We start from the raw sequence: 100341 nt of genomic DNA on the forward strand, positions 1-100341 counted from the left end.
AAACACCTCAAGGCGCTCCGATGGCGCACACCGTTCCAGGCCGTCTGTGATGCCTGGACCAAGGACCCCGCCATCTTCAAGATCAACCCGCACCACCTCATCCCGGGACTACACACCTAGCCGCCGGTGCCGAGCACGATGAGCGCCACCTTGCGTCCGGTACCGTTCGCCTGCAGCGCAGCGCCGATGCCGGTGACATCCGGGGCGAGCAGCCGCTGCCGCTGCTGCGGGTCGTCCAGCCATTGCCGGGTGAAGTGGCGGAGATCGGCCCCGGTGGGCTGCGTGCCGCATCCGCCGCAGGCCCCGGCGAGAACGGAGAGCGCATGCCAGCGCGACCGCTGCGCCGGCGGCACCGCCTCGAGCAGGCCATCGCCCTGCGGCAGGGTCAGGCCATCGGAAGCGGGATCGGGCAGCAGGGCGCGCGCCGCCTCGCTCAGGGCGGGGCTGGCATGAACCTCGCCCAGGCCCGCCTTGCTGCGCGCCTGGTTGACGAGTCGCGCCGCCTGCGCGGCCGCATCGCCGGCAGAGAGGGAAGCGGGCGCCGCATCGCCGCCCGCCTCGCGCGATGTTCCCGGCCCGGCGAAGGTCTGCACGGCGTAAAGACCCTGGCCGGCCTCCACGACGATGCCGAAGCCGAACCGGCTGAGACCCTCGCGCAGGATGTTCTCGCGATGTTCGGGGCTGTTCATCCAGCCCTCCTGCAGCCGCGCGACCGTCTCCGCCGTGGCGGGGGGCGCGCATTGCCGGCAGCGCGCGATGTTCTCCTCCACAAGCTCCCAGCGCCCGCCGCCGGCCGCCATGTAGCGGTCCCGCACATTCTCGCCCTCGGGCGAGGTGTGGGCATAGTAGTGGCGCCGCAGCATGTCCCGCGCGTGCGACTGCGCCGCCTCGTCGAGGCTGCCGCCCTCCTCGAGGCGGGCGAGGCCCTCGGCGGCGCGCGCCTGGTTCACCAGCTCCAGCGCCCGCTGCCGCAGGGCGCCGAGATCCCCGTCCTCCGCCGCCCGCAGGGGCTGCCGGCCCGCCAGGAGGAGCACGAAGGCAGCCAAAAGCACCCGGCCGGCCTTCCGGGGCGGCCATGCCACGCGGATGGTGCGGCCGTCCTGCCCGCGTCTCGCCATGCGGTCTCTCCCTTGCCGCGCCGGGCGGGTGGCGGTGGCCCGGCGACAGGCGGGGAATGCGCCGGGCGCGGCGCCGGTTGCGAGCGGCCCCTGCGCTCAGTGGCGCAGCAGCGAGAGAATGATCTCCAGCGCGATCAGCGCCAGGATGGCGATTTCCAGCAGCTCCGCGCGGGCGCCGGCGGCCTCGCTGTGCAGGGCGGTGTAGGTCTCGCGGATGATGGCCAGCTTGCGGTCCACGGCAGCGCTGACATTGGGCACGCGGAACAGCTCGATCGCGGCGGCATAGACGCGGGCGAGATAGACGTCCTCCGTCACCTGCAGGGCATTGTCCACCCGCTCGGCCAGTTCCGTCACCTCGGCCACCAGCGTATGCAGCCGCCGGGCCAGGCGCCCGTAGCGGCGCGCGGACAGCAGGCTGGTGCGCCCCCGCGCCGCCTCCACCAGGTCGCGCATGCGGGGCAGCTCCTCATCGAGCATCTCGTCATAGGTGCGCATCTCCAGGAGCTGGGCGTTGGCCATCTCCAGCACGTCGGCGACGTCGGTCTCGCGCTGCGGCTCGTAGATGAAGGCGCGGTCCCAGGTGATCACCACGAGGTCGTCCGGGTGGTAGGAGAAGCGCTGCCGCAAGAGGTCGCGCCGTGCGCCTTCGGCGAGTGGCCGCGTCTCGCCCGAGAGCAGCGGCACCAGGTCCACCCTGGCCTGCAGCGCCTCGGCCGTCACCGGCGTGTCGAAGGCGTCCGCCACGGCGATCAGGTAGTCCTCCTGCAAAGGCACGGCGGTCGGGCGGTCCAGCGCCTCGCCGAGCAGGTCGCGCAACTGCCCGAGCAGCGTGCCCCAGACCGGCGCCTCCGCCGCCGGCCCGACCGCCTGGTCGAGCTGGTTCACCAGGCCGGCGAAGTCGTCCCAGGCGAGGTCCCGCACCGGCAGGCGCAGCGCCAGGGCGGCGATGCCGAAGTCGTAGAGCCGCACGGCGGCGGCGGCGGCCACGGTCTGGCCGCCCACCTCCAGCGGTACCGTGCCCAGTTCCAGGGCGAGTGGCGGCACCCCAAAGGAAATCGCCTTGGCGGGCGTGCCGACCAGCCGGGTGCGCGCGCTGCCGCCCTGCGCGCGCTGCGCCCAGAGCGCCTCGGCGCGCCTCAGGTCGATCTCATAGGCCAGGTCAAACAGCCGCAGGGCCACCACCTGCCCCGAGCGCACCCGCAACACGTCGTCCGTCATCGCCGCATCCCACCCTCCAGGCCCCCTGATGAACAGAAAAAAGATGGGGGTCCGAGGGAATTCCTTCCCCCGGCCTTTTTCCTCCGGCTCCGCCGAAAAACGCCCTTGCCGCGCCGCAGCACCCGAAGGAGGCTCCACGGTGAAGCCGGGCGCATCCTGGCCCAGGGCAAGCGGAGCGCAGGATGACGATTCGAAGCGTCGGCGTGATCGGCCTCGGCAATATGGGCCTGGGCATGGCGGCCAGCCTGGCTCGCGCCGGCTTCACGGTGTCCGGGCATGACATCAGTGCCGCACGCCGCCTGCCCGCCGAGGCCGCCGGCATCCGCTTCATCCCCGACCTTCCGGCCCTTTTGCGCGCGGCCGACGCCCTGGTCTTCTCCCTGCCCTATGCGCGGGACGTGGAGGCGGTGGTGGTCTGCGCGGGCGGGCTGCTGGAGCGGCGGGACCGCAAGGTAGTGGTGGTGGATACCTCCACCTCCGACCCGACCACCAGCCGCCGCCTGGCGCAGCGGCTGGCCGAGGCCGGGCATGCGCTGCTCGACGCGCCGGTCAGCGGCGGCCCCTCCGGCGCGGCGGCGGGCAGCCTGACCATGATGATCGGCGGGGCCGAGGCCGATCTGGAGGCCGCCCGGCCGGTGCTGGAGGCACTGGCGGCGAAGGTGGTGCATGTCGGCCCCTCCGGCGCGGGCAATATCGCCAAGCTGGTGAACAACCTGCTGGTGGCCGCGCATCTCATCACCGCCGGCGAGGCGATGCGGCTCTCCGAGGCCGCCGGCCTGCCCGCCGAGGCCGCGCTCAAGGTGGTGAACGCCGCCACCGGCCGCAGCGCCGTCAGCGAGGTGATGCTGCCGCGCTGGGTGCTGCCCGGCAGCTTCGACAGCGGCTTCAGTGCCGGGCTGATGCGCAAGGATATCCGCCTCGCCGCCGCGCTGGCCGCCGAGCTCGGGCTCGACCTGCCGCTTGCCGCCCAGGTGGAGCGGCTCTGGCGCGAGGCCCATGACCGCATTCCCGATGCCGCCGATTTCACCCGGATGGCCGATCACCGCCAGGAGCCGAAGGATGCCTGATGGCGCCCATTCCTCGCCCGCCGCGCCCCGACTCGCGGAGCTGATCGCGTGCCTGCTGCCCGGCGCGGCCGTGGGGAGCCTGGTCGGCGGCGCGATCCTGCCGGGCACGGGCGCCGCCCTGGAGCTGGTGAACCCCGCCGATGGCCGTCCGCTGCTGTCCTATGCCGATGCCGGCGCGGCGGTGGTGGAGGCCGCCATGGAGGCTGCCCGCCCGGCGCAGCGCGCCTGGTGGGGCATGACCGCCGCGGCGCGGGGCCGCGCCCTGTGGGAGGTCGCCCGCCTCGTGCGCGCCCATGCCGCGGACCTCGCTGAGCTGGAGACGCTCTCCGCCGGAAAGCCGATCCGCGACACGCGCGGCGAGGTCGCCAGGGTGGCGGAGATGTTCGAATACTATGCCGGCTGGGCCGACAAGCTGCATGGCGACGTCATTCCCGTGCCCAGCAGCCACCTGAACTACACCCGCCATGAGCCGCTCGGCACCGTGGTGCAGATCACCCCCTGGAACGCGCCGCTCTTCACCGCCGGCTGGCAGATCGCCCCCGCCCTCTGCGCCGGAAACGCGGTGGTGCTGAAGCCCTCGGAGCTGACGCCGCTGACCTCGCTCGCCCTCGGCGCGCTGTGCGACCGGGCCGAGGGCATGCCGCGCGGGCTGGTCAGCGTGCTGGCCGGCGCCGGCCCGACCACCGGCGCCGCCGCCGTGGCGCATCGCGAGACGCGGCTGGTGGTCTTCGTCGGCTCCGCCACGGCGGGAGCGGAGATCGCCGCCGCCGCGGCGCGCAACATCGTCCCCAGCGTGCTGGAGCTGGGCGGCAAGTCGGCGAACATCGTCTTCGCCGATGCCGAGCTGAGCCGCGCCCTGGTCGGCGCCCAGGCGGCGGTGTTCGGCGGCGCCGGGCAGAGCTGCGTGGCCGGCTCCCGCCTGCTGGTGCAGCGGCGCATCCATGCCGAATTCGTCGAGCGGCTGGCGCGCGCCAGCGGGCGCATCCCCGTCGGCGCGCCGGCCGACCCGGCGACGCAGATCGGTCCGATCAACAACCGCCGCCAGCTCGACCGCATCGCCACCCTGGTGCGCGGCGCCACCGCCGAGGGCGCGCAACTCGTCGCCGGCGGCGGCTGCCCCGAGCCGCTGCGGGACAGCGGGGGCTTCTACTTCGCCCCCACCATCCTCGACGGCGTCACGCCCGGGGCCAGCATCGCGCGGGAGGAGGTGTTCGGCCCGGTGCTCGCCGTGCTGCCCTTCGACAGCGAGGAAGAGGCGGTGGCCCTGGCCAATGCCACCCCCTATGGCCTCGCCGGCGCGGTCTGGACGCAGGATGTCGGCCGCGCCCACCGCGTCGCCGCCGGGGTGCGGGCGGGCACCTTCTGGATCAACAGCTACAAGACCATCAATGTCGCCTCGCCCTTCGGCGGCTTCGGGCGCAGCGGCTTCGGCCGTTCCTCGGGCCGGGAGGCGCTGGCGGCCTATACCCAGACCAAGAGCATCTGGGTGGAGACGGCGGCGGAACCGGGCGTGGCCTTCGGGTATGTCGGGTAAGGGAACCAGGCCGGGGAACGAATTCCCCCGGGGCCCCTTCTTTTTTCGGGTCTGGGCGTGCGGCCTCGGTCGACTCCTCGCCAGGCTGGCAAGAGAAAACGAGGGTCCGGGGGAACTCCTCCCTCCGGGTCCATGCGGCGCTGGCTGATCCTTGCCGACGACCTGGCCGGTGCGGACGACTGCGGGTGGCACCACCGCGCCCGGCTGGCGCCCCGGCGGGAGCGCGGCACCGGCCGGGCCGCCCCGCCCGCTCACCAGTAGGAGAACAGCACCAGCAACATCAGCACCAGGATCACCAGCGGAGCGATATAGGCCCAGCGCCGCCTTGGTGTCCGCACGTCGATATAGCCGGGCTGCGCCTTCTGCTTAGGGTCCACTTGCTTCTGCATCATTCCTCTCGCTTTCGGCGGCATGGCCGCTGCCGGGCATCCTGCGCCCTGCCCAGGCAACCGCCGATCCGCGCCGAAGTTCGGCTTGCAGTGCCTCCGCCGGAGTCGGCACGGCCCGGCGCAAGGCGGCGGGGACATCAGGGAAGGCTCCTCCATGCGCGCACCCGGCAGCCGAACCGCTGCATTCCTCGCCGGCGCCCTCGCCCTGGGCGGGGCGGCCTGCCTCGCGGCCACCCGACGGCACCGCGGCGGCGCGCCGGCCGTGCCACCCTGGCTGAAGCTCGGCTACGGCACGGCCACCCCTGTCATCGCCCTTGTCTACCGGCGCGCCTATGGCCCGGCGAACTTCCTGTGGCTCTCCGACCTGGCGCTCGCCAGCACCACCCTGGCGGTGCTTCGCGAGAACCGGCTGCTCGCCAGCATGCCGGCGGTCGGCGTGCTGCCGCTGGAACTGGCCTGGTCGGCGGACTTCATGGCGGGCGGTCGCCTGCTGGATCTCGCGGGCTACATGTTCGACCGCCGCTTGCCGCGGGGACTGCGCGCCCTTTCGCTGTTCCACCTTGCCCTGCCGCCCACGCTGCTCTGGATGCTGGGCCGTCTCGGCTATGACCGCCGCGCCCTTCCCCTGCAGACGCTGCTGACCTGGGCGGCCCTGCTGCTCAGCTACCGGCTGACGGCGCCGGAGCAGAACATCAACTGGGCATTCGGGCCCGGAACCCGGCCCCAGCGCGCCCTGCCGCCCCGCCTTTACCTCGGCCTGCTCATGCTGGGCCTGCCGTTGCTGGTCTTCCTGCCGATGCACCTGCTCCTGCGCCGCGCCTTCGGCGCACCGGCGACGGGTCCGGCGCCAGAGGCCGAGTGGCATGTCCGATGAGGCGGGGATCGACACCCCGCCGGACTGGGAGAGGGCGCTGCAGCACATCCTGGCGAGCGGGGCGCGCCGCATCATGCTCCTGGGGCCAACCGATGCCGGCAAGAGCAGCTTCTGCCGCCTGCTGCTGGCGCGCGCCGCCCGGGCACAGCGGCCGGTGGCGCTGCTGGACGCCGATCTCGGCCAGAAGCAGCTCGGGCCACCGGCCTGCGTCACCCTGGGCCACCCCGCGGCAGGCGGGCCAGAGCTCGATGGGCTGGCCTTCGTCGGCACGACCGAGCCTCTGCGGGGCTGGCGCCGCCTCATCGCCGGCACGGTGCGGCTGAAAGGGGAGGCGGGCGCGGCGCTGCTGGTGATCAACACCAGCGGCCTGCTCCGCGGCGCCGGGCGGCGGCTGAAGGCGGCCAAGATCGCCGCGCTGGGGCCTGACCTCCTCATCCCCCTTGGCGCGGACGCCGCGACCGAGGCGGTGCTCGCCGACCATGCCGGCCTGCCAGCCCTGCGCCTGGCGCGTGCGCCACTCGCCCGCCGCAAGGGCGAAGGCGAGCGGCGGGCCCTGCGGCGCGCGGCTTTCCAGGCCTATTTCGCGCCGGCACCGGTCTGGTCCCTGCCGCTCGGCGGCCTTCACCTTGAGGGCGAGGATGGCCAGGGCCTGCCGGCGCCGGGCCGGCTCGCCGCACTGGTGGACGAGGCCGGGCGCGACATGGCGCTGGCCCTGGTGCTCGCAGGGGATGGCTCCCTCCAGGTCCAGGGGCCGCAGCCGCGCCGCCCCGTGGCGGGACTGCGCTGGGGGCGCCTCAGCCTCGACGCGGCCTGGCGCGAACACTGGGCTCCCCAGCCAAGCGCCTGAAAAGGGTCGGGGAAAGGAATTCCCCCGGCCAAACCGACAGGTTTGACCCATCTTCTTCTTGCCGGTTTGGGACCGCGCTTTCCGCTCCTGCGGAAAACTCGAAGAAAGAAGAAGGGGGTCTGGGGGAATTCATTCCCCCGGCCTTAACCGTCCACCACCCGCCGCACCGCCTCGCCGGCCAGATCCTCCGGAACGGAGTGGCCGCCAGCGAATTCGCGGTACTCCACCGCATAGCCCTGCTTCCGCAGGCGCGGCACGATCCGCCGGCTGCAGGCATCGATCGGCAGGACGTCATCCGCCACTCCGTGCGAGACGAAAAACGCAGGCCGCCCCAGCGGGGGCGGCGAGGCGACGAAGCCCGGCGAGAAGGCGAGCGCATGGGTGAAGAGGTCGCCGTTCCCCAGCGCCAGCGAGAGGGCATAGGAGGCGCCATCGGAGAAGCCGGCCAGCGCCACCCGGCGGGGATCCACGCGATGCCGCTGGAAGACCTCCCGCAGCGCCGCGTCGAGGAAGGCCACATCGGGTCCGTAACCGCCCAGGATGACATCCCATGTCGCCGCACGGCTTTCCGGCACCAGCAGCAGCACGCCGGGCGCGGCCTGCTCGATCAGCCGCAGCGCGCCGGCCGCGTGGCCGCCCGCCCCGTGCAACATCACCACCAGCGGCAGTTCCGCCGCCGCCGCGCCTTCCGGGACGCGCAGGAACCCGTCCCGCTGGCGGCCGAGGCCGAGGCCATGCAGGCCGGGCGCCAATGGAGGCGCCTCCGGGCTGGGACGGGGCCGGGCCAGCAATCGGCCCCGCGCCGCGCTGGCCGGATCAGCCGCATCCGTGCTCATGCCCCTGCCCCGGAGGCATGGCGCCCCGGCTTTCCTGTGGCGGTACCTGTGGTCAGCCGTGCCATTCCCGCCTCCCAGCCTCGGACGTCTCGGGACATAACAGGCCAGCGGCACGCTGTTTGCGGCGAAACGCAACCGAATCCGCGCGGCGGGCGCTTTCTCCGCAGCCCACCTGCGGAGAGGAACAAGCCCATGGCCGGACAAGGTGATGACAGCCGCCACGATCCCGGCGATGCGGTGCCCGAGGGCGTGGCCCCCGCCTCGCCACCGCCGCCGCCGCGCGCCGAGGACCTGAAGGTGAAGCACAAGCTGGAGGAGCTGGGGCGCAAGCCCGGCGATGCCCCGCCGCAAGGGGAGGAAGGCCGCTGAAGGCCGGGCGGCGGATCTGACGGGGAGACCGGCGGGGCCACCGCAGCCCGCTTGACCGGCGAGGCGCCGCGCCCCCTTTACTGCGCCCTCCACCACGTGAGGGAGGGCCATCATCGCTCCGGAACGCGGCCTGTCCCCGGTCCTGCCGCGCTGGCGGCCGAGCCCGCTGGTATCCGCCTCGGTCCTGCTGCATGCCGGCGGCCTCGGCGCGCTCGGGCTGGTGCCCGCGCTCTGGCCCTGGGTGCTGTGCGGTCTGGCGGCCAACCACCTGGCGCTGACCCTCGCCGGCATGTGCCCGCGCTCGCCGCTGCTCGGGCCCAATCTGAGCCGGCTGCCGCAAGCCTGCGCGTCGGCCGGCCAGGTCGCCCTCACTTTCGACGACGGTCCCGATCCGGAGATCACCCCCCGGGTGCTCGACCTGTTGGAGGCGCATCAGGCCCGCGCCTCCTTCTTTCTCATTGGCCAGCGCACCGCCCGTCATCCGGCGCTGGTGCGGGAGATCCTGCGGCGCGGCCACAGCGTGGAGAACCACACCCACAGCCATCCGCTCCACTTCGCGGCGCTCGGCCCCGGCGGCCAGCGGCGGGAGATCCTGCGGGCGCAGGCGGCGATCCTCGAGGCTGGGGGGGCACCGCGCTTCTTTCGCCCGCCGGTCGGGCTGCACAGCCCCTTCCTGGCCCCGGTGCTGGCGGGCACCGGCCTGCGGCACGCCTCCTGGACCCGGCGCGGCGCCGATGGCGCCATCGGCGCCCCGGCGCGGGTGCTGCGCCGCCTGCGCGGCGCCGGGGCCGGCGACATCCTCCTGCTGCATGACGGCAACAGCCGCCCGGACGCCCAGGGCCGCCCGGTGGTGCTGGCGGTGCTGCCCATCCTGCTGGCGCGGCTGCGCGCCGCCGGTCTCAGCCCTGTACCGTTGCCGGAGGCCGTGGACGGGCCCGCCGGGCCAGCAGCAGCGGCAGCCGCAGCAGGAAACCCAGCATCAGCCGCCCGTGCATGCCGGTGAGCAGCAGGTTGTCCCGCCCATAGCGGAAATGCGAGACGCCGCCCTCCGCTGCCGAGAGGTAGCGCACCGGCACCGGGATGGTCATCGGCGGCAGGCCGGCCCAGCAGAGTCGTACCGCCGCCTCGGCGTCGAAGTCGTAGCGGCGCATCCAGCGGGTGCGGCGCATCACCGCCACCAGCGGCGCCACCGGATAGACGCGGAAGCCGAACAGCGAATCGCCCAGGCCGGCCCAGAGCGTTTCCAGATTGGCCCAGAAGTTGGAGATCCGCCGGCCGCGCACGCGCAGCGCCGGCGCCTCCGGCCCGAACACCGGCAGGCCGAGCACCAGCGCCTCCGGCCGCCGCATCGAGGCCGCCATCAGCGCAGGAATATGCCCGGCCGGGTGCTGCCCGTCGGCATCCATGGCCAGGGCATGGGTGAATCCCTCGGCCTGCGCCGCTTCCAGCCCGTGCAGCAGCGCCGCCCCCTTGCCGGCGTTGCGCGGCAGCCGCAGCACGCGCAGCCCGGGATCGGCCGCCGCCAGCGCGTCGAGCGGCGCATCGCTGCCATCGGTGCTGCCGTCCACCACCACCCAGACCGGGCTCCAGCAGGCGCGGGCGGCGCGCACCGTCTCCACCAGGATCGGGCCGGTGTTGTAGGACGGGATCAGGACCAGGTGGGTTCGCGAGGCGGGGGTCATGCCGCCTTCAGGCCATATCCTGACGCCGGGCGCCAGGGAGGGACTGGCGGAGGCAGCACTCCACCGCGCCGCAGAGTTCCTCCGCGCGTCCATCGGGCAGGAAGCGCGGGCCCAGCCGCACCCGGCAGCGCAACGGCAGCGGCGGCCGGCGCAGCACCGGCCAGCCCTTGCGCAGGTAGGGTGTCTCGCTCTCGATCACCACCGTCTGCACCGGGGCGCCGGCCCGCCGGGCGATCACCGCGAAGGAGCGGCTGAACGGCCCGGGCGCGGGCGTCACCAGGCCTGCATCCTCGCCGGCGCCGGGCGGGCTGCGCGTCGCCTCGGGGAAGATCAGCAGCTGCCGCCCCTCCTGCAGCGCCGCCGCCGCGTCACGGATCATCCGCTGCGTGGCGTCGTTGCGGACATAGCCGGCCAGCCGCACCCCGCCGCCGAGCAGCGGATTGTCCCACAGCGAGGCCTTGGTGATGCAGACCACGCGGGGCAGACGGGAGGTGACGAGCACGGCATCCAGCATCGAGGGGTGATTGGGCGTGATGATCAGTCCGCGCTCCCCGCGCAGCGCGTCCAGCGCCGAGAGGTCGCAGCGCAGCACGCCCGTCAGCCGCATGGCGCCGAGGAACAGCCGGAAGCCCCGCGAGATGCCCCACTGCCCGAGCGGCCGGCCGGCCGAGGCCGGCAGCAGCCGGTGCAGCAGCGCCGCCGGCAGGCTCCAGAGCAGGCACATCACCGCGAAAAGCAGCAGCAGGCCGTAGAACACCACCGCCTCCCATGCACCGCGCAGCGGCGCCCACAGCCCGTGCGCGGGAGAGGAGGGGCGGATGGCGGAGTCGTTCAGCGGGCGGCCTCCCGGTTTTCCCGGACCCTAGCCGAGTGCCCCGGCGCCGGTCTATCGGTTGTCCTGCCCAGTGCCGCCGGCCGGCCCGCGCGGGGGGGCGCTCTGGGAAACCGCCCGCCGGGAGACCGCCCGTGACCGAACCGACGCGCCAGGCCGCCCCGCACCCCACCCTGCCGGCCTACTACCCGGAAGCCACCCAGCGCGCCGGCTTCGTCCGCGGCCTGTTCGACGACACCGCGCCGCACTATGACCGCATCAACCGCGTCTTTTCCCTCGGCACCGGCGCCTGGTACCGCCGCCAGGCCCTGCGGCAGGCTGGCCTGCGCCCCGGCATGCGGGTGCTGGACGTCGCCACCGGGACCGGGCTGGTGGCCCGGGAGGCGGCGCGGATCGCCGGCCCTTCAGGCCTGGTGCTGGGCCTCGACCCCAGCGCCGGCATGCTGGCCGAGGCGCGCCGCGGCCTCGCCCTGCCGTTGCTGCAGGGGCGCGCCGAGTCGCTGCCGCTGGCCGATGGCAGCGTGGATTTCATCAGCATGGGCTATGCGCTGCGGCATGTGGCCGACCTCGCGGCCACCTTCGGCGAGTTCCTGCGGGTGCTGCGGCCGGGCGGGCGGGTGCTGCTGCTGGAGATCGGCCGACCCGACAGCGCCTGGGGCCATGCCGCCGCGCGCGCCTATCTCGGCGGGGTGGTGCCGGCGCTCTGCCGCCTCACCGCGCCGCGCGGCCGCTCCGGCACGCTGATGCGCTACTACTGGGACACGATCGAGGCCTGCGTGCCGGCCGAGACCATCCTGCGCCACCTGCGGCAGGCCGGCTTCGCGGAGGTGGGCTGCGAGACCTCGCTCGGCCTCTTCCGCGCCTATGGCGGCCAGCGGCCTGGTTGAAGCCCTCCGTGCCCGACCGCCCCGCTGCGCCGCCGGCCCTGCTCACCGAGGTGTCGCGCCGCTATGCGACGGCCTCCCGCTACACCCGGCACTATGTCCGCGCGAAGCTGCGGCGCGACCCGGCGACGGCCGCCATCCTCGGCCTCGCCGCCGGGGAAAGCTTCGGCCATGTCGCCGATCTCGGCTGCGGACGCGGCCAGCTCGCCCTGGCGCTGCTGCTCGGCGGGGCGGCGGAGCGCATCACCGGGCTGGACGGCAACGCCGCCCATCTGGCCGAGGCGCGGCAGGCCGCCGCCGGGCTGGTGGCACACTTCGCCGTGGCGGATCTGCTTGCCGCGCCGGTGCCGGATTGCGACACCGTCCTGCTGGTCGATGTGCTCTATCAGCTTCCCGCCCCGGCGCAGCTGGCCCTGCTCGCCCGCGCCGCCGCCGCCGCGCGCCGCCGCATCGTGATCCGCGCCTTCGATCCGGCGCGCGGCTGGCGCAGCCATTTCGGCCTGGCGATGGAGGCGGCGAACCGCGCCCTGCGCGGCGCCCGGCGCACAGCCAGCATCCATCCGCTGCCGCTGGCTGCGCTGGCGGCGCCGCTGGCGGCGGCCGGCTTTCGCGTCGCGGCGCGCCCCTGCTGGACCGGGACGCCGCTGCCGAACGTGTTGATGCTTGCGGAAAGGACAGATGGATGAAGCGGCTGCTCCCGGGATTCCTGCTTGGCCTGGCGCTGCTCGCACCGGGCTTCAGCCGGGCGCAGGATGCGGCCGACGCCCACCTGCAGCCGAAATTCGAGGCCGGCATCGCCGGGGGTGGCGGCTGGCTGCCCGACTACCCGGCGGCCGGGCAGAACCACCCCCAGGGCCTGTTCTTCCCCTATGTGATCTACCGCGGCGAGATCCTGCGCAGCGACGCGCAGGGCGTGCGGGGCCGCTTCTACAACAGCGAGAGCATCGGCCTGGACCTCAGCCTCTCCGGCGCCTTCCCCGCCTCATCCTCCGACAACGACGCGCGCGAGGGCATGCCGGATCTCGACTGGCTCGGCGAGATCGGCCCCGCCCTGCGGCTGACGCTGTGGCAGGACCGCAGGCTGGGCCAGCGGGTGAACCTGGAGCTGCCGGTGCGGGCGGTGTTCTCCACCGACTGGTCCTCGGTCCACTACCGCGGGATCGTGGCGGCGCCGGAACTGTCCTATGAGCGGCTCAACCTGCTCGCCGCCGGCGCGCGGCTGCGCGTCGGGCTGGGGCCGATCTTCGCCACCGGCCGGATGATGGACTACTTCTACCGGGTGGACCCGCAATACGAGCGCCCCGGACGCCCGGCCTACGACGCCGATCCCGGCTATCTCGGCACCCGGCTGCAGTTCTCCTACCGCCTGCCGCTGACGCAGCGCCTCTCCGTGGTGGCGGGCGGGCGGCTCGAATCCTTCCACGGCGCCACCAACGAGGGCAGCCCGCTGTTCCGCGAGAAGTGGAACACATCCGTCGCGCTGGGCTTCGCCTGGTCCTTCTACCAGTCGGAGGCGCGCGTGGCCTCCACCGCCTCGCCTTTCGACTGAGGCCGGCAAAGGCCGGGGGAAGGAATTCCCCCGGTCCCCCATCTTTTTCTGTCCGTTCGGAGCAGCCCCAGCCGCCCGCACGAAAACTTGAAGAAAAAAGATGGGGGGCTTGGGGGGAATTCCTTCCCCCCGGGTTTTTCCGCTTCGCCCGTCACAGGGAAATTCTGCACTGCTCCGGCAATTCCCCTTGTGCAGGATTCGTTTTCGCGCCCTATGCTCTGTGGCTTATGGCCGGTTCAGGCGTGAGGGAGGTTTGCGTGAGTTGCCAGTTGGCCATCGAATCCGAGGTGGCCGCCTTGATTGTCGAAGCCCTTCATCTCGAAACCAGCGCCGAGCAGATCGACCCTGAGGCTCCCCTCTTCGGGGAGGGCCTCGGCCTTGATTCCATCGACGCCCTGGAGATCGCGCTCGCCATCTCCCGCCGCTACGGTTTCCAGCTCCGCTCCGATGACGAGCGGAACGGGCAGATCTTTGCCTCGCTGCGCAACCTCTCCGCACATATCGAAAAACATCGCCAGCGCTGAGCCGATGCCACGGGCCGCCTGGCGCTTCGCTCCCATGCTGCTGGCCGGCGCCGCCATCGGGGCGGCCCGGCTGACGGGCCATGCCGGCCTGGCTCTGCTGCTCGGCCTGCTGACCCTCACCCTGGCGGCCACCCGCCACCTGCCCGGGCGGGCACGGCTGGTCCTGGGCATCGCCGCCGCGGCACTGGCGCTCGCCTGGCCGCTGCTCCGCCCGCTGGCGCCGCAGCGGCTGGCCGGGTTGCTGCCGCCAGCCGGCGACCTGCTGCTCTGCGCCCATTTCGGCGCCACGCTGCGGCCCGGCCGCGAGCCGCTGATCAGCCGCTATACCCGGCACGATTTCGGCCGCCTGCCGCCGGAATGCGCCGGCTATACCCGGGCGCTGACCCTGCTCTGGGCCGCCCTCTTCGCCCTGCTGGCGCCGCTGCATGCCATCCTGCTGCTCGGCCTCCCGCCGCTCGACGCCCCGCACGACAGCGGCGTGGTGCTCGGCGCGACGGCGGCCTTCATGCTTGTCCTGTTCCTCGGTGAGCACGTGATCCGCACCCTGCGCTTCCCGCAATTCGGCCTCGCCACCCCGGCCCGCACCCTGCGCGCCATCCTCTCCGCCCATCTGTCGCGCCATGCGTGAGATCCCAGCCTCGGCGGCCCTCACCTCCCGCCCGGCCGAGGCCGTGCTGTTCCGTCGCGGCGCGGAGCCCGTGACCTGCGGCCGCTTCCTGGCCGATGTGGCGGCGCTGGCCGCGCGCCTGCCGGACCGCCCCTATGTGCTCGGCCTCTGCGCCGACCGCTACAACGCGCTGGTTGGCTTCGCCGCGGCGGTGAGCCGGGGGCAGGTGATGCTGCTCTCCAGCGACCGCTCGGCCCGGCGCCAGCGCGAGATCGCCGCCAGCTACCCCGAGCTCTACACGCTGGCCGATGCCGGGGAGGACCCGAACTGGGAAGCGCCGCCGGATGCGGTGCGCGTCGCCCCTGCGGCGGCGGCCGGCACGGTCGGTCCCAACCCGCTTATCCCGCTCGGCCAGATCGCGGCGGTCGGCTTCACCTCCGGCAGCACCGGCGCGCCGGCGGCGCATCCGAAGCCCTGGGGCGCGCTGGTGGCCGCCGCCAAGGCCGCCGGCGAGCGCTTCGGCCTGAACCACCCGGACGGGCGGGAGACCACCGTGGTCGCCACCGTGCCGCCGCAGCACATGTACGGCTTCGAGACCACCATGGTGCTGCCGCTGCATGTCGCGACGGCCAGCCATGCCGGGCCGCATTTCTACCCCGTCGAGGTGGCCGAGGCGCTGCACGCCGCCCCCGGCCACCGCGTGCTGGTGACGACGCCGCTGCAGATGCGCGCCCTGCTCGGCTCCGGGCAGCCCATGCCGAAGCTGGAAGCGGTGATCTCCGCCACCGCGCCGCTGGAGGCCAGCCTCGCCGAGGCGGTGGAGCGGGCCTGGCAGGTGCCGGTGCTGGAGATCTACGGCGCCACCGAGATGGGCTCGATCGCCAGCCGCCGTACGGTGGAAGGGCCGCTCTGGCGGCTCTACCGCAGCGTCGCGCTGCGCCGCACGGCAGCGGACGCGATGGCCGCCGAGGTCGCCGGCCTGCCCGACCCGGTGCCGCTGGCCGATGCGGTGGAGTTGGAGGGGAAGGACCGCTTCCGCCTGCTCGGCCGCCGGACGGACATCGTCAAGCTCGGCGGCAAGCGCGCCTCGCTGGCCAGCCTCAATGCGCTGCTCCACGCCATCGAGGGCGTGCGGGACGGCGTCTTCGTCGTGCCGGAGGATCTGGACCGCAACCCTGCCGCCCGGCTCGCCGTCTATGCCGTGGCACCGGAGCGCAGCGCGGAGGCGATCCTGGCCGCGCTGCGGCAGCAGGTGGACCCGGTCTTCCTGCCGCGCGCCGTCACGCTGGTTCCCGCCCTGCCGCGCGACGCGGTCGGCAAGCTGCCGCAGCACGCGCTGGCGGCCCTGCGGCGGCAACTGGCGGGCACCGCCTGAGATGGCCCGGCCGTTCCCATGGCGCCTGCGCTTCGCCGTGCCCGCCAGCCATCCCTGCCTGCCCGGGCATTTCCCCGGCCGGCCGGTGGTACCGGGCGTGGTGCTGCTGGACGCGCTTTTCACCGCCCTGGCGGAGGAGGGCCACGGCCTCGTCACGCGGCTGCTGCGCGCCAAGTTCACCGCCCCCGTGGCGCCGGAGGAAGAGGTGGAGGTGGAGTTCCGGAGCGCCGGCCCCGGCCGCGTCACCTTCCAGTGCCATTGCCGCGGCGCACTGGCGCTGAGTGGCGAGGCCGCCCTGGAACCGGCCGTGGCCGCATGACCTGGACCGCCCAGCGGGAGCGCGGCAATGCCGCCGCGCTGAAACTGATGGGTTGGATCATTGCCCGGCTCGGCTGGCGCGCGGCCTGGCTGCTGCTCTACCCGATCACCGCCTACTTCTTCGTCTCCTCACCGCGGCAGCGCGCCGCCTCCCGGCGCTTCCTGCGCCGCGCCCTCGGCCGTGAACCCGGTCTCGCCGACCAGTTCCGGCACTACTTCACCTTCTCCGCCACCCTGCTCGACCGTGTCTTCCTGCTCGATGGGCGGCGCGAGGGCTACGATATCCGCGTGGTCGGGCTGGACCTGCTGAAGGACCGCATCGCCCAGGGCCAGGGCTGCATCCTGCTCGGCGCGCATCTCGGCAGCTTCGACGCCATGCGGGCGGTGGCCGACACCGGCTGCCCGGTCGAGGTGGTGGCGCTGATGCACGCCCAGCACGCCGCCACCAGCATGCGCTTCTTCGCGCAGCAGGCGGCGGGAACCCGCACCAGCATCATCCCGCTCGGCCGGCCGGACGCCATGCTGCGCGCCAAGGAATGCCTGGAGCGCGGCGGGCTGGTCGGCATCCTGGCCGACCGCACGCCGGGTCAGGACAAGGTGGCGCGGGTTCCCTTTCTCGGCCGCCCCGCCGCCTTTCCGGAGGGTCCGCACATCCTGGCCGCCGTGCTCGGCGCGCCGGTGATGCTGGCCTATGGCGTCTGGACCGGCCCGCGCCGCTACGAGGTGCATTTCGAGCCCTTCGCCGAGCGCATCACGCTGGACCGTGCCCGGCGCCGCGAGGACCTTGCCGCCGCGGTCGCACACTACGCCACACGGGTCGAGGCGGTGGCTCGGACCTTCCCTTACAACTGGTTCAATTTCTATGACTTCTGGCAGGAGATGGAGGCCTGATGCCCTTGCTCTCCTGCTCCCGCCGCGCCGCGCTGCGGCTGGCCGTCCTGCTCGCCTGGCCAGGCGCCGTCCTGGCCCAGACGGCCGTCACCCTGGAGAGCGTGATGGCGGCGCTCGCCGCCCGCCGCAGCGGCGAGGCCGGCTTCACCGAGAGCAAGGAAATCCCGGAGCTGGACGCCCCGCTGCGCAGCACCGGCACCCTTGCCTGGGCAGCGCCGGACCGGCTGGAGAAGCACACCCTCGCGCCGGTCGAGGAAATCCTGCGCGTGGAGGGTGACCGGCTCTTCCTGGCGCGCCCGGCGCAGAACCTGCAGCGCAGCATGGGCCTGGACGACGTGCCGGAGATCCGCCCGCTGGTGGAATCCATCCGCGCCACCCTGGCCGGCGACCTCGCCACGCTGCAGCGGCATTTCGAGATCGGCTTCCGCCCCGAGGGCACCGGCTGGCGCATGTGGCTGACGCCCCGCTCCCTGCGCGTGCGCGCGGCGCTGCAATCCGTGGAAATCACCGGCCGTGGCGGTGAGCTGACCTCGCTCCTCACCCGGGGCAACGAGGGGACAACCCGGCTGGTCATCACGCCCCCGCCGGCCAGCCGCTGAAATGGCAGGGCAGGCAAGGCTGGGGGAAATGAATTCCCCCCAGACTCCCCTTCTTTTTTCCTCGGGTTCCATCGCCAGCGGCCAGCGCGCGCCTGAACCGGCAAAAAAAAGATGGGGGTTTGGGGGAATTCCTTCCCCCGACCTTTCCCCGGCATGAGCCGGCACCCCGCCGCCCGCCTGCTCGGCGCCCTGCTCGTTCTCGCCTTGCTCGGCGCCGCGTTGCTCCGCGGCGTCACCTTCCGCGCCGAGATGAGCGATCTGCTGCCCCCCGGCAGCACGCCGGGCGCCGAGTTCCTGCTGCGCGAGCTGCGCAGTGGCGCCGCCACCACCCTGTTGCTGGCCGGCATCGAGGGGGCGCCCGAGCCGGAACTGGCCCGCCTCAGTCGCGCGGTGGCGGAAGGGCTGCGCGCCTCCGGCCGCTTCGCCTTCGTCGGCAACGGTGTGCAGGACCTCGGGGAGGCCGAGCGGAACCTGCTCTTCCGCTATCGCTACCTGCTCTCCCCGGCCACCCGCCCGGCCCTGTTCGAGGCGCCGGTGCTGCGCGAGAGAATGGTTGCGCTGCTCGACGGGCTGCGCTCCGCCGCCTCGCCGCTACTGGCGCGCTTCGGCTTCGCCGACCCGGTGGGCGCCTTCTTCGCCCTGCTCGGCGCCTGGATGGGCGAGAGCCATGTGGCGCTGCGCGAGGGCGTCTGGTTCGCCGAGGGCAGCGCCGCGCCCCGCGCCCTGATCATCGCGCGCGGCAAGGCCTCGGGCCTCGACCTTGATGCCCAGGCAGCGGCGGTGGCGGCCTTCCACACCGCCTTCACCGCCGCGAAGCCGGCCGAGGGCGCGCGGCTGCTGGTCAGCGGCCCGGGCGTGTTCAGCACCGCCGCCGCCGCCGCCGTGCGGGCCGACGTGCAGATGATCTCGCTGCTCTCCGGCCTGCTGATCGCCGCCTTCCTGTGGTGGCGCTATCGCTCGCTGCTGATGCTGGCGGCGGTGGCGGTGCCGCTCCTGTCCGGGACGCTGGCGGGCACGCTGGCGGTGGCCCTGGCTTTCGGTGCGGTGAACGGCGCTGCCTTCGGCTTCGGCATGACCATGCTCGGCATCATCGCCGACTATCCCGTGCTGCTGGTGACGCAGCGCCGCCCGCAGGAACGGTTGGACGCAACGGCGCGGCGCCTCTGGCCCACTTTGCGGCTGGCGGCGGCGGCGGCCACGCTCGGGCTCAGTGCGATGCTGGCCTCCGGCTTCCCGCTGCTGGCGCAGCTCGGCCTGTTCGGCGCCACCGGGCTGCTGACAGGAGTGGCCGTCACCCGCTGGGCCCTGCCCTGGCTGCTGCCGGGCCAGGCGATCGGCCCGCGCCCGCTGCCACGGCCGCTGGCCCGCGCCCTGGCCGGTCTGCGCGGCGCCCGCTGGCCCCTGCTGGCGGTGCCGCTCGCCGCGCTGGCGCTGCTGGCGATGGGCGGCCCGCGCTGGAACCGGGACCTCAACCGGCTCAGCCCGGTGCCGCAGGCGCAGCGCGACCTGGATACGGAGCTGCGGCGCCAGCTTGGCGCGCCGGATGTCGGCGTGCTGATCGCCCTGCGTGGCGCCGATGCGGAAACGGTGCTGCGGGCGGCCGAGCGGGTCGGGCAGGCGCTCGGGCCGATGGTGGCGCGCGGCGCGCTGGGCGGCTTTGACAGCCCGGCCCGCTTTCTGCCCAGCACCGCGACCCAGCACGCGCGGCAGGCCATCTTGCCCAGCGCCGGGGCGCTGCGCGCGCGGCTGGCCGAGGCCGCCGCCGGCCTGCCCTTCCGGCCCGGCGCCTTCGACCGCTTCCTCACCGGCGTCACGGAAAGCCATGACCTGCCGCCGCTCACGCCGGCCGGCCTCGCGGAGGCTCCCGCCCTTTCGGCGCGGCTGGCGCTGCTGCTCTCGGAGCGCGGCGGCGTCTGGCAGGGGCTGGTGGTGCCGAGCGGCGTGCGCGATCTGCCGGCGCTGCGCGCAACCGTGGCCGGGCTGAGCGATCCCGACATCCTGCTCATCGAGGTGAAGGCGGAAACCGAGAGCGTGGTCGCCACCACCACCGCCCAGGCCTTGCGCTGGGCCGCGCTCGGCGGCGGGGCGGTCTTCGCGTTGCTGGCCCTCGTGCTCGGCCGCCAGCGGGGCAGCGCCGGGGCCGGCCTGCGGGCCGCGCTCCGGACCGCCGCGCCGATCGCCGGCGCCCTGCTGGTCACATTGGCGTTGCTGGCCCTCGGCGGCCAGCTGCTGACGCCTTTCCACCTCGTCGCGCTGCTGTTGTCGGCGGGGGTGGGGATGGACTATGCCCTCTTCCTCGGCAGCGCCGCGCCGGCCGCCCCCGGCGAAGCGGCGGCCGAGGCCGAGCGCACCCTCGGCTCGGTGCTGAACTGCACGGTGACGACGCTGCTCACCTTTGGGCTGCTGGCTTTCTGCAGCACTCCGGTCCTGCGCGGCATCGGCCTGACCGTGGCCCTCGGCGTCGCCGCCGCCTTCACCCTGGCCCTTGCCCTGGCACCCCGCCTCCGGACGCATCCTTGACCCTGCATCCTTTTTTTCCTCCCGTGACCCTTTCCGCCCTCACCGCCGTCAGCGCCATGGGCGTCGGCCTCGCCGCCACGCGCGCGGCGCTCCAGGCGCGGCGCAGCGGACTCGCCCCCGCGGCGCCCGAGGACGGGCTGCCCGGCACCTGGATCGGCCGCGTGGCCGGGCTGGATACGGTCATGCTGCCCGCGCCACTGGCGCGCTTCACCTGCCGGAACAACCGCCTGGCCGAGCTGGCGCTGCAAAGCGACGGTTTCGCGGAGGCGGTGCAGGCGGCGTGCGAGCGGCATGGGGCGGAGCGGATCGGCGTCGTGCTCGGCACCAGCACCTCGGGCATCGCCGAGACGGAGGCGACCTATCGCCGCCGCGCCGCGGGCGAGACCGCCCTGCCCGCCGATTTCGACTTCGCCGGCACGCATGACCTGTTCTCGCTGGCGCGCTATGTCCGCGCCCGGCTCGGGCTGCGTGGCCCGGCGCTGACCCTCTCCACCGCCTGCACCTCGGGCGCGCGCAGCTTCCTGGAGGGCGCGGCACTGCTGCGCACGGGACAGTGCGACGCCGTGGTGGTGGGCGGCGTGGACACGGTCTGCCGCATGACGCTGCAGGGCTTCAACGCGCTGGCGCTGCTGGCGCAGGGCCCCACCCGCCCCTGTGCCGCCGACCGCGGCGGCATCTCGATCGGCGAGGCCGGCAGCTTCGCCCTGCTGCAACGGGTCAAGGATGCGCCGGACGCGCCGCTGGCGCTGCTCGGCGCCGGCGCAAGCAGCGACGGGCACCACATGTCCTCGCCGCACCCGGAAGGGCTCGGCGCCGTCGCGGCGATGCGGGCGGCGCTGGATTCCGCCGGGCTGGCGCCGGAGCAGATCGACTACGTCAACCTGCACGGCACCGGCACCCGCGCCAATGACGCGATGGAGGACCGGGCGGTGTCACACCTGTTCGGGGCGGCGGTGCCCTGTTCCTCCACCAAGGGCTGGTCCGGCCACACGCTCGGCGCCTCCGGCGCGCTGGAGGCGGCCATCGCCGCCATCTGCGTGGAAGCAGGGCTGGTGCCCGGCTGCCTCGGCGTGGAGACGCCCGATCCCGAGTTCCGCGCCGACATCGCCACCGCCAACCGGCAGGCGCCGGTGCGGCGCGTGCTGAGCAACTCCTTCGGCTTCGGAGGCAGCAATTGCAGCCTGATCATCGGCCACGCATGAGCGGCGCCCCGGAGACCGCGCCGCCGGCGGTGCGCTGCCGGATCGGCGGGCTCGGCCTGCTCGGCCCGGGCCTCTCCGGCTGGGCGGCGAGCGAACCTGTCCTGGCCGGCGCGGCGCCCTGGCAGGAGGCCGCGCCGGTGGTGCCGCCGCCCGCCCTGCTCGCCCCCGCCGAGCGCCGCCGCGCCAGCTTGGTGGTGCGCCTGGCGCTCGCCGCCGCCGGCGAGGCGGCGGCCGCTTCCGGCCTCGCGCCCGGGATGCTGGATACCCTTTTCGCCAGCTCGAACGGGGACGGCGCGGTGGTCGGCGCCATCCTCGACGCGCTGGCCACGCCGGGCGGCGACGTCTCGCCGACGCTGTTCCACAACTCCGTGCACAACGCCGCCGCCGGCTACTGGGGGATCGGCGCCGGCTCGATGCGGCCCTCGGTCAGCCTGGGCTGCCATGACGACACCTTCCCCCTCGGCCTGCTGCAGGCGGCGACCCAGGTGGCCGCCTGGGGCCGCCCGGTGCTGTTCTGCGCCTATGACGCGCCGCTGACCCCGCCGCTGGAGGCCTGCCGCCCCACGGCGGTGCCCTTCGCCGCCGCCATGCTGCTGCTGCCCGAGGCGCAGTCCGGCGCCCGCGCCACCCTGGCGCTGCGCCATCGCCCCGCAGCGCCCGCCACGGAGGCAAGGCCGCGCAGCGCCCTGCGCGCCGCACTGGAGGAGGCCAACCCGGCGGCGCGCGCCCTGCCGCTGCTCGAAGCCCTGGCGGCGCGACAGCCGGCGCATCTCGCCTGGGCGCTGCTGGACGGGATGGGCCTGGAGGCGGAGCTGGCGCCATGCTGAAGCCGCCGCTGGACCACATGGCCATTGCCGCCCGGGTGCCGCATGCCGGCACCATGTGCCTGCTCGATCGCGCCGAGCACTGGGATGACGGCAGCATCCTCTGCCACGCCGTCTCGCACCGCGACCCGGCCAACCCGCTGCGCCGGGCCGGACAGTTGCCGGCGGTCGCGGGCGTGGAATACGCGCTGCAGGCCATGGCGCTGCATGGTGCGCTCACCGGCTCGGGCGATTCGCAGCCGGCAGGCTATCTCGCCAGCCTGCGCGGCGTGGTGCTCGCCGTGGCGCGGCTCGATGACCAGCGGGCCGACCTGCGGGTCTCCGCCACCGCCGTGGCGCGCGAGGCGCGCTCCTTCATCTATGCCTTCGAGGTCGCGGCGGCGGGACGGGTGCTGCTCTCCGGCCAGGCGGCGGTAATCCTGCCGGAGGCGACATGAGGCGCGCCCTCGTCACCGGCGGCGCCAGCCCGATCGGCGCCGCCGTGGCGCGGCGGCTGGCGGCCGATGGGGTGCATGTCATCATCCACGCCCATTCCGGCGCCGCCCGCGCGGCCGAACTGGCGGCGGCCATCGGAGCCTCCGGCGGCAGCGCCGAGGCGGTGGCCTTCGACCTCGCCGATGCTGCCGGCACGGCCGCGGCGGCCGAATCGCTGCTGGCGGGCGGCCCGATCCAGATCCTGGTGCACAATGCCGGCACGCATGATGACGCGCCCATGGCCGGCATGTCGGCCGCGCAGTGGCATTCGGTGATCGACGTCTCGCTGAACGGCTTCTTCCACGTCGCGCAGCCTCTGCTGCTGCCGATGATCGGCACGCGCTGGGGGCGGATCATCGCCATATCCTCCGTCTCGGCCATCATGGGCAACCGGGGACAGGCGAACTACGCCGCCGCCAAGGCGGGGCTGACAGGGGCGGTGCGCAGCCTTTCGCTGGAATGCGCGCCGCGCGGCGTGACGGCGAATGTGGTGGCGCCCGGCATCATCGAGAGCCCCGCCACCGCCGCGGTGATGAGCCGCGAGCAGATCGCGAAGCTGGTGCCCGCGCGCCGCGCCGGGCAGCCGGAGGAGGTGGCGGAACTGGTCGGCTTTCTCGCCTCCGATCGCGCTGGCTACATCACCGGGCAGACCATCTCGATCAATGGCGGCCTGGCCTGAAAAAGCTTGCGGGAAAGGAATCCTCCCATGCGCCCCTTCGCCGGAGCGCGCTCAAAAACTTGAAGAAAAAGATGAGGGCCTGGGGGAATTCCTTCCCCCGGCTTTTTCCTCCCCCTCCGCCCCCCGATGGACGTTGCAGGGCCATTCTGTTTTGCTACCGCCCTTCCGCTTCCATGAGGCTCCGATGCCGTCCGCTCCCGCTTCTTCCCTCCCCTCGCCCTGCGATGTGCTGGTGATTGGCGGCGGCCCGGCCGGTTCCACGGCGGCGGCGCTGCTGGCGGCTCGCGGGCGGCATGTGGTGATGCTGGAGAAGGCCAGGCATCCGCGCTTCCATATCGGCGAATCGCTGCTGCCGCAGAACCTGCGCATCTTCGAGAAGCTGGGCGTGGCGGAGGCCGTGCGCGCCATCGGCGTGTTCAAGCCCGGTGCCTCCTTCGTCTCCGACGAGCACGGCAAAAAGGTCTCCTTCTCCTTCGCCGACGGGCTCAACAAGGCCTACACCCACAGCTACCAGGTGCGCCGCGCCGAGTTCGACGCGCTGCTGTTCCGCAATGCCGCCACGCGCGGCGCCGAGACGCATGAGGATATGCTCGTCACCGAAGTGGCGCTCGGCGGTGCGCAGGGCTCACGCGTCACCGCGCGCGATGCAGCCGGGCACGAACATGTGTGGCAGGCACGCTTCGTCATCGACGCCTCCGGCCGCGACACGCTGCTGGCGAAGCAGCAGGGCGGCAAGCAGCGCGACGCGCATACCAACACCGCCGCCATCTACGGGCACTTCCGCGGCGTCGCACCCTGCGAGGACTGCCCGGAGGGCAACATCACCATCCATCTGCTCGACGACGGCTGGTGCTGGATGATCCCGCTGCCGGAAGGCGTCACCAGCGTCGGCGTGGTCGGCACGCCGGAGTTCTTCAAGCGCCGCAAGGGCAGCTTCGAGGATTTCCTCCGCGAGTCGCTGGCGGCCAGCCCCTCGACCCGCGCGCGGATGCAGGGAGCGGAGCTGGCCTCGCCCGTCACCACGACGGGCAACTACTCCTACCGCGCGCAGCGGATGCGCGGCGAGGGCTGGCTGATGGTGGGGGATGCCTTCGCCTTCCTCGACCCGGTCTTCTCCTCCGGCGTCATGCTGGCGATGGCCAGTGCCGAGCTGGGGGCCGAGGCGGTGGAGGCCTGGCTGGACGACCCCGCCCGTGCGGAGCCGCTGCTGCGGGCCTTCGAGCGCAAGGTTCATCGCGCCATCGGCTCGATGGCCTGGCTGATCTACCGCATCAACCGCCCGGTGCTGCGCGACATGTTCATGCAGCCCTCCAACCGCTTCCGCATGCGCGACGGGCTGGTCAGCCTCCTGGCCGGCGACGTGCACGCCAACACCAACCGGCAATTGCCGGTGCTGGTCTTCAAGACGACCTATGGCATGCTCAGCCTCGCACACCGCATGGGCTTCCGCCTGCGCGGCGGCAAGCTGCGGCGCGCACCGCCGCCGCTGCCCGCCATGGCCGCTGAATGATAGTTCCCATCCGGCTTGAAAGGCCTGCCTATGCGTCGCCGCACCGCCTTCCTGCTCTGCCTTGGACTCGCCGCTTGCAGCACTACCCAGGCCAGCCTGCCCTACACGCCGGCGTCTCCCCCCGCCGCACCAGCGGCGGCGCGCCCCGTGGTCGCCGTCGCGCAGGTGACCGACCGGCGTGAGGATGGCCACGAGGACCCGAACTGGATCGGCACCATCCGCGGCGGCTTTGGCAACCCGATCAAGCGCCTGGAGGCGCCTGTGCCGGTGACGGAAGTGGTGCGGAAGGCCTTTGCCGATGCCCTTCTGGCACGCGGGCTGCTGGTGCCGGACATCGCGACGGCGCGCTACAACCTCACGGTGGAGATCCTGGCGCTGAACGCGGATCAACTCGCCCGGCGGGAAGCGACTGCTGAATTCCGCATCACTCTCCGCCCCGCCGACGGCGGGGCGCCGGTATTGGTGGACCAGGAGCGCGCCAACCGGGTCGGGGGCAGCGTCATCACGCTCTCGGCGGGGGTGTTTGGTTCGGTCGAGGATTTGCGGCAAATCGCCCAGCAGACGATGAGCGAAGCAATCGACCGGTTGCTCGACAAGCCAGGCTTCATTGCTGCGCTGCGATGAGGGACATCGGGGAGAGAGGAATGATTCGTTCACCTGGAAACATCATGCGGAGCCGGACCATGCGCCGCCGTGCCGCCCTCCTTCTCTGCCTTGGCCTCGCCGCCTGCGGCGCCACCCAGGTCAACCTAGCCTATGCCCCGCCCTCGCCTCTCACAGCGCAGCCTGATGCGCGGCCGGTGGTGGCGATCACGCAGGTCACCGACCGGCGCGAGGACGGGCACACGGATCCGCGCTGGATCGGCGCCGTGCGCGACGGTTCAGGCACCTCGGTGAAGGACTTGATGACGCCGGTGCCGGTGACGGAGGAGGTCCTCCAGGCCTTCGCCAGCGCGTTGCGAGCGCGCGGCCTGCTGGCGCCGGACGCCGCCGCGGCGCGCTACGGGCTGGAAGTGGACATCCTCGCGCTGGAGACCCGCCAGACCACCCGGCGCGCGGCCACCGCCGAGTTCCGCGTCACGCTGCGCCCGGTGAACGGCGGCGCGCCGGTGCTGGTGGACCAGGAAGAGGCCGCCTATATCGGCGGCGACCTCATCATGCCGCGGACCGGCGTGTTCAGCTCATCCAGGGCGCTGCGGGAGATCACGCAGACGGCCATGAGCGCGGCGATCGACCGGTTGCTCGACAAGCCGGGCTTCACGGCCCTCCTGCAGTAAAGGCCCCCTGAAGAACCGCCCGATGGGCCGCAGAGGGCTGTGTAATCCGGCTGCAGCTGCAGCGCACCGCCATCCCGTGCCAGAGCTGGGCGAACCAGCCGGTCCCGCACGCCAGCACGCGGCCGCCGGGCGAAAGGGTGTTCGCCGGCGCCGCCTCCCAGGCGCCGGTGCCGAAGGCCGGATAGACCGCCACACGGCCCCGGGTCCTGATGACGACCCGCACCTTTTCGGGCAGCGCCTTGTCCAGGCGGCCGGAATCGGGGCCGCGGTGCCCCATCGGGGATTGCCCGGGAGGCAAGCGGTATAAGGAAGCCGGAAGGGAGCCTTCTCCCAGGGAAACTCACAGTCGCACGGGGGCGTTTGCCGAGAGCTTTTGGCCGCCATCGCCTTCGAGCGTTATTCTTCCATCCGGTGGAGCAGGACTGTTTGGCAGGACGACGGCCTCGACCTGCCTGAGGGACCTCATCTCGGGCTTCAGGCCAACGTTTCTCCAGTGCCAGCCAGACGCCGACTGACAGGACCCGCGGCAGATGCGCAGACGACTGACAGCTCGATTCCTGGGCCTTCTGGCCCTGGCAGGGGAGCTGACCTGGCTTCCTCTCCCCGGATCGGTAGCCCTTCCCCTGGCGGTCGTGACCTTCGCATCCGATGCGGCAGCACAGTCCCGCTCCAGCGGCGGCTACTCCCGGCCGCGCAGCTCCGGCCGCACACCCTCCTTTGGCAGCTCCCGCAGCTATGCCCGGCCCCGCACTCCCTCCTCGGGCGGATATGCTCTTCCTTCCTCCAGCGGCCGCCGTCCGTCCGTCGGCTACGGGGGCAGCTCAGCAGGCGACCGCTCCTATAGCCGGTCCCAGTCCGCGGAAGCGTTGCGGCGGATGCGGGAGAGCCAAGCCACTATCGACCGCCCGACCGAAGGCCGGCTCCCTTCGCCCGGGTATCAGCGCCCTGCCCCACTTCCGCCTGCTGCGGGCGGCTATGGCGGGACCTACGGAACGTCACGCCGTGGAACCCTGGATGGCTGGTACAGGGACAGGGGATGGTCCATGCCCGGCACCGTTCTGCGCGGCCCCCGCTCCTTCGGTGTCTGGGATGCCGCATTCCTGTGGTTCCTGTTCAGCACCTTGAACCAGCCGGGCCACTCGGCCTTCTTTCGCAACCACCAGGATGATCCCGGCTACCGGGAATGGCGCCAGGAAGCCGAGCGGCGGGCGGAGAGCGATGCCGAGATCCGCCGCAGGCTGGATGAGCTGGACCAGCGTATTGCCGCGGCGGGGGACCAGCCACGCGACCCGAACTACCTGCCCCCCGACGTGCCGGTGGAAGTCGCGACGGGCCAAGCCGCCCCTCCGCCGGACGACAGGCGCACGCCGAGCGTCGCACCGGGAGATGAAAGCAGCGGCGGCGGCATCCCCGTTTCCGTGTTTGGTGTCGTGCTGGTGGGTGGTGCGGCCCTCGCCCTTCTCGCCTGGCGCCGATCACGGCCCACCCGCCCCGGCGCATCCACGTATCATGGAGGAGAGCGCATGGGCCCCTCGAGCCCCATCGGAAGCGCCGTGGGGATGCTGCGCCACAAGATGAGCGGCGAGGCTTATGCGCCCTCCCGCTTCCGCGTCGGCATGACGATGACGCTGGACCCCACGCCTTTCATGCTGGCGGGGGGTTCGACCCACGTCCCAACCCCGGCCGGAAGCGGCGAAACGGTCAGCGTGACGGAGGTCGGCCGGATCGGCGATGCCGCCGGCCAGCTCGTGCGCCTCTACCTCCCGGGCGACCGCGCCATGCTGCAGCTTCACCTCGGTGCCGGCAATGAGCCCGACGAATGCCGTTACTTCGCGGTCATCGACGAGATCACCCCCGCTGACGAAGCGGAATGGAGCGCCTGGCTCGACCGGGCGGAGGGCATGATCGGCTGGCCCGAGTTCCAGACCAAGGACGGCAGGATCTATGCCCGCGTCTGGGCGCCCGGGCCCTCGCGGGTCGAACCGCGCGCCTTGGTGGAGGAGGTGCAGGGCACCGGCGGCAGCCGCACCGTCCGGCACCAGGCCATGTTGTATGGCGCCCCCACCAGTCTCCCCCCGCCGGCGCCGCAGACGGAATACATCCTGGTCTCCGTGGTGGAGGATGCCGGCCAGGCCTGGGTCGAGATTCGTGCCGGCCTCGACGTGAACCCCGCCTCCCTCTCGCTGGCCTGACCGCACGGCAGCGCCGGCACCGGGACCCCACAGCCGAAGGACCAAGCGACAGCCATGGACGTGATCCTTGAGACCCTACGGGCCGGCCTGCCGGTACTGGCCGCGCAGTTCATGCTCACCCTCGCGCTGCTGGCCGTGGGCGTGGCGGTATATATGCTCATCACGCCTTTCCACGAGATGCGGCTGATCCGCGCCGGCAACACGGCGGCGGGGATCGTTCTGGCGGGCACGCTGATCGCGCTCGCGCTGCCCCTGGCGGCGACCCTTGCCACCAGCCGTTTTACCCTCGACATCCTGATCTGGGGACTGGTTGCGCTGATCGTGCAGCTTCTGGTCTTCGCCGGCGCCGCGCTCCTGATCCGGGGCCTGCGCGGCATGATCGAGGAAGACAATGTCGCGGCAGCGTGGATGCTGGCCGGAATCCAGATCGCGGTAGCCCTGTTGAACGCCGGCGCCATGGCCGGCTGACCCTCGAACGAACCAGGAGAACGCCATGCTTGCCTTCATCCGCAATATGGTCGGCGTGAAGACCGACCAGGCCGTCAACAGCGCGGTCGAGGCCATTGTCCGGTGGGACCCGAAATCCGCCACCGAGGCGGAGTTGCGGACCATGGAGCAGCACCTCGACGCGCTCGGCCTTCAGGTGGCGGAGGCCCACCAGTCCTTCGAGCGCGAGAAGCGCGAGGCCGATACGATCCAGGCGCTGTCGCAGCAGCGTCTCGCCGCCGCCGAGCAGATCCAGAGCCGCGCTGAGGCCGAGAGCGACCCGGCGAAGAAGGCCGAGCTGGAGCGGTCCCTCGCAACCCTGCTCACCATGCTGGAGGAGATGACGCCGGAGCTGGAGCGCGAGAAGCAGGACGCGGCCGATGCGCAGGACTTCCTGAACACCTTGCAGCAGACCTATGAGCAGGCCGGCGCCAAGCTGAAATCGGCCCGCAACGAACTGTCCCGCGCCCAGCGCGACATGAGTCGCGCCGACATGCAGCGCGAGGCCGCCGAGCGACGGGCGGAAGCGGCCCGGCAGGCCGCGGGCCTGTCCAGCGCCACCAGCGGGCTGAGCGTGGCGCTCAAGGCGATGCAGGATGCGGCGGCGCGCGACCTTGCCCAGGCCGAGGCCGCCAATTCCAAGGCCAAGTTGCTGACCCCGACGCGGCCGGAGAAGGACGACCCGAATATCGCGGCGGCCATGGACGCGGCGGCGGGCCGCTCGCCGGAGCCTACGACGCTCAGGGACCGGCTGGCCATGATCCGGCAGAAGCAGGCAGGCTGAGGGAAAGCCCGCAGGCGCCGCCGCCCCTCCCATTGGCCGTCACGCGCGGGCCGGCTCCCCCTCCGGCCCGGAAGCGCCAATTCTGCCTCCTCCTTCATTGCGGCCGCCGCAGATTGCGCCTCTATTGACCGTATCCTGGGCCTGCTGCGACCGGTGGCGCAAGCCGCCGGTCCGCGGGAGGCGCGGCGTGGTTCGAGTTCTGGCAGGCGGAGTGGCGATATGGGTGCCTTGGTGATCAGCGGCGGCCGGGTGGTGGATCCCGCGAGCGGGATGGATGCCATCGCGGATGTGGTGGTCCAGGATGGCAGGATCGCCGCCGTCGGGACCGGCCTGGGGGAGGCCGAGCAGGTGATCGACGCCACCGGGCTGGTGGTCGCCCCCGGCTTCATCGACCTGCACGCGCATGGCCAGTCCGTCCCCGCCGACCGCATGCAGGCCTTCGACGGCGTGACCACGACGCTCGATCTGGAGGCCGGGGTCATGCCGGTCGCCTCCTGGTACCGGCGCCAGGCGGAGCAGGGCCGCGTCCTGAACTACGGTGCCGCCACCAACTGGGCCTTCGCGCGCATCGGCGCGATGGTCGGCACCAACGAGGAATCCTCGCTGGAGGCCTTCGGCCGCGCCATGCGCGACCGGCGCTGGATGGACAACATCGCCAGCGATGCGGAGGTCGCGGGAATCCTCGACCGCATCGCGCAGGGGCTGAACGAGGGCGGCATCGGCATCGGCATCCTGAACGCCTATGCGCCCGGCGCGGGCGTGCAGGAACTGACGGCGGTGTGCCAGCTGGCAGCGGCGCACAACGTGCCGACCTTCACCCATGTCGCCTATATGGCGCGGATCGACCCGAAGAGCGCCGCCGAGGCCTATATCCGCCTGATCGGCTATGCCGGCGCCACCGGCGCGCATATGCATATCTGCCACTTCAACAGCTCCAGCAAGACCGACATCGCGCGCTGCTACGAGCTGGTGCGCAAGGCGCAGCTGCAGGGCCTGCCGATCACGGTCGAGGCCTATCCCTACGGCACCGGCTCGACCGTGCTGGCGGCCGCCTTCTTCAGCGACCCGGAATTCGAGGCGCGCAACGGGCTCGGCTATGATTCCGTGCAGCGCGTGACGGACGGGCACCGCTTCCGCGACCGCGACGAGCTGCTGGCGGCGCAGGCCGATGATCCCTCGCAGCTGGTGCTGTGGCACGTGCTCGACACCGAGCACAACGAGCGCCACCGCGCGCTGCTCGACATGGCGGTGCTCTATCCCGGCGGCGCCATCGCCTCGGATGCCATGCCCTGGTCGATGCCGGATGGCAGCACCTATACGGGCGATGCCTGGCCGCTGCCGGAGGAAGCGACCTCGCATCCGCGCTCGGCCGGATGCTTCACCCGCTTCATCCGCCACTGGGTGCGCGAGCGGCAGGCGGTGTCGCTGCTGGAAGGCATCCGCAAGTGCTCGCTGATTCCGGCGCAGATCCTGGAGGCCAGCACGCCCGCCATGCTCGGCAAGGGCCGGCTTTCGGTGGGCGCCGATGCCGATGTGGTGGTCTTCGATTTCGAGACGCTCAGCGACAAGGCGGAGTTCACGGCGATGAACCGTCCGGCCGAGGGCGTGCGGCACCTGATCGTCAGCGGTGAGCCGGTGATCGCCGATGGCGTGATGGATGTGGCGGCGCGACCCGGCGAGCCGGTGCGGCGGCCCACCGTGGCCCGCTGATGGCGGGCGGTCCCGTCCCCGTCCTGCTCGTCACCGGATTCCTGGGGGCGGGGAAGACCACGGTGGTCAACCACATCCTGGCCGAGGCCGGCGGGCGACGGATCGCCGCCGTGGTCAATGATTTCGGCGCCATCAACATCGATGCCGAGCTGATCGCGGGTGCCAGCGACGGGGTGGTCAGCCTGGCCAATGGCTGCATCTGCTGCACGCTGGAAGGCGACCTGCTGCGCACGCTGGCCACCCTGCTGCGCCGCGCGCCGCGGCCGGAGGCCATCGTCATCGAGACCAGCGGCGTGGCCGATCCTGCCGACATCGTGCGCAACCTGATGGACCCGGTGATCTGGCGGGAAGCGCCGCTCGAGACGGTGCTGTGCGTGGTGGACGCCGCCGCCTCCCCCGAGGCGATGGAGGATCCGCTGCTGCGCGCCCAGCTCCGCATGGCCGACGTGGTGGCGCTGAGCAAGGCCGACCTGGCCGACGAGGCCGGGCGGCAACGCATCCGCGCGGCCGTGGCGGCCATCCGCCCGGCGGCGGTCCTGGTCGAGGCGCCGCAGGGCCGGGTGCCACTGCCGCTGGTACTCCCGGAAGATCCCGCCCGTCCGCCAGTGCCGCGGGAGCCAGGCCGCCGCCGCCCGCATGCGGATCGGTTCGAGGCGCTGAACTGGACGGCGGATGCGCTCCTTTCCCTGCCCCGGTTGCAGGCGGCCATCGGGCGGCTGGCACCCCGGCTGGCGCGGGCCAAGGGCGTGTTCGAGACGGTGGAGCAGCCCGGCCGTCCGTTTCTGTTCCAGCTGGCCGGCGGCCGCGCAACGCTGGCGCCGATGGGGCAGGGGGTGGGGGCACCCCCCGCCGGGCTCCCACGCGCCCGGATCGTGTTCATCGCGGAGATCGGCCGGCTTTCCCCCGCAGAGATGGCTGCGGCCCTGGATGGATGCGTGGTTGCCTCCTAGAACCTGAGGGCAGCCGCTTCTGGCCAGCGCCTGCCTGGAACCTGGCTTCTGGAGGTGCCGCCTGCCCAAGGGCGGGCGCCGCATGTTGTTAGCTGTCGCTCGGCCTGGTCTGGTGTACCAGGAGACATGCGCCGGCAATGTCCATGTCACTTGACAGCACACTAGACCGAAGACGTTTTCTCGCGTTGCTGGGCCTGGCAGCCGGAGCGCCTCGCACTTCCGAGGCGCTGGAGCTCGTCGACGCAGACCGCCTGATCACCGACAATCGCGAAGACGGAGTGCGAATCCTCAGCGCGAAGGGCGAGTTCATGGGCGCGCGCGGGGCGTATTACGGCCCGCCGGTGCCATTCGGCCAGTTGCCCAAGCACCTGATCAACGCCCTGGTGGCCAGCGAGGACCGTCGATTCTACGAGCACTGGGGCCTGGACCCAAGATCCATGGCGCGCGCTGTCTGGTCCACGCTCACGGGGCGCACCCAGGGCGGCAGCACGCTGACCCAGCAGACGATCAAGGAGATCTATCTCAAGGAACACAGCCCGATCGTGCGGAAGCTGCTGGAGGAACCAGTGCTTGCCCCGATCCTGGAGCTGAACCTGAGCAAGGAAGACATCCTGTTCGTGTATCTCAACAGGGTCTTCTTCGGTGGCAACGCCTACGGCATCGAGGCTGCCGCGCGCGTCTACTTCAACAAGTATGCGCGCCATCTCAGCATTTTGGAGTCGGCCATGATGGTTGGGCTGCTGCCTGCGCCCAACCGATACAATCCCCATCGCAACTTCGAAGTCTCGCGTGATCGGGGCTTCCGGGTCATCGAGCAGATGGTGGAGGCCAACTACCTCTCCCGCAGGACGGCAGACCGCGCCAGGCAGCAGAATGTCACCCTTGCCCCCTCCAGATCCGCCTGGGGAGGCGTCTACCCCCGCGGCACGCAGATCGGCTGGTTCGCTCGCTGGGCCGAGAGCGAAGCCAATGCCAATTCCGCGGCTTCCGCACGGCAGGGCACGCGAACCATAACGACCACCCTGGACCTGAAAATCCAGGCGATCGCCGAGAGGCACCTGCGGCAGGCACTGCACCAGCACGCCCGGGCCAGGCAGATCGAGGAAGGCGCAGTGGTCGTCATGCGGTATGACGGCGCAGTGGTGGCGCTGGTGGGCGGACGCGATTACCGGCAGAAGGAGTGGGATCACGCCACTCAGGCCAAGCGGCAGCCAGGCTCCGTGGCCAAGCTGTTCGTGTACCTGGCAGCCCTTCAGGAAGGCAGCACGCCCGATACCAGGGTCAGCGATGCCCCTCTGACACTGGGCGGCCGCGCGGTCAGAAACTTCGATGACAAGTATCTCGGTGAAATCTCGCTGGCCGCCGCGCTGGAGAAGTCATCCAACACCGCCGCGGTCCGGCTGGCCATGCAGAACGCCGACGAAGTCAGGGAGCTGGTGAGAATTCTGAACGTCGCCGATGACCTGGAAGGCGAGGCCGGTGACCTGGCGTTGGGGACCTATGAGGCCAGATTGGTTGACCTCACGGCCGCCTTTGCCAGTGTCGCCAATCACGGCAGAATGGTCATACCCTATTCGGTACAGAAGGTTCAGGATTCAGCAGGCACGGAAACCCTGATTCGCGTGCGCCCGGAAAGCTCGCAGGTCAGGCAGGTCATGGCACCGCAGCATGCCGAGGCCATGCGGCAAATGCTCTCAGGGGTTGTTCAGCAAGGAACCGGCAGGGCTGCGGACCCCGGATTCTGGGCAGCCGGCAAGACCGGAACGACCAGCGCCAATCGCGACGCCTGGTTCATCGGCTTCACCGAAGAGTATGTGGCCGGCGTGTGGCTTGGTAACAGCGACAACAAGCCGATGCTTGGTGTTTCCGGCGGCGGGTTGCCCGCTCAGATTTGGCGCGCCGTGATGATGGAGGCTGTGAAGAGCTCCTGAATATGCGGCCGATGCGGTTGGCAGCTTTGGCCCGCAGGTGCGCGGAAGCTGTCATCCCGCTTTGGCCGAAGCCCGCTGTCGGGTCCTCGGCCCAAAGGGCCGGCTGCAACGGCATTGATCCTTGCCATCGCGACAGGGCGCGAAACGCAGGTAGCGGACATGATGGCCCTCGGCGCCATCGCGCCGCGGGTGATGGCAGCGGCTGTGCTGAATGCGAGAGAGCCGCCAGAGCCGTGGGTGCGAGCCCGCCGGGCATGGGCGAGTTGAGCGCCCCATCCGCCGAGCGCTGAGCACGGCGGCAGGCCTGGCGCAGGAACTCCATCCAAAGCAGCCGAGGGAACGAGAGAGCAGATACCGATCAGCATCGCCGATAGGCTGAGGCGTCCCTTCTGCCACCCTCCCCGGGAGGGCGGGTCCGCTTTCCCCGTCGCCGCAGCGACGATCCTGCGCGCGAACCGCAGCGGCGGAAGATCAGGCCGCAAAGGAGGTGCAGCGGCGACCGTCCTCCTCAACTTGAGCGCATCCCTGGCTTTTATGCAGCTCGGCTCACGGCCGCAGGTTGGCACGAGAGGCGATGGAGACCCATTTGCACAGCGCGGCGTGCCGCTTCGATGTCGAGATCCGCGGCCTTGGCTCCCGGGATGAAGCTCCCGCACCGGCAAGGCGAGCGCGTTGTGACCCGACCTTCTCCGACCCTATCCGGCATGCCCGCAGGGAAGGATCCGAGCACCGCAGGCCAGGCAGGCAGCACGAGCAATTTCCTCCCGCCTCTTCGCTGACGGCACCGCCATCCCGCACTGTGGCAGAGGCACGCCGCAAGCCGCGCCGCCTGCGCAGGATCTTCGCGCTTGAGGAGCTGGAACCGGCGGCCGAACGCCTGCTGCCGCGGCCCTCGCGGGGAAGCCGGGGGTCACCACGTCACTGATCTGCTCCGCCTGCGGCTGCGGGCCGATCTCGGCATGCTCGGGCTGCGCGGCCTGGAAAAGATGAGCCGGGACGTCCTGCTCCTGGAGAACTTCAAGGTCATCGGTCAGCGCTGGGGAGTGCAGCGCCTCAGCTCATTTGCAGCCACTCGCCTACGTCACCGCATACAGCTTCGCCAAGCATCTCAAGGCGCCGCGGTGGCGCATGCCCTTCCAGGCCGGCTGCGACACTTGGCAAGAACAGAAATCCTTTACAATCCAGGCAGGCAATCAGGTCCTCAGCTTGACCGCATGCTGCAGTCGGGCGGTTTCAATCATGCCGTGACCGATCGCACGGGACGCCGCCTGAGCGAGACGCACCGCAACATTGCGAAGTTGCTCGTCCGGCTCGCTCGGAATGTGCTGGATCGATCCGACGAGTGCTGCCGCTGCCACGAGAGTATCGGTGTGGTCGAAGACCGGGGCAGCGATGGTGTTGATCCCAAGCAGACTCTCCTCGGGCGCGGTGGCCCAGCCTTGCGCCCGGACCCTGCCAATCTCCTGTCGCAGCGCGTCGGGATCGGTGATCGTGCGGCCGGTGAGCGCCGGCAAGGGGGACGCCAGCACACGGTCGGCGAGCGACTTCGGGCCGAAGGCCAGGAAGATTTTGCCCTGCGCCGATGCGTGCAGGGCGAGTTCGCTGCCCTCCCGCACGCCGATCTCGATCGGTTGCCGTCCCGAGAAGGTCGCAATGACGAAGGCGCTCCGCGCGGTTGGCGTGCTGAGGACGACCGCGAGTCCGGTCTGCTCCCGCGCCTCGCGCATTGCCCCTTCGGCGGCTGAGGCCAGATCGCCGGTCGGGGGCGCGAGCCGCCCGATCAGATAGGCCTTGGGGCCCAGGCGATAGCGGTTCGTCGCCGCATCCTGCACGAGGTACCCCCCGTCGCAGAGTGTGCTCAGATGCCTGAAGACCGCTCCTTTGGCTACCCCGACCACTCCGGCGATCTGCGTCACCCCCAAGGGCTCACGTGAGAAGGCAACCGTCTCCAGCACGCGCAGGGCGACCTCAACCGCGCGGACGCCTTTGTAAGATCCGCCCTCGTCCATATCCATCCAGGAAGCTGTTTTCGTTATGAGAACGTAGTTTCGGCTTTTCTGTCAAGAACTGGGGAGAGGCCCGGCCTTTTTCCCTGCTGCAGATCAAAAATTTTCTTCCCTGCGAGGATTCCCCTTTGACCGCCGGCTCTGCCTGACCTAGCGTTTCTGAAACGCTGTTCCCAACATGAGAACAACAGCAAGGAAACGTCCGATGACAGGCAAGCTTTCCCGGCGGAGCTTCAGCACCACGCTTCTCGGAGGGGCCTTGGCGGCAGCGCATATCCGGCGTGCCGAAGCCGCACCCGTGACGCTCAAGCTCGGGCACGCGACCTTCGAGGCCCATCCCTTCCATGACGCCTCCCTCCGCTTCAAGAAGGCGGTGGAGGAGATCTCCGGGGGGCAGGTGAAGGTTCAGATCTTCCCCGCCCGGCAGCTCGGCGACGTCAAGGAGCTGATGGAGGGCGTGCAGTTCGGCACCGTCGACATGACGGTGAACTCCTCCTCCGCCTTGGCGACCACCGTCCCCGCCATCGACGCCTTCCAGCTCCCGGGGGTGACCCGCAGCTACCCGCATTTCGCTCGCCTCGCAGCCTCGCCCGAGGCGAAGGCCATCCTGCAGAAGCTGGAGCCGCACGGGATGGTGGGGCTCGGCCTCTATGACGGCGGCCGGCGGCACTTCCTCACCGTTGACAAGCCGGTCCGCTCGATGGCCGATTTCCACGGCCTCAAGACGCGCGTCGCGCCGTCGCGCCTGTTCCTGGACATGTGGAAGGCGGTGGGCGTCAACCCGACCCCGATGAATTACGGCGAGGTCTACTCCGCCCTGGAGACCGGCACGCTGGATGCCGTCGAAATCAACCTCACCTCGATCGAGGCCGAGAAGTACTACGAGATCGCCCATAACGTGACGCTCACCGGGCACTACTTCTGGCCGGGTCTGCTGCTGATCAACAAGCGGCGCCTCGAGAAGCTCGGGGCAGAGCAGCAGAAGGCCATCCGCGAGGCGGCCGACCGCGTCGTCGAACCGCAGGTGCTGACGGTGAAGGCGCTGGACGACAGGCTGGTGACGTCCTTCAAGGAGCGCGGCATGACGCTTGTCGAGCCCTCGGAGGCATTCGAGCAGAACTTCCGCTCCGCAGTGCAGCCGGTTGTCGAGACCTACAGCAAGAAGGACCCGGCGATCGCCGCCTTTGTGGCCGCCGCGGACCGCCTGCCCTCCGGCGCCTGAGCGGCCTCCATGTCCGAGCTTCTCCTCAGCGGCACAGCCCAGCCAGGCGCCGGCCGCGCGGCGCGCGCGCTTCGCATCTATCTGCAGATCCTGGAGCTTCTGGGCGCGGCGAGCATCGCCATGCTGGCCGTGGTCGCGGCGCTGCAGGTCTTCGCCCGCTACGTGATGGGAGCTTCCCTGTCCTGGTCCGAGGAGCTGATGCGCTACCTCATGGTCTGGACGGTCTTCCTGCTGGCCGGCCTCGCCTATTCGCGCGGGGAGATGCTGGGCATGCGCTTCGCGGTGGAGGCCCTGCCGGCATCGGCGGCGCGCGTGGTGGACGCCGCCGGGCGCCTGCTCATCGTCGCCTTCTGCCTCCTCGTCGCCTGGTACGGCTGGGACTTCGCCGACCGCACCAGCGCCCAGCAGGCGGTGGCCTTCGAGGTCTCGCTGTTCTGGGTGCACGTCTCGGTCGCGGTTGGCGGGCTGCTGATGGCCCTGCACGTGGCCCTGCACGGCGTGCTGCGCCACCTGGCGAGGGAAGGCCACCCCGAGGAGAGCGGGCTGTGATCTGGATGGGCCTCGCCTTTCTCGGCACGCTCCTGATGGGGCTGCCGATCGTCTTTGTCCTCGGCATCACCGGCGTCGCCTACTTCCTGGCGACGGACCAGCCGCATCTGCTGCTGGTGGTGCCGCAGCGCATGTTCGCGGGCATGGACCAGTTCGTGCTGCTCGCGGTGCCGCTCTTCGTGCTGGCCGGCAACATCATGGATGTGGGCGGCCTGACCCGCCGGCTGCTGAACTTCGCCAATTCGATCGTCGGCCGCTTCCGCGGCGGGGTCTCGCTCACCGCCATCTGGGGCAGCTTCCTGTTCGGCGGCGTCAGCGGTTCCGCGGCGGCCGACGCGGCGGCGCTCGGCTCCGTGCTGATCCCCGACATGAAGCGGCAGGGCTACAACGTGGACTACGCCGCCGGCCTGATCGGCGTCAGCTCGGTGATGGCGCCGCTGGTGCCGCCCAGCATCGCCATGATCATCTACGGTGCGCTGAGCGGCACCTCCATCGCCCGCCTGCTCGTCGCCGGCCTGGCGCCCGGCTTCCTGCTCGCCACCTGCCTGACGGCCTATGCCATCTGGATCGCCCGGCGGCGCGGCTACCCGAAATTCGAGAGCGTCGGCCTGCACGGCATCCTCGCCGCGGCCGCCGAAGCGCTTCCGGTTCTACTGCTGCCGGTCATCATCGTCGGCGGCATCCGCGGCGGCGTGTTCACCGCGACCGAGGCGGCGGCGGTCGCCGCGGTCTATGCCCTGCTGGTGGCGGGCCTCTACTATCGCGCGCTCAGCTGGGACTATCTGCGGCGGGCGCTGGTGGCCACCGCGGTCACCACCGCCTCAATCTACCTGCTGGTGGGGATGGCCAACATCGCCGCCTTCATCTTCGCCATGGAGAGCCTGCCGCAGACCGTGGTGGACGGCCTGTTCGGCATTACCGAGAACCGCTTCCTCGTCCTGCTGCTGGTCAACCTGGCGCTGCTCGTGCTCGGCATGTTCCTCGACGCCGTGGGCGTGCTGATCCTGACGGTGCCGGCGCTGATGGGCATCGGCCAGGCGCTGGGGATGGACCCGGTGCATCTCGGCGTCATGGTGGTGTTCAACGTGCTGGTGGGCTTCACGACGCCGCCGGTCGGCATCTGCCTGTTCATCGTCGCCGGCATCGCCAAGCGGCCGATGGAGCGGGTCGCCCTGCAGTCGCTGCCGATGATCGGCATCGCCCTGCTGGTGCTGGCGGCGCTGGCGCTGGTGCCGCAGCTGGCGCTGTTCCTGCCCAACCTGATCGTCGGATGAGGGCGCCATGACCGCACGACTGGAAACCCGCATCGGCGGCCTCACGCTCCGCAACCCGCTGATCGCCGCCTCCGCCGAGCACATGATCGACCCGGAGAACCTCCGCGCGGCGATCCTCGCCGGGGCCGGCGCCGTGGTGGTGAAGTCCACCAACGAGTCCGAGGCGGCGAAGGAGCAATTGCGGCGCGCCGAATACGTCGCGCTCGACCACGACTGGAACCCGGTGCCCTGGCGGCCGGATGCGCCGCGCGACGTGACGCTGGCGACACGCTCGGGCCTCAGCCCGCTGCCCTTCGACCGCTGGCTGGAGCAGGCGGTGGCGCTGGACCGCTTCGCCGCGCGCCACGGCACGCTGCTGGTGGCCAGCCTCATCCTGGCGGACCTGGACACCGCGCTCGGCCTGGTGCGCCAGGTCGAGCAGGCCGGGCTGCGCGCCCTGGAGTTCAACATCGGCACGCCCTACGCCTCGCAGGCGGCGAAGGGCGCGGTCAGCACGGAACTGCTGCCCGAACGCGTGACGCATATCGTGAGCCGGGTGCGCGCCGTCACGAGACTGCCGCTCTGGATCAAGGTGACCGGGCAGAGCGAGCGGGTGCCCGAACTGGCCGGGGCGGCCATCGCGGCGGGCGCGGATTCGGTGGTCATGGCCGGGCGGCTGCTGGGCTTCCTGCCCGACCTCGAGACCTGCGCGCCGCTGCTGGGCACCAGCCTCGGCATCGGCGGCTACTGGAACCTGCCGCTGACCTGCCACTGGCTCGCCCTCAGCCGGGCGCGGCTTGGGCCGCAGGCGTCGCTGATCGGCATCAACGGCGCGCGGGACGGGCTGGACATGGCGCGCATGATGCTGGCCGGCGCCTCCGCCGTGGGGATCGCCTCGCCCGTCATGCTGCGCGGTCCCGGCCTCATCGCGGAGAGCCTGGCGCAGCTGGAGGGCTACCTGGTCTCCAAGGATCTCACCGCGGCGCAACTGGTCGGCAGGGCGGCGGACCGCCGCCGCAGCTTCGCCGACATGCCGCCGCTCGACGACAACTGGCGCGCCTATGTCCCGCCCTTCCCGGCGGCCGGCAAGACGAACTGAGGAGACAGAATCCATGAAGGCCCAGATCACCGGCGGAACGACGGAAACCCTGGAGCGGCTTGCCCGGATCGACCGCCTCATGCAGGGCGCGGTGGACCTGCACATCCACAGCGGCCCCTCCCTGATGCCGCGCAAGATCGACCACGTCCAGGCGGTGCAGCAGGCCGACGCCGCCGGCATGGCGGCGATCCTGCTGAAGGACCACTACTACCCGACGATGCCGATCGCGCACCTGATGAACGCCCATCACGCGCGGAAGGTGAAGGTGCTCAGTGCCATCGTGCTGAACGCCCCGCTGGGCGGACTGAACCCCTCGGCGGTGGATTATGCGCTCAGGCAGGGCGCCAGCATCGTCTGGATGCCGACGGCGCACGCGCTCAACCACATCGAGCACGACCGCAAGGATGCCGAATTCAAGAACAAGTTCCCCACCAACACCAAGAAGACCCGCGAGGTCGAGGGGATGACGCTGGTGGACGAGACCGGCACCGTGCGCGACGCGGTGAAGGAGATCCTCGACATGATCGCGGAGGCGGATGCCACCGTCTCCGCCGGGCACCACCACATCCGCGAGGCCTTTCCCTTCTATGAGGAGGCCCGCAGGCGCGGCGTGCGGCGCCTGTTCCTGAACCACCCCACCTACGTCAACGAAGGCACGATGGCGGACATCCGCAGCCTCGTCTCGATGGGGGTGAAGATGGAGCATTCCATCTGCATGTTCGTCCCCTGCGGCTTCCAGCAGATGGACACCGACCACCTGCGCGCCGTGATCGAGGCGGGCGGGGTGGGGAACACCTTCTTCGGCTCCGATCTCGGCCAGAACGGCAATCCCACCCCGGTCGAGGGCTTCCGCCAGATCATCGCCATGCTGCTCGACCTCGGCTATGGCGAGGACGATGTGCGCGCCATGGTCTCCACCAACGCCAAGAGCCTGATGGGCCTGGAATGAGCGACGCCTTCCGCCGCCGGCTGCGCGCGGGGGAGGTGCGGCCCGGCACCTTCCCCGGAACGCCGGCCGCCTGCCAGGCCGAGTGGCCCGGGTTGAGGGAGCGGGACTTCGCCGCCCCCGGCGCCACCGGCCCGTCCTCCCAGGCCGCGCCTTTGCCGGAGATGGGCATCACCGCCTTCGTCCCCGGCTCCGCCCCCAGCCTGCTGGCGGCAGCGGCGCGCCGGGAGAAAGCCTGGCTCCTTGGTCCCGCTGCGGCGGAGTACGCGCCCGCCCCGGCCGGGGCCGCCCCGTGAACCCCAACCGCGGAGACGCCGACCATGTATGACGCATCCGACGCCCGGGCGGGCCTCGCCCCCGCCCGCGCCGCAGCCCAGCCCGTCGCGCTCGCCGGCGCCGGCTACGCCAAGTTCTACGAGATGCCGCCGCAGGAGACCTCGGAGCTCGCCCGCAGCTGGTACGCCCGGGGCCAGAACTTCGTCGTGGCCTATACCGAGGCCGAAGCCGGCGCCGTCCTGGAGCGGAAGGAGCAGCCGGACGAGTACGTGCTGCTGCTGCCCGACCCAGAGACGCGCGTGGAGGTGACGACAGCAGATGGCACCGAAACCCTCTCCGGTTTCCGGCTGGCCTTCGTGCCGCCGGGCCCCAGCCGCGTTCGCGTGCTGAGCGGCGGGCGGATCGTCCGCCTGGTCACGACGGCCTCCGCCGATCTGGCGGCACGCTGCGCGAACGCCGCCTCCTACGCGACGCCGCATCCCAACGTGGCGCCGCTGCAGCCCTGGCCCGCCCCGCCGGACGGCTACAAGCTGCGGAGCTACTCGCTGGATGTCCCGCCGGAGAAGGGGCGCTTCGGCCGGATCTGGCGCTGCACCACCTTCATGGTGAACTGGCTGGAGGTCTATGAGGGCCCGCGCGATCCGAGCAAGCTCTCGCCGCACCACCATGATGACTTCGAGCAGTGCTCGCTGGCCCTGAAGGGGGAGTTCATCCACCACCTGCGCTGGCCCTGGCTGCCGGACAAGGCGCAGTGGCGGGATGACGATCACGAGCACTGCGGCACGCCTTCCGTCGCCATCATCCCGCCTCCCTCGGTTCACACGACGGAGTCGGTCGGCCCGGGTGACAATCAGCTGGTGGACATCTTCTGCCCGCCCCGCACCGACTTCTCGCTCAAGCAGGGCTGGGTGCTCAACGCTGCCGACTACCCGATGCCCGCCGACATTGCAGGGACCTGAAGCTGAAAGCGTCCGGATGGAGCCGCGGATGGCTTTGGCCGGGGCTGGCGCTCCGGCCGTCGCCCCGGGCTTCATCTGCCGAACAGAGGAGGATGGGGGCGGCTCCTGCGGGCGCCGCCCGAGCATGTATCAAGAAGGCGGTTTGAAAGAGAAAGTGGGCTTGCCCCTCACGTCGCAGGACAAGCCGGCACTGCGGCCCAGGGGTGCCGCGCGACATGTCCTCGGCCGCCGCCTCGCACACAGTCCGCCCGGCAAGCGGACACGCCTGCCGCTGCTCCTGGCGCCGGTCGGAGGGCGGCAATCGCCCTGCCCCGGGGGGCGGGCTGATGGCCGCCATGGTGGGGAAGGCGCCCTCACGCGGCCAGTGGATCCGCCTTCTCCAGGAAACGGCTCCGGTGCAGCGCGGCGGAGCCATAGGCATTCGCCAGCACCATGGCCTTGCGCAGGAAGAGGCCGATATCGTGCTCGTCGGTGTAGCCGATGGCGCCGTGCATCTGCACCGCCTCGCGCGTGACCAGCATCGCCGCCTCGGCGGTGCGCGCCTTGGCGCGCGAGATGGCGGCGCAGGCCGTGCCGGGCGGGGCGCCGGCATCCAGGCTGCGCGCCGCGCCCTCCACGCTCGCGCGGCTCAGCGCGATCTGGATCCGCAGGTCCGCCGCGCGATGCTGCAGGGCCTGGAAGCTGCCCAGCGGCTTGCCGAACTGCTGGCGCGTGCGCAGGTAGTCGAGCATCATGGCGAAGGCGCGCTCCATCAGCCCGAGCAGGCCGGCCGCGGTGGTCAGCGCCGCCTCCTCCAGCGCCATGGCCAGCGCCGCGCCGACATCGCCATGCAGGCGCCGCGCGCCCGACAGGTCGGGCTCCAGGGTGCCGATATTGCCGCCATCCTGGGTGCGCTGCAGGCGCAGGGCCTGCCCCGCGGCGGGAAGGGCGTAGAGCGCCAGCGCACCGCCTTCCGCGACGGGGACCAGCAGGGTCTCCGCCCCGGCGGCCTGCGGCAGGAAGAGCCGCGCCGCGCCGGGCGTGCCGGGCGCTTCCAGGCTGTCCGGCGCCTCCTGCCAGGCGGTCAGCACCAGGCTGCGCCCCTCCAGCAGCGCGGGGAGCAGGCTCTCGTCGCCGGCGGCGGCCAGCAGCCGGGCGGAGAGCGCGCCGGCCACCAGCGGCTCGGGCGCCAGGGCCTGGCCCAGTTCCTCCGCCAGCGCGCAGGCCTCGGCCATGCCAAGCCCGAAGCCGCCATGCGCCTCGGGCACGCGCAGGCCGATCCAGCCCTGCTCGCCCATGGCCCGCCAGACGGCCGGATCATAGCCGGGATCGGCATAGCGCAGCGCCCGCACCCGGGCGAAGTCGCCGTGCCGGGGTGCCAGGCCGGCGGCGCTCTCGCGGATCATGCGGACCGATTCCCGCCGCTCCGCCTCGGCCTGCTCCATCATGCCGTCCATCATTCCTCCTCCCCTTCCCCCGGCACGGACAGGGCGATCAGCCCATCCACCGCCACGATGCCCTGCGCGCCGCAGATCAGCGGGTTGACGTCCAGCTCACGGATGCGCGGATGCCGCACCACCAACTCGCCGATGCGGCAGACGATCTCCGCCAGCCGCTCCAGATCGACCGGCGCCGCGCCACGGAACCCCTGGAGCAGCCGCGCGCCGCGCAGCCCTTCCAGCATCGCGCGCGCCCGCGCCGGGGAGAGCGGCGCCGGGGCCACCGCCACATCCTCCAGCAGTTCCACCAGCACGCCGCCCAGGCCGACCGCCACCACCGGCCCGAACAGCGGATCACGATGCGCGCCCAGCATCACCTCCAGGCCGGCCGGCAGCATCGGCTGCACCAGCACGCCGTCGATCGCCGCGCCCGGTGCCGCACGCGCGGCACTGGCGAGGATGGCCGCATAGGCGGCACGCAGCTCCGCCGCGTCGCGCAGGTTCAGCCGCACCACGCCGGCCTCGGTCTTGTGTGGAAGCGCCGGGCTCTCGGCCTTCAGCACCACCGGGAAGCCGAAGCCTTCCGCGGCGGCGACGGCCTCGTCCGCGTCCTGCGCCAGCAGTTCCGGCACCACCGGCACGCTGCAGGCAGCCAGCACCGCCTTGACGCGGCTCTCGGTCAGCACCGGGCCACCCTCCAGCAAGGCGGCCACCCGTGCATGCTGCGCCTCCGCGAGGCGTGCGGAAGGCCTGTCCGGTGGCCGCGCCCGCCGCGCCGCCCGCGCCTGCCAAGCGGCGATGGCGGCGAAGCAGCGATCCACGCTGGCGAAGAGCGCGGCGCCCGGCACCGCCTCGGCCGTCGCCGCGCCATCGCCCTCCCGCCGCTCCGCCACCCAGGGCACGCAGAGGAAGCGCCCCTCGCGCGCCGCGATCTCCGCCATCACGGGGAGGCGGTTCAGCGAGAAGGGATAGGCATGCGTGTTGGGGTAGAGCAGCAGGCCGAAGGCGGGGTCCCGCGCCAGGGCGCCGGTGCAGGCGGCCAGCGCCTCGGGGTCGTTCAGCACCTGCGCCGTCAGGTCGCAGGGATTGCGGGCGGAGCCATATTCGGGGATGCGGCCGCCGAGCACCGCCTGCGCCGCCTCGCCCGGCTGCGGCAGTGCCACGCCATGCCGCTCCGCCGCATCGGCGGCCAGGATGCAGGCGCCGCCCGAGGTGGAGACCACCGCCACCCCTGCCCCCTTCGGCACGGCGGGCGCGCGCGCCAGGAAGGAGGCCATTTCCATGACGGCGCCGAGATCCTCCACCACCGCCGCCCCCGCGCCGGCCAGCGCGGCGCGCCACACGGCATGGCCGCCGGCGACGGCGCCGGTATGGGACAGGGCCGCCGCCGCGCCGGACTGGCCGGAGGCCATCTTGTGCACCACCACCGGCTTGCCGGCGGCCTCCGCCTGGGCGATGGCCTCCAGCAGGCGGCGCGGCTCGCGCGCGCCTTCCAGCACGCAGGCGATGGCCGCGCAGTCCGGCGCATCGGCCAGGAAGGCGACGAGCTCCGCGATGTCCAGCCCGGCGGCATTGCCCGAGGTCAGCACATGGCTGACGGGCACGCCGCGCTCCACCGCCTGCGCCAGGGCGAAGCCGACGGCGCCCGACTGGCTGGCGATGCCGATGGCGGGCGGCCGCAAGCCGGCGGGCGGCAGGACCGGCGGCCCCGCCGAGAAGGTGACGCCGGCGCCGCTGCCGAAATGCGCGAAGCCCAGGCAGTTGGGACCGAGCAGCGGCAGGCCGGCCCCGGCGGCGCGCGCGGAGAGCGCCGCCTGCGCCGCCATCCGCTCCGGCAGGCCGGTTTCGGCGAAGCCCGCGGCGAAGACCACCAGCCCGCCCGCACCGGCCGCGATCGCCTCCTCCAGCACCGCCGCCACGCCCTCGCGCGGGGTGGCGATGGCGACGCAATCCGGCGCCTCCGGCAGGGCCGCCAGGTTGGGATGGCAGGCGCGGCCGTCGATCTCCCGGTAGCGCGGGTTGACCAGATGGATGCGGCCCTGGAAGGCAGACAGGTTCTCCAGCACGCGCGCGCCGAAGGCCCCCGCGCGCGACGTGGCCCCCACGATGGCGACGCTGCGCGGCTGCAGGAAACGTCGCAACCGTTCCGGAGCGAAGCGGCTCATGCCGCCCCCTCCCCGAGCCATTCGGCGAACACGTCCTCCGTATGCTCGCCGAGTTGCGGCGGCACGCGGCCATAGGCGACGGGCGTCGCCGAGAAGTTCACGGGATTGGCGATGAAGGGCAGTTCCCCGCCGTCCGGATGCGGCATGCGGCGCCACATTCCGCGGTGGTTGAGCTGCGGGTCCGCCGCCGCCGCGCCGAAATCGTTGAGCGGGCCGGAGGAGATGCCGGCCTCGTTCAGCCGCGCCATCCACTCCTCAGCGCCGCGCGCGAGCAAGGCCTTCTGCAGCATCGGCAACAGGTCCGGCCTGTGCGCCATGCGCTGGCGATTTGTGGCGAAGCGCGGATCCTCTGCCAGCCCCTCCAGCCCAAGCACGGCGCAGAACTGCGCGAACTGCCGGTCGTTGCCGATGGCCACCATCAGCGGCCGGTCGGCGGTGTCGAAGGCCTGCCAGGGCGTGTTGATCTGGGAGGCGGTGCCGGCGCGCACCGGCATGCGGCCGGAGACGAGATAGTTCATCGCGATATGGGAATGTGCGGCGAGTTGCGCGTCCAGCAACGCGAGGTCGATGTGCTGGCCACGGCCGGAGACGGTGTCCCGGTGGTGCAGCGCGGCCAGGATGGCGATGGTGGCGTAGAAGCCGGCATTGAGATCGGAGACGCTGTAGCCGACCAGCGCAGGGCCGGCGCCGGGCTCGCCCTCCGGCATGCCGGTGACGCTCATCAGCCCGCTCATCGCCTGGAAGATGGGGTCGTAGCCCGGCAACGCCGCATAGGGGCCACTTTGGCCGAAGCCGGTGATGGAGCAATAGACGAGGCGCGGGTTGACCGCCGCCAAAGCGGGATAATCCAGCCCGAAGCGGCGCAGGCCGCCGACCTTGAAGTTCTCAATCAGCACGTCGGCCCTGGCGACGAGCGCCTTCAGCCGCGCCTGCCCTTCCGGCGCCGCGATGTCGATGGCGACCGAGCGCTTGCCACGGTTCATCGCCAGGTAGGAGGAGGTCTCGCCGGTCTCCCGCCCTGCCGGGTCACGGCGGGGAAAGCCCATGCGGCGCACGTCGTCGCCGCCCTTCGGGTGCTCCACCTTGACCACGTCGGCGCCGAAATCGGCCAGGATCTGGGCAGCCCAAGGGCCGGCGAAGATCCGCGTCATGTCGAGCACGCGGATGCGCGGCAGGGTGCTCATGCCGGCAGCTCCAGCACGTTGCGGGCCAGGATGTTGCGCAGGATCTCGGAGGAGCCGCCGAAGATGGTGGAAGGCCGCGCCAGCAGGAATTGGCCTGCAGGGTGCAGGCCCTCGCCCGGCATCGGGTCCAGCAGCCCGGCATGGCCGCCGGCCACCTCCAGCATGGCATCGGTGATGCGCTGGAACAGCTCGGTCTGCACGATCTTCAGGATCGACACCTCCGGCCCCAGCGTCTCGCCCCGCTTCAGCGCGGCGACGAAGGATTCGTAGAGCTCCTTGAGGTCGCCCAGCTCCATCGCGAAGCGCGCGTAGCGGTCGCGGAACACCGGGTCCTGGTCCTTGCCCACCGCCTCGGCCAGCCGCCACAGCCGCGCCAGCCCGTTCGAGGAGAGCTTGGGGGAGCCGATGGCGATGCGCTCGAAGCCGAGCAGCGCCTTGGCATAGGTCCAGCCCTGGTTGACCTCGCCGACCACCATGTCCTTCGGCACGCGGACATTGTCGAAGAAAATCTCGCAGAACTCGTCATGCAGGTCGAGGTTGATGATCGGGCGGATGGTGATGCCCGGCGTGTCGGCCGGCATCAGCAGGAAGGAGATGCCCTGCTGCTTCTTGCCCGATTTGTCGGTGCGGGCCAGCACGAAGAGCCAGTTGGCGTCATTGGCCAACGTGATCCAGATCTTCTGGCCATTCAGCACCCAGTGGTCGCCGGCATCGGCGGCATCGAGCCGCAGCGCGGCGAGGTCGGAGCCGGCGCCAGGCTCGGAATAGCCCTGGGCCCAGATATCCTCGCCCGAAAGGATGCGCGGCAGGAAACGCCGTCGCTGTTCCTCCGAGCCGTGCCTGATCAGCAGCGGGCCGAGCATGATCAGCCCCATGTCGCTGACGCGGGCGCAGCCATGCCGCTCCAGCTCCTCGATCATGATGAGCTGCCTGGTGGCGCCGAGCCCCATGCCGCCGTATTCGCGCGGCCAGTTCGGCGCCAGCCAGCCCTTGGCCGAGAGCGCCATGTACCAGGGCCGGTTCTCCCGCCAGTGCAGGCGGCGGCGCGGGAAGCGCATCTCCGGCGGATAGTTCGCCTCGATCCACTGCCGCACATGCAGGCGGAAGCTGGCATCGTCCATCGCGTCCAGCGCCTCGGGCGGCAGGTCGCTCGCGGTTTCCATCGGTATCCTCCCGCCGGGCTCTGTCGGCCCGGTCGCAGCGGGCGGCCTCAGCGGCCGGTGAAGCTCGGGCGGCGCTTCTCCGCGAAGGCGCGCTGCGCCTCCTTCGTATCCTCGGTGCGGGAGAGCGCCACGGTCTGCGTCTGCTCGTAGCGGTAGCCGTCGCGCAGCGGCATCTCCTCGGTCAGGCCGAAGGAGCGCTTGGCCGCCTGCACGGCGAGCGGACTCTTGGCGGCGATCTGGCGCGCGATGCCGAGCGCCTCCGGCAGCAGCGCCTCGGACGCCACGCAGGCGGAGGCGGCGTTCATCCGCAGCAGCTCCGGCCCGGTGATGCGCTTCGCCGTGTAGATCATCAGCCGCGCGTCGGACTGGCCGAAGAAGCGCAGCACATGCCGCACGCCACCGGCGAGGCCGACATCCACCTCCGTCATCGACAGGAAGGCGTTCTCGGAAACGATCAGGATGTCGCAGCACAGCGCCAGCACGCAGCCGGCGCCGATGGCCGCGCCGTTCACCGCAGCGATCACCGGCTTGCCGCATTCCAGCACTGCGTCGAACCCGGCACGGACCAAGCGGTTGTGGCGGGGATAGGCGCCCGGAATCTCGGCGAGGTTGGGCCGCTCGCGCAGGTCGGCGCCGGCGGAGAAGGCGCGGCCTTCGCCGGTCAGCACGATGGCGCGCACCTCCGGCAGGTCGTGCAACGTGTCGAAGACCTGCACGATCTCCTCGCGGAACAGGCGGTCCTGCGCGTTCACCGGCGGCGCCTGCATGATGACCGTGGCGACATGCTCCTCCACGCCGACGCGGAAGCGTTGCAGATCCTGGAAGGCCTCGGGCATGGCGTTCATTCTCCCTTCGCGCCGCGCGCGGGCGGCAGCGGCGACAGCCCGCCCGCGGCCTGCGGCGGCGGGCGGAGCGGCGGCTCGACGCCCTCCGGCAGCGGGATCTCGTGCGCGTTCAGCGTCATGGAGACCATCGTGTAGTAGCCGATCACCGCCGTCAGCTCGACGACGCCGCGCTCGCCCCAGCGGCGCTCCACCGCACGATAGGCCGGCAGCGGAACCTGCCCGGTCTGCTGCAACTGCCGCGTGAATTCGTAGATCTCGGCATCCTCCGCCTCCTCCAGCGGGGGCGGCTCGCCAAGGCGAATCGCCTCGATCGCCGCCTGCGGCAGGCCGGCCTCGGCGGCGGCGCGGGCATGCACCCACCATTCGATCTGGCTGGTCCAGCGGCGGCCGGTGACGATGATGGCCAGTTCGTTCAACCGCTTCGGCAGCACGGTGTCGAAGCGCAGGAACTCGCCGAGGCGTGACCAGCGCTCGGCCAGGTCAGGGCTGTGGATCACGGCGCGCAGCGGGCCGATGACAGCGCCGCGCGGGCCGGCCAGCACGGCATCGTGCACGCGCCGCTGCGCCGGCGACATCTCCTCGCGTTCCGGCAGGGCGATGCGGGGCATGACGGTTCCTTTGATCGTTGCGGGCGTCACAGCACGCCACGCGCGGCGAGGTCCGCCTGCGCCGCGGCATCGAGTCCCAGTTCGGCGAGGATCTCGGCATTGTGCTGGCCAAGCGTTGGCGGCGCACGGTCGAAGCGCAGCGGCGCCTCCGCGAAGCGCAGCGGGCTCACCACCTGCGGCACCGTGCCGGCCAGCGGATGCGGGAGGTGGCGCAGCATCTCGCGGTGCCGGATCTGCGGATCGTCGAAGACCTGCGGCACCGTGTTGATCGGCGCGCAGGGCACGCCCGCCTCGTCGAGCCGCTTCGTCAGCTCGTCCCGGGTGAGGTCCGCGAAGGCCCCGCTCAGCAGCGGCGTCAGCACGGCATTGTTGCGCACGCGTCCGGCATTCGTGGCGAAGCGCGCGTCGCTGCCCCATTCCGGGTGCCCGACCGCCTCGCACAGCTTGCGGAACTGGCCGTCATTGCCGACCGCCAGGACGAGATGCCCGTCGGCGCAGGCGAAGACGTCCTGCGGCTGGATGTTGGGGTGGCGATTGCCGCCGCGCTTCGGCGTGTTGCCGCCGACCAGCCAGTTCATCGCCTGGTTGGCCAGGAAGGCTGCCTGCACGTCGAGCATGGCGAGGTCGATGGTCTCGCCCTCTCCCGTCTCGGCGCGGTGCGCCAGTGCGCCCAGCACGGCGACGGTGGCGTACATGCCGGTCATCAGGTCCACGATGGGCACGCCGACCTTCTGCGGGCCGGCGCCGGGCATGCCGTCGCGCTCGCCGGTGACGCTCATCAGCCCGCCCATCGCCTGGATGGCGAAGTCATAGGCGGCCTGATCGCGCCGTGGGCCGTCCTGCCCGAAGCCGGTGACGGAGCAGTAGATCAGGCGCGGGTTGACCGCGCGCAGCGAGGCGGCGTCCAGCCCGTAGCGCGCCAGCGCGCCGGCCTTGAAGTTCTCGATGACGATGTCGGCCGTGGCGGCGAGCTGGCGCAGGATCGCCTGCCCCTCGGGCTTCGTCATGTCGATGGTCAGCGAGCGCTTGCCGCGGTTGACGGAGAGGAAATACCCGGCCTCGTGCGTCGGCTCGCCCTGCGCATCGCGCAGGAAGGGCGGACCCCAGCTCCGCGTGTCGTCGCCGGCGCCGGGACGCTCCACCTTGATGACGTCGGCGCCCATGTCGGCGAGGATCTGCGTCGCCCAGGGCGCCGCCATGATGCGGCTGAGGTCCAGCACGCGGATATGGCTGAGCGGGCCGCCGCGCTCCTGCGCCTCAGGCATCGACGATCTCCGTGGCGCGCAGGGAGGGTCGCGCGTCGAAGCCCGCGTGCCAGGTGGCCAGCTTCGGGCGCCCCGCGCGCCAGTCCCAGGAGGCGAAGCGGAAGTCCAGGTAGGAGAGCGCGCAGCCGATGGCGATATGCCCGATGCCGAAGCGCTCCGCTTCCAGCGCCCCGGCCATGCCCTCCAGCCGGTCCAGCGTGGCGCCGGCCTTGAAGGCGAAGCTTTCGAGCAGCGCCGGGGTCTGGCGCGCCTCCGGCTTGTCGCGCTCGTTGCGCCACAGGACGAGCAGGTCCAGCAGCCCGTTGCCCAGGCTCTGCCAGGTCAGCGCCTGCCAGCGCGCCGCGCCGGCGCGGGGAAAGAGCCCGCCGCCGGCGCGGTCGTCCAGGTACTCGCAGATGGTGAGGGAGTCGAACAGCGCGGTGCCGTCCTCCAGCACCAGGGTGGGGATCTTGCTGAGCGGGTTGTCGGGCAGCAGCGCGGGGTTTGGCGTGTCCATCCGTACCACCGTGCGGACGGTCTCGATGCGATCGGCGAGACCGAGCTCATGCGCGGCGATCATCACCTTGCGCACGAAAGGCGAGCGCGGAGACCAGTGCAGCTTCATCGGCTGACGCGTCCGGCCGCCGGGGCGGGATCGGCGTGGCGCATGGGGCTTCCTCCTCGCTGGCGGCGCGGAGCCGCGTTTCATTCGTTAGGTCATCTTTATGGTCTTTATGCTGCGAACGTGGGCCGCGTCAAGCGCGCCGCACGCTTTCAGCCGGACTGGCCGCCAGTGGAGAGCTTGATGTCGATCCGCACGATGTCGCCGCGATAGATGCCGTCGGCCGCCAGGATCAGCGTGCCCTGAGCGTCCACCGCGGCGCGGCGCACATGCGCGACGGGCGCGTTCAGCGGCATCTTCAGCTCGTCCGCGACCTCGACATCGGCCGAGCCGATGGTGAGCGTCTGCCGCGCATCGACGATGGTGACGCCAGGCAGGCTGGCCACCAGGTTCAGCGCCGTGCGGCTGCGCAGGTCATGCGCCTTCACCTTGGGCCAGAGCTTCTCGTCGAGATAGACATCGGCCAGCAGGAAAGGCTGTCCATCGCGCCAGTGGCGCCGCCGCAGATGGCGGTAGGCAGCGGCGGGCCGGCCCAGATCCTCCGGCATCATCGGCGGCATGGCGCCGCCCTGGCTGCTCAGGATCTCGATCTCCGCGCCCTCGCGTGAGCGCAGCAGGCCGGACCAGTCGGTCTGCACCTCGCACCACAGCCGGTTGCGGCTCTGGCCGCGCACGAAAGTCCCCTTGGCGCGGAACCGCTCGATCAGCCCTTCCGCCTCCAGCTGGCCGAGCGCCTGCCGGATCGTCGCCCGTGCGACGCCGCATTCCGCCGCCAGCTCCTCAACCGTCGGGATCTGCTCGCCCGGCCGCCAGGCGCCGGTTTCGATCCGGCTGCGGAACAGCGTCGCCAGCTGGAGATAGCGCGGCACCGCGCTGCGGCTGAGGTCCACCACGCCCCGGAGGGCACCCGCAGGAGACGATTTCATCATTCATCCTCTTTGCGGCACCGCCGCCCTTTCGCCAAGCCCGGCGATCCGAATTCGGCTTTTAAAGGTCAATAATATGGATTTATTGTCGAGATGGAGGAAACCAAGCCATGACCGAACCCCTCACCCGCCGCGCCGCCCTCGCCGCCGGCCTTGCCCTGCCGGCGCTCTGGCCGCCGCGGGGCGCCCTGGCCGAGAGCGGCAGGCCCGTGCGGCTGATCGTGCCCTACCCGCCCGGCGGCATCACCGATCTCGTGGCCCGCCGCGTGGCGGATGCCCTCGCCCGCCGCCAGGGCCGCCCCTATGTGGTGGACAACCGGCCCGGCGCGGGCGGTAACCTCGCCGCCGAGACCGCCGCCCGCGCCGCGCCGGATGGCGACACGCTCTACATGGGCTTCGCCGGCACGCATGCCATGAATGTCAGCCTCTATCCGCGGCTGGGCTACGACCCCGTGAAGGATTTCACGCCGCTCTCGCTGCTGGTGGAATCGCCGCTGGCGCTGACCGTGCACCCCTCGGTGCCGGTGACCAGCCTCGCCGAGCTGACGGCCTATGCCAAGGCGAACCCCGAGGCGCTCGCCTTCGGCTCCTCCGGCAATGGCGGGGCCTCGCACCGGGCGCTGGAACTCTACAAGGCGGCCGCCGGCATCCAGATCCTGCACGTTCCCTATCGCGGCGCCGCCGCCTCCAACACGGACCTGATCGGCGGCAAGATCCAGGGCATGTTCGACACGCTGATCACCGCCCTGCCGAACATCCGCGCCGGCGCGGTGCGCGTGCTGGCCACCACCGGCCGCAACCGCGCCGCCCTGCTGCCGGAGACGCCCACCATGGCCGAGGCCGGGCTGCCCGGCTACATGTTCGTCACCTGGCTCGGCCTGCTGGCCCCCGCCGGCCTGCCGGACGGACAGCGGGACCGGCTGAACGCCGAGTTGCGCGCAGTGCTGGCGGAGCCGGGCATGGTGACGTGGTGCGCGCAGAACGGGCTGGAGCCGGCGCCCTCCTCACCACAGGACTTCGCCGACTACATGGCGGCGGAAACCGAGCGTTTCGCCCGCTTCGTGCGCGAGACCGGCATGCGGATCGAATGAGGCGGCGCCGCCCGCCCAGGCGGGCGGCGCCGCAGCGTCACTCGACGGTGATCTTCGCCGCATGGATCAGCTCGACCCACTTCTCCGTCTCGCGCCGCAGGTGGTCGGCGAAGGTCCCGGCATCCGCGCCGATGATGCGCACGCCGAGCTGGGTGAGCCGCTCGCGCGCGGCCGGCTCCTGCAGCGCACCCAGGATGGCCTGCTGGATCTTCGCGACCCGCTCCGGCGGCGTGCCGGCGGGGGCGACCACGCCGTACCAGTTCTCGACATCCACGCCCGTCACGCCCGCCTGCTCCAGCGTCGGCACGCCCGGCAAGAGCGGCGAGGGCTCGGCGCTGCCGAGGGCCAGCGCCGTCATGGCCTTGTCCCGCACCGGGCCGATCAGCGCCGGCAGGTCGGCGAACATCAGGTCCACACGCCCGGCCAGCAGGTCGGTGATGGCCGGAGCCACGCCGCGATAGGGCACGTGAATCAGCTCCATTCCCGTGTGCAGCGCCAGCGAGGCCATGGCGAGGTGCGGCGAGTTGCCATTGCCCGAGGAGGCGAAGGTGAGGCGGCCGGGTTCAGCGCGTGCCTTCTTCAGCAAGGCGGGAAGGTCGTTCAGCTTGCTGGCCTTGCTGGCGACGAGCAGCTGCGGCACGCCCACCACCAGGGCGACCGGCGCCAGATCCCGCACCGCCTTGTAGGGCACGTCCGGCAGCAGGTTCTGCGCCACGGTCATGCTGCCGACGCCGACCAGGCCGACCGTGTAGCCGTCGGGCGCGGCCTTCGCCACGGCATCCGTGCCGATCACACCGCCCGCGCCGGAGCGGTTCTCCACCACCACCGCCTGACCGAGATCCTTCTCCATGGACGCCGCCAGGATGCGCCCGATGGGGTCGGCCGAGCCGCCGGGCGGGAAGGGCACGATCAGCCGGACCGGCCGGTCGGGGAAGGTTTCCGCCAGGGCGGGGGTGACACTTGCCAGCAGGGTGGCCAAGCCGGCGAGGAGCAGAGGGCGGCGATGCAGCATGACAGATCTCCCTGATGCCGGATCCGGGGGCCGGCTTGCGCGGAGAACCCTGCTCGACTCGCCCCTTAAGAGTCAATAGTATGGCTTATAAGACTTATAGCTCATCAGGAGGGCCGGCCATGATCTTCGGCCGCGCGGAGCTGGAGCGGGAAAAGCGCGCCAGGCTGCTGCTCTTCACCATGGTGCCACGGCTCCTTGCCCTGGCCACGGTGCTGGAGAACGGCGCCAGAGGCGCTTGGCTCGCGAGCCTGCGCCCCGCCGTCCGCGTTCAGGGGCGCAGCACGACGCGCCCCACGGCCTGCCGGTCACGCACCAGCGCCATGGCCTCGCGGAAGCGTTCCAACGGCAGCGCGGCATGCACCTCCGGGTGCAGCCTTCCCGCCTGCCACCAGTCCAGCAACTGCTGCCAGAGCGCGCGCACGCGGGGGGCATGGGCATGCCGGTTATCGCCCGGCGACCAGCCGAGATAAGTGCCCCAGTTCAGCCCGGCCACGCCGATATTCTTCAGCAGCAGCAGGTTGACGGCGAGGTTGGGGATGGCGCCGGCGGCATAGCCGAGCGTCAGCAGCGTGCCGCCCTCCCCCAGGCAGCGCAGCCCTTCGTCGAAGGCCGCGCCGCCCAGCGTGTCCAGCACCAGGGCGGCGCCGGCTCCGCCGGTGATCTCCGCGACGGCGGCGCGGAAGGGCTGGGTGCTGTCCAGCACCGCCTCCGCGCCGCGCGCCCGCAGCCGGTCATGCTTCGCCACCCCCGCACGGGCGATGACGCGGGCGCCAACGGCATGCGCCACCTCCAGCCCCGCCAGCCCCACGCCGCCGCCGGCACCCTGCACCAGCACCCATTGCCCGGACTTCAGCCGCCCGCGCCAGAGCAGCGCGGCCGCCGCGGTGGGATAGCTGATGGGCAGCGCCACGGCGGCCTCGGCGGGCAGTTCCTCCGGCAGCGGCATGACGTGGATGTCGTCGGCCACCGCCTCCTCGGCCATCCCGCCCCAGTCGAGCGCAGCGAAGACCCGGGTGCCCGGAGGCGGCGCCCCGGCATCGGGCGCCGCCTCCAGCACCGTGCCGACCACCTCGGTGCCGGGCGTGAAGGGCAGCGGCGGGCGGCGCTGGTATTTCCCGGCGACGACGAGTTGCACCGCGAAGGAGACGCCCACCGCCTCCACCCGGATGCGCACGCCGCGCGGGCGCAGCGGCGGCGGCGGCACCTCCTTCACCTCCAGCGCGTCGAAGTCGCGCCAGCTCTCGCAGACCAGCGCGCGCATCAGCCCGGCTCGATCCCGGCCTCGCGCACCAGCCGGCCCCAGCGTTCGTACTCGGCGCGGGCGAAGCCGGCGAAGTGCTCGGGCGTGTCGGCGACCGGCTCGGCCCCCAGGGATTCCAGCCGCGCGCGCCCTTCCGGCGCGGCGACCACGCGCGCCACGGCCTGCTGCAGCCGTACCACCAGCTCCGCCGGCATCTTGGCCGGCGCCCAGACGCCGTACCAGGTGGCGATCTCGTAGCCCGGCACCCCGGCCTCGGCCACGGTCGGCAGATCCGGGAAGGCGCCGACGCGCCCGGCCGTGGTGACGGCGAGCGCGCGCAGCTGCCCCTCGCGCACCGCGCCGGCGCTGCTCGGCATGGAGTCGAACATCAGCTGGATGTTGCCGGCCAGCAGGTCCTGCAAGGCAGGGCCGGAGCCGCGATAGGGAACATGCGTCATCTGCGTGCCGGTGAGCTGCCTGAACAGCTCGCCCGCCAGATGCGGCGCCGCGCCGATGCCGGAGGAGCCGTAGGAGGCCTTGCCGCCCTGCGCCTTGAGCCAGGCGATCAGCTCGGGCACCGAGCGCACGGGCAGCTCGCGGTTCACCACCAGCATCAGCGGCACGCGGGCGATGTTCGTCACCGGCGCGAAGTCGGCCAGCGTGTCGAAGGGCATCTGGCGGTTCAGGTGCGGGATGATGACGTGGATCGAGGCATTGACCAGGATGGTGCCGCCATCCGGCGCCGCGCGCGCCACCTCGCCGCTGCCGACCACGCCCGAGGCGCCGCTGCGGTTGTCCACGACGACGCTGGGCAGGCCTTCGGCCGGCAATCCCTGCGCCACCACCCGCGCCAGGATGTCGGTGGGCCCGCCCGGCGGGTAGGGCACCACCATGCGAAGCGTGCGGCTGGGCCATGGCGCCTCGGCCCATGCCGGTGACAGGCGGGCAGCCGCTGCGGCGGAGAGGCCGAAGGTGCCGGCAAGCGACATGGCGCCGCGGCGCGTGAGGCTGGCCATCCGGTGTTTCCTTCCCTGTTCGCGTTTTTTCGCGAATGATGCACTCACAGAATAAGAGGAAACGCAATGTCGGAGGAGATGCGCCCTTATCGCGGGCTGCGGGTGCTGGATGCCAGCCAGGGCATTGCCGGCCCCTATTGCGGCATGCTGCTGGCCGCCAGCGGCGCCGAGGTGGTGAAGCTGGAACCGCCCGGGGGAGACTGGTCGCGCGGCCTCTCCACCCGCGCCAACGGGCAGTCGGTGATGCACGTCACCTTCAACCGCGGCAAGCGCAGCATCGTGCTCGACCTGAAACAGGCCGAGGGCCGGGCCACCGCGCAGGCGCTGGCCGCCCGCGCGGACGTGCTGATCGAGGCCTTCCGGCCGGGCGTCGCCGCGCGCCTCGGGCTCGGCCCGGAGGCCACGCCAGAGGACGCGATCTGCCTCTCCATCTCCGGCTTCGGACAGCAGGGCCCCTATGCCGGGCAGCCCTGCACCGACTCCGTCGCCCAGGGCTTCTCCGGCCTGGCGGCGTTGAATCCCGGCCCGGACGGCGCGCCCCACAAGGTCGGCACGCTGGTCGCCGATGTGGTGACAGGGCTTTCCGCCTTTGCCGCCGTGCAGGCGGCGCTGGCCCAGCGCATGCTGGAGCGGGGCGGCGCCGCACCGCCGCAGCGCCGCGTGCTGGATGTTTCGCTGATGGCTGGCATGGCGGGGTTGTTGGCCATGCCGCTGGCGGAGGCAGGGCTGCTCGGGCGCGCTCCGGCGGCGCTGAACCTGCCTGCCGGCAGCTACCAGGCCGCAGATGGCGCCTGGGTGATGGTGGCGCTGGTGCGGGAAACGGAGTTCGTGGCCCTCTGCGAGGTGCTCGGCCTGCCGGAACTGCCGCACGACCCGCGCTTCGCCAGCTTCGCCGCGCGCGCGGAGCATCGTGAGGCGCTGCTGCCGCTGGTCCGCGCGGCCTTCACGACGCGGCCGGCGGAGGATTGGCTTGCCCGGCTCGGCACGGCCGGGCTGCTGGCCTCACGCGTCAACACGCCGCTCGACTGGCTGGCCGACCCGCATGTGCAGGCGGTTGGCGCCGCCGCGCCCTTGCGCCAGCCGGAGATGGGCGAGCTGCCCATGCCCGCCCTGCCGGGCTTCGGCCATTGGCTGGCGCCTGCACCGGCCTTGGGCGCCCATACCGCCGAGATCCTCCGGGAGCTGGCGATTCCCGCGCGCTGACGGAACCGGTCAGGGGAGGCTTCGTCCGCCCGACCGGGTGCGTTTCGGCAAGAAGTTGCGAGCAGAGGGTTTCCATCCGCTCCAGCAGGAACGCATCCGAGTCAGGCCTGGCCGCTCTGCCTCCGGTATGCCGGGTCCATGGCAGGGATCGCCGCCTCCACCGCGCCAGGCAGGCGGAGGCGGCGGAGCCCGCCTGCCGGCTTGGCAAGGCACCCCAAGCTCCTCCCTGCCCCCGAGCTGGCGAGATCCAGCGCCGGGAGCGAGAAGGGCTTCCCGGGTCAGGCATTCCCGTTCAGGTAGTCCATCGCCGCCAGCACGCCTCCCGCCTGGTAGGGGATGCTGGCCGCCTTCAGTCCCATCTCCACGCCGCCCAGCGTGCCGACCAGCTGGAGATCACCGAAATCGCCGAGATGGCCGATGCGGAACACCCGGTCGTTCAGCGGGCCGAGCCCGTTGCCGAGGCTCATGTTGAACTTCTCCAGGATCGCCGCGCGCAGGGCGTTGGCGCTGTGCCCCTCCGGCAGCCGCACCGCGGTCAGCGCGGAGGAATGATGCCGGGGCTCGGCGCATTGCGTCTCGAAGCCCCAGTGGCGCACGGCGCGGCGGGTGGCCTCGGCGTGCCGGTCGTGCCGGGCGAAGACGTTGTCCAGCCCCTCCTCCAGCAGCATGTCCACGGCGGTGTCGAGCGCGTAGAGCATGTTGGTCGCTGGCGTGTAGGGGAAATAGCCGGTGGCATTGGCCGCCAGCATCGGCTTCCAGTCCCAGAAGCTGCGTGGCATCCTCGCCGTCTCGCTCGCCTTCAGCGCCTTGGCCGAGACCGCGTTGAAGCTGAGGCCAGGCGGCAGCATCAGCCCCTTCTGGCTGCCGGCGACGGTGACGTCCACGCCCCATTCGTCATGCCGGTAGTCGATGCTGCCGAGGGAGGAGATGGTATCCACCAGCAGCAGCGCGGGGTGGCCGGCGGCGTCGATCGCCTGTCGCACCTCGTCGATCCGGCTGGTGCAGCCGGTGCTGGTCTCGTTGTGCACGACGCAGACGGCCTTGATCTCGTGCCCCTTGTCCTCGCGCAGCCTCGCCTCGATGGCGGCGACATCGGCGCCGCGGCGCCAGTCCGTGTGGATGTAGTCCGGCTGCAGCTGCAGCCGGGTCGCCATCTCGTGCCAGAGATGGGCGAACCAGCCGGTCTCGCACATCAGCACACGGTCGCCGGGGGAGAGGGTGTTCACCAGCGCCGCCTCCCAGGCGCCGGTGCCGGAGGCCGGGTAGATCACCACCGGCCCCTCGGTCTTGAAGACGGCCCGCACCTTTTCGAGCAGCGCCTGGCCCAGGCGGCCGAAATCCGGCCCGCGATGGTCCATGGTCGGGTTGTCCATCGCCCGCAGCACGCGGTCCGGCACGTTGGTGGGGCCAGGGATCTGCAGGAAATGGCGGCCGGCGACCGGCTTGGACTGGAAATAGGCCATGGACGGGTTTCCTCTTCGCTCTGCCTGTCTAGCCAGCAATGATGCGTCCTGCCAATGAGGAAGCCCAATGGAGAAGCCCGGAGCGGCCCGCGCAGGCCGCCGCCGGGGGGTAGGGGGGAAGCCGCATGAACGTCATCACGGGCCGGGCGCGGATCGGGGACAGCCGCCTCGCCAGCCGCCTGCGCCGCGAGACCGCCGGCGAGGTGCTCTTCTCCGCCGGCGACCGCGGCCGCTACGCGACCGATGCCAGCATCTACCAGATGGAGCCGCTCGGCGTGCTGGTCCCCCGCACAACGGAGGACGTCCTGGCCGCCATGGCGATCTGCCGGGAGGAGGGCGTGCCCGTGCTGCCGCGCGGCGGCGGGACGAGCCAGTGCGGCCAGACCGTCAACCGCGCGCTGGTGGTGGACTGCACCAAGCACCTGCGCCGCGTGCTCGCGGCCGAGGGCGACACCGCCCGCGTCGAGCCCGGCATCACGCTCGGCGCGCTGAACGAGGCGCTGAAGCCGAAGGGGCTGTTCTACCCTGTCGATCCCTCCACCTGGGCGCGCTGCACCATTGGCGGCATGGCCGGCAACAATTCCTGCGGCTCGAAGTCGATCCGCTATGGGCTGATGGCCGACAATGTCCGCGCCATCGACGCCATCCTGGCGGACGGCACGCGCTTCAGCTTCGGCGAGCTGCCGGACAATCTCGGCCCCGATGTCCCGCCCGCCGTCGCCGACCTGATCGCGCGGCTGCGTGCCATCGGCGCGCGGGAGGCGGCGGAGATCGCCGCCCGCTTCCCGCGCCAGCTCCGCCGCGTCGGCGGCTATAACCTGGATGCGCTGACGCCGACCGCCTGCGCGGAAGGCCGCGCCAGCCTGGCGCGCCTGCTGGTCGGCAGCGAGGGCACGCTGGCCTTCTCGACGGCGCTCGACCTGCGGCTCTGGCCGATCAAGCCGCGCAAGATGCTGGGCATCTGCCAGTTCCCGAGCTTCCGGCGCGCCATGGAGGCCTCGAAGCATCTGGTCATGCTCGATCCGGAGGCGGTGGAGCTGGTCGACCGCACCATGATCGACCTCGGCCGCTCCATTCCGATCTACCGCAACACCATCGACCGGATCCTGATCGGCGAGCCGGACAGCCTGCTGATCGTCGAGTTCCACGGGCATGAGGACGCGCCGCTGCTGGCCGCGCTCGACCGGCTGGAGGAGATGATGGGCGATCTCGGCCTGCCCGGGCAGGTGGTGCGCGTCACCGATGCCGGCTTCCAGGCGCAGGTCGCGGAGGTGCGCGAGGCCGGGCTGAACATCATGATGAGCATGAAGGGCGATGGAAAGCCCGTCTCCTTCATCGAGGACACGGCCGTCGCGCTGGAGGATCTGGCGGACTACACCGAGCGCCTGAACGCGGTCTTCGAGAAGCATGGCACCAGGGGCACCTGGTATGCCCATGCCTCGGTGGGCTGCCTGCATGTCCGCCCCGTGCTGAACATGAAGTCCGGCGAGGACGTCGCGAAGATGCGCGCCATCGCCGAGGAATGCTTCGCCCTGGTGCGGGACTACAAGGGCAGCCATTCCGGCGAGCACGGCGACGGCATCGTCCGCTCCGAGTTCCACGAAACCATGTTCGGCGCGCGGATCGTGCGCGCCTTCGAGCAGGTGAAGGACGCCTTCGATCCCGCCACGGAAACCCTGCCGCAGGGGCTGCTGAACCCGAACCGCATCGTGCATCCGCCGCGCATGGATGACCGCAGCCTGCTGCGCTATCACGAGGGCTATGCGGCGGATGCGGGCGTCTCCCCGGCGCTCGACTGGTCGGCCTGGCCCGGGCCGCAGGGCGGCCTGCTCGGCGCGGTCGAGATGTGCAACAACAACGGCACCTGCCGGAAGTTCGATGCCGGCACCATGTGCCCGAGCTACCGCGCCACGCGCGACGAGCAGCATCTGACGCGCGGCCGCGCCAATACGCTGCGGCTGGCGCTGACCGGCCAGATCGAGGGCGGGCTGGCCTCCGACGAGGTGGCGGAGACGCTGTCGCTCTGCGTCGCCTGCAAGGGCTGCAAGCGCGAATGCCCGACCGGGGTAGACATGGCCAAAATGAAGATCGAGGCCGCCCATGCCCGCAACCGCGCGCGCGGCGTGTCGCGGAAGGACCGTCTGATCGCCACCCTGCCGCGCTGGGCGCCCTGGGCGGCGCGCTTCGCGCCGCTGTCGAATCTTCGCGACCTGCTCCCCGGCCTGCCCGCGCTCAGCGAGCGCGCGCTCGGGCTGGCCGCGCAGCGCAGCCTGCCCCGCTTCCAGCGCGATGCCTTCCAGGACAGCGAGCTGCGCGCGCCGGATGGGCGCGCCAACGAGGTCATCCTGCTGCCCGACCTGTTCAACCGGTACTTCGAGCCGGAGAACCTGCGCGCCGCCATCCGCGTGCTGCGCGCCGCCGGCGCCGATCCCGCCGCCGCGCGCCCGAAGCGCGGTGCGCGGCCGCTGGATGACGGGCGCACCTATCTCGCCGCCGGAATGGTGGAGGAGGCACGCGAGGAGGCGCGCCGCACGCTGGAGGTGCTGTCGCAATGGGAGAGCCCGGTGCTGGGCCTCGAGCCTTCCGCGCTGATGACGCTGCGCGACGAGTTCCTCTCCCTGCTGCCGGGCGAGGCGACGACGAAGCTGGCTGCGCGCGCCATGCTCGTCACGGAGTGGCTGGCGAAGGCGAAGCCGCCGCTGAAGCTGAAGCCGGTGGGAGACGAGGCCCATATCCATGGCCACTGCCACCAGAAGGCCTTCAACGCCTTCACCCCCGCCGTCGCGATGCTGGCCGCGATCCCCGGACTGAAGGTGACGCCCATCACCTCCTCCTGCTGCGGCATGGCCGGTGCCTTCGGCTACGAGACGAAGAATCTGCCTGTCTCCATCGCCATGGCCGAGCTCTCGCTGCTGCCGTATCTCCGCCGGACCGCGCCGGAGGCGATCATCGTCGCCGACGGCACCTCCTGCCGCCATCAGATCCACGATCTGGCGAAGCGCGAGGCGCTCCACTCCATCCGCCTGCTGGACAGGGCGCTCGCATGACCGGGGCGTGGAAGCGGTATCCGCTTTCTGCGGACCGAAGGAGCCGAAGTCACCGGAAAATTCGCGCGCAGGTCCCGCGCCGTCCCGCCCCAGCAGGCTGACAGACCCGATTCGGCTGCCTGAGACGTTGCACGCGGAAGGTCTTCCGCGCGCGCAGTGCCTTGATGGCTGGCAACCCGGCCGAGAGGAGGCGCGGTTCCTGCCTGCTCAGGTGCCGGGGCGCGGCCGGGCCAGCAGCCGGAGGAGGCGGGGGGTGGAGGGTGAAGCCCCGGCCGGCGCGCTCACGATCACGATGGCGGGCCTGCCTCAACCCAGCGCCACTCTGGCAGCGCCTCTCCCCCAGGCCTGAGCTGGAGCTGCCCCACCGCGACCGATTTTCAGCAGCCGGCTAGAGCTGCTGGCGCGCGGCCTGGAGCAGCTTGCCGATGGCGCTGTCGAGGCATTCCATCTCTGCCTCCGTCAGCGCGGCGCGGAAAGCATCGTCACGCTCACCGGCCGAGCGCATCAGGCCGCGGAACACCTTGCGCCCGGCTGGCGTCAGGCTCAGCGCCAGTTCGCGCGCATCCGCCGCCGTGCCGCGCCGCACGAGGCCGCGCTCCACCAGCCCGCCGACCACCCGGCTGGCCAGGCCCTTGTCCAACCCGCTCTGCCGCGCGAGGTCCTTCAGCGACATCGGCGCGAAATCCCCGAGCAGCGCGATGGTGCGCCATTCCATCAGGCTGACATCGAACTCCCGCCGGTAGCGCGCCGCGGCGCCCCGGCTGAGGGCATTCGCCAACCGGTGGATGCGGTAGGAGAGCAGGTCCTTGATCGTCCGGGTGTCCCCGGCCGGGGCGGCGGTTCGCGAAGCAGGCATGCTCGCATCTTACGGGCAATTCCCCGGCTTGTCCCGCGCCGGGCAGGGGTCCGGCGGAAGCCGCAGGCCACCGCGCGGCGCCGGACAGATTGGTTGACAAAATCAACCCAAAACCCCTAGCTGGCGCAAAATGGCGGGGAGGACCGGCCATGCGGCTGACCGAGATGGACGGCAAGGCGCTGCTGCGGCGGCACGGCGTCGCGGTGCCGCGCGGGGTGGCGCTGCCGGCCGGTGGCGCGGTGCCGCCGGAGGCGCAGGACTGGCCGGGGCTGGTGCTGAAGGCGCAGGTGCTGGAAGGCGGGCGCGGCAAGCGCGGCCTGGTGCGGCGCGTCACCCCGGCCGAGGTTCCGGCGCTGCGCGCGGCGATGACGGCGCAGGCCGGCGCGGTGCCCTTCCTGCTGGAGGAGGCGGTGGAGATCACGCGGGAACTCTACCTGGCCCTGCGCGTGGACGGCACGCGGCAGGTGATCGAATGCCTCTTCTCCGCCGAGGGCGGCATCGCGGTCGAGGGGGCCGCCACCCTGTTGCGGCTGCCCGTCGATCCGGACGATCCTTTCGCCGCCGATCTGCTCTTCGCCGCCCTCCGCGCCGCATTGCCGGCCGATCTCGCCGCACGCGTCGCGCGCCTGGTACCGCGGCTGGCCCGCCTCCTGCGCGCGGAGGACCTGGAGCTGCTGGAGCTCAATCCGCTGGCCGTCACTCCCGCCGGTCTTGTCGCCTGCGACGCCAAGCTGGTGCGCGATGCCGCCGCGCTGCCCCGCCACGACACGCCCGCGGCCAGCGCCGCGCTGGAGGCGGCCGCCCTCACCCCGCTGGAACGGCAGGCGCGGCAACGGGGCTTCGCGCTGGTGGAAATGCCCGGGGACGTGGCGCTGGTCTCAGCCGGCGCCGGGCTCGGCATGCAGTTGATGGACCTGCTGGCCGATCATGGCCTGCGCGCCGCCAGCTTCATGGACAACCTGCGCGGCGGCCCGGCCGAGACCACCGAGGCGCGGCTGGAAGCCGCCTTCGCCCTCGCCGCCCGGCCGGAGGTGAAGGCCATCCTGTTCTACACCACCCTGGCCTCCCGCCCGCTGCGCGACCGGGTGGAGACGCTGCTGGCCTTCCTGGCCCGCCACCCGCCGCCCAGGCCGCTCTATGCCGGCTTCGCCGCCGGCCATGCCGCCACGCGGGGCTTCGACGCCGAGGCGGCACGGGGGCAGCTGCGCGCCGCCGGCGTCGCCGCCCTGCATGAGGACCCGCGGGCCCTGGTGCGCGCCCTGGCCGCGGACCTCGCCGCATGACACCGCCCTTCCTGCGCGCCTTCCCGCGCCGCGTCATCGTCTTCAACCCCACCGGGCGCTATGCCGCGCGGCAGGTGGCGGCGATGCGTGAGGCCGGCACGCCGATCGTGGCCGGCATCGCGCTCGGCAAGGGCGGCGGCAGGCTGGAGGGGCTGCCCCTGCTCGACAGCCTGCGCGAGCTGGACGCCCCGGCCGAGGCCGCCATCCTCTACACCCCGCCCGAGGGCACCGCCGACGCGATCCGGCAATGCGCCGCCGCCGGCATCGCCACCATTGTCGCCGCCGCCGAATACGTGCCGCTGCACGATACGCTCGGCGCCGCCCAGGCGGCGCGCGCGGCGGGAAGCTGGCTGGTGGGGCCGAACACGCTGGGGCTCTGCGTTCCGGGTCAGGGGCTGCTCGGCTCGGTCGCTCCCTCCTTCTGCCGGCCCGGGCGGGTGGCGCTGCTCGGCCGCAGCGGCACGTTGACGCTGACCGTCGCGCGCCTGCTGACGGCGGCGGGGATCGGCCAGCGCATCGCGCTCCATCTCGGCGGCGACGCGGTGATCGGCCGCAACCCGCACGAATACCTCCCCGCCCTGCGCGACGACCCGGACACCGCCGCCGTGCTCTATTGCGGCGAGATCGGCGGCGGCAAGGAATATGCCCTGGCCGAGGCGCTGGCCGGTTTTCCCAAGCCGCTGGTCGCCACCATCGCCGGCCGCCACGCGCCGGCCGAGCGGCAGATGGGCCATGCCGGCGCGCTGATCGGCCATACCCGCGAGGGCGCCGCCGCCAAGCTGGCCGCGCTCGCCGCCGCCGGCGCGCATGCCGCCCAGACCCCCTATGACGCCATCGAGATCCTGAAAGGATTGCTGCCCGCATGAGCGAGACACCGCAGGTCGTCCTTTGTGAGTGCTTCGCCCGCGACGGGCTGCAGCACGAGCCCGGCGTGCTGCCGGCGGCCGAGAAGGCCGCGATGCTGGTGCGCATCGCCGATTGCGGCTTCCGCCGGATCGAGATCACCTCCTTCTCGCACCCGAAATACGTGCCGCAATTCGCCGATGCGGCGGAGGTGCTGCAGGCCGTGCCGCCGCGCCCGGGCGTGCTGTTCAAGGCCACCTGCCCGAACCCGCAGGCGGTCGAGCGGGCGCTGACGGCACGCGCGGAAGGCCGCGGGCCGGAGGAGATCAGCTTCCTCGTCTCGGCCTCCGAAGGCCACACGCAGCGCAACCTGCGGCGCTCCCGCGACGAGCAGTGGCGCAATGTCGAGGCGATGGCGGCGCTGGCCGGCGGCGCCTTCACCACCGTGGGCACCATTTCGGTTGCCTTCGACTGCCCCTTCGACGGGCCGACCCCGCCGCAGCGCGTGCTGGAGGATGCACGGCGCTTCATCGCGCTCGGGGTGCGGCGCATCGCCATCGGCGACACCATCGGCAGCGCCACGCCGCCGCGCGTGCGGGCGCTGGTGCGCCTGCTGCGCGAGGAACTGCCGCAGGAGGCCGTGCTGATCGCACACTTCCACGACAGCCGCGGCACCGGCATCGCCAACTGTGTCGCCGCGCTGGAAGCGGGTATCACTCACTTCGACAGCGCGCTGGGCGGCACCGGCGGGCATCCGGCCGAGATCGCCTATGGCGAGGGCTTCACCGGGAATGTCTGCACGGAGGACCTGGCGATGCTGTTCGAGGCCATGGGCGTCCGCACCGGCCTCGACCTCGACCGCCTGCGCGCGGCCGGGCGCGCCGCCGAGGCGCTGCTCGGCCGCCGTCTGCACGCCCGCACCAACCGCCTCGGAGAACACGCATGAGCGAGACCGACGAATCCCCCCTGCTGGTGCGGCGCGACGGCCCGGTGGTGCGCGCCATCCTGAACCGGCCGGCGCGGCGCAACGCGATGAGCACGGCGCTGGTGGAGGCGCTCGACGCGTTGCTCGCCGATCTGCGCCAGGATCGCACGGCGCGCGTGCTGGTGCTCTCCGGTGCCGGCGGGCATTTCTGCGCCGGGCTGGACCTGACGGAGGTGGGCGCGCCGGCCGCGCCGGAGGAGAAGCTGGCGCGGCAGCTCGAACGCAACCGCCGCACCGGTGCGCGCTTCGCCGCCATCGCCGCGCTGCCGCAGGTGGTGATCGCCCAGATCGAGGGCTCGGCCTTCGCCGGCGGGCTCGGCCTGGTCTGCGCGGCCGACATCGCCCTGGCCTCGGCCGAGGCACGCTTCGCCGCGCCGGAAGTGCGGCGCGGGCTGGTGGCGGCGCAGATCCTGCCCTGGCTGTCGCACCGCATGGGGCGCAGCGAGGCGGCGCGACTGGTGCTGCAAGGGGCGCCCATCGGCGCGGCCGAGGCCGCCGCGCGCGGCCTGCTGCACGAGGTTCTGCCCGATGCCGCAGCGCTGGCAGCGCGCGTGGAAGCGGTGATCGGCGACCTGCTGCAGGGCGCACCGGGCGCCCTGGCCGAGACCAAGGCGCTGATGGCGGCGCTCGGCGGCCCGGTGCCCGAGGGCTATGCCGATGCCGGCGCACAGGCCTTCGCACGTTGTGCGGCGGGCGAGGCGGAGGAAGGTATCGCCGCCTTCAAGGCCAAGCGCCCGCCGGCCTGGGCGCCTATTCCTGCCTGATCCCGGCCGCGGTCACCACCTCCTTCCACAGCGGCACCTCCGCCCGCATCCGCGCCGCCAGCGGCGCCGGCCCGTCGAGCAGCAGCGTGGCGCCGGATTCCCCCATGCGCTGCGCCAGCGGTGAGCCCTCGCGCAGCGGCGCCATGGCCTCGGCGAGGCGCTGCACCACGGCGGCCGGCGTGTTGGGCGGGCCGAACAGGGCGTACCAGATGGTGAGGCCATAGCCCGGCACCGCCTCGGCGATGGCCGGCACCTCCGGCAAGGCCGGGCTGCGTCCTGGCGAGGTTACCGCCAGGGCGCGCAGCCGCCCGTCGCTGACATGCTTCATCGTCTCGATCAGGCCGGTGATCAGCATGTCGGTATCGCCGGCATAGAGGGCGTTCACCGCCTGTGCGCCACCGCGATAGGGCACGTGCAGGATGTCGATGCCCGCCTTCGCCTTCAGCAGTTCGCCCGCCAGATGCGTGGTGGAGCCGGTGCCTGAGGAGGCGAAGGAGAAGCGCTGCGGCTTCGCCTTCGCCTGCCGCAGGAAGGTCGCGAAGTCCGGCACCGGCCAGTCCGGCCGCACCAGCAGGGCCATCGGCACCTCGCTCACCATGCTGACCGGGGTCAGGTCGCGGAACGGGTCGTAACCCGGATCTCTCAGCAGCGCCGGCAGGATGGCGACCGAGGATGTGGTGAAGAGCAGCATGTGCGGGTCCGCCGCCTGCAGCACGGACTGGATGCCGAGCGCGCCGCCCGCCCCTGGCTTCGTCTCGACGATGACGCTCTGCCCGAGCGTATGCGTCAGCCGGTCGGCGATGAAGCGGGCCGGCACCTCGACCGGGCCGCCCGGCGCAAAGGGCACGATGAAGCGCACGGTGCGGTCCGGCCAGGCGGCCTCGCCGGCACGGGCCGCGCAGGGCAGCGCACTGACGGCGAGCGCCGCCAGGGCGCCGCGCCGGGTCACATGGACCATTCTTTCCTCCCTTGTCATGTTCGAGATCTTTTCAGCACCGCAAAGGCTAGATCGAATGGTTGATATGATCAACCAAAGCGACTAGCGTCCTTCGCGGAAGAGGCGCGAAGCCCCGACAAGGAGAGACGAACAAGGATGAAGCGACGCACCCTGCTGGCCGCAGGCCTGGCCCTGCCGGCGCTGCACGCCCGCGCCGCCTCCGGCGCCGGCTGGACACCCGACCGCCCGCTGCGGCTGATCGTGCCCTTCGCCGCCGGCGGCCCTGCCGACATCTTCGGCCGCGTCTTCGCGGAAGCGCTGGGCAAGCCGCTCGGCCAGCCCGTCGTGGTGGAGAACCGCGGTGGGGCTGGCGGACTGGTCGGCACCGACGCCGTGGCCAAGTCCGCACCCGACGGAATGACGATCGGCTTCACCGGTCCCGGCGCGCTCTCCATCGCGCCCTTCATGCCGCAGCAGCAGATGCCCTTCGACGTCTACCAGGACCTCGCGCACCTCACCCTTGTCGTGCGCGTGCCCGAAGTGCTGGTGGTGAACGCGAAAGCCGGCATCGAGGATCTGCCCGCCCTGGCGGCGATGGCGCGGCGCAAGCCGGGTTCCGTCACCTACGGCTCCGCCGGCGCCGGCTCGATCACGCATCTCGCCGGCGCCCTGCTGGCGTCCGAGGCGAAGTTCGAGGCGCTGCACATCCCCTATCGCGGCGTCGCGCCGGCCGCCACCGACCTGCTCGGCGGCCGCTTCACCTATCTGATCGCCGACGTGCCGGTGCTGCGGCCACATATCGAGGCCGGTGCCATGCGCCCGCTCGCCGTCACCACGGCGGAGCGGGTGCCGTCGCTGCCGGAGGTTCCCACCACGGCCGAGCTGGGCCTGCCGCAGGTGGTCTCCGACAACTGGTATGGCTGCGCCGTGCCCGCCGCGACGCCCGCCGGCATCCGCGAGGCCCTGCGCGACGCCGCCGCGCAGGCGCTGCACAGCGATGCGCTGCAGAGCGAGTTCCGGCGGCAGGGCGGCACCCCCTCCCCCCTGGCGGCCGAGGCCTATCTCGACTTCCTGCATGCCGAGGCCGACAAATGGGGCCCGCTGGTGCGGCAGAGCGGCGCCGAGACGCTGTGATGGCGGCGGAATTCGGCTTCCCCTCGCGCCTGCCGGAGCTTCTGGGAATCCGCTACCCGATCGTGCAGGGCGGCATGAGCTGGGCCTCCTCCTCCGCTGCGCTGGCCCTGGCGGTGGCGCGGGCCGGCGGGCTCGGCACCATCGCCGCCGGGCCGATGCGCCCCGAGGCACTGGTGGAGGCGATCCGCACGGTGCGCGCCGGCACATCGGCACCCTTCGCGGTCAATATCCCGCTCTACAACAAGCGCTCAGCCGAATTCCTCGACGTCGCCGAGGCCGAGCGCGTGCCGGTGGTGATCGCCTCGCAGGGCGGGCCGCGCGCGCACCTGCCGCGCTTCCACGCCTATGGCGCGAAGTGGCTGCATGTCGTCGCCTCGCCGCTGCACGCGCTGAAGGCCGAGGCCGCCGGCGTGGATGCGCTGATCGTGGTCGGCGGCGAGGCCGGTGGGCATCCCGCGCCGGACGAGGTTTCCGCCATGGTGATGGTGCGCGCCGTGGCGCAGGCCGTGGCGCTTCCGGTGATCGGCGCCGGCGGCGTGGCCGATGGCGCCGGCATCGCCGCGATGTTCGCCCTCGGTGCCGAGGGCGCGCAGCTCGGCACGCGCTTCCTGATGACGGAGGAGGCCACGGTGCATCCCGCCTACAAGGAGAGGGTGCGGAAGGCCGCGCTGTCCGACACCACCCTGGTCGGCCGCGGCGGCCTGCCGGTGCGGCAGCTGCGCAACCGCTTCACCGAGGAGGTGGACGCCGCCGAGCGCGCTGGCCACGCGAAGGAGGCGCTGGCACTGCTCTATGCCAGCCGAAGCCTGAAGCTGGCGGCCCTGGAGGGCGACATGGAATGGGGCAAGGTGGAGGCCGGGCAGACCGCCGGCCTGATCGACGACATCCTGCCCGCCGCTGCGGTGATGCACCGCCTCGTCACCGAGGCGGAGGCGGTGCGCCGCCGCCTTGCCGGCCTGCCCGCGCAGGTGCCGGCATGATCCGCGTCGAGACGCGTGGGACCCTGCGCCTGCTGTTCCTGGCACGCGCGGAGAAACGCAACGCCATCGATGCCGCGCTCGCCAGGGCCTTGATCGCGGCGCTGGAGGCGGCGGGTGACGATCCGGCCATCGCCGCCGTCGTGCTGGGCGCCGAGGGACCGGGCTTCTGCGCCGGCGCCGATCTCGCGGAGATGCGCGCCCTCGCCGCCGACCCCTCCGCCCGTGCTGCCCGCGCGGCGTTGAGCGAGGCCATCCTGCTGGCACCTGGCCGGACGGCCAAGCCGGTGGTGGCGGCGGTCCAGGGCGCCGCGCTCGGCGCCGGAGCCGCCCTGGCGCTCTGCTGCGACCAGATGCTGCTGGCCGAGGGCGCCAGTCTCGCCTTTCCCGAGGCGCGGCACGGCATGCTGCCGGCGCTGATGGCGCCCGTGCTGCTGCGGCACCTCGCGCCGCGGCAGGTCTTCTCGCTGCTGGCGAGTGGACGCGCGCTGCCCGCGACGGAAGCCGCCTCGCTCGGCCTCTGCCCGGCACCCGTCCCCGCCGAGGCGCTGCTGGACCGCGCCGCCGCGCTCGCCGAAAGCCTCGCCACCCTGCCGCCGCCCGCGCTGCTGGCGCTGAAGCAGCTCTGCGCCGCCGGCGCGCGCCCGCTGCCGGAGGGTTTCGCCGCGGCCCGCACCGCCCGGGAGCGCCTGGCATGAAGCCGCTCGAAGGACTGGTGATCCTCGACCTTTCCCGCGTGCTCGCCTGCCCTTTCGCCACCATGCTGCTGGCCGAGATGGGCGCCGAGGTCATCAAGGTGGAGCAGCCCGGCAGCGGCGACGAGACCCGCAGCTTCGAGCCCTTCGCCGAGGGGCCGGGCGGCAGCGTCAGCGGCTACTACATGGCCTGCAACCGCGCCAAGCGCTCGATCACCGTGAACCTGCGGCACGAAGAGGGCCGGCGGATCATCCGCGACCTCGCCGCCCAGGCCGATGTGCTGGTCGAGAACTTCCCCACCGGCGCGCTGAAGCGGCGCGGGCTGGACTGGGCCTCGCTTTCCGCCGTGAACCCGCGCCTGGTCTATCTCTCCTGCACCGGCTTCGGGCAGTCCGGGCCCTACGCGAAGCGCAAGGGCTACGACACCGTCTTCCAGGCCATGGGCGGGCTGATGAGCCTGACCGGCGAGCGCGGCGGCGGCCCGGTGAAGCCCGGCCTGCCGGTGGCCGACCTCTCCTCCGGCCTCTGGGTCGCCATCGCCATCCTCTCGGCGCTGCGCGGGCGCGACCGCACCGGCCAGGGCGGGCATGTGGACGTCTCGATGTTCGACGCGCAGGTGGCGCTGCTGACCATCGCGGCGGCGCGCCACTTCGCGCTGGGCGAGGTGCCGCCGCGCCTGGGCACCGAACATCCCGGCCGGGTGCCGAGCGCCAGCTTCCGCTGCGCCGATGGCCGCTACCTGCACATCACCGCCAGCGACCAGCACTGGGCGCCGCTCTGCGCCGCGCTGTCGCTCGATGCGCTGGCAGCGGACCCGGAACTCGCCACCAATGCCGGCCGCGTGGCGCGGCGCGAGGCGGTGATGCGCGCCATGGGCGCGGCGCTGGCGGAACTGCCGCGCGGCGAAGCCTTCGCCCGGCTGGATGCCGCCGGCGTGCCCGCCGGCCCGGTGCTGGAGCTGGACGAGGTGCTGGCCGACGAGCATGTCCGCGCGCGCGGCATGGTCTCCAGCTTCGAGCACCCGCTGCTCGGACGCTTTCCGGCCCTGCCGGTGCCGTTGCGCTTCGAGGGCTGGGGCGATCCGGAGGTCGGGCGGCCGCCGCTGCTCGGCGAGCATACCGAGGCGGTGCTGCGCGAGCGCCTCGGGCTGGATGCCGCGCGCATCGCGGAACTGCGGGAGATGGGAGCGCTATGACCGAGGCCGTGCTGTGGGAGATGTCCGCCGAGGGCGTCGCCACCCTGACCCTGAACCGCCCCGAGGCGCGCAACGCGCTGAATACGGCGATGGCCGAGGCCTTGCTCGCCGGCGCCCGCCGCGCCGTGGCGGAGGACGCCCGGCTGGTGCTGGTGCGCGCCAGCGGCCCGGTCTTCTGCGCCGGCGCCGACCTGAAGGAGCGCAAGGGCATGGGCGAGGACCAGGTGCGTGCCCGCCGGCTGAAGGGCTTCGCCGCCTATGACGCGCTGGAGCGCCTGCCGATGCCGAGCATCGCCGTGCTGCAGGGGCCGGCGGTCGGCTCGGGCGGCGAGATCGCCGCCGCCTGCGACATGATCGTGGCGACGCCCGCCGCCTCCTTCCGCACGCCCGAGGCGCTCTGGGGCACGGTGGGCGCGACGCAGCGCCTGCCGCGCATCATCGGCAAGCGGCTGGCCAAGGACATGATGTTCACCGGCCGCACCCTCTCCGCCGAGGAGGCGCGGCAGGCCGGGCTGATCTCGCGCCTGGTGCCGGACGATGCGGCGCTGGAGGAGACGCTGGCGGAGATCGCGCGGACCATCCTCGCCGCGCCCGCCGGCGCGCTGCGCCAGGCCAAGCGCTGCATCGACGAGGGCGTGGAGCGCGACCCGCGCGCCGCGCTCGCCACCGAGCTGATGGCGATCGAGGAGAACCTCGCCGAGGGCGCCTGGCGCGCGGCCATGGCCGGCTTCGGGAGCCCCGCGCGATGAGCGCGCCCTTCCCGCTGGAGGGGATCTGTCCGCTGACCAGCGAGGCCGCCCTGCACCGCGCCGCCGCCATCGCGCCGGAGGTGGAGGCGATCGTCGCCCCCGCCGACCGCATCACCTATGCCGCGCTGGCCGAGGAGGTCGCCGCCATCCGCGCCGCACTGGTCGCCGCCGGCGTGCGGCGGGGCGACCATATCGGCCTCTGCCTCGGCAATGGGCCGCGCTGGGTGGCGCTGTTCCTGGCGATCGGCTCGCTGGGGGCGGTGACCGTGCCGGTGAACACCCGCTTCCGCGCCGGGGAGATGGCCTATGCGCTGCGCCAGTCGCGCGTGCGCATGCTGTTCCTGGCCGACCGGTTCCTGCGCGTCGATTTCGTCGCCATGCTGCGCGGCATCTGTCCGGCGCTCGATGGCGGCCTTCCCGATGCCGCCCTGCCCGACCTGCAGAAGGTCATCGTGCTGGGCGAGGATGTTCCGGCGGGCGCCGTGTCCTGGGGAGACTTCCTCGCGGCCGCGCAGGGCCCCGCCGCACCTTGCTGCACGCCGGACGACGTGCTGCTGATCCAGTACACCTCGGGCACCACCTCCTTCCCCAAGGGCGTGCTGCTGACGCATCGCAGCATGTGCGCCGATGCCTTCTTCTCCGGCGGCCGCATGGGCCTGCGCGTGGCCGACCGCTTCCACAGCGCCCGCCCCTTCTTCCATGTCGCCGGCAGCACGCTCTCCATTCTCTCCTGCCTGCAGCATGTGGCGACGCTGGTCACCATGGACCGTTTCGAGCCCGGCGAGGCCCTGCGGATCATGGAGGAGGAGCGCTGCACGCATTTCTCCGGCAACGACACCATGGCGCTGATGCTGCTGAACCACCCGGACCGTCCCCGGCGCCGCCTCGTACTGCGCGGTGCCTGGGCGGCGGCTTCGCCCGGCATCGTCCGCCGCATCATCGACGAGCTGGGCGCGCGCGAATGCGTCGTCGGCTACGGGCTTTCGGAAGCCTCGCCCAACGTGTCGCAATCCGCCTGGTGGGAGCCGGAGGAGATCCGCGTCAGCGGCCGCATGCTGCCGGAGCCGGGCGTCGCGGTTCGCATCCGCGCGCTTGATGGCGGCGGCGACTGCCCGCCCGGCGCCGAAGGCGAGATCCTCGTGCGCGGCTGGAACGTCATGCAGGGCTATTTCGACAAGCCGGAGGAAACCGCCAAGGCGCTCGACGCCGGGGGCTGGCTTTCCACTGGCGATCTCGGCCGCCTCGATGCCGAGGGCCGCCTGCAGTTCACCGGCCGCGCCAAGGACCTGGTGCGCGTCGGCGGCGAGAACGTCTCTCCCGCCGAGATCGAGGACATCCTGAACCGTCACCCCGCGGTGCGGCAGGCGGTGGTGGTCGGCGTGCCCGATGCGCGATTGATGGAAGTGCCCTGTGCCTTCGTCATCCCCAACGAGGGGCAGGTGGTGGAGGAACAGGCCTTGATCGGCTGGAGCCGCGAACAGATGGCCGGCTTCAAGGTGCCCCGCTACGTCTGCGTCGTCGATGGTTTCGAGGCGATCGGCATGACCGCCAGCTCGAAGATCCAGAAACGCCTGCTGGCGGAGCATGCGGTGAAGCTGCTCGGCCTGGAGAAAAGGCCGGGGGGATGAACGCCTCGTTCAGCCGCCACGGAGGGCACGCCGACGGGCGTGCCCGAGAGCTTGCAAGAGGTAAGGGGGTCTGGGGGAACTCCGTTCCCCCAGCCTTCGCCGGAGGGAACCCATGACCGCCACCTTGCCTGAGGGCCGCTTCGCCTCCTTGCCCGGTGTCCGCCTGTTCTACCGTGACAGCGGCGGCGACGGCCCGCCCCTCGTGCTGCTGCACGCCAATACCGGCACCAGTGCGAGCTGGCCTGACCAGTTTCCCGCCTTCGCCGCCGCGGGCTTCCGCGTCATCGCCTTCGACCGGCGCGGCTGGGGGCAGAGCCTCGCCGACCCCGCCAGCGGGCCGCAGCCCGGCAGCGTGGCCGAGGACCTTGCCGCACTGGCCGAGCACCTCCGCCTGCCGGAGTTCCATCTGCTTGGCGTCGCCGGCGGCGGCTTCGCGGCGCTGGACTACGCCGCCTGGCGGCAGGAGCGGCTGCGCAGCCTGGTCGTCGCCGCCAGCACCGGCTCCTTCGCCGAGCCGGAGATGGAGCAGCTGAGCCGCAACATCGCCATCCCCGGGTTCCGTGAGCTGCCGGAAACCTTCCGCGAGATCGGCCCTTCCTTCCGGGCCGAGCATCCCGCGCGCGTCGCCGCCTGGCACGCGGCCGAGCAGGTGGCGCGGCAGCCCGGCGCCACGCCGCTGTCGCCGCGCACGCCCAACACCTTCGCCAAGGTCAGCGCGATCCGCACGCCGGTGCTGGCGATCGCCGCCAGCGCCGACCTGCTCGCGCCACCCGCCCTGATGCGGCGCTGGGTACGGCACCTGCCGCAGGCCGAATGGCTTACCATCGCCGATGCCGGCCACTCCGTGCCGATGGAGCAGCCGGAGATCTTCAACACCGCGGTGCTCACCTTCCTCCGCAAGCACTGAGCTTTTCGCGTTGCGTCACCGGGCCGGGCATCGCCGGCTCCGCCCCCCGCTCCGGCACGCCCAGCGTGAGGGCCGGGATGAAGGCCGCGCGTCGCGACGGACCCGTCAGGGCGCCTTGACGAGCGCCGCGCCGTCGCGCGCCACGACGCGGCCGCGCTTGACCACCAGCTTGCGCGGCGGCCGGGCGACGACGGCTTCGGCCAGGCTTTCCGCCTCCATCAGCACGAAGTCGGCCTGGCAGCCGGGCGCCAGGCCGTAGTCCCGGAGCCCCATCACCGCCGCGCCGCCCGCGGTGCAGATGTCGAGCGCCAGTTCCACCTCCTCGTCGCGGCGGAAGTTGTTGCGCAGCCCGAGCAGCATGGCGCGCTCCAGCATGTCGCCGTTGCCATAGGGGCCCCAGGTGTCGCGGATGCCGTCCGAGCCGGCGCAGAGGCGGATGCCCATGCGGCGCAGCGTGGCGGCCGCCGGCACCGGGCGGCTGGCCGGGGCGGTGGTGGCGATGGCGATGTCCAGCGCGGCGATCCGCTCCAGCAGCGGGCTGACCAGCGCCGCGTCCGGGTCGCCCAGGCAGAAGGCGTGGCTGACCGTCACCCGCCCCTGCATGCCCAGCGCCTGCGTGCGCTCGATGATCAGCTCCAGCGAGAAGCAGCCGAGCTGGCCGGGCTCGTGCAGGTGGATGTCCACCGGCTTGCCGAACCGCTCGGCCAGGCCGAACACCAGGTCGAGATGGCCCTTCGGATCGCGGTCGATGGCGCAGGGGTCCAGCCCGCCCACCACATCGGCGCCCAGGCGCATCGCCTGCTCCATCAGATCCGCGACGCCGGGGCGGATCAGCAGGCCGGATTGCGGGAAGGCCACCGTCTCGATGTCCATCACCGCCGCATAGGCCGCCCTGGTCGCCAGCACGCCTTCCATCCCGGCGAGGCCCACGGCGTCATCCACATCCACATGGCTGCGGATATGCGTGGTGCCCATGCGCAGCGACTGCACCACCTGGCGCGCCGACTGCCGTGCCGGGTCGATGTCCCACTCCTTCTTCAGCCGCCGCTCGGTCTCGATCTTGTCGATCAGCCGCGGCCCGGCCTGGTGCCTGCGCCAGCCCATGCCCCAGAGCGACTTGTCGAGATGGGTGTGCGCCTCGACAAGGCCGGGGATCAGCAGGGCGCCCCCACCCTCCTCCACCGGCAGGCCCGGCGCGGACCCGGCCGCCTCCCCCGCGACGATGCGGCCGCCGCGCACCAGCAGGTCGGTGGCCGCGCCACCCATGGGGCGGACGTTGCGCAGCAGAAGGTCGTGGCTCATCGGGCGGTTCCTCTTCCGTTGAAATCCCGGGCCGCGGGCGCCGCGGGCGCCGCGGCGCCCGCCGTGACCGGTGCTCCCCAGGCCACAGCCTAGCCTTCTTTCCCGGACGCCCGGAATGGGGCCGGAGGGCGGCGGCAGCGGCGGCCACCCGGGCGAAAGACGCCCGAAGCCCCCTTCCCTCCTGCGCCCGGCCGGGGATGGCCGGCGGCAAGCCGAGCGGCGAACCGCGGGACTGCGCCCCTTGCCGCCAGACGGGCCGCCGCCGAGAGTGGTGGCAGCGTCATCCGGAACCGAGATCCCGCCCGGGCATCCGGCAGCCGGCCCGAAGGGGGAAGCGGACATGGAAATCAAGCTCGACGGCCGCGCGGCCGTGATCACCGGCGGCAGCAAGGGCATCGGCCTGGCGGTCGCCACCCGCATGGCGGCGAGCGGTGCAGAGGTTGCGCTGCTGGCGCGCCGGCCGGAAGTTCTCGAAGCGGCGCGCGAGGCCGTCAGCAGGACGGCGCGCGGCCGCGTCCTGGCCGTGGCCTGCGATGTCTCCCGGGCCGAGGATGTCACGCGCGCCTATGACGAGGTCATGGCCGGGCTGGGCCGGGTGGATATCCTGGTGAACAATGCCGGCACCTCGCAGAGGGGCGCCTTCACCACCATCACCGACGAGGTGTGGCAGGCCGATCTCGACCTGAAGCTGTTTGCCGCCATCCGCCTGGCGCGGCTGGTCTGGCCGCAGATGGCGGAGCGGCGCTGGGGGCGGATCATCAACGTGCTGAACATCGGCGCCAAGGCGCCCAAGGCCGAGGGCGCCCCAACGGCGGTGTCACGCGCGGCGGGCATGGCGCTGACCAAGGTGCTGGCCGGAGAGGGCGCGCCCCACAACATCCTGGTCAACTCGCTGCATGTCGGCCTGATCGAGAGCGACCAGTGGGTCCGCCGCCATGCCGGGCAGCAGACCGGCCAGTCCTACGCGGACTTCCTCGCCGGGATGGGCCAGGAAATCCCGATGGGCCGGGTCGGCACCGCCGAGGAGTTCGCCAACGCCGCCTGCTTCCTGGCCTCGGATGCAGCCAGCTACGTCACGGGGACGGCGATCAACGTGGACGGCAACCTCTCGCCGGTGATGTAGTCGCCGTCCCGCCGGGCGTGCCGCGCCGCCGTGCAACGGTTCTCCGGCACCTCCCCGGGGCGTGCCCTGGCCGTTGCCGGTGCGGGCCGCCGCCGGCAACGGCCCGCCCTCATCGCCTCAGCGTGCGAGCGCGACTTCCTCAGGACCGGAGGCCGCCAGCAGGCTGTCGCTGACCTTCGGCGCCGAATAGGCGATCTGCTGCTCCTCGCCGCCGCCGATCAGCCGGGGCAGCATCGCCGGCTGGTGTGCCATGGCGCTGGAATAGTCGATGCTGCCGTTCTCGCCGCCCCCTGCCGAGCGGACGACGCCGCCTCCGACGAGGTTGCCCCGGTTCGCTGCGCCGTACTGCACGGCGAAGTTCTCGCCATGGGACAGGACGAGGATATCCGGTTCCCGCGCCCCCGCGCCCGGCGCGCCGGTGAACAGGGCCATGCCCGCCAGGCCGAGAATGGCCGCCTTGAGATTGCGCTTCATCATGATGCCGTATCCTTTCCTCGGTTCCCGCAGACGGAGCCGTCTGCCGAGCGGGACAGTGTCAGGTCGGCGCGGCAGGATCGGTGCGATGGCGCACAGGGCGGCGGGCCCGCGCGGCGCTGTCGCCCGCCGGTTCGGGACTTTTCAGGAGGAGCCTGCGTCCCCGCGAAGCCGGCGGCTGCCCGGCCGGTCCGGGCGCTGGCGGAGCAGGTCGGCGCGGCGGATGATGATGGCGCGGCGCGTCGTCTCGACCAGGCCGGCTTCCGCCATTCCCGCCATCTCGCGCGTGATGGCCTCGCGCCGCGCGCCGATCAGCACGGCGAGCGTCTGGTGCGTCGGCGGCGGGCTCAGGACCATCTCCCCCGTGCCTCCGGCGCGCGGCCGCGCGAGGCGCAGCAGCGTCGCGGCAAGCCGCTGCCGGACCGGCAGGGTGGCGATCTCCAGCAGCCGCTCGCCATTCTCCCGCAGGCGCCCCGACATCATCCGCAGCAGCGCCAGGCACAGCGCGGGAGAGGCGAGCACCACCGCCAGGAAGGTTGCACCGGAGACGATGCAGAGGCGCGTGGCCGCACGGGAGGTCACATTGGCCGACCGGGCCTGGCCGTCGATCGCGGCGATCTCGCCGAAGCAGCCGCCCTCGCGGATCTCGCCGAACAGGAACTCCTTGCCCTCCGCGGTCCGGAGCAGGACCTGCACGCAGCCGGCAACGACGAAAAAGACCTCGTCCGACGGGTCGCCGAAGTCGAGGATCAGCTCGCCCATGGCGGCATCCCGCCAGCGGGCGTTCCGCAGCAGAGCGGCAAGCTCCGCCGGAGCGGCGTCGCGCAGCATCGTCACGCGCCGCAGGGCGCGTTCCTGGCTGTGCTCGGCAGAGGGAGCACTGTCCTGCATGGCCGCTCCGAGGCGCGGGGCCGGGCGCTGCGGCGCATGTTAGCATTCGCGGCCGCCCGCCTCTGCATCCGCCGGCGTGACGACGCCCACAAACGGGTGAAGGGCCGCAGGGGCGTCCGCTTCGCTGGGGCTGCGCAGGTCCGGTCAGTCGGGCGGCTCCGGGCCGGCCGCACCCGCCTCGCGGAGCAGCCAGTCGCGCAGGGCGCGCAGCGCAGGCTCCCGCCCGCGTGCCGGCAGGTGCGCCAGGTGCCAGCCTGTGCCGCGCTGCATCGGCGGCAGGCCGGGCAGCGGGTTCACCAGCCGCCCCGCCGCCAGTTCGGCCGCCACGAGGGAGCGGTCGGCCAGCGCCACGCCGAGCCCGTGCAGCGCCGCCTGCGGCGGCAGCAGCGAGGAGCCGAAGCGCAGCGGCCGCTCCGGTCGCAGGCCGCGCAGTCCCGCATGGGCGAACCATTCCTCCCAATCCTCCGGCGCGGTGTCGCTGACCAGCAGCGCGGCCTCGGCCAGGCGCCGCGGCTCGGCCGGGCCATGCGTGGCCAGCCAGGAGGGGGTGCAAACCGGCACCAGCCGGTCGGGAAACAGCAGGTGCGTCGCCAGTTCCGGCCAGGGGCCGCGCCCGTGCAGCACGACCGCATCGGGCCCGCCGCGAAGCTCCGGCGCATCGATGCCGGTGGAGAGGTGCAACTCCACCTCCGGCTGGGCGCGCTGGAATCGCGGCAGGCGCGGCAGCATCCAGCCCAGCGCGAAGGAGGTCTGCACGAAGACGGCGAGCGCCACGCGCGGCGGCGGGAAGAGCGCGCAAGCGATCCCCGCCTCGACATTGTCCAGCGCCTCGCTCAGCACGGGCAGCAGGGCGCGGCCCTCCCCGGTCAGGCGCAGGGAGCGTGGCCCCCGCTCGAAGAGCGCGCGCCCAAGCCGCGCCTCCAACAGCTGCACCTGCTGGCTGATGGCGCCAGCCGTGACGCCCAGCTCGCCGGCGGCGGCGGCGAAGCCACCGAGGCGGGCGGCGGCCTCGAAGGCGCGCAGGGCGTTCAGCGGCGGCAGGCGGCGGTGCATCAGGCCCAGCAAAGCTGGTCCTGACCGCCGGGGCAAGCCGGTACCGCAAGGGGCGCGCAGCCCGGCAGCGGCGGACCGCCCGCAGCCGAGGGTCAGAAATTCTTGGCCTCAGCCGCAGATCAATTCGGTTGCGGTCCGGGCCTGCCGGCGCCCAGTCTGGCCTTCACAGGGGAACGCAACACGGCCGATCCGGGCCGCCGGCGCCAGAGCGCGCCGCGCGGCCGTGCTGTGAGGCCATGCATGCATCGTCGAGATCTCCTGCGCGCGGCAGGCGCCGCCGCCCTCTCCCTCCCCGCCATCACGCGCCGCGCCGCAGCCCAGGGCGGGGCGAAGACGCTGCGCTTCGTCCCCTCCGGCGACCTTCCCAACCTCGATCCCATCTGGGGCACGGCCTACCAGGTGCGCAATGCCGCGCTGCTGATCTGGGACACGCTCTACGGCGTGGACAGCCAGTTGCGGCCGCAGCGGCAGATGGTCGGGCACGAGGAGGTCTCGCCCGACGGGCTGGCCTGGACATTCCGCCTGCGCCCGGGGCTGGTCTTCCACGACGGCCAGCCGGTGCGGGCGCAGGACGCGGTGGCCAGCCTGCGGCGCTGGGCCGCGCGCGACGTGATGGGGCAGAAGATCGCGGAGGTGCAGCAGGAGCTGAAGGCGCTGGACGACCGCAGCTTCCGCTGGACGCTGAAGCGGCCCTTCCCGAAGATGCTCTACGCCCTGGCCAAGTCGAACACGCCCTGCACCTACGTGATGCCGGAGCGGATCGCCGCGACCGACCCCTTCAAGATCATCGGCGAATACATCGGCAGCGGCCCGATGCGGCTGGTCACCGGCGAGTGGCAGCAGGGCGCCAAGCTGGTCTTCGAGCGCTTCGAGCGGTACCAGCCGCGCCCCGAGCCGGCCTCCTGGCTGGCGGGCGGCAAGCGCATGCGCGTGGAGCGCATCGAATGGCTGATCATGCCCGACGGCGCGACCGCCGCCGGCGCGCTGCAGGCCGGCGAGGTGGACTGGCTGGAGACGCCGCTGCCCGACCTGCTGCCCATGCTGGAGCGGAACCGCGACATCCGCACCGGCATCGCCAATGATCTCGGCGCCGTCTCCGGCATCCGGCTCAACCACCTGCTGCCGCCCTTCGACGACGTGCGGGTGCGCCGCGCACTGCTGACGGCGGTGAACCAGGACGACTATCTCAGCGCCATCGTTGGCAATGACCCCGAGATGCGCCGGCCGATGAACGGCTTCTTCACGCCGGGCACGCCGCTCTACACCGAGGCGGGCGGCGAGGTCCTGCGGCAGGGCGGCGACCTGGAGAAGGCGCGCGCCATGCTGCGCGAGACAGGCTATGACGGCCGCCCCATCGCCGTGATGATCGCGCAGGATTCCTACGCCTCGAAGGCCAGCGGCGAGGTGGCCGCCGACATGTTCCGCAAGATCGGCCTGAACGTCGATGCCATCGCCATCGACTTCGCCACGGTGCAGAGCCGGCGCGTGAACAAGCGCACGCCACCCGAGCAGGGCGGCTGGCACAGCTTCCAGGTCAGCCATGCCGGCACGGATTGCATCAACCCGGCCGCCTATCTCGGCCTGCGCGCCAATGGCGAGAAGGCCTGGTTCGGCTGGCCCGACAGCCCTGCCGTCGAGGCCGGCATCAGCGAGTGGTACGCCTCCGCCACGCTGGAGGAGGAGAAGGCGATCGCCGCGCGGATCAACGCGGCGGCGCTGGCCGATGTGGTCTTCGTCCCGACCGGCTTCTTCCTGGCCAAGCAGGCCTGGCGGCGCGAGGTGCAGGGTGTGGTGACCGCGCCGGTCCCGGTCTTCTGGGACGTCACGAAGAGCGCCTGAGGAGGAAAGCACCATGAGCAAGACCGCGCGACAGATGCACCTGAACCTGTTCATCCAGGGCATCGGCCACCACGAGGCGGCCTGGCGCCACCCCGGCACCGACCCGATGGACATGCTGGACATCGGCTACTACCAGCGGCTTTCCCAGCAGGCGGAAGCGGCGAAGCTGGACGCGATCTTCATCGCCGACGCGCTGGCCATCAACCAGCATGTCGAATTCGGCCCCTTCAACAACTTCTTCGAGCCCTTCACCCTGCTCGCCGCCGTCGCCGCGGTGACGAAGGCGATCGGGGTGATCGGCACCGCCTCCACCACCTATGACGAGCCCTATGACGTGGCGCGCAAATTCGCCTCGCTGGACCGGCTCAGCCGCGGCCGCGCGGGGTGGAACATCGTCACATCAGGCAACGAGATGGCGGCGCAGAATTTCGGCCTGGAGGCGCATCCCGAGCACAGCCGGCGCTATGCCCGCGCCGCCGAGTTCGTCGAGGTGACGCGCGCGCTCTGGGACAGCTGGGAGGATGACGCGCTGGTCGCCGACCGTGCGGGCGGGCGCTTCACCGACCGGCGCAAGATCCACAGCATCGACCATGCCGGTGAGTTCTTCCGCGTGAAGGGGCCGCTGGATTTCCCCCGCCCGCCGCAGGGCCATCCCGTGCTGGTGCAGGCCGGCTCCTCGCGCGACGGCAAGGCCTTCGCCGCGCGCTTCGCCGAAGCCATCTACACCGCGCAGAACAACCTGGCCGAGGCGCAGGCCTTCTATGCCGATGTGAAGGGGCAGATGCCGCGCTACGGCCGCACGCCGGACCAGCTCTGCATCCTGCCCGGCCTCGCCCCCATCATCGGTCGCACGCGCGCCGAGGCGAAGGAACGCGAGCAGGAGCTGAACGCGTACATCGTGCCGCAATACGGGCTGCACCAGCTCTCGAACAACCTCAACATCGACCTGTTCAGCTATCCGCTGGACGGCCCGCTGCCGGAGGTGCCGCCGATCGAGTCCATCAATGGCGGCAAGAGCCGCTACCAGGTCTTCGTCGACATGGCGCGGCGCGGCAACCTGACGATCCGCCAGTTGATCCACCAGATCGCCTTCGGGCGCGGCCATGACACCTTCGCCGGCACCCCGGCCGACATCGCCGACCACATGGAGGAGTGGTTCACCTCCGGCGCCTGCGACGGCTTCAACCTGCTGCCGCCGAACCTGCCGGGCGACTTCACCCGCTTCGTCGAGCTGGTGCTGCCCGAGCTGCGGCGGCGCGGGCTGTTCCGCGCCGAGTACAGCGGCGCGACGCTGCGCGACCATTTCGGCCTGCGCCGGCCGGCGAACCGCTTCGGCCGTGCCGAGGCGGTCGCCTGAATCCCAACCTCCCGGCCCGCAGTCGCGGCGGTCGGGAGGTCCCGCATCGGCCGCCCTCCCACGCTGCAGCGGGTCCATGCCCTCTGGGCAGCTCACGCCCGGAGGGGTTGCGCCGGTCACGCCTGGCAGGGCGCAACTTCCGTCAGGCCTGCAGCGATCCCGAGAGCCTCGTCCGGCCCCATCGCCAGCCCGGCGGCCCAGGCCTGTTCGAAGCGCTCCGCGCCAAGCGCGGCGCGCGCGGCGCGCATCTCCACGTCCCGCTGGGCCCGCACCGCCGGCCACAGGGCCGACATGCTGCGCCGCTGAGCCGCCTCGGCCGCGGCCGAAAGGCGGACGGCCTGTTCCACGGCGCCGGTCTCCCGGGACAGCGAGGACAGGTCCTGGAGACATTCGGCGATCCGGTCACGGGACCCCACATCGCGGAAGGTCCGGAGGCTGCGCCCCATCATCTCGGCGGCGGTCCCGTATTCGCCTCGCGCGAGCGCGACGCCTCCCATCCCGGCCTGCGCCAGGCCGATCCCCCACTGGTCCGCCACCTGGCTGCTCAGGGTGAACGCCTTCTGGCAAAGATCCTGCGCGCGAGCGGGATCGCCGGCCCGCAGCACCACCTTGGCCATGTAGCCGAGGACGCGGCCGGTCCCCCAGATGTCGCCCAGTTCCTCCTGAACATCGAGCGTTTGCTGGTACAGTTCCGCGGCCCTGCCGTAGTTGCGGCGGAAGTCCTCGGCCACGGCGAGGTTGAAGAGCGACCGCGCGATCGCTCGCCTGTCGCCCGAGGGAAGCCGGAGTGCGAGGCTCTCCTCCAGCAGCTCCACGCCGAGATCGGGCTCTCCGAGCCACTGCTTCACCAGCCCCAGATGGCTGAGGGCCCAGGCGCGGCCCTCGGCGTCGCCGAGGTTGCGCCAAAGCGTTCCGGCATCCTCCAGCAGCTTCTCGGCCCGCGTGAAGTCGCCGAGCATCCGGGCCAGCGATCCGTCGCTCGTCAGCAGCTTGGCGTAGAGCTGCGGCATGTCCGGGGGGCAGGAGGCGCAGGCCAACTGGACCCAGCGGCTTCCTTCGCGGAGATAGGCCCGCCGGAACCAGAAGACCCAGAGTGCACTGGCCATCCTGATCCCGGTGTGCATGTCGCCTCCCTTGCCAAACAGCCGCGCAAGGGCGGCGCGGAAATTGGCGTGCTCCTCGTCGAGACGGCGCAGCCATTCACCCTGGTGCGCGCCCCCGGCCTCCTTCTCGCCCTGCTCCGCAAGGTCCAGAAAATACGCGGCGTGGCAACGCAGGGCATGGGCGAGTTCCCCGGAGGCTTCCAGCTGCTCAAGCCCGAACTCGCGAATCGTCTCCAGCATCTGGAACCGGCTCTCCTTGCCCGCGCCCTCCATGCGCTGGAGGAGACTGTTCTCGACCAGCCGCCCCAGGGCATCGAGGAGCGCAAGACGCGGCAGCGCACCCGCGGGCGGGCGCACAGGGGGCCTGGCCTCCGACGCGGCAACCATTGCGGAGAGGGCGGTGACGGACTCCAGCGTGCAGCCGCCGACGAAGACGCTGAGCAGGCGGAACAGCGCCCGGTCCTCCGGGTTGAGCAAGCCGTAGCTCCAGCCGATCGCGCCCCGCAGGGTCCGGTGCCGCTCCGGCGCGTCGCGGGCGCCGCTGGTGAGGAGACTCAGCGAGGCATGCGGCCCGTCCTGCTGCAGGTGGGCAAGCATGTCTTCCGCGGGGAGAATGCTGGCCCTGGCGGCGGCCAGCTCGATGGCGAGTGGAAGGCCATCCAGGCGCGCGCAGATGGCCGCCACGGCCGCGAAATTCTCGCCGGTGATCGCGAAACGCGACGCGGTTGCCTCGGCCCGCTCCACGAACAAGGCGACCGCGGGATACCTGCGGAACTCCCGGTGGTCCGGGAGAGACACCGGATGCGGGAAGCTGAGCGCCGGCACCGGGTACTCGTGCTCCCCGCGGAGCCGGAGCGCCGCCCTACTGGTCGCCAGGACCCTCAGGCCCGGGCATGTTGCGAGCAGCTCCGCCACCAGCGGGGCCGCAGCCAGCACATGCTCGAAATTGTCGAGCACGAGCAGCAGGTTCCGGTCACGCAGATGGGCAAGCAGGATATCCTCGGGCCGCATGCCGCCGGCTTCCTGGAGGCCCAGCGCCCGGACGATCGTGGAGGCGACGAGATCGGCGTCGCCCACGGCAGTGAGTGCAACGAAGCAGACGCCGTCCCTGAAGGCGCCGCTTTCCTTCCTGGCGACGGCGATCGCGAGCCGCGTCTTGCCGATGCCGGCGGCGCCTACAAGGCTGATGAGGCCGGGTTCCGGCTGTGAAAGGAGCCGCTGGAGCTCCGCCAACTGCGTCTCGCGGCCCAGCAAGGAGGTCCGGACGAGCGGGAGATTGAAGCGCCGCACATCGAGCGCCCGCAACGGCGGAAACTCCGAGCCTATGCCCGCGGCGAGCACCTGGAACACCAGGTCGGTGCTCGACAGGTCCCGCAACTGGAACTCACCGAGTGGCCGCAGGCCGATCTCCTGCGGCAAACCCCGGTCCAGACAGCCGGCGGTCACTCCCGAGACCAGGATCTGTCCGCCATGGGCGGCCTCGCACAAGCGCGCCGCCCGGTGAACGTCCATCCCGATGTAAGCCTCCGCTGGAGGCTGCCCGGCCTGCCTGAAGCGCCCGGTGTGGATCGCGAACCGGACGAGCACCTCGCAATCCTTCGGCCAGATCTGCCGCGCGAGCGCCCGCTGGCACTCCACCGCCGCCATGACGGCGTCGAGCGGGTCATTCGGGAAGACGGCGAAGGAGGAGTCTCCCTGTGTGTCGATCACTTCGCCTTGATGGTTGGTGTATATCTCGCGCAGCAGCGAAACCAGACTGTTGCGCATCCCTCCGTATGTCTCATCACCGAGGGTTCGCAGCAGGCGCGTAGAACCCTGAATATCCGTGAACAGCAGCGTGGTCTGAACCAGATCCTGTTCGCCCATCTGAAGACTGGTCCCGGTGCATCTGCGCGTCGGAGCAGGAACAGTTTCAAGGTTACAAATCACCCTAGCCGCATCATAATGTTCTGACAACGCAATATCATTGCGCGCACGGTAGCAGCCCCCAGTCACCACCGGTTGTGCAGGAGGAGCTTAACTATGGCCGGGTGCAGAACACTGCCAGATCCCTGCGAGACGCCCAAGGAAGACCCGCCAACGCGCGAGGAGAGCGAGAACCGCAAGGTGGTCAGGGAGTTCATCGACCGGGTCTGGAACGCGACGTGGTCGAAGGAAGACAGCAACCGGCTGCTGGCCGGGCGCGGGAGCGGCGACAACACCTATGTGCCTCCCTCGGTCGAGGACACGCTTGGTTCCTTGCGCCACCCGGACTCGATCCGCCACAGGCGGGACCGTGCCGGAAACCCCATCAGGTCGTCCGGTCCGGACGACTACAAGAAGTGCGTCAATGCGGTCCACATGATCGTCCAGGACCTCCGCGTCGAGATTCTGGACATGGTCGCAAGTGGCGACAGTGTCGTTGTGCAGATGCTCCTCCGGGGAACGGACCGCCGGGCGGACGGAAAGGCTGAACTGCCGGGCGCGTTCGGGGCGCAGCCGCCGACGGGCAAGCGCTTCCGCATGCAGACGACATCCGTCTATCAACTGCGCGACCACAGGATCATCAGCGACAGGCTCATGTATGGAGCGCCGCTGGAATACGAGGATTAAGGCGGCGGGAAGCGCCGCCCCCTGAGGAACTCGCGGATGGCGGGGCCGCATGCGGGCCTGCGGTCCATGCGTCTGCCGCTTCGTGGTTCTCTCCGCCATTCCTGCAAGACAGCTGCATCATGGCCTTTTGGGCGGAGGCACCCCGATGCACCCCCACCTGGAGGAGCCGGCCTGCCCGGCCGGACGCCGGGAGGCCCCTCCACCGAGAGGGATGCGTCGAACGCTGCGGGATCCACTGCCTTCGTCCCCCGCAGGCGGCAGCCAAAATCCCTACGGCAGGGTGGCATTGACACGCAAATGCAAGCGGCCCTACCGTAACGATGTGCGGTAGGAACGATATCTGCCTGCTGCGCCCAATGAAAAATTTGCCGAAGCCGGGAAACGCAGAAGTCGCGGGCTGGTGTTACGGGTGGAGATCCGTGATGCGTTATTCCGTTGGCCTATGCCGCACGCTGCCCTTCAGGCCAGGACACCTTGCGGTGCGCCATGCCGCAGGCACGCCGAGGGCCATTGTCCTGCGACGCCATTCCCGTGCCGTTCCGATTTCCTGCCGAGCGGCGGACCTTTAACGCATCAGCGGAGGCCTTGCCTTGTCCAGGAATCATTCCCCGATCTCTGCGGCGCACGCCCCGAGCAGCGGCTTCTCACGGCGCTCGCTGCTGGCACTCAGCGGTGCCGGATTGCTGGCCGGCCGCACGGCGCGGGCGCAGGGTGCCGCGCCGCCGCCGCCCGCTGCCCCGCGCGGACAGGTGGTGGTCGGCCTGTCGCAGGAGCCGACCGTCTTCAATCCGCTGATGGCCTCCATCGAGGTGGACCAGGGCGTCTGGTGGAACCTGTTCAACCCGCTCTGGGGTGTGGACCCGGAAGGCAACCTGACGCCGCAGCTCGCGCGCGAGGTGCCCTCAGTGGAGAATGGCGGCGTCTCGGAGGATGGCCTTGCCTGGAAGATCGTCCTGCGCGACGACGTCGTCTGGCATGACGGCACGCCCTTCACCGCGGAGGACGTGAAATACACGCTGGAGTTGATCAACACGCCGGGCTTCCGCGCCCGCACGCGGCAGGGCCATGAGCTGGTGCGCGAGATCACCGTCACCGGCCCGCACGAGATCACCTGGCGGATGGAGAAGGCCTATGCGCCCTATCTGTCGCTGCTCGCCTGGACCTTCATCGTGCCGCAGCACATCCTCGCCAAGGCCGACGATCCCAACACCGCGCCCTTCAACAACGCGCCGGTCGGCACCGGCCCCTTCCGCTGGGGCGAGCGCGTGCCGGGCGACCACCTGACGCTGGTGGCCAACGAAAAGTACTTCGGCACCGGTCCCTATCTGGAGCGGGTGGTGTTCAAGTACATTCCCGACCTCACCGCACTCTACACGCAGTTCCGCACCGGGCAGATCGACCACACCAGCATCCAGGGCATCCTCGCCAACTACTATGCGGAGGCGAAGAAGATCCGCGGCGTGCGCATCTCGGTGAACGCGAGCCCGCAGGTGGAGGCGATCGCACCGAACCTCGCGCATCCGGCGCTGGGCGACAAGGCGGTGCGGCAGGCGCTCTACGCCGCCATCAACAAGCAGGCCATCATTGACATCATCTACTACGGCCTGCCCAAGCCGACCGAATCCTTCTTCCCCAAGGAATCCTGGGCCTACAACCCGGACCTGCCGAAGCAGAGCTACGACCCCGCCCAGGCCAACAAGATCCTCGACGAGGCCGGCTGGAAGCGCGGCGGGCGCGGCATCCGCGAGAAGAACGGCGTTCCGCTGGAATTCGCCGTCTCCACCACCGCCGGCAACCCGTTGCGCGAGCAGGTGCAGCAGGTGCTGATGCAGGACTGGCAGGGCATCGGCGCGGCAATGAAGATCAACAACATGCCTGCGGCGGTGATCTGGGGCGAGTTCTACACCCAGTCCAAGTTCCAGTCGGTGCTGGTCTCCTCCACCTACATGACCGGCAACGACCCGGACTGCTCCATCCGCTTCGCCAGCTGGGCCACGCCCGCCAAGGGCGGCAGCGGCTCCAACTACTACCAGTACGCCAATTCCGAGCTGGACAGGCTGCTGGCGACCGGCGTGACGAGCTTCAACCGTGAGGCGCGCAAGGATGCGTACCGCGAGGTGCAGCAGATCATCCGCGACGACCTCGTGCTGCTGCCGATCTATCAGCCGGCGCCGGTCGAGGGCATCAAGGAGGGGCTGATCGGCTACCAGCCCAACGTCAACGTCTCCTCCAACTGCTGGAACATCGGCAGCTGGTACTGGGCCTCCTGAGAGGCGGCCGGGCGTGGGCGCCTATCTGCTGCGCCGGCTGCTGCAGGCGCTCGGCCTGCTGCTGCTGGTCTCGGTGATCGGCTTCACCATCCTGCACCTGGCGCCTGGCGGGCCGCTCTCGCAGTTCGCTGCCGGCGGTACCATGACGCAGGCCGACCTGGACCGCATCGCGCACCAGCTCGGCCTCGACCGGCCGCTGCCCGTGCAGTACCTCGACTGGCTCTGGCGCATGCTGCTGGGCGACTGGGGCCGCTCCTACCGCGACCAGCAGCCGGTGCTGGCGGTGATCGGCTCGCATCTCGGCGCCACGCTGGAGCTGATGCTGACCTCCACGCTGATCGCCATGCTGCTGGGCTCCTGGATCGGCGTGCTGGGCGCCATCCGGCGCTATTCGCTGTTCGACACGCTGGCTACGGTGGGCGCCATGGTGGCGCTCTCCATCCCGACCTTCTGGTTCGGGCTGGTGGTGATCTACATCTTCTCCGTCGAGCTGGAATGGCTGCCCTCGGGCAACCGCTACACCGTGGGCGACGGCTCGCTGCTGAACCAGCTCCACCACCTGATCGCGCCTTCCCTCGTGCTGGCGCTGGTCAGCACCGCGCTCTGGAGCCGCTACATGCGCGCCTCCATGCTGGACGTGATCAACCAGGACTTCATCCGCACCGCGCGCTCCAAGGGCCTGCCCGAGCGGCGCATCCTGTTCCACCACACCATCCGCAACGCGCTGCTGCCGATGATCACGGTCGCCGGGCTGCAACTGCCGACGCTGCTCAGCGGCGCGCTGGTAACGGAGACGGTCTTCACCTGGCCGGGCATGGGGCGGCTCTTCCTCGATTCCATCGGCTATCGCGACTACCCTGTGGTGATGGGCCTGCTGATGTTCACCGCCGTTCTCGTGCTGCTCGGCAGCCTGCTGGCCGACCTGCTCTACGGCGTGGCCGACCCGCGGCTGCGGCTGGAATGAAGGAGCCGAGCATGAGCGCCACCTCCGGCCGTCTGGACACGCTCCCTGCCCGCCCCGCGCCCCGCCGGGCGGCCGCCGGCGCGCTGCGCCGCTTCTGCCGGCACCCGCTCTCGCTGCTCGGCGGCGGCCTGCTGCTGCTGATGGTGCTGGCCTGCATCTTCGGCCCGATGCTGCTGCCCTTCGACGACCTCCGCATCGACATCCTGCACCGCTTCGCGCCGCCCTTCAGCGGCGCGCATGTGCTGGGCACCGACCAGCTCGGCCGCGACATGCTGGCGCGGCTGCTGATGGCCGGGCGGATCTCGCTCGCGGTCGGCTTCGCCGCCATGGCGCTCAGCATGGTCTTCGGCATCCTGGTCGGGCTGGCGGCCGGCTTCTATGGCGGCGTGGCCGGCGCCGTGCTGATGCGCTTCGTGGACGCGGTGCTCTGCTTCCCCTCCATCTTCCTGCTGCTGGCGCTCTCCGCCTTCATCGAGCCGGACGTCTTCTCGATCATCCTGCTCATCGCCAGCACCGCCTGGATGGAGGTGGCACGCATCGTCGAGGCGCAGATCCGCGCGCTCCGCGCGCGCGACTTCGCCGTCGCCGCCGAGGCGCTCGGTGCCACCGATGCGCGCATCATGCTGCGCGAGCTGCTGCCGAACGCGGTGGCCCCCATCGTGGTCTCGGCGACGCTGAACGTGGCCCACGCCATCCTCGCGGAATCCTACATCAGCTATCTCGGCTACGGCATCCAGCCGCCGACGCCGAGCTGGGGCAACATGCTGGACAACGCGCAGAGCTATCTCACCAGCGCGCCCTGGCTGGCGCTGCTGCCCGGCGGCGCCATCGCGCTCGCCGTGATCTGCTGCAACTTCCTGGGCGACGGGCTGCGCGACGCGCTCGACCCGCGGGCGCGGGCGCGCTGATGCCGGAGGATTTCGCCATGGCGTGTCCGGCCCGGCCGCATCCCGAGATGGCGGCGGAGACGGTGCTGGAGGTACGCAACCTCAGCGTACGCTTCCGCTCGCCCGCCGGCCCGGTGCCGGCAGTGAGCGAGGTTTCCTTCAGCGTTCGCCGTGGCGAGACCCTGGCGCTGGTCGGCGAGTCCGGCTCGGGCAAGAGCGTCACCAGCCTCGCCCTGCTGCGCCTCACCCCGCCCGCCCCCGCCTGCCGCATCGAGGGCCAGGTGCTGCTGCGCGACCGCGACGCCCGGGTGCTGGACGTGCTGGCGCTGCCCGACGAGGCGATGCGCCAGGTGCGCGGCCCCGCGGCGGCCATGGTCTTCCAGGAGCCGATGACCTCCTTCAACCCCGTCCATACCATCGGCGACCAGGTGGCCGAGGCGATCCGCTACCATGCCGGCCTCGGCAGGCGCGCGGCCTTCGACCGCGCGGCGGAGCTGCTCGACCTCGTCGGCATTCCCGAGCCGCGCAAGCGCCTCTCCGCCTATCCGCACCAGCTCTCCGGCGGCATGCGGCAGCGCGCGATGATCGCCATGGCGCTCTCCTGCGAGCCGGGCCTGCTGATCGCCGACGAGCCGACCACGGCGCTCGACGTCACCATCCAGGCGCAGATCCTCGACCTGCTGCGCCGGCTGCAGCAGCGCACGGGCATGGCGATGATCTTCATCACCCACAATCTCGGCGTGGTGGCGGAGATCGCCGACCGCGTGATGGTGATGTATTCCGGCCGCGTGGTGGAGCAGGCGGCGGTTGGCCCGCTCTTCGCCGCGCCACGCATGCCCTACACCATGGGCCTGCTGGAATCCGTCCCGCGGATCGACCTCGCCGGCCGCCGGCGCGGACCCCTGCCGGCCATTCCCGGCAACGTGCCGGACCCGCTGGACCCGCCGCCCGGCTGCGCCTTCGAGCCGCGCTGCGCACACCGCGTGCCCGGCCGCTGCAACGCCGCGCCGCCCGCGCTGGAGGCGGCCGGGCCGGAGCACCGGGTGCGCTGCCTGCGCTGGCGCGAGATCGCCACGAGGATCGCACCCATGGGGGTGGTACCATGAGCCAATCCGCCGAAACCCTGCTGGAGGTGCGGGATCTCCAGAAATGGTTCCCCGTGCGCGGCGGGCTGTTCGGCCGCGGGGGCGAGAGCGTGAAGGCGGTGGACGGCGTCTCCTTCGACCTGCGGCGGTGCGAGGTGCTGAGCCTGGTCGGCGAATCCGGCTCCGGCAAGACCACCGTCGGCCGCACCGTGCTGCGCCTGGCCAGCCCGACCGGCGGCAGCATCCGCTTCGCCGGCCAGGACATCACCCATCTCTCGCGCCGGGGGATGCGGCCGATCCGCCGGCGCATGCAGCTTGTCTTCCAGGACCCCTATGCCTCGCTGAACCCGCGCATGACAGTGGGCAGCATCGTCGCCGCACCGCTGGAGATCCATCGCCAGGGCGGCTCGCGCCGCGAGCGCGAGGAACGCGTCGCGGAGGCACTGCGACTGGTCGGGCTGCTGCCGCAGCATGCCAGCCGCCATCCGCACGAATTCTCCGGCGGGCAGCGGCAGCGCATCGGCATCGCGCGTGCGCTGATCACCGGCCCGGAGCTGCTGGTGGCCGACGAGCCGGTCTCCGCGCTCGACGTCTCCATCCAGGCCCAGGTGGTCAACCTGCTGCTGGAGCTGCAGGAGCGACTCGGGCTGACGGTGCTGTTCATCGCACACGACCTCGCCGTGGTCGGGCACATCTCCGACCGGGTGGCGGTGATGTATCTCGGCCGGCTGGTGGAGCTGGCGGAGACGCGCGCGCTCTTCGCCGCGCCGCGCCATCCCTATACCGAGGCGCTGCTCTCCGCCGTGCCGGTGCCTGACCCGGCGGCCAAGCGCACGCGCATCGTGCTGGCCGGCGACATCCCGAGCCCGATGAACCCGCCCTCCGGCTGCGTCTTCCGCACCCGCTGCCCCTATGCCCTGCCGGATTGCGCCGCGGTGCGCCCGCCGCTGCGCGAGGTGGCGCCGGGGCATTTCAAGGCCTGCATCCGCGACGACCTGTCGCTGCGCGCCGCCGCCTGATCCACCCGCCCCGAAGGAGAACCGCCCCGCCATGTCGCCCCCCGTCGAGCGCGTGCACAGTGACGAGACGCTGCCGGACAGCGCCGACGTGGTCGTCATCGGCGGCGGCATCGCCGGCGTCACGGCGGCCTATTTCCTGGCGAAGAAGGGCCATTCCGTCGCGCTGATCGAGAAGGGGTGGATCGCCGGCGAGCAGTCCAGCCGCAACTGGGGCTGGTGCCGCCAGCAGAATCGCGACGAGCGCGAGCTGCCGCTGATCAAGTACAGCCTCGACCTCTGGAGCCGGCTCAGTGAGGAGATCGGCGCCGATGTCAGCTTCCGGCGCGCCGGCCTGCTCTACGTCACCACCCAGCAATCCGACCTCGACGAATGGGAGCAGTGGTCCAGCCTCGCCCGCCCCTATCAGGTGCACAGCCGGATGCTGACCGCCGAGGAGGCGCAGGCGATGACGCCGGGCTGCACGCAGAAGTGGCTGGGCGGCGTGCATGCCCCCACCGATGGCCGCGCCGAGCCCTCCAAGGCCGTGCCGGCCCTGGCCGAGGCCGCCCGCAAGCTCGGCGTCACGCTCCACCAGGCCTGTGCCGCGCGCGGGCTGGAGACCACCGCCGGGAGGGTTGCCGCCGTCGTGACGGAGAAGGGCCGCATCCGCACCCAGGCCGTGCTCTGCGCCGGCGGCGCCTGGTCCTCGATGTTCTGCCGCCACCACGGCATCGACCTGCCGCAGGCGGGGGTGCGCTCGACCGTCTTCGCCACCACCGCAGCGCCCGAGGTCACCGCGGGCGGCCTCTCCACCCCGACCTTCGTGATCCGGCGGCGGCTGGATGGCGGCTACACCGTCTCGATCCGCGGCCGGGGGCGCCTGGAGCTGACGCCGCAGGGCCTGCGCTACGCCCGCAAGTTCTGGCCAATCTTCCGCAAACGGCGCGAGGGCGGGGTGAAGATCCGGCTCGGCCGCTCCTTCGTCGAGGGGCCCGAGACGCTCGGGCGCTGGAGCCTGGACGGCCCCTCGCCCTTCGAGCGGGTCCGCGTGCTGGATCCGGCGCCCGATACCTCGGTGGTGGGGGAGGCGCTGGCGCAGCTCGTGGCCGCCTATCCCGCCCTGGCTGGCATCCGCATGGCGCATGCCTGGGGCGGCTGGATCGACAACATGCCGGACGCCGTGCCGGTGATCTCGCCGGTGCCGCAGCTGCCGGGCCTGTTTCTCTCCACCGGCTACAGTGGGCACGGCTTCGGCATCGGGCCCGGCGCCGGGCGCCTCGCGGCGGACCTGGTGGCGGGCGACACGCCGGTCGTGGACCCGACGCCCTTCCGCTACACCCGCCTGATTGACGGCTCGCCCCTGCCGCCCGGCCCGATGTAGGGCTGGGCCCGGAGGTCCGTCGGCGGCACCGTCGCGTGCCGCCGCAGCCGGAGCCGAGACAGCGCCGGGGAAAGCGTCAGGATGTCTCCCTCGGGCGACCATGCCCGCGCAGCCAAATGACGAAACCAGGCTTTCGGGGAGCGGAAATTCAGGGCGGCGGGTTCCATGCATCGGCGTGCGCACACGGGCCTGTCCCCAAACCCGCCAAAGGACAGAACCGGGGGAGAAAGAATTCTCCCCCGAGCCCCCCCTTCTTCTTTTTTATCAATCTTGTGGCGCTGACGGCACGCGGCCGCCCCGGCGACTGTCGTCGCAAGGCCAGTCAGGAACGCCCTTCGCCAGGGGCGCGGCCGGAAACTGTCGGAAAAAGGAGGGGCTCGGACGCACTGCGACCGATGGGGAGCTCACTCCCCCAAGCTTGCTTCCGCCAAGGATTTGAGGACAGGCCCGATTCCCCGCGTGCAGGGAAGGCCGCACCTCGCTCCGCCTCACGGCAGCAGAAAGGCCAGAGCATCCTCGCAGGGCTGCTCCACCTTCAAGGCCACCACGTCGTCGGCGCGGGTGCGGCCGAGATTGACGGCGGCCACGGGCTTCCCGGCGCGCACCGCCGCCTGCACGAAGCGGAAGCCGGAATAGACCATCAGCGAGGAACCGACGACCAGCATCGCGTCCGCCCGGTCAAGTGCCTGGAAGGCTGCCTCGACCCGCCCTTTCGGCACCGTCTCGCCGAAGAACACGACGTCCGGCTTGAGCAGCCCGCCGCAGGAGGGGCAGGGCGGCACGCGGAAGCCGGAAAAGTCCGTCCCGTCGAGATCGGCGTCGCCGTCCGGTGCCGTGCGGGCGTCGAGCGCGGCCCAGCCGGGATTCAGCCGGGCCAGCGCGTCCTGCATGGCCTCGCGCGGGCTGGTTCGCTCGCAGCCCAGGCAGCGCACCTGGTCCAACCGCCCGTGCAGGTCGATCACCCCGGTACTTCCGGCGGCCTGGTGCAGGCGGTCCACGTTCTGGGTCAGCAGCAGCTCGCTCTTGCCCAGGCTTTCGAGGCGCGCCAGCGCCGAATGGGCCGGGTTGGGCTTCACGCGGCCGAAGACCCGCCAGCCGATCAGGCTGCGCGCCCAGTAGCGCTGGCGCGTCGCCGCGCTGCCCATGAAGGCCTGGAAGGTCACGGGCTGAGCGCGCTTCCACTGGCCGTCGGCGTCACGGTAGTCAGGAATGCCGGAATTCGTGCTGCAGCCGGCGCCGGTCAGCACGAAAAGCCGCCGGTGGTGGTGGATGAACGCCTGCAGCCGCGTGCTCTCGCTCATGCCCGACATCTACGGCGAAGCGGCGGCGGCGGCCATGGGCCTCCGCGACCGGCCCAGAACCACCAGCCCGGAGCCGGGCGGTAATACGGCCCGCGCCCTCGCCGCAGAGGAAAATATTGGCGCCTGACGCTGCGCACGTCAGGTGCCCTGCATCATCGCCCTCTGTCCGTCACGGTCGGGGCACGCCCCGCCGCAGGGAATATCGGAGGCGAAGCCCCGCATCGCCGGGCGGCACCCCTCCCCTGCCCTGTCAGCCCCTGGGCCGCTCCCGATCGCGCCAGGCCTGGCGATGCCGAGCGTCATGCGGGAGGTCTTCTCCTGGTTCTGTTGCAAACGGCCTGAGGTTCACAGTGGGGCAGAACATCGCCAGGCGATCTGGGTGGGTTGAGGTGGTTCCCATCCGTCGGGCAGTCTGACGGCCTGGGCAAGCTCGGCCATGGCTGTCCTCAGGCCGCCAGTCTCGTCATCTCGTCATCTCGTCATCTCGTCATCTCGTCTGGAGGAAGTAGGCCTTTGCCTTTTGGATCAGGGCGCAGATCCTACTCGGCCAGCGTGTCAGGCCAGGGCCCTGCGACGTTGAGCCGCTCGCCACAACGGCCGCAGCCGTTATGCCCTTCGAGCAACTCCTCGCAGAGGCCGGGTACGGCGGCGAGGCCAACCATCGTCTCTGCCGCGAGGAACTGAAAGCGGACAACCTGATCCCCGCCAAGAAGCGCTGCCCGGTCCAGGTCACCGCCACCACCCCGCTGCGTCAGAAGATGGCCATAAGGCTTGGACCGCCAGGCAAAGAAGTAGACCAAGCCACGTACCGGCAGTGCTGGAGGGCCGAGGCTGTCATGTCTGTCGTCAAGCGCCGTTGCGGTGATGCGCTGATTGCCCGCGTCGAGGCTACCCCGCGCATCCAGGCTCTGCTTCGCGGCCTCGCCTATAACCTCCAGCGCCTTGTCCGCCTCCAGCTCACACCGTGAGGCTTTCGACAGAGCAAAAGCCTCTAACGGAACCTGCTGAGCGGCATTGTGGGGGTATGACGAAGCCCCTTGTTCCCGATGATCTATGGGCGGCGGTCGCGCTGTTGTTGCCGCCGGAGCGGCCCAAGCCGAAGAGTGAGCGCCCCCGGTTGCCGGAGCGGGCCGCGCTGACCGGGATTGTGTTCACCCGGCGACCTGCCGCCCATGCCGAGCGAGCACTGGCCGCCGGCCAACTTGGTGCTGACGATACAACAACTTGTTGCGCGTGATGAGAGTCAGCCCCGGCGCGGAGCAATGATTTGCCGTAAGGCAGCGAGGATCTGCCTCCCAAACGTCCGCTTCCATGACCGTGGCACGGATCATGCAGGATGTCAGACGCGCCTTTCTCGTCTGGTTCACCAAAAAAGGGAAGATCCAGTGCGGTGTTGACGGAATACGACCCTGCGCCGTTTTACTGCGCAGCTCTCACGGCCGAAGCCGTGCTCCAGTTCCACGTCACCGACCGGGAGAACCTGACCTCGATCGCGAGCGCCATTGCGCTGGCGCGCGAGAATGTCCGGATTCTGCGGCCCATCGCTCCCAGCGGGATCTGGGCGCAGCTGAATGTCTTCCGCAGATGGCTGAGCGGACTTGACGATGCGGCGCTCGCGCCATCCAACTTCGCGCGCCTGCTCGGGCAGATCAAGGGGGCCTGCCAGGCCCATGCCGGCATCGCCAAGGGCACGCTGCACCGCGACCAAGGCTCGTATTTCCACCGGCTCGGCCCTGTCCTGGAACGCGCCGATCAGGCCATCCGCCTGCTCGGCATCAAGTACCACCTGCTTCTTTCGAAGGTTTCAGATGCAGGGCCGCCCATTGGCGTCGTGCAATGGAATGTCCTGCTCCGCTCCGCCGCCGCCGACCACGCCTACCTTCGGGCGGTCCCGAGCGGGGTCAGCCCGGCGGGTGTGGCGGGCTTCCTGTTGCTTCACCCGCGCTTTCCGCGCCCGGTGGCCTTCGTCAGCGAGGCGGTCCGCCTCTTGGCGGTGCTCCGATCCCGCCATGCGCTGACCGCTGGGGCAGGTGTCGAGGCGGAGTTGAGGAAGCTACACGCGGCTCTCGGCGCCTTGACCATTAAGGAGGTTTTGCGGCAGGGGCTGCACCAGTTCCTCGGCGGGATCCAGCAACGGCTGATCACGGCCAGCACCAGTCTGGCGGGGGCCTTCTTCGATCGAGAAGCCAATGCCGCGCAGCCACAGTCCCAGAACTGGTCTACCCCATGCCTATCCTGACCGTGCGCCATGTGACGGTCTACCATTACAAGCAGCCCGTGAGCTTCGGCGAGCACAGGATGATGCTGCGCCCCCGCGAGGGGCATGACCAACGGCTGATCGAAACCAGGCTCGACATCACGCCCAGACCAACGGAGATCCGCTGGATCCACGACGTGTTCGGCAACAGCGTCGCTGCCGCCCGTTTCAAGGGACGCGCTCGCGAGCTTCGCTTCGAGAGCACCGTCCAGCTAGATCACCAACCGCTGAATGTTCTGGAATACGAACTGGAAGGCTATGCGCGAACTTATCCGTTCTCTTATGGAACGGAGGAGATCCCGGACCTGGCCCGCTCCGTCGAGCGCCATTATCCCGATCCGGATCGGGCGGTAGACCGCTGGGCACGCCAGTTCCTGCGCGACAAAGGCCCGACCGACACGCTTGACCTCCTGGCCAGGATGACCTGCGCGGCCAAGCGCAGCCTGACCTACATTCCGCGCCATGAGCGGGGTATCCAGGAGCCCGCCAAAACGCTGAAGCTCGGCAGCGGCACCTGCCGTGACTACGCCGTCCTGATGATCGAGGCCGCCCGGTCGCTTGGCTTCGCGGCCCGCTTCGTCTCGGGATACCTGTACAGCCCAGGCCGGGACGGCGGCCATGTGGGGGGCGGTTCGACCCATGCCTGGGTCCGCATCTATCTGCCAGGCGCCGGGTGGGTCGAGTTCGATCCCACCAACGGCATCGTCGGCAGCCGCGACCTCATCCGGGTCGCCATCGCACGGGATCCCTCCCAGGCGGTGCCGCTGCACGGAACCTGGATGGGATTCCCCTCCGACAATCTTGGGATGACGGTGGACGTCAGCGTCACCTCCACCGACAAGGGCGATGGCAGCGGCAGCCGCCCATTTCCGCAGCCCGGCACGCGGCCCGACACATCCCGTCCTTTGTCCTGACAGATCACCGGTTCTTCAAGCAGGAGCGTACGTCCATGCAGATCCGCGCCGGGTATGAGGTCACTTATGACTGCCCGCAACCGACCCCGATGCTGCTCGCGCTGAGCGTCCACCCTTCGCGCCTGCCCGACGTCGTCGGCCCGCATCAGATCGCGTTCGACCCGCCGGTCCGGACGACGGAATACCGCGACAGTTTCGGCAATATCTGCACCCGCCTCGTTGCTCCGCCCGGCCGGCTCACGATCTCGGCGGATTTCCTGATCCAGGATCCCGGCATGCCGGACATCGTCGCTCCGGATGCCGTGCAGCACTCCATTGAGGATCTGCCGGATGAAACGCTGGTCTTTCTCCTCGGCAGCCGCTACTGCGATACCGACCGCTTCGCCGATCTTGCCTGGTCCTTGTTTGGCAGCACCCCCCCGGGATGGGCTCGGGTTCAGGCCATTTGCGACTATGTGCATGGCCGAATTGCCTTCGGCTACGAACATGCGGATCCCACCAGGACGGCCTGGAGCGGCCATATGGAACAGCGCGGTGTCTGTCGTGATTTCGCGCATCTCGCAGTCACCCTCTGCCGCTGCATGAACATCCCTGCGCGCTACTGCACGGGATATCTGGGCGACATCGGAGTGCCACTCTCGGATGCGCCGATGGACTTCAGTGCCTGGTTCGATGTCTATCTGGGCGGCCGCTGGTACACGTTTGACGCTAGGCACAACACGCCCCGGACCGGTAGGATCCTCATGGCACGGGGTAGAGATGCAACCGATGTTGCACTCGCCACCACCTTTGGCCCTTGTTCGCTGGTCGGGTTCACCGTGACCGCGGACGAAGTACCTGCCCCATGAAGTCAGAGCATGGCATTCGATGGACTTGCTTCGGTTTATTGGAGGGGCGTTGGATCAGTTTGCGGCCATCTTCTCGAACAGGGCCGGGCTTGTGAAGTCGGGCGCGGAGTGGCGCCGGACGGGGTTGTAGAAACCATCG

General features: G+C 71.5%; 92 protein-coding genes and 2 pseudogenes. 66 read left to right on the plus strand and 28 right to left on the minus strand.

The genetic code is table 11. The features are described 5' to 3' along the window. Positions 1 to 120, plus strand: a pseudogene (locus QMO56_RS15465) (IS481 family transposase); the annotation flags it as partial. On the opposite strand, the gene QMO56_RS15470 reads toward QMO56_RS15465, so the two are convergent. Together QMO56_RS15470 and QMO56_RS15475 are read right to left on the minus strand one after the other, a co-directional pair. After that, a complete protein-coding gene (locus QMO56_RS15470) occupies positions 117 to 1118 on the minus strand; it encodes a CAP domain-containing protein (protein WP_283527048.1) in 1002 nt (333 codons plus the stop codon). The pseudogene QMO56_RS15465 and the gene QMO56_RS15470 sit on opposite strands and share 4 nt — an antisense overlap. Before the next feature lie 96 nt (positions 1119 to 1214). Further along, positions 1215 to 2336 carry a hypothetical protein gene (locus QMO56_RS15475; RefSeq protein WP_283527050.1) on the minus strand — a complete coding sequence of 374 codons (1122 nt, stop codon included), beginning with the start codon at positions 2334 to 2336 and terminating at the stop codon, positions 1215 to 1217. Between the two features lie 182 nt (positions 2337 to 2518). Between QMO56_RS15475 and QMO56_RS15480 the strand changes: the two genes are divergently transcribed. Both QMO56_RS15480 and QMO56_RS15485 read left to right on the plus strand, forming a co-directional pair. After that, a complete protein-coding gene (locus QMO56_RS15480) occupies positions 2519 to 3403 on the plus strand; it encodes an NAD(P)-dependent oxidoreductase (RefSeq protein ID WP_283527052.1) in 885 nt (294 codons plus the stop codon). Beyond that, entirely contained in the window at positions 3396 to 4937 is a 1542-nt protein-coding gene (locus QMO56_RS15485; protein WP_283527053.1) for an aldehyde dehydrogenase family protein, read from the plus strand. The genes QMO56_RS15480 and QMO56_RS15485 overlap by 8 nt, the downstream gene beginning before the upstream one ends. A gap of 251 nt (positions 4938 to 5188) precedes the next feature. Here QMO56_RS15485 and QMO56_RS15490 read toward each other — a convergent pair whose 3' ends face one another. After that, positions 5189 to 5329, minus strand: coding sequence for a hypothetical protein (locus QMO56_RS15490; RefSeq protein ID WP_283527055.1), 141 nt, complete (start codon positions 5327 to 5329; stop codon positions 5189 to 5191). Positions 5330 to 5480: 151 nt separating this feature from the next. Here QMO56_RS15490 and QMO56_RS15495 point away from each other — a divergent pair, with 151 nt between their 5' ends. Both QMO56_RS15495 and QMO56_RS15500 read left to right on the plus strand, forming a co-directional pair. After that, entirely contained in the window at positions 5481 to 6200 is a 720-nt protein-coding gene (locus tag QMO56_RS15495; RefSeq protein ID WP_283527057.1) for a hypothetical protein, read from the plus strand. Then, positions 6190 to 7047 carry a Clp1/GlmU family protein gene (locus QMO56_RS15500; RefSeq protein ID WP_283527059.1) on the plus strand — a complete coding sequence of 286 codons (858 nt, stop codon included), beginning with the start codon at positions 6190 to 6192 and terminating at the stop codon, positions 7045 to 7047. The genes QMO56_RS15495 and QMO56_RS15500 overlap by 11 nt, the downstream gene beginning before the upstream one ends. A 143-nt stretch (positions 7048 to 7190) precedes the next feature. Here the strand turns inward: QMO56_RS15500 and QMO56_RS15505 are convergent, their stop codons facing one another. After that, positions 7191 to 7883, minus strand: coding sequence for an alpha/beta hydrolase (locus QMO56_RS15505; protein ID WP_283527061.1), 693 nt, complete (start codon positions 7881 to 7883; stop codon positions 7191 to 7193). 192 nt (positions 7884 to 8075) lie between these two features. Here QMO56_RS15505 and QMO56_RS15510 point away from each other — a divergent pair, with 192 nt between their 5' ends. Both QMO56_RS15510 and QMO56_RS15515 read left to right on the plus strand, forming a co-directional pair. Beyond that, positions 8076 to 8252, plus strand: a complete 177-nt coding sequence (locus QMO56_RS15510; protein ID WP_283527063.1) for a hypothetical protein — start codon at positions 8076 to 8078, stop codon at positions 8250 to 8252. A 220-nt stretch (positions 8253 to 8472) separates the two neighbouring features. Beyond that, positions 8473 to 9255 (plus strand): polysaccharide deacetylase family protein, encoded by a 783-nt coding sequence (locus QMO56_RS15515; RefSeq protein ID WP_283527065.1) that lies wholly within the window; start codon positions 8473 to 8475, stop codon positions 9253 to 9255. Here QMO56_RS15515 and QMO56_RS15520 read toward each other — a convergent pair. Then, positions 9152 to 9934 carry a glycosyltransferase family 2 protein gene (locus tag QMO56_RS15520; RefSeq protein ID WP_283527067.1) on the minus strand — a complete coding sequence of 261 codons (783 nt, stop codon included), beginning with the start codon at positions 9932 to 9934 and terminating at the stop codon, positions 9152 to 9154. The genes QMO56_RS15515 and QMO56_RS15520 overlap by 104 nt on opposite strands. Before the next feature lie 7 nt (positions 9935 to 9941). Next, positions 9942 to 10691: a 1-acyl-sn-glycerol-3-phosphate acyltransferase gene (locus tag QMO56_RS15525; RefSeq protein ID WP_283527069.1), complete on the minus strand. Its 750-nt coding sequence runs from the start codon at positions 10689 to 10691 to the stop codon at positions 9942 to 9944. A gap of 209 nt (positions 10692 to 10900) precedes the next feature. Here QMO56_RS15525 and QMO56_RS15530 point away from each other — a divergent pair, with 209 nt between their 5' ends. From QMO56_RS15530 to QMO56_RS15645, 24 genes and pseudogenes are all read left to right on the plus strand, one after another. Further along, a complete protein-coding gene (locus tag QMO56_RS15530) occupies positions 10901 to 11653 on the plus strand; it encodes a class I SAM-dependent methyltransferase (RefSeq protein ID WP_283527071.1) in 753 nt (250 codons plus the stop codon). Positions 11654 to 11661: 8 nt separating this feature from the next. Beyond that, the gene (locus tag QMO56_RS15535; protein WP_283527073.1) at positions 11662 to 12336 is read left to right on the plus strand and encodes a methyltransferase domain-containing protein; all 675 of its coding nucleotides are present in this window, start codon (positions 11662 to 11664) and stop codon (positions 12334 to 12336) included. Then, entirely contained in the window at positions 12333 to 13199 is an 867-nt protein-coding gene (locus QMO56_RS15540; protein ID WP_283527075.1) for a MipA/OmpV family protein, read from the plus strand. Before QMO56_RS15535 ends, QMO56_RS15540 begins: the two co-directional genes overlap by 4 nt. A 269-nt stretch (positions 13200 to 13468) precedes the next feature. Next, on the plus strand, positions 13469 to 13723 hold the full coding sequence (locus QMO56_RS15545) for a phosphopantetheine-binding protein (protein ID WP_283527077.1): 255 nt from the start codon (positions 13469 to 13471) through the stop codon (positions 13721 to 13723). Positions 13724 to 13727: 4 nt separating this feature from the next. Then, complete coding sequence (locus QMO56_RS15550; RefSeq protein WP_283527079.1) at positions 13728 to 14351, plus strand: hypothetical protein; 624 nt, start codon at positions 13728 to 13730, stop codon at positions 14349 to 14351. After that, on the plus strand, positions 14344 to 15705 hold the full coding sequence (locus QMO56_RS15555) for an AMP-binding protein (protein ID WP_283527081.1): 1362 nt from the start codon (positions 14344 to 14346) through the stop codon (positions 15703 to 15705). The genes QMO56_RS15550 and QMO56_RS15555 overlap by 8 nt, the downstream gene beginning before the upstream one ends. Before the next feature lies 1 nt (position 15706). Next, positions 15707 to 16024, plus strand: a complete 318-nt coding sequence (locus QMO56_RS15560; protein ID WP_283527083.1) for a hypothetical protein — start codon at positions 15707 to 15709, stop codon at positions 16022 to 16024. Then, a complete protein-coding gene (locus tag QMO56_RS15565; RefSeq protein WP_283527085.1) occupies positions 16021 to 16914 on the plus strand; it encodes a hypothetical protein in 894 nt (297 codons plus the stop codon). The genes QMO56_RS15560 and QMO56_RS15565 overlap by 4 nt, the downstream gene beginning before the upstream one ends. Further along, positions 16914 to 17513 (plus strand): outer membrane lipoprotein carrier protein LolA, encoded by a 600-nt coding sequence (locus QMO56_RS15570; protein WP_283527087.1) that lies wholly within the window; start codon positions 16914 to 16916, stop codon positions 17511 to 17513. Before QMO56_RS15565 ends, QMO56_RS15570 begins: the two co-directional genes overlap by 1 nt. Before the next feature lie 153 nt (positions 17514 to 17666). Beyond that, positions 17667 to 20033, plus strand: a complete 2367-nt coding sequence (locus QMO56_RS15575) for an MMPL family transporter (RefSeq protein WP_283527089.1) — start codon at positions 17667 to 17669, stop codon at positions 20031 to 20033. 23 nt (positions 20034 to 20056) lie between these two features. After that, the gene (locus QMO56_RS15580) at positions 20057 to 21235 is read left to right on the plus strand and encodes a beta-ketoacyl-[acyl-carrier-protein] synthase family protein (RefSeq protein ID WP_283527091.1); all 1179 of its coding nucleotides are present in this window, start codon (positions 20057 to 20059) and stop codon (positions 21233 to 21235) included. Next, positions 21232 to 22062, plus strand: coding sequence for a beta-ketoacyl synthase chain length factor (locus QMO56_RS15585; RefSeq protein WP_283527093.1), 831 nt, complete (start codon positions 21232 to 21234; stop codon positions 22060 to 22062). Before QMO56_RS15580 ends, QMO56_RS15585 begins: the two co-directional genes overlap by 4 nt. Then, positions 22056 to 22496 (plus strand): phosphotransferase, encoded by a 441-nt coding sequence (locus QMO56_RS15590; protein WP_283527095.1) that lies wholly within the window; start codon positions 22056 to 22058, stop codon positions 22494 to 22496. The genes QMO56_RS15585 and QMO56_RS15590 overlap by 7 nt, the downstream gene beginning before the upstream one ends. Continuing rightward, complete coding sequence (fabG, locus tag QMO56_RS15595; RefSeq protein ID WP_283527097.1) at positions 22493 to 23212, plus strand: 3-oxoacyl-ACP reductase FabG; 720 nt, start codon at positions 22493 to 22495, stop codon at positions 23210 to 23212. The genes QMO56_RS15590 and fabG overlap by 4 nt, the downstream gene beginning before the upstream one ends. A 184-nt stretch (positions 23213 to 23396) precedes the next feature. Next, entirely contained in the window at positions 23397 to 24722 is a 1326-nt protein-coding gene (locus QMO56_RS15600) for a tryptophan 7-halogenase (protein WP_283527099.1), read from the plus strand. A 30-nt stretch (positions 24723 to 24752) separates the two neighbouring features. After that, positions 24753 to 25346: a hypothetical protein gene (locus QMO56_RS15605; RefSeq protein ID WP_283527101.1), complete on the plus strand. Its 594-nt coding sequence runs from the start codon at positions 24753 to 24755 to the stop codon at positions 25344 to 25346. 44 nt (positions 25347 to 25390) lie between these two features. Beyond that, entirely contained in the window at positions 25391 to 25999 is a 609-nt protein-coding gene (locus QMO56_RS15610) for a hypothetical protein (protein ID WP_283527103.1), read from the plus strand. A 1043-nt stretch (positions 26000 to 27042) separates the two neighbouring features. Further along, positions 27043 to 28191, plus strand: a complete 1149-nt coding sequence (locus tag QMO56_RS15615; protein WP_283527105.1) for a DUF2491 family protein — start codon at positions 27043 to 27045, stop codon at positions 28189 to 28191. A gap of 54 nt (positions 28192 to 28245) precedes the next feature. Beyond that, complete coding sequence (locus tag QMO56_RS15620; RefSeq protein WP_283527107.1) at positions 28246 to 28659, plus strand: DUF350 domain-containing protein; 414 nt, start codon at positions 28246 to 28248, stop codon at positions 28657 to 28659. A 25-nt stretch (positions 28660 to 28684) separates the two neighbouring features. Then, the gene (locus QMO56_RS15625; protein WP_283527109.1) at positions 28685 to 29461 is read left to right on the plus strand and encodes a hypothetical protein; all 777 of its coding nucleotides are present in this window, start codon (positions 28685 to 28687) and stop codon (positions 29459 to 29461) included. A 153-nt stretch (positions 29462 to 29614) separates the two neighbouring features. After that, positions 29615 to 31171, plus strand: coding sequence for an amidohydrolase family protein (locus QMO56_RS15630; RefSeq protein WP_283527111.1), 1557 nt, complete (start codon positions 29615 to 29617; stop codon positions 31169 to 31171). After that, complete coding sequence (locus QMO56_RS15635) at positions 31171 to 32121, plus strand: GTP-binding protein (RefSeq protein WP_283527113.1); 951 nt, start codon at positions 31171 to 31173, stop codon at positions 32119 to 32121. Before QMO56_RS15630 ends, QMO56_RS15635 begins: the two co-directional genes overlap by 1 nt. 137 nt (positions 32122 to 32258) lie before the next feature. Continuing rightward, a complete protein-coding gene (locus QMO56_RS15640; RefSeq protein WP_283527115.1) occupies positions 32259 to 34052 on the plus strand; it encodes a transglycosylase domain-containing protein in 1794 nt (597 codons plus the stop codon). Positions 34053 to 35099: 1047 nt separating this feature from the next. Further along, a pseudogene (locus QMO56_RS15645) lies at positions 35100 to 35300 on the plus strand (hypothetical protein); the annotation flags it as partial. On the opposite strand, the gene QMO56_RS15650 reads toward QMO56_RS15645, so the two are convergent. Beyond that, positions 35246 to 36067, minus strand: coding sequence for an IclR family transcriptional regulator (locus tag QMO56_RS15650; protein ID WP_283527117.1), 822 nt, complete (start codon positions 36065 to 36067; stop codon positions 35246 to 35248). The pseudogene QMO56_RS15645 and the gene QMO56_RS15650 overlap by 55 nt on opposite strands. A gap of 196 nt (positions 36068 to 36263) precedes the next feature. Here QMO56_RS15650 and QMO56_RS15655 point away from each other — a divergent pair, with 196 nt between their 5' ends. From QMO56_RS15655 to QMO56_RS15685, 7 genes are read left to right on the plus strand one after another with little or no spacing between them, the layout of a single operon-like run. Then, positions 36264 to 37280, plus strand: coding sequence for a TRAP transporter substrate-binding protein (locus tag QMO56_RS15655; protein WP_283527119.1), 1017 nt, complete (start codon positions 36264 to 36266; stop codon positions 37278 to 37280). A 9-nt stretch (positions 37281 to 37289) separates the two neighbouring features. After that, entirely contained in the window at positions 37290 to 37829 is a 540-nt protein-coding gene (locus QMO56_RS15660) for a TRAP transporter small permease (RefSeq protein WP_283527121.1), read from the plus strand. Positions 37830 to 37834: 5 nt separating this feature from the next. Then, positions 37835 to 39103, plus strand: coding sequence for a TRAP transporter large permease (locus QMO56_RS15665; RefSeq protein ID WP_283527226.1), 1269 nt, complete (start codon positions 37835 to 37837; stop codon positions 39101 to 39103). Positions 39104 to 39110: 7 nt separating this feature from the next. Continuing rightward, positions 39111 to 40181: a dihydroorotate dehydrogenase gene (locus QMO56_RS15670; protein WP_283527123.1), complete on the plus strand. Its 1071-nt coding sequence runs from the start codon at positions 39111 to 39113 to the stop codon at positions 40179 to 40181. Between the two features lie 13 nt (positions 40182 to 40194). After that, positions 40195 to 41130 carry a DUF6282 family protein gene (locus tag QMO56_RS15675; protein WP_283527125.1) on the plus strand — a complete coding sequence of 312 codons (936 nt, stop codon included), beginning with the start codon at positions 40195 to 40197 and terminating at the stop codon, positions 41128 to 41130. After that, positions 41127 to 41423: a hypothetical protein gene (locus tag QMO56_RS15680; protein WP_283527127.1), complete on the plus strand. Its 297-nt coding sequence runs from the start codon at positions 41127 to 41129 to the stop codon at positions 41421 to 41423. The genes QMO56_RS15675 and QMO56_RS15680 overlap by 4 nt, the downstream gene beginning before the upstream one ends. Before the next feature lie 24 nt (positions 41424 to 41447). Next, positions 41448 to 42362, plus strand: coding sequence for a hypothetical protein (locus QMO56_RS15685; protein WP_283527129.1), 915 nt, complete (start codon positions 41448 to 41450; stop codon positions 42360 to 42362). 353 nt (positions 42363 to 42715) lie between these two features. Here the strand turns inward: QMO56_RS15685 and QMO56_RS15690 are convergent, their stop codons facing one another. The 9 genes from QMO56_RS15690 to QMO56_RS15730 all read right to left on the minus strand — a co-directional run bounded on the left by QMO56_RS15690 (position 42716) and on the right by QMO56_RS15730 (position 52537). Continuing rightward, positions 42716 to 43798 carry an acyl-CoA dehydrogenase family protein gene (locus QMO56_RS15690; protein ID WP_283527131.1) on the minus strand — a complete coding sequence of 361 codons (1083 nt, stop codon included), beginning with the start codon at positions 43796 to 43798 and terminating at the stop codon, positions 42716 to 42718. Next, positions 43798 to 45945, minus strand: a complete 2148-nt coding sequence (locus QMO56_RS15695) for an acetate--CoA ligase family protein (protein ID WP_283527133.1) — start codon at positions 45943 to 45945, stop codon at positions 43798 to 43800. The genes QMO56_RS15690 and QMO56_RS15695 overlap by 1 nt, the downstream gene beginning before the upstream one ends. Beyond that, complete coding sequence (locus QMO56_RS15700; RefSeq protein WP_283527135.1) at positions 45942 to 47129, minus strand: CaiB/BaiF CoA-transferase family protein; 1188 nt, start codon at positions 47127 to 47129, stop codon at positions 45942 to 45944. The genes QMO56_RS15695 and QMO56_RS15700 overlap by 4 nt, the downstream gene beginning before the upstream one ends. Then, positions 47126 to 48292 (minus strand): acyl-CoA dehydrogenase family protein, encoded by a 1167-nt coding sequence (locus QMO56_RS15705; RefSeq protein ID WP_283527137.1) that lies wholly within the window; start codon positions 48290 to 48292, stop codon positions 47126 to 47128. The genes QMO56_RS15700 and QMO56_RS15705 overlap by 4 nt, the downstream gene beginning before the upstream one ends. A gap of 47 nt (positions 48293 to 48339) precedes the next feature. Continuing rightward, positions 48340 to 49128 (minus strand): enoyl-CoA hydratase/isomerase family protein, encoded by a 789-nt coding sequence (locus QMO56_RS15710; RefSeq protein WP_283527139.1) that lies wholly within the window; start codon positions 49126 to 49128, stop codon positions 48340 to 48342. 5 nt (positions 49129 to 49133) lie between these two features. Then, entirely contained in the window at positions 49134 to 49745 is a 612-nt protein-coding gene (locus QMO56_RS15715) for a carboxymuconolactone decarboxylase family protein (RefSeq protein WP_283527140.1), read from the minus strand. 26 nt (positions 49746 to 49771) lie between these two features. After that, a complete protein-coding gene (locus QMO56_RS15720) occupies positions 49772 to 51010 on the minus strand; it encodes a CaiB/BaiF CoA-transferase family protein (RefSeq protein ID WP_283527142.1) in 1239 nt (412 codons plus the stop codon). Beyond that, complete coding sequence (locus QMO56_RS15725) at positions 51003 to 51614, minus strand: glutathione S-transferase family protein (protein WP_283527144.1); 612 nt, start codon at positions 51612 to 51614, stop codon at positions 51003 to 51005. Before QMO56_RS15725 ends, QMO56_RS15720 begins: the two co-directional genes overlap by 8 nt. Positions 51615 to 51763: 149 nt before the next feature. Further along, complete coding sequence (locus tag QMO56_RS15730; RefSeq protein ID WP_283527146.1) at positions 51764 to 52537, minus strand: GntR family transcriptional regulator; 774 nt, start codon at positions 52535 to 52537, stop codon at positions 51764 to 51766. A gap of 110 nt (positions 52538 to 52647) precedes the next feature. Here QMO56_RS15730 and QMO56_RS15735 point away from each other — a divergent pair, with 110 nt between their 5' ends. After that, positions 52648 to 53628: a tripartite tricarboxylate transporter substrate binding protein gene (locus QMO56_RS15735; protein WP_283527148.1), complete on the plus strand. Its 981-nt coding sequence runs from the start codon at positions 52648 to 52650 to the stop codon at positions 53626 to 53628. Positions 53629 to 53665: 37 nt separating this feature from the next. On the opposite strand, the gene QMO56_RS15740 is transcribed toward QMO56_RS15735, so the two are convergent. The 3 genes from QMO56_RS15740 to QMO56_RS15750 all read right to left on the minus strand — a co-directional run bounded on the left by QMO56_RS15740 (position 53666) and on the right by QMO56_RS15750 (position 56896). Beyond that, entirely contained in the window at positions 53666 to 54640 is a 975-nt protein-coding gene (locus QMO56_RS15740; protein ID WP_283527150.1) for a tripartite tricarboxylate transporter substrate binding protein, read from the minus strand. Positions 54641 to 54908: 268 nt separating this feature from the next. Continuing rightward, positions 54909 to 55901: an NADPH:quinone oxidoreductase family protein gene (locus QMO56_RS15745; RefSeq protein WP_283527152.1), complete on the minus strand. Its 993-nt coding sequence runs from the start codon at positions 55899 to 55901 to the stop codon at positions 54909 to 54911. Continuing rightward, entirely contained in the window at positions 55901 to 56896 is a 996-nt protein-coding gene (locus QMO56_RS15750; protein WP_283527154.1) for a tripartite tricarboxylate transporter substrate binding protein, read from the minus strand. The genes QMO56_RS15745 and QMO56_RS15750 overlap by 1 nt, the downstream gene beginning before the upstream one ends. A 66-nt stretch (positions 56897 to 56962) precedes the next feature. Here QMO56_RS15750 and QMO56_RS15755 point away from each other — a divergent pair, with 66 nt between their 5' ends. Then, complete coding sequence (locus QMO56_RS15755; protein ID WP_283527156.1) at positions 56963 to 58099, plus strand: CaiB/BaiF CoA-transferase family protein; 1137 nt, start codon at positions 56963 to 56965, stop codon at positions 58097 to 58099. A 278-nt stretch (positions 58100 to 58377) separates the two neighbouring features. On the opposite strand, the gene QMO56_RS15760 is transcribed toward QMO56_RS15755, so the two are convergent. After that, a complete protein-coding gene (locus QMO56_RS15760; protein WP_283527158.1) occupies positions 58378 to 59562 on the minus strand; it encodes an alanine--glyoxylate aminotransferase family protein in 1185 nt (394 codons plus the stop codon). 125 nt (positions 59563 to 59687) lie between these two features. Here QMO56_RS15760 and QMO56_RS15765 point away from each other — a divergent pair, with 125 nt between their 5' ends. After that, the gene (locus tag QMO56_RS15765) at positions 59688 to 62609 is read left to right on the plus strand and encodes an FAD-binding and (Fe-S)-binding domain-containing protein (RefSeq protein WP_283527160.1); all 2922 of its coding nucleotides are present in this window, start codon (positions 59688 to 59690) and stop codon (positions 62607 to 62609) included. Between the two features lie 388 nt (positions 62610 to 62997). Here QMO56_RS15765 and QMO56_RS15770 read toward each other — a convergent pair whose 3' ends face one another. Beyond that, entirely contained in the window at positions 62998 to 63465 is a 468-nt protein-coding gene (locus tag QMO56_RS15770; protein WP_283527162.1) for a MarR family winged helix-turn-helix transcriptional regulator, read from the minus strand. A 149-nt stretch (positions 63466 to 63614) separates the two neighbouring features. On the opposite strand from QMO56_RS15770, the gene QMO56_RS15775 reads away from it, so the two are divergent. The 4 genes from QMO56_RS15775 to QMO56_RS15790 are packed head-to-tail and all read left to right on the plus strand — an operon-like array spanning position 63615 to position 67340. Beyond that, positions 63615 to 64748, plus strand: coding sequence for an ATP-grasp domain-containing protein (locus tag QMO56_RS15775; RefSeq protein WP_283527164.1), 1134 nt, complete (start codon positions 63615 to 63617; stop codon positions 64746 to 64748). Further along, positions 64745 to 65614, plus strand: coding sequence for a CoA-binding protein (locus tag QMO56_RS15780; RefSeq protein ID WP_283527166.1), 870 nt, complete (start codon positions 64745 to 64747; stop codon positions 65612 to 65614). The genes QMO56_RS15775 and QMO56_RS15780 overlap by 4 nt, the downstream gene beginning before the upstream one ends. Then, entirely contained in the window at positions 65611 to 66537 is a 927-nt protein-coding gene (locus QMO56_RS15785; RefSeq protein WP_283527168.1) for a hydroxymethylglutaryl-CoA lyase, read from the plus strand. The genes QMO56_RS15780 and QMO56_RS15785 overlap by 4 nt, the downstream gene beginning before the upstream one ends. Beyond that, on the plus strand, positions 66534 to 67340 hold the full coding sequence (locus tag QMO56_RS15790; protein ID WP_283527170.1) for an enoyl-CoA hydratase/isomerase family protein: 807 nt from the start codon (positions 66534 to 66536) through the stop codon (positions 67338 to 67340). The genes QMO56_RS15785 and QMO56_RS15790 overlap by 4 nt, the downstream gene beginning before the upstream one ends. Here the strand turns inward: QMO56_RS15790 and QMO56_RS15795 are convergent. After that, complete coding sequence (locus tag QMO56_RS15795; protein WP_283527171.1) at positions 67327 to 68298, minus strand: tripartite tricarboxylate transporter substrate binding protein; 972 nt, start codon at positions 68296 to 68298, stop codon at positions 67327 to 67329. The genes QMO56_RS15790 and QMO56_RS15795 overlap by 14 nt on opposite strands. Before the next feature lie 135 nt (positions 68299 to 68433). Between QMO56_RS15795 and QMO56_RS15800 the strand changes: the two genes are divergently transcribed. The 7 genes from QMO56_RS15800 (at position 68434) to QMO56_RS15830 (ending at position 75563) form a co-directional block, all read left to right on the plus strand. Further along, on the plus strand, positions 68434 to 69411 hold the full coding sequence (locus QMO56_RS15800; RefSeq protein ID WP_283527173.1) for a tripartite tricarboxylate transporter substrate binding protein: 978 nt from the start codon (positions 68434 to 68436) through the stop codon (positions 69409 to 69411). Next, complete coding sequence (locus QMO56_RS15805; protein WP_283527175.1) at positions 69411 to 70391, plus strand: nitronate monooxygenase family protein; 981 nt, start codon at positions 69411 to 69413, stop codon at positions 70389 to 70391. Before QMO56_RS15800 ends, QMO56_RS15805 begins: the two co-directional genes overlap by 1 nt. Then, positions 70388 to 71086 carry an enoyl-CoA hydratase/isomerase family protein gene (locus tag QMO56_RS15810; RefSeq protein WP_283527177.1) on the plus strand — a complete coding sequence of 233 codons (699 nt, stop codon included), beginning with the start codon at positions 70388 to 70390 and terminating at the stop codon, positions 71084 to 71086. Before QMO56_RS15805 ends, QMO56_RS15810 begins: the two co-directional genes overlap by 4 nt. After that, complete coding sequence (locus QMO56_RS15815; protein ID WP_283527179.1) at positions 71083 to 72279, plus strand: CaiB/BaiF CoA-transferase family protein; 1197 nt, start codon at positions 71083 to 71085, stop codon at positions 72277 to 72279. Before QMO56_RS15810 ends, QMO56_RS15815 begins: the two co-directional genes overlap by 4 nt. Beyond that, positions 72276 to 73028 carry an enoyl-CoA hydratase/isomerase family protein gene (locus tag QMO56_RS15820; RefSeq protein WP_283527181.1) on the plus strand — a complete coding sequence of 251 codons (753 nt, stop codon included), beginning with the start codon at positions 72276 to 72278 and terminating at the stop codon, positions 73026 to 73028. The genes QMO56_RS15815 and QMO56_RS15820 overlap by 4 nt, the downstream gene beginning before the upstream one ends. Beyond that, positions 73025 to 74656: an AMP-binding protein gene (locus QMO56_RS15825; RefSeq protein WP_283527183.1), complete on the plus strand. Its 1632-nt coding sequence runs from the start codon at positions 73025 to 73027 to the stop codon at positions 74654 to 74656. Before QMO56_RS15820 ends, QMO56_RS15825 begins: the two co-directional genes overlap by 4 nt. Before the next feature lie 112 nt (positions 74657 to 74768). After that, positions 74769 to 75563, plus strand: a complete 795-nt coding sequence (locus tag QMO56_RS15830) for an alpha/beta fold hydrolase (RefSeq protein ID WP_283527184.1) — start codon at positions 74769 to 74771, stop codon at positions 75561 to 75563. A 105-nt stretch (positions 75564 to 75668) separates the two neighbouring features. Here QMO56_RS15830 and QMO56_RS15835 read toward each other — a convergent pair whose 3' ends face one another. Continuing rightward, complete coding sequence (locus QMO56_RS15835; RefSeq protein ID WP_283527186.1) at positions 75669 to 76865, minus strand: amidohydrolase family protein; 1197 nt, start codon at positions 76863 to 76865, stop codon at positions 75669 to 75671. 340 nt (positions 76866 to 77205) lie between these two features. On the opposite strand from QMO56_RS15835, the gene QMO56_RS15840 reads away from it, so the two are divergent. Further along, positions 77206 to 77988 carry an SDR family oxidoreductase gene (locus QMO56_RS15840; protein WP_283527188.1) on the plus strand — a complete coding sequence of 261 codons (783 nt, stop codon included), beginning with the start codon at positions 77206 to 77208 and terminating at the stop codon, positions 77986 to 77988. Positions 77989 to 78105: 117 nt separating this feature from the next. Here the strand turns inward: QMO56_RS15840 and QMO56_RS15845 are convergent, their stop codons facing one another. The 3 genes from QMO56_RS15845 to QMO56_RS15855 all read right to left on the minus strand — a co-directional run bounded on the left by QMO56_RS15845 (position 78106) and on the right by QMO56_RS15855 (position 80418). Then, positions 78106 to 78465: a hypothetical protein gene (locus tag QMO56_RS15845; RefSeq protein WP_283527190.1), complete on the minus strand. Its 360-nt coding sequence runs from the start codon at positions 78463 to 78465 to the stop codon at positions 78106 to 78108. A gap of 141 nt (positions 78466 to 78606) precedes the next feature. Continuing rightward, the gene (locus tag QMO56_RS15850; protein WP_283527192.1) at positions 78607 to 79353 is read right to left on the minus strand and encodes a Crp/Fnr family transcriptional regulator; all 747 of its coding nucleotides are present in this window, start codon (positions 79351 to 79353) and stop codon (positions 78607 to 78609) included. 144 nt (positions 79354 to 79497) lie between these two features. Beyond that, positions 79498 to 80418 carry a LysR substrate-binding domain-containing protein gene (locus QMO56_RS15855; RefSeq protein ID WP_283527195.1) on the minus strand — a complete coding sequence of 307 codons (921 nt, stop codon included), beginning with the start codon at positions 80416 to 80418 and terminating at the stop codon, positions 79498 to 79500. A gap of 228 nt (positions 80419 to 80646) precedes the next feature. Here QMO56_RS15855 and QMO56_RS15860 point away from each other — a divergent pair, with 228 nt between their 5' ends. Further along, on the plus strand, positions 80647 to 82245 hold the full coding sequence (locus QMO56_RS15860) for an ABC transporter substrate-binding protein (protein ID WP_283527197.1): 1599 nt from the start codon (positions 80647 to 80649) through the stop codon (positions 82243 to 82245). 13 nt (positions 82246 to 82258) lie between these two features. Continuing rightward, on the plus strand, positions 82259 to 83602 hold the full coding sequence (locus tag QMO56_RS15865) for an LLM class flavin-dependent oxidoreductase (protein WP_283527199.1): 1344 nt from the start codon (positions 82259 to 82261) through the stop codon (positions 83600 to 83602). Between the two features lie 116 nt (positions 83603 to 83718). Here the strand turns inward: QMO56_RS15865 and QMO56_RS15870 are convergent, their stop codons facing one another. After that, the gene (locus tag QMO56_RS15870; protein ID WP_283527200.1) at positions 83719 to 86571 is read right to left on the minus strand and encodes a tetratricopeptide repeat protein; all 2853 of its coding nucleotides are present in this window, start codon (positions 86569 to 86571) and stop codon (positions 83719 to 83721) included. A gap of 156 nt (positions 86572 to 86727) precedes the next feature. On the opposite strand from QMO56_RS15870, the gene QMO56_RS15875 reads away from it, so the two are divergent. From QMO56_RS15875 to QMO56_RS15905, 7 genes are all read left to right on the plus strand, one after another. Next, complete coding sequence (locus QMO56_RS15875) at positions 86728 to 87297, plus strand: ester cyclase (RefSeq protein WP_283527202.1); 570 nt, start codon at positions 86728 to 86730, stop codon at positions 87295 to 87297. Positions 87298 to 87887: 590 nt separating this feature from the next. Beyond that, positions 87888 to 89567: a peptide ABC transporter substrate-binding protein gene (locus QMO56_RS15880; RefSeq protein WP_283527204.1), complete on the plus strand. Its 1680-nt coding sequence runs from the start codon at positions 87888 to 87890 to the stop codon at positions 89565 to 89567. Positions 89568 to 89580: 13 nt separating this feature from the next. Beyond that, on the plus strand, positions 89581 to 90531 hold the full coding sequence (locus QMO56_RS15885) for an ABC transporter permease (protein WP_283527206.1): 951 nt from the start codon (positions 89581 to 89583) through the stop codon (positions 90529 to 90531). Between the two features lie 11 nt (positions 90532 to 90542). Next, positions 90543 to 91439: an ABC transporter permease gene (locus tag QMO56_RS15890; protein ID WP_283527208.1), complete on the plus strand. Its 897-nt coding sequence runs from the start codon at positions 90543 to 90545 to the stop codon at positions 91437 to 91439. A 17-nt stretch (positions 91440 to 91456) separates the two neighbouring features. Further along, complete coding sequence (locus QMO56_RS15895; RefSeq protein WP_283527210.1) at positions 91457 to 92524, plus strand: ABC transporter ATP-binding protein; 1068 nt, start codon at positions 91457 to 91459, stop codon at positions 92522 to 92524. Further along, positions 92521 to 93522 (plus strand): ABC transporter ATP-binding protein, encoded by a 1002-nt coding sequence (locus QMO56_RS15900; protein WP_283527212.1) that lies wholly within the window; start codon positions 92521 to 92523, stop codon positions 93520 to 93522. The genes QMO56_RS15895 and QMO56_RS15900 overlap by 4 nt, the downstream gene beginning before the upstream one ends. Before the next feature lie 31 nt (positions 93523 to 93553). Next, the gene (locus QMO56_RS15905) at positions 93554 to 94882 is read left to right on the plus strand and encodes an FAD-binding oxidoreductase (protein WP_283527213.1); all 1329 of its coding nucleotides are present in this window, start codon (positions 93554 to 93556) and stop codon (positions 94880 to 94882) included. A gap of 488 nt (positions 94883 to 95370) precedes the next feature. On the opposite strand, the gene QMO56_RS15910 is transcribed toward QMO56_RS15905, so the two are convergent. Beyond that, entirely contained in the window at positions 95371 to 96183 is an 813-nt protein-coding gene (locus tag QMO56_RS15910; protein ID WP_283527215.1) for an NAD-dependent protein deacetylase, read from the minus strand. A gap of 608 nt (positions 96184 to 96791) precedes the next feature. Here QMO56_RS15910 and QMO56_RS15915 point away from each other — a divergent pair. The 4 genes from QMO56_RS15915 (at position 96792) to QMO56_RS15935 (ending at position 100202) form a co-directional block, all read left to right on the plus strand. Then, positions 96792 to 97151 carry a transposase gene (locus QMO56_RS15915; RefSeq protein WP_283527217.1) on the plus strand — a complete coding sequence of 120 codons (360 nt, stop codon included), beginning with the start codon at positions 96792 to 96794 and terminating at the stop codon, positions 97149 to 97151. A 425-nt stretch (positions 97152 to 97576) separates the two neighbouring features. After that, on the plus strand, positions 97577 to 98422 hold the full coding sequence (locus QMO56_RS15925; RefSeq protein ID WP_283527219.1) for an alpha-E domain-containing protein: 846 nt from the start codon (positions 97577 to 97579) through the stop codon (positions 98420 to 98422). Continuing rightward, positions 98410 to 99354 carry a transglutaminase family protein gene (locus QMO56_RS15930; RefSeq protein ID WP_283527222.1) on the plus strand — a complete coding sequence of 315 codons (945 nt, stop codon included), beginning with the start codon at positions 98410 to 98412 and terminating at the stop codon, positions 99352 to 99354. Before QMO56_RS15925 ends, QMO56_RS15930 begins: the two co-directional genes overlap by 13 nt. 35 nt (positions 99355 to 99389) lie before the next feature. After that, positions 99390 to 100202, plus strand: coding sequence for a transglutaminase family protein (locus QMO56_RS15935; RefSeq protein ID WP_283527224.1), 813 nt, complete (start codon positions 99390 to 99392; stop codon positions 100200 to 100202). The last annotated feature ends 139 nt before the right edge of the window (positions 100203 to 100341 follow it).

The organism is Roseomonas sp. E05, from assembly GCF_030063475.1.
In the GTDB taxonomy this organism is placed as follows: Bacteria; Pseudomonadota; Alphaproteobacteria; order Acetobacterales; family Acetobacteraceae; genus Pseudoroseomonas.

Bases quoted from the DNA above. Each gene is read 5' to 3' on its own strand.
- QMO56_RS15750 (WP_283527154.1), bottom strand. From the start codon at position 56,896: ATGGCCAGCCTCACGCGCCGCGGCGCCATGTCGCTTGCCGGCACCTTC.
- QMO56_RS15890 (WP_283527208.1), top strand. From the start codon at position 90,543: ATGAGCGCCACCTCCGGCCGTCTGGACACGCTCCCTGCCCGCCCCGCG.
- QMO56_RS15825 (WP_283527183.1), top strand. From the start codon at position 73,025: ATGAGCGCGCCCTTCCCGCTGGAGGGGATCTGTCCGCTGACCAGCGAG.
- QMO56_RS15475 (WP_283527050.1), bottom strand. From the start codon at position 2,336: ATGACGGACGACGTGTTGCGGGTGCGCTCGGGGCAGGTGGTGGCCCTG.
- QMO56_RS15625 (WP_283527109.1), top strand. From the start codon at position 28,685: ATGCTTGCCTTCATCCGCAATATGGTCGGCGTGAAGACCGACCAGGCC.
- QMO56_RS15615 (WP_283527105.1), top strand. From the start codon at position 27,043: ATGCCCGGCACCGTTCTGCGCGGCCCCCGCTCCTTCGGTGTCTGGGAT.
- QMO56_RS15510 (WP_283527063.1), top strand. From the start codon at position 8,076: ATGGCCGGACAAGGTGATGACAGCCGCCACGATCCCGGCGATGCGGTG.
- QMO56_RS15610 (WP_283527103.1), top strand. From the start codon at position 25,391: ATGCGGAGCCGGACCATGCGCCGCCGTGCCGCCCTCCTTCTCTGCCTT.
- QMO56_RS15710 (WP_283527139.1), bottom strand. From the start codon at position 49,128: ATGCCCGAGGCCTTCCAGGATCTGCAACGCTTCCGCGTCGGCGTGGAG.
- QMO56_RS15505 (WP_283527061.1), bottom strand. From the start codon at position 7,883: ATGAGCACGGATGCGGCTGATCCGGCCAGCGCGGCGCGGGGCCGATTG.
- QMO56_RS15520 (WP_283527067.1), bottom strand. From the start codon at position 9,934: ATGACCCCCGCCTCGCGAACCCACCTGGTCCTGATCCCGTCCTACAAC.
- QMO56_RS15820 (WP_283527181.1), top strand. From the start codon at position 72,276: ATGACCGAGGCCGTGCTGTGGGAGATGTCCGCCGAGGGCGTCGCCACC.
- QMO56_RS15620 (WP_283527107.1), top strand. From the start codon at position 28,246: ATGGACGTGATCCTTGAGACCCTACGGGCCGGCCTGCCGGTACTGGCC.
- QMO56_RS15780 (WP_283527166.1), top strand. From the start codon at position 64,745: ATGACACCGCCCTTCCTGCGCGCCTTCCCGCGCCGCGTCATCGTCTTC.
- QMO56_RS15775 (WP_283527164.1), top strand. From the start codon at position 63,615: ATGCGGCTGACCGAGATGGACGGCAAGGCGCTGCTGCGGCGGCACGGC.
- QMO56_RS15815 (WP_283527179.1), top strand. From the start codon at position 71,083: ATGAAGCCGCTCGAAGGACTGGTGATCCTCGACCTTTCCCGCGTGCTC.
- QMO56_RS15735 (WP_283527148.1), top strand. From the start codon at position 52,648: ATGACCGAACCCCTCACCCGCCGCGCCGCCCTCGCCGCCGGCCTTGCC.
- QMO56_RS15605 (WP_283527101.1), top strand. From the start codon at position 24,753: ATGCGTCGCCGCACCGCCTTCCTGCTCTGCCTTGGACTCGCCGCTTGC.
- QMO56_RS15785 (WP_283527168.1), top strand. From the start codon at position 65,611: ATGAGCGAGACACCGCAGGTCGTCCTTTGTGAGTGCTTCGCCCGCGAC.
- QMO56_RS15875 (WP_283527202.1), top strand. From the start codon at position 86,728: ATGGCCGGGTGCAGAACACTGCCAGATCCCTGCGAGACGCCCAAGGAA.
- QMO56_RS15870 (WP_283527200.1), bottom strand. From the start codon at position 86,571: ATGGGCGAACAGGATCTGGTTCAGACCACGCTGCTGTTCACGGATATT.
- QMO56_RS15700 (WP_283527135.1), bottom strand. From the start codon at position 47,129: ATGAGCACCCTGCCGCGCATCCGCGTGCTCGACATGACGCGGATCTTC.
- QMO56_RS15555 (WP_283527081.1), top strand. From the start codon at position 14,344: ATGCGTGAGATCCCAGCCTCGGCGGCCCTCACCTCCCGCCCGGCCGAG.
- QMO56_RS15695 (WP_283527133.1), bottom strand. From the start codon at position 45,945: ATGAGCCGCTTCGCTCCGGAACGGTTGCGACGTTTCCTGCAGCCGCGC.
- QMO56_RS15570 (WP_283527087.1), top strand. From the start codon at position 16,914: ATGCCCTTGCTCTCCTGCTCCCGCCGCGCCGCGCTGCGGCTGGCCGTC.
- QMO56_RS15585 (WP_283527093.1), top strand. From the start codon at position 21,232: ATGAGCGGCGCCCCGGAGACCGCGCCGCCGGCGGTGCGCTGCCGGATC.
- QMO56_RS15725 (WP_283527144.1), bottom strand. From the start codon at position 51,614: ATGAAGCTGCACTGGTCTCCGCGCTCGCCTTTCGTGCGCAAGGTGATG.
- QMO56_RS15905 (WP_283527213.1), top strand. From the start codon at position 93,554: ATGTCGCCCCCCGTCGAGCGCGTGCACAGTGACGAGACGCTGCCGGAC.
- QMO56_RS15770 (WP_283527162.1), bottom strand. From the start codon at position 63,465: ATGCCTGCTTCGCGAACCGCCGCCCCGGCCGGGGACACCCGGACGATC.
- QMO56_RS15665 (WP_283527226.1), top strand. From the start codon at position 37,835: ATGGGCCTCGCCTTTCTCGGCACGCTCCTGATGGGGCTGCCGATCGTC.
- QMO56_RS15675 (WP_283527125.1), top strand. From the start codon at position 40,195: ATGAAGGCCCAGATCACCGGCGGAACGACGGAAACCCTGGAGCGGCTT.
- QMO56_RS15795 (WP_283527171.1), bottom strand. From the start codon at position 68,298: ATGGTCCATGTGACCCGGCGCGGCGCCCTGGCGGCGCTCGCCGTCAGT.
- QMO56_RS15760 (WP_283527158.1), bottom strand. From the start codon at position 59,562: ATGGCCTATTTCCAGTCCAAGCCGGTCGCCGGCCGCCATTTCCTGCAG.
- QMO56_RS15720 (WP_283527142.1), bottom strand. From the start codon at position 51,010: ATGCCTGAGGCGCAGGAGCGCGGCGGCCCGCTCAGCCATATCCGCGTG.
- QMO56_RS15910 (WP_283527215.1), bottom strand. From the start codon at position 96,183: ATGAGCGAGAGCACGCGGCTGCAGGCGTTCATCCACCACCACCGGCGG.
- QMO56_RS15800 (WP_283527173.1), top strand. From the start codon at position 68,434: ATGAAGCGACGCACCCTGCTGGCCGCAGGCCTGGCCCTGCCGGCGCTG.
- QMO56_RS15915 (WP_283527217.1), top strand. From the start codon at position 96,792: ATGCCCTTCGAGCAACTCCTCGCAGAGGCCGGGTACGGCGGCGAGGCC.
- QMO56_RS15500 (WP_283527059.1), top strand. From the start codon at position 6,190: ATGTCCGATGAGGCGGGGATCGACACCCCGCCGGACTGGGAGAGGGCG.
- QMO56_RS15660 (WP_283527121.1), top strand. From the start codon at position 37,290: ATGTCCGAGCTTCTCCTCAGCGGCACAGCCCAGCCAGGCGCCGGCCGC.
- QMO56_RS15480 (WP_283527052.1), top strand. From the start codon at position 2,519: ATGACGATTCGAAGCGTCGGCGTGATCGGCCTCGGCAATATGGGCCTG.
- QMO56_RS15575 (WP_283527089.1), top strand. From the start codon at position 17,667: ATGAGCCGGCACCCCGCCGCCCGCCTGCTCGGCGCCCTGCTCGTTCTC.
- fabG (WP_283527097.1), top strand. From the start codon at position 22,493: ATGAGGCGCGCCCTCGTCACCGGCGGCGCCAGCCCGATCGGCGCCGCC.
- QMO56_RS15860 (WP_283527197.1), top strand. From the start codon at position 80,647: ATGCATCGTCGAGATCTCCTGCGCGCGGCAGGCGCCGCCGCCCTCTCC.
- QMO56_RS15715 (WP_283527140.1), bottom strand. From the start codon at position 49,745: ATGCCCCGCATCGCCCTGCCGGAACGCGAGGAGATGTCGCCGGCGCAG.
- QMO56_RS15495 (WP_283527057.1), top strand. From the start codon at position 5,481: ATGCGCGCACCCGGCAGCCGAACCGCTGCATTCCTCGCCGGCGCCCTC.
- QMO56_RS15900 (WP_283527212.1), top strand. From the start codon at position 92,521: ATGAGCCAATCCGCCGAAACCCTGCTGGAGGTGCGGGATCTCCAGAAA.
- QMO56_RS15935 (WP_283527224.1), top strand. From the start codon at position 99,390: ATGCAGATCCGCGCCGGGTATGAGGTCACTTATGACTGCCCGCAACCG.
- QMO56_RS15690 (WP_283527131.1), bottom strand. From the start codon at position 43,798: ATGGACGGCATGATGGAGCAGGCCGAGGCGGAGCGGCGGGAATCGGTC.
- QMO56_RS15830 (WP_283527184.1), top strand. From the start codon at position 74,769: ATGACCGCCACCTTGCCTGAGGGCCGCTTCGCCTCCTTGCCCGGTGTC.
- QMO56_RS15565 (WP_283527085.1), top strand. From the start codon at position 16,021: ATGACCTGGACCGCCCAGCGGGAGCGCGGCAATGCCGCCGCGCTGAAA.
- QMO56_RS15560 (WP_283527083.1), top strand. From the start codon at position 15,707: ATGGCCCGGCCGTTCCCATGGCGCCTGCGCTTCGCCGTGCCCGCCAGC.
- QMO56_RS15640 (WP_283527115.1), top strand. From the start codon at position 32,259: ATGTCCATGTCACTTGACAGCACACTAGACCGAAGACGTTTTCTCGCG.
- QMO56_RS15490 (WP_283527055.1), bottom strand. From the start codon at position 5,329: ATGATGCAGAAGCAAGTGGACCCTAAGCAGAAGGCGCAGCCCGGCTAT.
- QMO56_RS15600 (WP_283527099.1), top strand. From the start codon at position 23,397: ATGCCGTCCGCTCCCGCTTCTTCCCTCCCCTCGCCCTGCGATGTGCTG.
- QMO56_RS15485 (WP_283527053.1), top strand. From the start codon at position 3,396: ATGCCTGATGGCGCCCATTCCTCGCCCGCCGCGCCCCGACTCGCGGAG.
- QMO56_RS15930 (WP_283527222.1), top strand. From the start codon at position 98,410: ATGCCTATCCTGACCGTGCGCCATGTGACGGTCTACCATTACAAGCAG.
- QMO56_RS15845 (WP_283527190.1), bottom strand. From the start codon at position 78,465: ATGATGAAGCGCAATCTCAAGGCGGCCATTCTCGGCCTGGCGGGCATG.
- QMO56_RS15685 (WP_283527129.1), top strand. From the start codon at position 41,448: ATGTATGACGCATCCGACGCCCGGGCGGGCCTCGCCCCCGCCCGCGCC.
- QMO56_RS15765 (WP_283527160.1), top strand. From the start codon at position 59,688: ATGAACGTCATCACGGGCCGGGCGCGGATCGGGGACAGCCGCCTCGCC.
- QMO56_RS15790 (WP_283527170.1), top strand. From the start codon at position 66,534: ATGAGCGAGACCGACGAATCCCCCCTGCTGGTGCGGCGCGACGGCCCG.
- QMO56_RS15705 (WP_283527137.1), bottom strand. From the start codon at position 48,292: ATGGAAACCGCGAGCGACCTGCCGCCCGAGGCGCTGGACGCGATGGAC.
- QMO56_RS15895 (WP_283527210.1), top strand. From the start codon at position 91,457: ATGGCGTGTCCGGCCCGGCCGCATCCCGAGATGGCGGCGGAGACGGTG.
- QMO56_RS15755 (WP_283527156.1), top strand. From the start codon at position 56,963: ATGTCGGAGGAGATGCGCCCTTATCGCGGGCTGCGGGTGCTGGATGCC.
- QMO56_RS15810 (WP_283527177.1), top strand. From the start codon at position 70,388: ATGATCCGCGTCGAGACGCGTGGGACCCTGCGCCTGCTGTTCCTGGCA.
- QMO56_RS15680 (WP_283527127.1), top strand. From the start codon at position 41,127: ATGAGCGACGCCTTCCGCCGCCGGCTGCGCGCGGGGGAGGTGCGGCCC.
- QMO56_RS15840 (WP_283527188.1), top strand. From the start codon at position 77,206: ATGGAAATCAAGCTCGACGGCCGCGCGGCCGTGATCACCGGCGGCAGC.
- QMO56_RS15655 (WP_283527119.1), top strand. From the start codon at position 36,264: ATGACAGGCAAGCTTTCCCGGCGGAGCTTCAGCACCACGCTTCTCGGA.
- QMO56_RS15540 (WP_283527075.1), top strand. From the start codon at position 12,333: ATGAAGCGGCTGCTCCCGGGATTCCTGCTTGGCCTGGCGCTGCTCGCA.
- QMO56_RS15470 (WP_283527048.1), bottom strand. From the start codon at position 1,118: ATGGCGAGACGCGGGCAGGACGGCCGCACCATCCGCGTGGCATGGCCG.
- QMO56_RS15745 (WP_283527152.1), bottom strand. From the start codon at position 55,901: ATGCGCGCGCTGGTCTGCGAGAGCTGGCGCGACTTCGACGCGCTGGAG.
- QMO56_RS15835 (WP_283527186.1), bottom strand. From the start codon at position 76,865: ATGAGCCACGACCTTCTGCTGCGCAACGTCCGCCCCATGGGTGGCGCG.
- QMO56_RS15550 (WP_283527079.1), top strand. From the start codon at position 13,728: ATGCCACGGGCCGCCTGGCGCTTCGCTCCCATGCTGCTGGCCGGCGCC.
- QMO56_RS15740 (WP_283527150.1), bottom strand. From the start codon at position 54,640: ATGCTGCATCGCCGCCCTCTGCTCCTCGCCGGCTTGGCCACCCTGCTG.
- QMO56_RS15650 (WP_283527117.1), bottom strand. From the start codon at position 36,067: ATGGATATGGACGAGGGCGGATCTTACAAAGGCGTCCGCGCGGTTGAG.
- QMO56_RS15730 (WP_283527146.1), bottom strand. From the start codon at position 52,537: ATGAAATCGTCTCCTGCGGGTGCCCTCCGGGGCGTGGTGGACCTCAGC.
- QMO56_RS15670 (WP_283527123.1), top strand. From the start codon at position 39,111: ATGACCGCACGACTGGAAACCCGCATCGGCGGCCTCACGCTCCGCAAC.
- QMO56_RS15865 (WP_283527199.1), top strand. From the start codon at position 82,259: ATGAGCAAGACCGCGCGACAGATGCACCTGAACCTGTTCATCCAGGGC.
- QMO56_RS15635 (WP_283527113.1), top strand. From the start codon at position 31,171: ATGGCGGGCGGTCCCGTCCCCGTCCTGCTCGTCACCGGATTCCTGGGG.
- QMO56_RS15590 (WP_283527095.1), top strand. From the start codon at position 22,056: ATGCTGAAGCCGCCGCTGGACCACATGGCCATTGCCGCCCGGGTGCCG.
- QMO56_RS15850 (WP_283527192.1), bottom strand. From the start codon at position 79,353: ATGCAGGACAGTGCTCCCTCTGCCGAGCACAGCCAGGAACGCGCCCTG.
- QMO56_RS15805 (WP_283527175.1), top strand. From the start codon at position 69,411: ATGGCGGCGGAATTCGGCTTCCCCTCGCGCCTGCCGGAGCTTCTGGGA.